At 65.1% G+C, this 113,580-nt stretch carries 101 protein-coding genes, 1 tRNA gene and 3 pseudogenes (2 of these 105 running past the window's edge); 59 read left to right on the forward strand and 46 right to left on the reverse strand.

What is annotated here, in order from left to right:
• The 8 genes from Q0C42_RS14755 to Q0C42_RS14790 form a co-directional block, all read right to left on the reverse strand.
• Nucleotides 1–1,320: the 5' portion of a polysaccharide deacteylase family 2 protein gene (locus Q0C42_RS14755; protein ID WP_295077373.1), read on the reverse strand. The gene continues 513 nt to the left of window position 1, outside the view; the window shows 1,320 of its 1,833 coding nt (coding positions 1–1,320); it begins with the start codon at nucleotides 1,318–1,320; its stop codon lies beyond the left edge, outside the window.
• A 990-nt stretch (nucleotides 1,321–2,310) separates the two neighbouring features.
• Complete coding sequence (locus Q0C42_RS14760) at nucleotides 2,311–2,916, reverse strand: flavin reductase family protein (RefSeq protein WP_295077376.1); 606 nt, start codon at nucleotides 2,914–2,916, stop codon at nucleotides 2,311–2,313.
• Nucleotides 2,913–3,872 carry an oligopeptide/dipeptide ABC transporter ATP-binding protein gene (locus tag Q0C42_RS14765; RefSeq protein WP_295077379.1) on the reverse strand — a complete coding sequence of 320 codons (960 nt, stop codon included), beginning with the start codon at nucleotides 3,870–3,872 and terminating at the stop codon, nucleotides 2,913–2,915. Before Q0C42_RS14765 ends, Q0C42_RS14760 begins: the two co-directional genes overlap by 4 nt.
• A complete protein-coding gene (locus Q0C42_RS14770; protein ID WP_295077382.1) occupies nucleotides 3,872–5,071 on the reverse strand; it encodes an amidohydrolase family protein in 1,200 nt (399 codons plus the stop codon). Before Q0C42_RS14770 ends, Q0C42_RS14765 begins: the two co-directional genes overlap by 1 nt.
• Before the next feature lie 13 nt (nucleotides 5,072–5,084).
• Nucleotides 5,085–6,008: an ABC transporter permease gene (locus tag Q0C42_RS14775; protein WP_295077385.1), complete on the reverse strand. Its 924-nt coding sequence runs from the start codon at nucleotides 6,006–6,008 to the stop codon at nucleotides 5,085–5,087.
• The gene (locus Q0C42_RS14780) at nucleotides 6,005–6,970 is read right to left on the reverse strand and encodes an ABC transporter permease (RefSeq protein WP_295077387.1); all 966 of its coding nucleotides are present in this window, start codon (nucleotides 6,968–6,970) and stop codon (nucleotides 6,005–6,007) included. Before Q0C42_RS14780 ends, Q0C42_RS14775 begins: the two co-directional genes overlap by 4 nt.
• Before the next feature lie 65 nt (nucleotides 6,971–7,035).
• Entirely contained in the window at nucleotides 7,036–8,607 is a 1,572-nt protein-coding gene (locus tag Q0C42_RS14785) for an ABC transporter substrate-binding protein (protein WP_295077389.1), read from the reverse strand.
• A gap of 38 nt (nucleotides 8,608–8,645) precedes the next feature.
• Nucleotides 8,646–9,638 (reverse strand): ABC transporter ATP-binding protein, encoded by a 993-nt coding sequence (locus tag Q0C42_RS14790; protein WP_295077392.1) that lies wholly within the window; start codon nucleotides 9,636–9,638, stop codon nucleotides 8,646–8,648.
• Nucleotides 9,639–9,724: 86 nt separating this feature from the next.
• On the opposite strand from Q0C42_RS14790, the gene Q0C42_RS14795 reads away from it, so the two are divergent.
• Nucleotides 9,725–10,480 (forward strand): GntR family transcriptional regulator, encoded by a 756-nt coding sequence (locus Q0C42_RS14795; RefSeq protein WP_295077393.1) that lies wholly within the window; start codon nucleotides 9,725–9,727, stop codon nucleotides 10,478–10,480.
• Here Q0C42_RS14795 and Q0C42_RS14800 read toward each other — a convergent pair.
• Nucleotides 10,421–11,203, reverse strand: a complete 783-nt coding sequence (locus Q0C42_RS14800; protein ID WP_295077396.1) for an aspartate/glutamate racemase family protein — start codon at nucleotides 11,201–11,203, stop codon at nucleotides 10,421–10,423. The two genes, Q0C42_RS14795 and Q0C42_RS14800, sit on opposite strands and share 60 nt — an antisense overlap.
• Nucleotides 11,204–11,581: 378 nt before the next feature.
• On the opposite strand from Q0C42_RS14800, the gene Q0C42_RS14805 reads away from it, so the two are divergent.
• The 7 genes from Q0C42_RS14805 to Q0C42_RS14835 are packed head-to-tail and all read left to right on the forward strand — an operon-like array spanning nucleotide 11,582 to nucleotide 20,082.
• On the forward strand, nucleotides 11,582–12,553 hold the full coding sequence (locus tag Q0C42_RS14805) for an ABC transporter ATP-binding protein (RefSeq protein ID WP_295077399.1): 972 nt from the start codon (nucleotides 11,582–11,584) through the stop codon (nucleotides 12,551–12,553).
• Between the two features lie 7 nt (nucleotides 12,554–12,560).
• On the forward strand, nucleotides 12,561–13,592 hold the full coding sequence (locus Q0C42_RS14810; protein WP_295077402.1) for an ATP-binding cassette domain-containing protein: 1,032 nt from the start codon (nucleotides 12,561–12,563) through the stop codon (nucleotides 13,590–13,592).
• A complete protein-coding gene (locus Q0C42_RS14815) occupies nucleotides 13,589–15,172 on the forward strand; it encodes an ABC transporter substrate-binding protein (protein WP_295077405.1) in 1,584 nt (527 codons plus the stop codon). The genes Q0C42_RS14810 and Q0C42_RS14815 overlap by 4 nt, the downstream gene beginning before the upstream one ends.
• A gap of 58 nt (nucleotides 15,173–15,230) precedes the next feature.
• Complete coding sequence (locus Q0C42_RS14820; RefSeq protein ID WP_295077408.1) at nucleotides 15,231–16,181, forward strand: ABC transporter permease; 951 nt, start codon at nucleotides 15,231–15,233, stop codon at nucleotides 16,179–16,181.
• A gap of 3 nt (nucleotides 16,182–16,184) precedes the next feature.
• Nucleotides 16,185–17,093 (forward strand): ABC transporter permease, encoded by a 909-nt coding sequence (locus Q0C42_RS14825; RefSeq protein WP_295077411.1) that lies wholly within the window; start codon nucleotides 16,185–16,187, stop codon nucleotides 17,091–17,093.
• Entirely contained in the window at nucleotides 17,093–18,625 is a 1,533-nt protein-coding gene (locus tag Q0C42_RS14830) for an amidohydrolase family protein (protein ID WP_295077413.1), read from the forward strand. Before Q0C42_RS14825 ends, Q0C42_RS14830 begins: the two co-directional genes overlap by 1 nt.
• Complete coding sequence (locus Q0C42_RS14835; protein ID WP_295077417.1) at nucleotides 18,622–20,082, forward strand: amidohydrolase family protein; 1,461 nt, start codon at nucleotides 18,622–18,624, stop codon at nucleotides 20,080–20,082. Before Q0C42_RS14830 ends, Q0C42_RS14835 begins: the two co-directional genes overlap by 4 nt.
• A 202-nt stretch (nucleotides 20,083–20,284) precedes the next feature.
• Here the strand turns inward: Q0C42_RS14835 and Q0C42_RS14840 are convergent, their stop codons facing one another.
• Entirely contained in the window at nucleotides 20,285–21,343 is a 1,059-nt protein-coding gene (locus tag Q0C42_RS14840; RefSeq protein WP_295077420.1) for a D-TA family PLP-dependent enzyme, read from the reverse strand.
• On the reverse strand, nucleotides 21,340–22,083 hold the full coding sequence (locus tag Q0C42_RS14845) for an SDR family oxidoreductase (protein WP_295077423.1): 744 nt from the start codon (nucleotides 22,081–22,083) through the stop codon (nucleotides 21,340–21,342). The genes Q0C42_RS14840 and Q0C42_RS14845 overlap by 4 nt, the downstream gene beginning before the upstream one ends.
• A 63-nt stretch (nucleotides 22,084–22,146) precedes the next feature.
• Between Q0C42_RS14845 and Q0C42_RS14850 the strand changes: the two genes are divergently transcribed.
• Nucleotides 22,147–22,509 carry a RidA family protein gene (locus Q0C42_RS14850; protein ID WP_295077426.1) on the forward strand — a complete coding sequence of 121 codons (363 nt, stop codon included), beginning with the start codon at nucleotides 22,147–22,149 and terminating at the stop codon, nucleotides 22,507–22,509.
• Here the strand turns inward: Q0C42_RS14850 and Q0C42_RS14855 are convergent.
• The gene (locus Q0C42_RS14855; RefSeq protein ID WP_295077429.1) at nucleotides 22,494–24,266 is read right to left on the reverse strand and encodes an NAD(P)/FAD-dependent oxidoreductase; all 1,773 of its coding nucleotides are present in this window, start codon (nucleotides 24,264–24,266) and stop codon (nucleotides 22,494–22,496) included. The genes Q0C42_RS14850 and Q0C42_RS14855 overlap by 16 nt on opposite strands.
• Nucleotides 24,267–24,268: 2 nt before the next feature.
• Nucleotides 24,269–25,153 (reverse strand): MurR/RpiR family transcriptional regulator, encoded by an 885-nt coding sequence (locus Q0C42_RS14860; protein ID WP_295077432.1) that lies wholly within the window; start codon nucleotides 25,151–25,153, stop codon nucleotides 24,269–24,271.
• 260 nt (nucleotides 25,154–25,413) lie between these two features.
• Between Q0C42_RS14860 and Q0C42_RS14865 the strand changes: the two genes are divergently transcribed.
• From Q0C42_RS14865 to Q0C42_RS14895, 7 genes are all read left to right on the forward strand, one after another.
• Entirely contained in the window at nucleotides 25,414–26,193 is a 780-nt protein-coding gene (locus tag Q0C42_RS14865) for an ABC transporter ATP-binding protein (protein ID WP_295077434.1), read from the forward strand.
• 5 nt (nucleotides 26,194–26,198) lie between these two features.
• Nucleotides 26,199–27,032, forward strand: coding sequence for an ABC transporter permease (locus tag Q0C42_RS14870; protein WP_295077437.1), 834 nt, complete (start codon nucleotides 26,199–26,201; stop codon nucleotides 27,030–27,032).
• 42 nt (nucleotides 27,033–27,074) lie between these two features.
• Nucleotides 27,075–28,232, forward strand: a complete 1,158-nt coding sequence (locus Q0C42_RS14875) for an ABC transporter substrate-binding protein (RefSeq protein ID WP_295077439.1) — start codon at nucleotides 27,075–27,077, stop codon at nucleotides 28,230–28,232.
• A 66-nt stretch (nucleotides 28,233–28,298) separates the two neighbouring features.
• A complete protein-coding gene (locus Q0C42_RS14880) occupies nucleotides 28,299–29,381 on the forward strand; it encodes a Gfo/Idh/MocA family oxidoreductase (RefSeq protein ID WP_295077441.1) in 1,083 nt (360 codons plus the stop codon).
• A gap of 33 nt (nucleotides 29,382–29,414) precedes the next feature.
• The gene (locus Q0C42_RS14885; RefSeq protein ID WP_295077443.1) at nucleotides 29,415–30,839 is read left to right on the forward strand and encodes an amidase; all 1,425 of its coding nucleotides are present in this window, start codon (nucleotides 29,415–29,417) and stop codon (nucleotides 30,837–30,839) included.
• A gap of 9 nt (nucleotides 30,840–30,848) precedes the next feature.
• The gene (locus Q0C42_RS14890; RefSeq protein WP_295077445.1) at nucleotides 30,849–31,973 is read left to right on the forward strand and encodes an amidohydrolase/deacetylase family metallohydrolase; all 1,125 of its coding nucleotides are present in this window, start codon (nucleotides 30,849–30,851) and stop codon (nucleotides 31,971–31,973) included.
• Complete coding sequence (locus Q0C42_RS14895; protein ID WP_295077447.1) at nucleotides 31,974–33,152, forward strand: hypothetical protein; 1,179 nt, start codon at nucleotides 31,974–31,976, stop codon at nucleotides 33,150–33,152.
• A gap of 516 nt (nucleotides 33,153–33,668) precedes the next feature.
• On the opposite strand, the gene Q0C42_RS14900 is transcribed toward Q0C42_RS14895, so the two are convergent.
• The 6 genes from Q0C42_RS14900 to Q0C42_RS14925 are packed head-to-tail and all read right to left on the reverse strand — an operon-like array spanning nucleotide 33,669 to nucleotide 38,625.
• Complete coding sequence (locus Q0C42_RS14900) at nucleotides 33,669–35,165, reverse strand: hypothetical protein (protein WP_295077449.1); 1,497 nt, start codon at nucleotides 35,163–35,165, stop codon at nucleotides 33,669–33,671.
• A 13-nt stretch (nucleotides 35,166–35,178) separates the two neighbouring features.
• Nucleotides 35,179–35,868: a hypothetical protein gene (locus Q0C42_RS14905; protein ID WP_295077451.1), complete on the reverse strand. Its 690-nt coding sequence runs from the start codon at nucleotides 35,866–35,868 to the stop codon at nucleotides 35,179–35,181.
• Nucleotides 35,865–36,425, reverse strand: a complete 561-nt coding sequence (locus Q0C42_RS14910; protein WP_295077454.1) for a methyltransferase — start codon at nucleotides 36,423–36,425, stop codon at nucleotides 35,865–35,867. Before Q0C42_RS14910 ends, Q0C42_RS14905 begins: the two co-directional genes overlap by 4 nt.
• Nucleotides 36,422–37,036 carry a hypothetical protein gene (locus tag Q0C42_RS14915; RefSeq protein WP_295077456.1) on the reverse strand — a complete coding sequence of 205 codons (615 nt, stop codon included), beginning with the start codon at nucleotides 37,034–37,036 and terminating at the stop codon, nucleotides 36,422–36,424. The genes Q0C42_RS14910 and Q0C42_RS14915 overlap by 4 nt, the downstream gene beginning before the upstream one ends.
• Complete coding sequence (locus Q0C42_RS14920; RefSeq protein ID WP_295077458.1) at nucleotides 37,033–37,779, reverse strand: hypothetical protein; 747 nt, start codon at nucleotides 37,777–37,779, stop codon at nucleotides 37,033–37,035. The genes Q0C42_RS14915 and Q0C42_RS14920 overlap by 4 nt, the downstream gene beginning before the upstream one ends.
• Before the next feature lie 51 nt (nucleotides 37,780–37,830).
• Nucleotides 37,831–38,625 (reverse strand): peptidoglycan-binding protein, encoded by a 795-nt coding sequence (locus Q0C42_RS14925; RefSeq protein WP_295077461.1) that lies wholly within the window; start codon nucleotides 38,623–38,625, stop codon nucleotides 37,831–37,833.
• Between the two features lie 189 nt (nucleotides 38,626–38,814).
• Between Q0C42_RS14925 and Q0C42_RS14930 the strand changes: the two genes are divergently transcribed.
• The gene (locus Q0C42_RS14930) at nucleotides 38,815–40,968 is read left to right on the forward strand and encodes a hypothetical protein (RefSeq protein WP_295077464.1); all 2,154 of its coding nucleotides are present in this window, start codon (nucleotides 38,815–38,817) and stop codon (nucleotides 40,966–40,968) included.
• A gap of 52 nt (nucleotides 40,969–41,020) precedes the next feature.
• Here Q0C42_RS14930 and Q0C42_RS14935 read toward each other — a convergent pair whose 3' ends face one another.
• The gene (locus tag Q0C42_RS14935; protein WP_295077466.1) at nucleotides 41,021–42,178 is read right to left on the reverse strand and encodes a phosphatase PAP2 family protein; all 1,158 of its coding nucleotides are present in this window, start codon (nucleotides 42,176–42,178) and stop codon (nucleotides 41,021–41,023) included.
• 180 nt (nucleotides 42,179–42,358) lie between these two features.
• Here Q0C42_RS14935 and Q0C42_RS14940 point away from each other — a divergent pair, with 180 nt between their 5' ends.
• The 10 genes and pseudogenes from Q0C42_RS14940 (at nucleotide 42,359) to Q0C42_RS14985 (ending at nucleotide 55,493) form a co-directional block, all read left to right on the forward strand.
• Nucleotides 42,359–43,990 carry a hypothetical protein gene (locus Q0C42_RS14940; RefSeq protein ID WP_295077468.1) on the forward strand — a complete coding sequence of 544 codons (1,632 nt, stop codon included), beginning with the start codon at nucleotides 42,359–42,361 and terminating at the stop codon, nucleotides 43,988–43,990.
• A 367-nt stretch (nucleotides 43,991–44,357) separates the two neighbouring features.
• A complete protein-coding gene (locus Q0C42_RS14945; RefSeq protein ID WP_295077470.1) occupies nucleotides 44,358–45,200 on the forward strand; it encodes an SGNH/GDSL hydrolase family protein in 843 nt (280 codons plus the stop codon).
• A gap of 104 nt (nucleotides 45,201–45,304) precedes the next feature.
• Entirely contained in the window at nucleotides 45,305–45,826 is a 522-nt protein-coding gene (locus Q0C42_RS14950; RefSeq protein ID WP_295077472.1) for a YHS domain-containing (seleno)protein, read from the forward strand.
• Nucleotides 45,827–45,835: 9 nt separating this feature from the next.
• Nucleotides 45,836–47,098, forward strand: coding sequence for a CaiB/BaiF CoA-transferase family protein (locus Q0C42_RS14955; protein ID WP_295077475.1), 1,263 nt, complete (start codon nucleotides 45,836–45,838; stop codon nucleotides 47,096–47,098).
• Nucleotides 47,095–48,708, forward strand: coding sequence for a thiamine pyrophosphate-binding protein (locus Q0C42_RS14960; RefSeq protein ID WP_295077478.1), 1,614 nt, complete (start codon nucleotides 47,095–47,097; stop codon nucleotides 48,706–48,708). Before Q0C42_RS14955 ends, Q0C42_RS14960 begins: the two co-directional genes overlap by 4 nt.
• Nucleotides 48,709–48,881: 173 nt before the next feature.
• Nucleotides 48,882–50,192 carry a tetratricopeptide repeat protein gene (locus Q0C42_RS14965; protein WP_295077481.1) on the forward strand — a complete coding sequence of 437 codons (1,311 nt, stop codon included), beginning with the start codon at nucleotides 48,882–48,884 and terminating at the stop codon, nucleotides 50,190–50,192.
• Between the two features lies 1 nt (nucleotide 50,193).
• Nucleotides 50,194–51,396, forward strand: a complete 1,203-nt coding sequence (locus Q0C42_RS14970) for an OpgC family protein (RefSeq protein ID WP_295077483.1) — start codon at nucleotides 50,194–50,196, stop codon at nucleotides 51,394–51,396.
• A pseudogene (locus Q0C42_RS14975) lies at nucleotides 51,393–52,924 on the forward strand (glucan biosynthesis protein). Before Q0C42_RS14970 ends, Q0C42_RS14975 begins: the two are co-directional and overlap by 4 nt.
• On the forward strand, nucleotides 52,921–54,678 hold the full coding sequence (mdoH, locus tag Q0C42_RS14980; protein ID WP_295077486.1) for a glucans biosynthesis glucosyltransferase MdoH: 1,758 nt from the start codon (nucleotides 52,921–52,923) through the stop codon (nucleotides 54,676–54,678). The pseudogene Q0C42_RS14975 and the gene mdoH overlap by 4 nt, the downstream one beginning before the upstream one ends.
• Entirely contained in the window at nucleotides 54,675–55,493 is an 819-nt protein-coding gene (locus Q0C42_RS14985) for a PHB depolymerase family esterase (protein ID WP_295077489.1), read from the forward strand. Before mdoH ends, Q0C42_RS14985 begins: the two co-directional genes overlap by 4 nt.
• Before the next feature lie 9 nt (nucleotides 55,494–55,502).
• On the opposite strand, the gene Q0C42_RS14990 is transcribed toward Q0C42_RS14985, so the two are convergent.
• Nucleotides 55,503–56,138, reverse strand: coding sequence for a DUF1109 domain-containing protein (locus Q0C42_RS14990; RefSeq protein ID WP_295077492.1), 636 nt, complete (start codon nucleotides 56,136–56,138; stop codon nucleotides 55,503–55,505).
• On the reverse strand, nucleotides 56,135–56,668 hold the full coding sequence (locus Q0C42_RS14995; protein ID WP_295077495.1) for a sigma factor: 534 nt from the start codon (nucleotides 56,666–56,668) through the stop codon (nucleotides 56,135–56,137). Before Q0C42_RS14995 ends, Q0C42_RS14990 begins: the two co-directional genes overlap by 4 nt.
• Before the next feature lie 202 nt (nucleotides 56,669–56,870).
• Here Q0C42_RS14995 and Q0C42_RS15000 point away from each other — a divergent pair, with 202 nt between their 5' ends.
• The 7 genes from Q0C42_RS15000 to ugpC all read left to right on the forward strand — a co-directional run bounded on the left by Q0C42_RS15000 (nucleotide 56,871) and on the right by ugpC (nucleotide 63,593).
• Nucleotides 56,871–57,584 (forward strand): cytochrome c biogenesis CcdA family protein, encoded by a 714-nt coding sequence (locus Q0C42_RS15000; RefSeq protein WP_295077498.1) that lies wholly within the window; start codon nucleotides 56,871–56,873, stop codon nucleotides 57,582–57,584.
• A gap of 25 nt (nucleotides 57,585–57,609) precedes the next feature.
• On the forward strand, nucleotides 57,610–58,017 hold the full coding sequence (locus tag Q0C42_RS15005) for a thioredoxin family protein (RefSeq protein WP_295077500.1): 408 nt from the start codon (nucleotides 57,610–57,612) through the stop codon (nucleotides 58,015–58,017).
• Between the two features lie 338 nt (nucleotides 58,018–58,355).
• Nucleotides 58,356–59,099, forward strand: a complete 744-nt coding sequence (locus tag Q0C42_RS15010) for a DUF72 domain-containing protein (protein ID WP_295077502.1) — start codon at nucleotides 58,356–58,358, stop codon at nucleotides 59,097–59,099.
• Nucleotides 59,100–59,395: 296 nt separating this feature from the next.
• Complete coding sequence (gene ugpB / locus Q0C42_RS15015) at nucleotides 59,396–60,691, forward strand: sn-glycerol-3-phosphate ABC transporter substrate-binding protein UgpB (RefSeq protein ID WP_295077504.1); 1,296 nt, start codon at nucleotides 59,396–59,398, stop codon at nucleotides 60,689–60,691.
• 81 nt (nucleotides 60,692–60,772) lie between these two features.
• Entirely contained in the window at nucleotides 60,773–61,654 is an 882-nt protein-coding gene (gene ugpA, locus Q0C42_RS15020; RefSeq protein ID WP_295077506.1) for a sn-glycerol-3-phosphate ABC transporter permease UgpA, read from the forward strand.
• Nucleotides 61,647–62,516: a sn-glycerol-3-phosphate ABC transporter permease UgpE gene (ugpE, locus tag Q0C42_RS15025; RefSeq protein ID WP_295077508.1), complete on the forward strand. Its 870-nt coding sequence runs from the start codon at nucleotides 61,647–61,649 to the stop codon at nucleotides 62,514–62,516. Before ugpA ends, ugpE begins: the two co-directional genes overlap by 8 nt.
• Complete coding sequence (ugpC, locus tag Q0C42_RS15030; protein WP_295077510.1) at nucleotides 62,517–63,593, forward strand: sn-glycerol-3-phosphate ABC transporter ATP-binding protein UgpC; 1,077 nt, start codon at nucleotides 62,517–62,519, stop codon at nucleotides 63,591–63,593.
• Between the two features lie 101 nt (nucleotides 63,594–63,694).
• Here the strand turns inward: ugpC and Q0C42_RS15035 are convergent.
• Both Q0C42_RS15035 and Q0C42_RS15040 read right to left on the reverse strand, forming a co-directional pair.
• A pseudogene (locus Q0C42_RS15035) lies at nucleotides 63,695–63,849 on the reverse strand (integrase); the annotation flags it as partial.
• 304 nt (nucleotides 63,850–64,153) lie between these two features.
• Entirely contained in the window at nucleotides 64,154–64,405 is a 252-nt protein-coding gene (locus tag Q0C42_RS15040) for a hypothetical protein (protein WP_295077512.1), read from the reverse strand.
• 120 nt (nucleotides 64,406–64,525) lie between these two features.
• Between Q0C42_RS15040 and Q0C42_RS15045 the strand changes: the two genes are divergently transcribed.
• Nucleotides 64,526–66,082 (forward strand): winged helix-turn-helix domain-containing protein, encoded by a 1,557-nt coding sequence (locus tag Q0C42_RS15045; RefSeq protein WP_295077513.1) that lies wholly within the window; start codon nucleotides 64,526–64,528, stop codon nucleotides 66,080–66,082.
• Between the two features lie 255 nt (nucleotides 66,083–66,337).
• Here Q0C42_RS15045 and Q0C42_RS15050 read toward each other — a convergent pair whose 3' ends face one another.
• Nucleotides 66,338–66,964, reverse strand: coding sequence for a hydrolase (locus tag Q0C42_RS15050; RefSeq protein ID WP_295077515.1), 627 nt, complete (start codon nucleotides 66,962–66,964; stop codon nucleotides 66,338–66,340).
• 158 nt (nucleotides 66,965–67,122) lie between these two features.
• Here Q0C42_RS15050 and Q0C42_RS21655 point away from each other — a divergent pair.
• From Q0C42_RS21655 to Q0C42_RS15065, 3 genes and pseudogenes are all read left to right on the forward strand, one after another.
• Nucleotides 67,123–67,266, forward strand: a pseudogene (locus Q0C42_RS21655) (LysR family transcriptional regulator); the annotation flags it as partial.
• 84 nt (nucleotides 67,267–67,350) lie between these two features.
• A complete protein-coding gene (locus Q0C42_RS15060; protein WP_295077521.1) occupies nucleotides 67,351–68,022 on the forward strand; it encodes a substrate binding domain-containing protein in 672 nt (223 codons plus the stop codon).
• 677 nt (nucleotides 68,023–68,699) lie between these two features.
• On the forward strand, nucleotides 68,700–69,194 hold the full coding sequence (locus Q0C42_RS15065; protein WP_295077524.1) for a DUF305 domain-containing protein: 495 nt from the start codon (nucleotides 68,700–68,702) through the stop codon (nucleotides 69,192–69,194).
• Nucleotides 69,195–69,346: 152 nt separating this feature from the next.
• Here Q0C42_RS15065 and Q0C42_RS15070 read toward each other — a convergent pair.
• Nucleotides 69,347–69,420: transfer RNA gene (locus Q0C42_RS15070), tRNA-Cys, on the reverse strand.
• Between the two features lie 127 nt (nucleotides 69,421–69,547).
• Here Q0C42_RS15070 and Q0C42_RS15075 point away from each other — a divergent pair.
• Together Q0C42_RS15075 and tpa are read left to right on the forward strand one after the other, a co-directional pair.
• Complete coding sequence (locus tag Q0C42_RS15075) at nucleotides 69,548–70,561, forward strand: SDR family NAD(P)-dependent oxidoreductase (protein ID WP_295077527.1); 1,014 nt, start codon at nucleotides 69,548–69,550, stop codon at nucleotides 70,559–70,561.
• 92 nt (nucleotides 70,562–70,653) lie between these two features.
• Nucleotides 70,654–72,036 (forward strand): hypotaurine--pyruvate aminotransferase Tpa, encoded by a 1,383-nt coding sequence (gene tpa / locus Q0C42_RS15080; protein ID WP_295077530.1) that lies wholly within the window; start codon nucleotides 70,654–70,656, stop codon nucleotides 72,034–72,036.
• A 253-nt stretch (nucleotides 72,037–72,289) separates the two neighbouring features.
• On the opposite strand, the gene Q0C42_RS15085 is transcribed toward tpa, so the two are convergent.
• On the reverse strand, nucleotides 72,290–72,421 hold the full coding sequence (locus tag Q0C42_RS15085) for a hypothetical protein (RefSeq protein ID WP_295077533.1): 132 nt from the start codon (nucleotides 72,419–72,421) through the stop codon (nucleotides 72,290–72,292).
• A 120-nt stretch (nucleotides 72,422–72,541) separates the two neighbouring features.
• Nucleotides 72,542–73,579: a fatty acid desaturase gene (locus Q0C42_RS15090; RefSeq protein WP_295077783.1), complete on the reverse strand. Its 1,038-nt coding sequence runs from the start codon at nucleotides 73,577–73,579 to the stop codon at nucleotides 72,542–72,544.
• 185 nt (nucleotides 73,580–73,764) lie between these two features.
• Between Q0C42_RS15090 and Q0C42_RS15095 the strand changes: the two genes are divergently transcribed.
• The 8 genes from Q0C42_RS15095 (at nucleotide 73,765) to Q0C42_RS15130 (ending at nucleotide 84,853) form a co-directional block, all read left to right on the forward strand.
• Nucleotides 73,765–75,258, forward strand: a complete 1,494-nt coding sequence (locus Q0C42_RS15095) for a PLP-dependent aminotransferase family protein (protein ID WP_295077536.1) — start codon at nucleotides 73,765–73,767, stop codon at nucleotides 75,256–75,258.
• A gap of 158 nt (nucleotides 75,259–75,416) precedes the next feature.
• Nucleotides 75,417–77,189: a sulfoacetaldehyde acetyltransferase gene (gene xsc, locus Q0C42_RS15100; protein WP_295077539.1), complete on the forward strand. Its 1,773-nt coding sequence runs from the start codon at nucleotides 75,417–75,419 to the stop codon at nucleotides 77,187–77,189.
• Complete coding sequence (locus Q0C42_RS15105) at nucleotides 77,189–77,929, forward strand: sulfite exporter TauE/SafE family protein (protein WP_295077542.1); 741 nt, start codon at nucleotides 77,189–77,191, stop codon at nucleotides 77,927–77,929. Before xsc ends, Q0C42_RS15105 begins: the two co-directional genes overlap by 1 nt.
• A complete protein-coding gene (locus Q0C42_RS15110; RefSeq protein ID WP_295077545.1) occupies nucleotides 77,929–79,029 on the forward strand; it encodes an acetate kinase in 1,101 nt (366 codons plus the stop codon). The genes Q0C42_RS15105 and Q0C42_RS15110 overlap by 1 nt, the downstream gene beginning before the upstream one ends.
• Entirely contained in the window at nucleotides 79,026–81,890 is a 2,865-nt protein-coding gene (locus tag Q0C42_RS15115) for a molybdopterin-dependent oxidoreductase (RefSeq protein WP_295077548.1), read from the forward strand. Before Q0C42_RS15110 ends, Q0C42_RS15115 begins: the two co-directional genes overlap by 4 nt.
• Nucleotides 81,887–82,615, forward strand: a complete 729-nt coding sequence (locus Q0C42_RS15120) for a 4Fe-4S dicluster domain-containing protein (protein ID WP_295077551.1) — start codon at nucleotides 81,887–81,889, stop codon at nucleotides 82,613–82,615. Before Q0C42_RS15115 ends, Q0C42_RS15120 begins: the two co-directional genes overlap by 4 nt.
• The gene (locus tag Q0C42_RS15125) at nucleotides 82,616–83,488 is read left to right on the forward strand and encodes a DmsC/YnfH family molybdoenzyme membrane anchor subunit (protein ID WP_295077554.1); all 873 of its coding nucleotides are present in this window, start codon (nucleotides 82,616–82,618) and stop codon (nucleotides 83,486–83,488) included.
• A 12-nt stretch (nucleotides 83,489–83,500) separates the two neighbouring features.
• Nucleotides 83,501–84,853 carry a phosphomannomutase gene (locus Q0C42_RS15130; protein WP_295077557.1) on the forward strand — a complete coding sequence of 451 codons (1,353 nt, stop codon included), beginning with the start codon at nucleotides 83,501–83,503 and terminating at the stop codon, nucleotides 84,851–84,853.
• Between the two features lie 5 nt (nucleotides 84,854–84,858).
• Here the strand turns inward: Q0C42_RS15130 and Q0C42_RS15135 are convergent, their stop codons facing one another.
• Entirely contained in the window at nucleotides 84,859–85,053 is a 195-nt protein-coding gene (locus Q0C42_RS15135) for a hypothetical protein (RefSeq protein ID WP_295077560.1), read from the reverse strand.
• Between the two features lie 151 nt (nucleotides 85,054–85,204).
• Here Q0C42_RS15135 and Q0C42_RS15140 point away from each other — a divergent pair, with 151 nt between their 5' ends.
• The 4 genes from Q0C42_RS15140 (at nucleotide 85,205) to Q0C42_RS15155 (ending at nucleotide 89,439) form a co-directional block, all read left to right on the forward strand.
• Nucleotides 85,205–86,170: a hypothetical protein gene (locus tag Q0C42_RS15140; protein ID WP_295077562.1), complete on the forward strand. Its 966-nt coding sequence runs from the start codon at nucleotides 85,205–85,207 to the stop codon at nucleotides 86,168–86,170.
• Nucleotides 86,171–86,282: 112 nt separating this feature from the next.
• Nucleotides 86,283–86,936, forward strand: a complete 654-nt coding sequence (locus Q0C42_RS15145) for a protein-L-isoaspartate O-methyltransferase (protein WP_295077565.1) — start codon at nucleotides 86,283–86,285, stop codon at nucleotides 86,934–86,936.
• 99 nt (nucleotides 86,937–87,035) lie between these two features.
• Nucleotides 87,036–88,409 (forward strand): TolC family outer membrane protein, encoded by a 1,374-nt coding sequence (locus Q0C42_RS15150; protein ID WP_295077570.1) that lies wholly within the window; start codon nucleotides 87,036–87,038, stop codon nucleotides 88,407–88,409.
• Nucleotides 88,410–88,506: 97 nt separating this feature from the next.
• Nucleotides 88,507–89,439, forward strand: a complete 933-nt coding sequence (locus Q0C42_RS15155) for a hypothetical protein (RefSeq protein WP_295077572.1) — start codon at nucleotides 88,507–88,509, stop codon at nucleotides 89,437–89,439.
• A 62-nt stretch (nucleotides 89,440–89,501) separates the two neighbouring features.
• Here Q0C42_RS15155 and Q0C42_RS15160 read toward each other — a convergent pair whose 3' ends face one another.
• The 3 genes from Q0C42_RS15160 to Q0C42_RS15170 form a co-directional block, all read right to left on the reverse strand.
• Nucleotides 89,502–89,828: a DUF6280 family protein gene (locus Q0C42_RS15160; RefSeq protein ID WP_295077574.1), complete on the reverse strand. Its 327-nt coding sequence runs from the start codon at nucleotides 89,826–89,828 to the stop codon at nucleotides 89,502–89,504.
• 232 nt (nucleotides 89,829–90,060) lie between these two features.
• Nucleotides 90,061–90,831: a folate-binding protein gene (locus Q0C42_RS15165; RefSeq protein WP_295077577.1), complete on the reverse strand. Its 771-nt coding sequence runs from the start codon at nucleotides 90,829–90,831 to the stop codon at nucleotides 90,061–90,063.
• Nucleotides 90,832–90,870: 39 nt separating this feature from the next.
• Nucleotides 90,871–92,643 carry an ABC transporter transmembrane domain-containing protein gene (locus tag Q0C42_RS15170; protein WP_295077580.1) on the reverse strand — a complete coding sequence of 591 codons (1,773 nt, stop codon included), beginning with the start codon at nucleotides 92,641–92,643 and terminating at the stop codon, nucleotides 90,871–90,873.
• A gap of 99 nt (nucleotides 92,644–92,742) precedes the next feature.
• Between Q0C42_RS15170 and Q0C42_RS15175 the strand changes: the two genes are divergently transcribed.
• Nucleotides 92,743–93,948: an aminotransferase class V-fold PLP-dependent enzyme gene (locus Q0C42_RS15175; protein WP_295077583.1), complete on the forward strand. Its 1,206-nt coding sequence runs from the start codon at nucleotides 92,743–92,745 to the stop codon at nucleotides 93,946–93,948.
• A gap of 6 nt (nucleotides 93,949–93,954) precedes the next feature.
• Here the strand turns inward: Q0C42_RS15175 and Q0C42_RS15180 are convergent, their stop codons facing one another.
• The 3 genes from Q0C42_RS15180 to Q0C42_RS15190 are packed head-to-tail and all read right to left on the reverse strand — an operon-like array spanning nucleotide 93,955 to nucleotide 96,199.
• Nucleotides 93,955–94,800, reverse strand: a complete 846-nt coding sequence (locus tag Q0C42_RS15180; protein ID WP_295077586.1) for a DMT family transporter — start codon at nucleotides 94,798–94,800, stop codon at nucleotides 93,955–93,957.
• Nucleotides 94,801–94,838: 38 nt separating this feature from the next.
• A complete protein-coding gene (denD, locus tag Q0C42_RS15185) occupies nucleotides 94,839–95,792 on the reverse strand; it encodes a D-erythronate dehydrogenase (RefSeq protein WP_295077589.1) in 954 nt (317 codons plus the stop codon).
• Between the two features lie 56 nt (nucleotides 95,793–95,848).
• Nucleotides 95,849–96,199 carry a DUF305 domain-containing protein gene (locus Q0C42_RS15190; protein WP_295077593.1) on the reverse strand — a complete coding sequence of 117 codons (351 nt, stop codon included), beginning with the start codon at nucleotides 96,197–96,199 and terminating at the stop codon, nucleotides 95,849–95,851.
• A 223-nt stretch (nucleotides 96,200–96,422) separates the two neighbouring features.
• On the opposite strand from Q0C42_RS15190, the gene Q0C42_RS15195 reads away from it, so the two are divergent.
• Nucleotides 96,423–97,217 carry a gamma-glutamyl-gamma-aminobutyrate hydrolase family protein gene (locus Q0C42_RS15195; RefSeq protein ID WP_295077596.1) on the forward strand — a complete coding sequence of 265 codons (795 nt, stop codon included), beginning with the start codon at nucleotides 96,423–96,425 and terminating at the stop codon, nucleotides 97,215–97,217.
• Nucleotides 97,218–97,289: 72 nt separating this feature from the next.
• Entirely contained in the window at nucleotides 97,290–97,856 is a 567-nt protein-coding gene (locus Q0C42_RS15200) for a flavodoxin domain-containing protein (protein WP_295077599.1), read from the forward strand.
• Here Q0C42_RS15200 and Q0C42_RS15205 read toward each other — a convergent pair.
• The 4 genes from Q0C42_RS15205 to Q0C42_RS15220 all read right to left on the reverse strand — a co-directional run bounded on the left by Q0C42_RS15205 (nucleotide 97,828) and on the right by Q0C42_RS15220 (nucleotide 101,773).
• Nucleotides 97,828–99,129 carry an HlyC/CorC family transporter gene (locus Q0C42_RS15205; protein ID WP_295077602.1) on the reverse strand — a complete coding sequence of 434 codons (1,302 nt, stop codon included), beginning with the start codon at nucleotides 99,127–99,129 and terminating at the stop codon, nucleotides 97,828–97,830. The genes Q0C42_RS15200 and Q0C42_RS15205 overlap by 29 nt on opposite strands.
• Nucleotides 99,130–99,144: 15 nt before the next feature.
• A complete protein-coding gene (locus Q0C42_RS15210; RefSeq protein ID WP_295077605.1) occupies nucleotides 99,145–100,083 on the reverse strand; it encodes a site-specific tyrosine recombinase XerD in 939 nt (312 codons plus the stop codon).
• 3 nt (nucleotides 100,084–100,086) lie between these two features.
• Nucleotides 100,087–101,571 carry a hypothetical protein gene (locus Q0C42_RS15215; RefSeq protein ID WP_295077608.1) on the reverse strand — a complete coding sequence of 495 codons (1,485 nt, stop codon included), beginning with the start codon at nucleotides 101,569–101,571 and terminating at the stop codon, nucleotides 100,087–100,089.
• A 67-nt stretch (nucleotides 101,572–101,638) separates the two neighbouring features.
• Complete coding sequence (locus Q0C42_RS15220; protein WP_295077611.1) at nucleotides 101,639–101,773, reverse strand: hypothetical protein; 135 nt, start codon at nucleotides 101,771–101,773, stop codon at nucleotides 101,639–101,641.
• Between the two features lie 193 nt (nucleotides 101,774–101,966).
• Between Q0C42_RS15220 and Q0C42_RS15225 the strand changes: the two genes are divergently transcribed.
• Both Q0C42_RS15225 and aroB read left to right on the forward strand, forming a co-directional pair.
• Complete coding sequence (locus tag Q0C42_RS15225; RefSeq protein WP_295077615.1) at nucleotides 101,967–102,506, forward strand: shikimate kinase; 540 nt, start codon at nucleotides 101,967–101,969, stop codon at nucleotides 102,504–102,506.
• Nucleotides 102,503–103,615, forward strand: a complete 1,113-nt coding sequence (aroB, locus tag Q0C42_RS15230) for a 3-dehydroquinate synthase (protein ID WP_295077787.1) — start codon at nucleotides 102,503–102,505, stop codon at nucleotides 103,613–103,615. Before Q0C42_RS15225 ends, aroB begins: the two co-directional genes overlap by 4 nt.
• On the opposite strand, the gene Q0C42_RS15235 is transcribed toward aroB, so the two are convergent.
• From Q0C42_RS15235 to Q0C42_RS15265, 7 genes are all read right to left on the reverse strand, one after another.
• A complete protein-coding gene (locus Q0C42_RS15235; RefSeq protein WP_295077617.1) occupies nucleotides 103,612–104,076 on the reverse strand; it encodes a hypothetical protein in 465 nt (154 codons plus the stop codon). The two genes, aroB and Q0C42_RS15235, sit on opposite strands and share 4 nt — an antisense overlap.
• A gap of 117 nt (nucleotides 104,077–104,193) precedes the next feature.
• A complete protein-coding gene (locus Q0C42_RS15240) occupies nucleotides 104,194–105,027 on the reverse strand; it encodes an alkaline phosphatase family protein (RefSeq protein ID WP_295077620.1) in 834 nt (277 codons plus the stop codon).
• Between the two features lie 84 nt (nucleotides 105,028–105,111).
• Entirely contained in the window at nucleotides 105,112–106,746 is a 1,635-nt protein-coding gene (locus Q0C42_RS15245; protein ID WP_295077624.1) for an ABC transporter ATP-binding protein, read from the reverse strand.
• A complete protein-coding gene (locus tag Q0C42_RS15250; RefSeq protein ID WP_295077628.1) occupies nucleotides 106,739–107,554 on the reverse strand; it encodes an ABC transporter permease in 816 nt (271 codons plus the stop codon). Before Q0C42_RS15250 ends, Q0C42_RS15245 begins: the two co-directional genes overlap by 8 nt.
• Entirely contained in the window at nucleotides 107,551–108,507 is a 957-nt protein-coding gene (locus Q0C42_RS15255) for an ABC transporter permease (protein WP_295077631.1), read from the reverse strand. The genes Q0C42_RS15250 and Q0C42_RS15255 overlap by 4 nt, the downstream gene beginning before the upstream one ends.
• A 9-nt stretch (nucleotides 108,508–108,516) precedes the next feature.
• A complete protein-coding gene (locus Q0C42_RS15260) occupies nucleotides 108,517–110,115 on the reverse strand; it encodes an ABC transporter substrate-binding protein (RefSeq protein ID WP_295077634.1) in 1,599 nt (532 codons plus the stop codon).
• Nucleotides 110,116–110,215: 100 nt separating this feature from the next.
• On the reverse strand, nucleotides 110,216–112,207 hold the full coding sequence (locus Q0C42_RS15265) for a CocE/NonD family hydrolase (protein WP_295077637.1): 1,992 nt from the start codon (nucleotides 112,205–112,207) through the stop codon (nucleotides 110,216–110,218).
• 433 nt (nucleotides 112,208–112,640) lie between these two features.
• Between Q0C42_RS15265 and Q0C42_RS15270 the strand changes: the two genes are divergently transcribed.
• On the forward strand, nucleotides 112,641–113,231 hold the full coding sequence (locus Q0C42_RS15270; RefSeq protein ID WP_295077640.1) for a hypothetical protein: 591 nt from the start codon (nucleotides 112,641–112,643) through the stop codon (nucleotides 113,229–113,231).
• A gap of 187 nt (nucleotides 113,232–113,418) precedes the next feature.
• Nucleotides 113,419–113,580 carry the 5' portion of a pirin family protein gene (locus Q0C42_RS15275; protein ID WP_295077643.1) on the forward strand. The gene runs 774 nt beyond the window's last position, so only the first 162 of its 936 coding nucleotides appear in the window; the start codon lies at nucleotides 113,419–113,421; the stop codon falls past the right edge of the window.

Genomic DNA, 113,580 nt, shown 5'->3' on the forward strand with positions numbered 1-113,580 from the left:
GGCCGGGTCCTGCGGGTCCAGCGCGAAGCTGACCGGGAAGGGCAGGGCGGCAAGGCTGGCGCGGTCGAGGTCGGCGCTGCCGTCGTCGATCAGGACGATGGCGAAAGGCGGCTTTGCGTCCGGGTTCTCGAAGCTGGCCGCGAACTGCGCGATCGGTCGCGGGTCGGCTGGCGGTGCTGATGGGTCGGCGGCCGGGTCGGTTGCCGCATCCACGGCCGGGTCTTCGCTGCCGTCGCCGGCGCGCGCCAGTCCGGGAGCGGGCTTGAAGGTCGAGCTGCGCGCTTCGGCTTCCGGTTCCGCGACCTCGCCGGGAAGTGCGGCGGGTCGGGTTCCGGGCATGGCCGGGGCCGGGGCCTCTACTGCGGGATCGGCGGGGGTTTCGGCCAGTTCCGGGGCAGGTTCCGGGGCCGGTTCGGGCTCGGGTGTCAGCATCGGGTCCGGCGCAGGCTCTTCAGTTGCGGCGGGTTCGGCGGGCATCGGGTCGGCAGCGGGTGCCTCGGCTGCAGGTGCTTCGGCTGCAGGTGCCTCGACTGCGGGTGTCTCTGCTACGGGTGCCTCGACTGCTGGCACCTCCGGCTCTGGTGCAACCTCGGCTGTGACGATCTCTTCGCTTGGGGTGGTTTCGGCTTCGGCCGCCGGGGCGGGCTCGGCTGGCAGCGGAGCCGCGTCGCCGGTCCCTGCCGGTTCCACCGCTGCGGCTTCGGCAGGTGCCGGTGCGACCTCGGCCAGGGGTTCCGGCAGTGCGGTCTCGGGAGCAGTCTCTGGGGCGGCTTCTGCCATCAGGGTTTCGGCCGGGGCTTCCGGGGTTTCAGCTGGCGCATCGGCGAGCGTTTCGGCGGGTTTCGATGGTTCAGCCATCGTTTCGGGCTTGGCAATTTCGGCGGTGGCCGGAGGCGCCGGCTCGACCACCTCTGCAGGTTCAGCCGCCGGTTCAGCCGCAGTCGTTTCCACGGCTGGCTTGGCGACAGAGGCCGTCTTGTCAGGCTGCGCTGCGGTAGTCTCCGCGCTCTCTGCAGGCGCCTCAGAGGAAGCCTCGGGATCGACCGCTTCCGCAGACGGCGCGGCGGGCGCAGGTTCGGCGGGCGCTGACGCCGCTTCGGCTTCCGCCACCGCGGCGTCTTCCGCACGAACCGTGGTATCCTCGACCGCTGCTGCCCCCGCATCCGCCGTGACAGGCTCGGGTGCCGCGATAGGCTCTGCCACGGCAGCGGGCGCGTTGTCGTTGGCGGGCTGAACCGGGAAGAGCGCCGAAGCAACCACCAGGCCACCGGTGACCAGAAGGCCACCCGAAACCGCCCCGAGAAGGAATTTACCGATCACTGCTGCCTCCAGTCTTGCACCGCTGCGACCGTTGCGGGGCGAACGCACGCCGTGCCCCTGTCGGATCGCCTGTTTCCCCGGCACCGTTTTTCTGACGAGCGGCACTATAGACTGCAGCGCAGCAGGCTTCACGCGTTTTTCTGCAATTGCTCAACAAGTTGCCGCCACCGTGGCAGGCGGGCAATCCTTGGGGCGCGATGAGGGGACGTGGAGGCGGGTACCGTCGCCAGCGCTATGAGGCATAAGGTTGGAAGAGTTTCGTCCTGCACCCCGTAGCAATCTGTTGCACGTGATCCGCAGAGGCGTTTCTCCTGTGGAGCAACGAAAGGCTGCTTGCGCCGATCTTATGGCCGCTCAGAAGCGCGACCTACTCTTCGCATGGTCGAAAAGCGGCGGGAGATGATAAGCGTTTGGGCGTCGTTCTTGACTGGCGCCTTGGCCGGACCGACTTCGCAATGAATCCGTGTATCTCTTCTTGAGTTGCAGTGTCCTGTCGATGACGCTGGCGTTGAGACGGCTCTTTTCAGCGCCTCGGACAAACTGTGCGGCAACATGGAGCCATCGGATTGCAAGCATGTTGCTCGTGCGTTGATCTTAACTGGCAGGTCTGGCAGTGGCTGCAATGGGCGGAAAGCGGACATTCGCTGTTATGTTGACGAATGGCTGCACGATGAAAACAGATTACAGCCTTGGGTAAGCGTGGCTGGGAGGCGGGAATGCGGCTTCTCCTGGCGAACTTGGCCGGGAAGTGTCGACCGGCAGATTGGCCCATGAGCGTTGGTCGGGTCTGGGCGCCTTGGTTCTTCCTTTCATGACGATAGCGTTGTGCTCTGCTCAACCTTAGCCGGATTCGGCGCAGAGCGGAGCCGCCCCAGAAAGTCAGGGCCTGGCACCTACCGTGCAAGGATGTCGGCTGCCCGATCAAGGTCCGCAGGCTCTTCAGAATTGGCCGCACCTGGCTGGTAGGTCGGAGGAGCGAGGCCGAACGGGCTAGTGCTCGTTCCCATCTTCCAGCACGATCTGGTGATCACTTGTGACGTAGTTGTCCATGTGCAGGCGGGCTATGGGCTGATAGGTCGCCGGGTTCACATAGCGGCCCGCAGCGTCGAGACATTCATCCCGCACGAACATCTGGACCACGCGCCCAAGGATGATGGCGCGGCGCGGGTAATCGATGATCTGTTCGACTCGGCATTCCATCGCGCAAGGGGACTGTGCAATCCGCGGCGCTGCAACCTGGATCGATGGAACGGCCGTCAGCCCGGCAAGGGCGATCTCGTCGACGCCGGGGGGGACGTCGCGCCCGGTGACCAGCATCGACTGGGCAATCGCCATATCGACCATGTGCACCACGAACTCGCCCGAGCGGCGCAGGTTGGCGACCGTGTCCTTGGGCGCGCCGTCCTCGCGCGGCTGGATGCCGAGGATCAGGATCGGCGGCTCGTGCGAGAAGACATTGAAGAAGCTCATCGGGGCGGCGTTGTTCCGGCCCTGTTCATCAACTGTCGAGACAAGCGCGATGGGGCGCGGGCCGACGAAATTGGTCAGCAGACGATAGCGGTCGTCTTCGGGCAGAACGGTGAAATCGAAGTTCACGACACCACCTCGTCGGTCACGGCGTGACAGGCGATGCGGGTGCCATCGGGACGGCTGCGGAGTTCGGGAACCACGCGGCGGCACAGGTCCGTTGCCAATGGACAGCGCGGGTGGAAGGTGCAGCCGGGCGGCAGGTTCAGCGGGCTGGGGATGTCGATGGCCAGCGGTTCGCGGTTGCGGCGCGGGTTCGCAACGTCGGGCACGGTGTCGAGCAACTGGCGGGTGTAGGGGTGGGCAGGTGCTTGGAACAGACGCTCGGCGGGACCTTCCTCGACCAGGCGGCCCAGATACATGATCGCCAACCGGTCGGCCATGAAGCGCACGACGGCCAGGTTGTGGCTGATGAAGAGATAAGTCAGGCCCAGCCGCTCCTGCAGGTCCTTCAAGAGGTTCAGCACCTGTGCCTGAACCGAGACATCCAGCGCCGAGGTCGGCTCGTCCAAGAGCAGAAGGTCGGCCTCGGCCGCCAGTGCCCGGGCGATGGCGATGCGCTGGCGCTGGCCGCCGGAAAATTCGTGCGGGAACTTCGCGACGTCCGCGGCGACAAGGCCCACTGTCTCCAGCAGTTCGGAAACGCGGGCAAAGCGGGCGGCTGCGTCCATGCTCAAAGGCATCGGTTCGGCGATCGACCGTCCGACCCGCCAGCGCGGGTTAAGGCTGCCCACTGGGTCCTGGAAGACCATCTGGGTGCGCAGGGGCTGGCCCATGCGGCCCAGGCGCTGCACCTCGCCGTCGGTCGGGGTGTCGAGGCCCGCCACCAGCCGGGTGACGGTGGATTTGCCGCAGCCGGATTCCCCGACGATGGCGAAGGTGGTGCCTTCTGTGACGTCGAAGCTGACCCCATCCACCGCGCGGACCGTCAGGCGGGGTGCCCGGGTGAGCAGCCGCTGGATCAACGGGGCCGAGGCATCGAAGCTGCGGCCAAGGTCGCGGGCAGAGACGATCACGGCAACCATCAGACCGCGCCCGGACCAGTATAGCGGCCGGCCTCGGCCACGATGCGCCCGGACTTGACGACCAGCGCGCGGGTAGGGCGGTCGACGAGGACCTGCGCCCGGTTTTCGCCGGGGACAAGGACAAGGCTGCCCTCGCAGCCAACGGCAAGACCGTGTCCCTGCAACCCAAGCAGGTCGGCGCCCCGCGCGCGGCCCATGTCCATGCAGGCGCGCAGTTCGGCATCGGTCCGGCACCAGCTGCGGAACGCGAAAAGCCAGCAGCGATCCAGCATGTCGCCGTTGCCATGCGGGTTCCAGGTGTCGCGGATCGAATCCGACGCCAGTGCGCAGGGCACGCCCCGGTTGGCCAGCCGGAACATCGGCGGAAAGGCGATTTCGCCGGGCACGGCCGAGATGATGCCGATCTGCAGTTCGGCAAGGCGGTCGATCATCGCAGCGACCTTGTCAGGGGGGCCATCGCCCAGGCAGAAGGCATGGCTGATAACGACGCGGCCCTGCAGGCCCAGGGCGGCGGTCCGGTCACAGATCAGGCCCATCTCGTAAAGACCAAGCTCGCCGGATTCGTGCAGGTGGATGTCGATCTTCGCGCCCTTGCGGTCGGCCATGCCAAAGATCGAGTCCAGATGCCCTTTCGGGTCGCCGTCGATGGTGCCGGGGTCGATCCCGCCGATGACCGAGACGCCTTCATCAAGCGCTGCCTCCATCAGATCGGCGCAGCCCGGGTCAATCATCATGCCCGTCTGCGGGAACGCCACCAGCTCAAGGCCGACCGCGTCCTTCATCTGCTCCCATGCGGCCAGCACGCCGTGGACGTTGTCCAGCTTGTAGAAAGTGGAGATGTCGATGTGGCTGCGGATATGGGTGGACCCCATCGCCACGCACTGCCGCATCAGACGGCCGGCACGGTCCTCGACGCTGTAGGGCAGGTTGCGGCGGATCTCGACCTCGTTGTCGATCATGGCTCGTAGGCCGGCGGGGACGTTGATCGGGTGCCAGGGCAGACCCCAGAGGATCTTGTCCAGATGGACATGCGGCTCGACAAACGGGGCAAGCGCGATGGCCCCGGCGCCATCCCGAACCGGGGTTCCGGGCGGCGCGGTCAATCCGGGTCCGATGGCCGCGATCCGGCCGCCGGTGATCAGGATGTCGGAAGGGGCGCCGTCCTCGGGGCGGACGTTGGTGATCAGAAGATCGGACATGGGACGAAGCCTTTCACTTGAGACGCGGGTTCAGGGCATTCCGGAGCCAGTCGCCGAAGATGTTGACCGAAAGGACCAGCAAGACCAGAGCAAGGCCGGGGAACATCGATATCCACCATTCGCCTGACAAGAGCAGGTCGTTGCCGACCCGGATCAGCGCGCCGAGCGAGGGCTGCGTGGGCGGCATCCCCAGGCCCAGAAAGGACAGGATCGCCTCGGTCAGGATCGCGACACCAAGGCCCAGGGTGGCCAGGATGATGACCGGGCCGAGGGTGTTGGGAAGGATATGCGCGAAGACGATCTTCAAGCTCGACACCTGCGACAGGCGGGCGGCCGCGGTGTAGTCCTTGTTCTTTTCGATCATCGTGGCGGCCCGGACCGTCCGGGCAAACTGCACCCAGTCGGCAAGGCCGATGGCCAGGATCACCACGGAGAACCGGGTCATCTCGCGCAGGTCGGGGGGCATCACGGCCTTTGCGATGCCGTCGATGAAGAAGGCGATCATGATCGTAGGGAAGGACAGCTGCACATCGCCCATGCGCATGATAACGGCATCGATCCATCCGCCAAACCACCCCGCGATCAGGCCAAGGGTCACGCCGATGGTCACCGAGAGCAGCACCGCCGCCACCCCCACAGCCAGCGAGATGCGCATGCCGTAGAAGATCGTGGACAACACGTCGCGGCCCTGCTCGTCAGTGCCAAGAAGGTAGGTCGCGCTTCCACCGTCGACCCAGGCCGGGGGCAACCGCGAGTCCATAAGGTTCAGCGTGCCCGGATCGAAGGGCGTGTGCGGAGCGATCAGCGGGGCGGCAACGGCGCAGATCATCATCAGAACCAGCACGGCCGCCGCCAGCATCGCCGCAGGGGCCTGCCGGAATTGCCAGATGAGGTCGCTGTCCAGCATCCGGCGGAGGTAGGAGGAACCAGGAGTCATTTCCGGCGCATCCTTGGGTCGATGAAGAGATAGATCATGTCCACCGTCAGGTTGATCATCGCAAAGCCGAACCCGACCAGCGCCAGATAGGCGGCCATTACGGGGAAGTCGGCGTATTCGATGGCCTGCAGGATCAGAAGGCCAAGGCCCGGCCACTGGAAAACCGCCTCGCAGACGATGGCGAAGGCGATGAGCGAACCAATCTGCATCCCCACCACCGTCACGACGGGCAGAAGCGAATTGCGCAGAGCATGGCGCAGATGCACGCTGCGGTCCGACAAACCACGGGCGCGGGCGAACTTGATGAAGTCGGCGCGCATCACCTCCTGCATCTCGCCCTGCACAAGGCGCATGATCATCGAGATCTGGAAGACAGCCAGGGTGAGGACTGGCATGATCAGGGCCATTCGGCCGGTTTCGGTCAAAAGGCCCGTGGACCACCAGCCGAACTGCACGACGTCGCCGCGACCGAAGGCGGACAGCCAGCGCAGCTCGACCGAAAAGATCAGGATCAAGAGCATCCCGATCAGGAATTGCGGGATCGAGATGCCGATCAGCGCGATGATCTGCAGGAGGCGCGAGAAGAAACCCTTGGGGCGCAGGGCGCAGTAAACGCCCATCGGGATGCCGACGCCAAGCGCAAGGATCGTGGCGCAGACCACCAGTTCGACGGTGGCAGGCAGGCGCGAGAGGATCAGCTCAAGCACCGGGACGCGGTTGCGGTAGGAAATGCCGAAATCGCCGACGACCGCGCGTTCCAGGAAATGCCAGAACTGGATATATGACGGCTGGTCGAGCCCAAGGGTGCGGCGCAATTCGTCGCGTTCGTCCAGCGTCGCATTGACGCCCAGGATGTTGTTAACCGGGTCGCCGAGGTAGTTGAAGATCAGAAAGGACAGACCCGCCACGATCAGCATCACCAGAAGGACGCTGCCCAGACGGCGGAGGACAAGGGTGATCATCGGCGGGCTTTCAGCGGAAAGGGAGGTTCGGGCGACGGATTGGCCGCCGCCCGAACCGGAACGCGTCAGTTCATCGTGTAGTACCAGAAGCGGGTGTATTCATCGCCCGGCACGATGGCGTTGACCTTGTCGGTCATTCCCCAGGTGAGGAACTGCTGGTGGATCATGATCTTGCCGACCTCGTCGCGCTGGGTCTTGACCACTTCCGAGATCATCTCCTGGCGTTTGGCGGGATCCGTCTCTTCGCCGATCTTGATGATCAGCGCATCGACGGCGGGGTTGGAATAACCCTTCGGGTTCCAGGCCCCAAGCTCGCCCGAAGGGGAATGCACGGTCGCGCTGAAGATGTTGTAGGGGTCAATGGTTGGCAGCCCCGCCCAGCCCAGCATGTAGAAGGCGTATTCGCCGCCCGGCAGGCCGGTGTCGTACTGAACCGGCGGAACCATGTTCAGCTGCACCGTGATGCCGATCTTTGCAAGCATGCCGGCCGTCGCCTGACAGATCTGCTCATCGTTGATGAAAGAGCCTTGCGGGCAATGCACCGGCAGGGTGAAGCCGTCAGGATAACCCGCCTCGGCCAGAAGGGCTTTGGCACCCTCGGGGTCGAAAGGGAAGCGGACGTCCAGCGCGGCGTCATAATAGGGCATCTGCGGCGCAAGCTGCGTGGCGACTGGGTTCGAGTTGCCGCGCATGATCGAGGTCATGATCCCTTCGGCATCTATGGCCATGGCGATGGCCTTGCGCACCAGCGGGCTCTTCAATGGATTGCCTTCGACGCCGCTGCCGGCAAGCGTGTCGCTTTGCTGGTCCATGCCGAAGAAGATCGTCCGCAGGTGCGGGCCGCGCATCACCTTCATGCCGGGCGTCGCCTCGATACGCTCAAGGTCCTGCGGAGGGGCATTGCGGATGAAGTCCACCTCGCCGGATAGCAGAGCCGCCACGCGGGTCGCGTTGTTGGTGATGGGCGTGTAGACGATCTCGTCGATGTTGTGCTTCTTTTCGTCCCACCAGTCGGGGTTAGCCGCGAGGACGGTCTTTACGTCCGGTGAGCGTTCCACCAGCTTGAAGGGCCCGGTGCCATTGGCCTGCGTCTGCATCGCGCCGCCCGCGTTCGAAGACAGGTCCAGCGGCTTTTCCGCACCGATGGATTCCTGGAACTCCTTGTCCATGATGTACCAGCCGGCAAAGTCGTTCAGCAGCAGCGCATACTTGCGGTTCACCTTGAAGATCACGGTGTAGTCGTCGACCTTCACCACTTCGTCGATGGGTTCAAGAAGGCCCGCGAAGGGCGAGCCCGGGTCGCCTGCGCGGTGGTAAGAGAAGATCACGTCATCGGCGGTGAAGGGGTTGCCGTTGTGAAACTTCACGTCCTTGCGAAGGTTGAACTTCCATTCGGTGTCCGAGATCACCTCCCAGCTTTCGGCAAGCGCCGGTTCCAGCTTGAGGTCGGCATTCCAGCGCACCAGCCCTTCGTAGACGTTGCACAGAAGGCTGAGCGCAAAGTCGTCGCGCGCCGCGTGCGGGTCCATCGAGGCGATGTCCTGGGATTCGGCAAAGCGCAGGCTGTTGGCGTTGGCAGTGCTGCCGAAGACTGCCAGCGCGGCAGCAAGGATCAGGGGTCTTGCAAGGTGTCGCATGATGTCTGTTCTCCCGTGTTGAGTGGTTTTTTGGGTCTTCAGGTCCCCTTGGGCAAAGCGGTGCCCCCGGAAAACAGGTGGCAAGCAACCGTGGACGCGGCCACGGACGCGAGAACTGGCACTTCGGCCGAACAGCGCGGCCCGGCTTGCGCACAGCGTGGGTGGAAGCTGCATCCCTGCGGCCAATGGCCGGGCCGTGGCATGCTGCCAGCGATTTGCGGCAATCGGGCCTCTCGGCGGGCAAGCGACGGGATCAGGCCCATCAATCCGGCGGCATAGGGATGGCGCGCGGCACGAAGCACTTCATCCACCGGCCCGATCTCGACCAGCCGGCCCGCATACATCACGGCCACGCGGTCAGCGATTTCGGCGATCACGCCCATGTCGTGGGTGACCAGCATGATCGCGGTTCCCCGGTCACGCGCCAGTCGGCGCAGAAGGGCCAGGATCTGCGCCTGGATCGACACATCCAGCGCAGTCGTAGGCTCGTCAGCGACGATCACCTCGGGTTCCGCGGCGATTGCCAGGGCGATCACGATCCGTTGCCGCATGCCGCCAGAGAATTGGTGAGGATACTGGCCGAAGCGTTTGGCCGGATCGGCGATCCCCACCTCGGCAAGCAGGTCCATGGCCCGGCCCCGCGCCGCCGTTGCGGTCAGGGGCAGATGGGTCCGGATCGTTTCCACCAGCTGGTCGCCAACCGACATGAGCGGGTCCAGACTGGTGAGCGGGTCCTGAAAGATCGCCCCGATCCGCTTGCCACGGATCTTGCGCTGGTCTTCAGGCGGCAAGTTGTCGATCCGCTGCCCGTCCAAGAGGATCTCGCCCCCAGCGATGCGCCCCGGGCCTTGCAGAAGCCCGATCAAGGCGTTGCCGGTCAGGGACTTGCCTGCCCCCGACTCGCCGACAATTCCCAGGATTTCGCCCTTCGCAAGCTGGAAGCTGATCGAGTCGATTGCCGTGATGCTGCCGTGTCGACTGTCGAAGCTGATACTCAGATCGCGAACGACAAGCGCTGATGCGGGATTCATGGACGACTTCTCCATGAATTGTGCACCGTGCCCCTTGACGCGCTTGCTTCAAGATTGTTCAACATGATTGTATACAGCTGCTGGCGATGGCCGCCGCAGGCCAAAATCGAGCAGGACCAGGCGTGAATTTTGTGAACAGCCGCAACCGCAACCAACGCGGGCAACGGACCGACGAACGGATCCATGCCGCGATCTATGCGGCGATCATCAATCTTCAGCTGCGCCCGGCCACTCCGTTGCAGGAAGACGCGCTGGCCGGGGCCTTTGGCGTCAGCCGCACGATCATCCGCAAGGTGCTGCAACGCCTGGCGCACGAAAAGCTGGTGGTGATCACCCCCAACAAAGGGGCCCGAGTGGCACGACCGACCACTGATGAAGGCCGACAGGTCTTCGAGGCCCGCCACACCATTGAAAGCGAACTGGTCCGCAAGGTTGCCCGCAACCGCGACGAAGCCGGGCTGGACCGCCTTCGCGGCATCGTGACGGAAGAGATGAAAGCGCAGACCGCAAACGACAAGCGCCGCCGCGTGCAGTTGTCCGGCGACTTCCACTGTGCCCTTGCAGAACTTGCTGGGAACGAGGTGCTGGCCGGCTTTGTTCAGGAACTGGTGTCGCGCACGTCGCTGATTATCGCACTGTACGAAGTACCCGGGGCTGTGCCTTGTTCCTGCGACGAACACAGCCAGATCATCGACGCGCTTGCCACGGGCGACGAGGCGGCGTCGATCAAGCTCATGACGGATCATCTTCGGCATATCGAATCCCAAGTGGATTTGTCGCAATCAACGGGCGGGGTGGATTTCAGGTCGCTCTTCTCCGGCGCGTCCGGGCAAATGGGCTGACGGGGCATAGGCGGACATCGCCCCGAGGTACGGTTTGGCAATTGGATAAGCGAGGTCGCCATGTTTCGACGTCGCGAGCCTTGCCCCGACCAGAGCCTCGGCGAACTTGATCGCGACAGTAACGCCATCGATGACTGGCACCGGCAGCCGTTCGCGCAGATAGTCGACCAGCCCGGCCATTCCGGCACAGCCCAGAACGATGGCGCCGCAGCGGTCCTCCGTCAGCGCACGCTGGCATTCGGCCAAGATGATTTCGTTGACCTGATCGTCAGGACACTCGAGAGCAAGCACCGGCAGATCAGTTGCCCGGACACGACGGCACGCTGACTGCATCCCGTAGTTGCGCACCAGCGCCTCGGCGATGATCCGCGTCCGGTCAAGGGTAGTGACGACCGAGAATGATGTGGCGATGAAGGTTGCCGCATGCATCGCTGCCTCTGCGATCCCCAGTACCGGGGCTGCGGTGATCTCGCGCGCGGCAAGAAGCCCGGGGTCGCCGAAGCAGGCGATGACGTAGGCGTCAGCAGCGGGGTCTGCTCGCATTGCCTCAATAAGGCCGAACACAGCGAACGCCTCGTCATAGTGCCCTTCAATGGACACCGGACCCGACGCAGCAGTTACCGAATCGATGATGGTGCCCGGACTCGCAACAGCGCGGGCGGCCTCGGCCATGGACAGGGTCATCGCAGCGGTCGCGTTCGGATTGATCAGCTTGATACGCATGTTTGTCCCACGGTGTGACGCTGCTGCCTTATTGTATACATCAAGATTGTTGATGCCTAAGGCTCTCCTGTCAACAGACTCGCCAAACACCACCGCGCGCACCCGCAAGCAACGGTAACGCGCCGGAGTTTCCCCAGTTAATCGGACGATCACAACCCCTCTAGATGCGCCGAATCCCGGAAAGACAGCTGGATTTTCGCGGATTTGGAGTGATTCTAGTGCAATTTTGTGTTCACGCCGCTGAAGGATGCATCGCGCGGCCCCAAAAGCTGCCTAGCAAGTGACCAGTTTTTGGATACACCGACACTACTGCATTAAATCCACTATCGTACACAATTAAATGGTTCAATCTCGGTCTGAGTGTCAGGAAAGAGCCGAATGGACAGCACACCGATTCTTGACGTTCGCGGCCTGAGTGTCGGGTTCGCCACTATCGGCGGACTTCTGGTCGCGGTTGAGGACGTGACCCTTTCGGTGTCGCGCGGCGAAGTTCTGGCGATCATCGGCGAGTCCGGATCGGGCAAGACGGTGACGGCGATGTCGATTGCGCGCCTTCTGGCAAGCCCGCCCTCGCGGGTGCTGGGCGGGTCGGTGCGGATGGGCAAGGACGAGATCCTCGTCCTAGACGACCGGGCGATGGAGGACGTTCGTGGTCGTCGGATTGGCACGATCTTCCAGAACCCTCGCGCATCGCTGGACCCTTCCTTCACGATTGCGTCGCAACTGATCGAGACGTTGCGGCGGCACGACCCGGCGTTGGGGCGGACGGCGGCTGCGGCCGAGGCGGTGCGCATGCTGGGCGAGGTCGGGTTTCCTGATGCCGATCAGGTGATGGCAAGCTATCCGCACCAGCTTTCCGGGGGGATGTGCCAGCGGATTGCGTTGGCGATGGCGCTGGCCTGCAAGCCCGAAGTGCTGATCGCGGACGAGCCCACGACGGCACTGGACGTCGGCGTGCAGGCCCGCGTCCTGTTGCTGTTGAAGCGACGTAGCCACGAAACCGGCCTCCCAATCATCCTGATCACGCATGACATCGGCGTCGTTGCGGCAATGGCAGGGCGGGTGTTGGTCATGTACGGCGGGCACATGCAGGAGGAAGCTCCGGTCGCCGACCTACTGGAGCGCCCGCTGCATCCCTATACCCGCGCGCTGATCGCTGCGATCCCCGACCCTGACCTGCCGCCCGGCGAACGCAGCTTTATCGAAGGGGAACCACCGGACTTGGCTGATCCGCCGCCCGGTTGCCGCTTCGCTCCGCGGTGTCCAAAATCGGAAGCTAGGTGCGAAACCGAAGTTCCTGTGTGGCGACAGGTCGCGCCCCACCGTTCCGTCCGCTGCCATCTGGTGTGACGCGCAGATGGAGAACCTGATCGAAATCCGCAACCTTTCGAAGACGTTCCGCGTCCGGCGCGGTGGTGTTTTCAATCGGAGTACGGTGGTGACACGGGCCGTGGAGGACGTCGGCATCGACATCCGAAAGGGCGAGATACTGGGCTGCGTCGGAGGCTCGGGGTCAGGAAAGTCAACCTTTGGGCGTATGGTCCTGCGCCTGATCGAGCCGGATGCAGGCACGATCAACTACGGCGGCCGCGACCTGCTTGCCTACTCCGCCGAGGAATTGCGCCAGCACCGGCGCCGGGCGCAGATCGTGTTCCAAGACCCGTTGCAGTCGCTGAACCCGCGCCGCACGGTGGCCGAGAATGTCGCCCGTCCGCTGCTGAACTTCGGCATGGACGGCAGGGCGGCAGCGCGGCGGGTGGATGAGCTTTTCAAACTGGTTGGGCTCGATCCACGCCAGTCGCATCGCTATCCGCATGAGTTCTCGGGCGGCCAGTGCCAGCGTATCGCCATCGCCCGTGCCTTGGCGCCCGAGCCCGAATTCCTGTTCCTGGACGAGCCGGTATCTGCGCTCGATGTCTCGATCCAGGCGCAGATCCTCAACCTGCTCAAGCGGTTGCAGGTGCAACTTGGGTTGACCTACCTCTTTGTCTCGCACGATCTGAAGATCGTCCGGCAGTTCTGCGACCGGACCATGGTGATGTATCGCGGCAAGCTGCTGGAGACTGGCGACAGCGCCCCGGTCTATCAGGCCCCCCTGCATCCGTTCACACAAGACTTCCTCGGCACGGTCCTGCATGCCCGGCGCAATGACGCCTGGGAACGCGCGGCTGAGCTTGCCGAGGATCTGGAAGGCGCGCCGCCCCGGATGGACGGTCCGCACTGCCCCTACGCAGCGGCATGCACCCGCCGCATCGATCGTTGCACAATGGCCGAACCCGCGCTGCAGCCCGCGGGAGCTGGTCGGAGCGTGGCCTGTTTTCGCCACGACCCAGACCTGGCTGCCCCCTCCCAAGCAACAAACTCTTCCCCAACAGGAGAAATCGCATGACCCGCCTAGGAACACTCTTGCGTGGATCGGTGCTGGCGTTCGCCCTCACCGCCACCACCCCGGCCCTGGCCGAAACCACCCTTGTCGTGGCAGTTGAAGCAGACTTCAGCCGGATGGACCCGGCCGCCTCACGCACCTGGAACACCTTCAAGGTCGTGCGTCACATCTTCGAAGGCTTCGTCGAAGAGGACCTGACCAAGGGCGGTGACGCGGTGCCCGAGATCGTGCCCGCGCTGGCCACCAGCTGGGAAATCTCGGAGGACGGGAAATCCTACACGTTCAAGCTGCGCGAAGGCGTGACCTTCCACGACGGCACGCCCTGGAACGCCGAGGCCGCCAAGTTCAACATGGACCGGATGACAAATCCGGACTTCGAATACTTCGTGCCGACCGCCCCTGGTCTGCTCAGCTGGGTGTTCATGGACCTTGCGGGCTATGAGGTCGTTGACGAATACACCTTCCGCATCGACCTGAAACAGCCCAACGCCGAGTTCCTGCGCCGCCTGTCGGCCGGCGGCTCGGGTGCGCCGCGGATGGTCTCGCCCGAGGCGGTGAAACAGTTTGGCAACGACGGGATCGAAGACAACCCGATTGGAACCGGCCCGTTCAAGTTTGTCGAGCGCGTGGTGGGCGAAAAGGTCGTGATCACGAAGAACGAAGCCTACTGGAACCCTGATCGGATGCCGAAGACCGACACGATCGTGCTGCGCGGCATTCCGGAAGTGGCTACCCGGGAACTAGCGCTGATGGCGGGCGAAGTGGACATCATCGGCACCCCTTCGCCGGATTCGATCGAGACGCTGCAGGGGCAGGGAGCAAAGATCGTCACGGGCAAGTCGCCGATGTTCTATGTGCTGTGGATAAACACCAAGGACCCGCATTTCAGCGATGTCCGTGTGCGTCAGGCCGTCTGCATGGCGATCAACCGTGAGGACATGGCCAAGTTCCAGCGCAAGGGCTTTGCAGTGCCGACCTGGGGCATCCTGAACCCCGGTGGCCCGGGCTATGATCCGGCTTTCCGCGACTGCGAGTATGATCCCGAAGGCGCCAAGGCCCTGCTGGCCGAGGCCGGGTTCCCGGACGGGTTCGAGACCCGGATGGACTGGACCTTTGGCGGCGGGTCGGACGTGAACACCAAGGGCGACGCGGAATGGCTGCAGCGCGATCTGGAGAAGATCGGCATCCGCGCCAGCATCGAGATGTTCGACAACAACACCTTCTGGGACATGATGACCGCCGGCATGCGCGAGGGGACCGGCTTGACCTCGGCCTCGTGGGGGGAAAGCACGTTCGCCTGGCTTGACCAGGTGGTGACCACGACCGCGTTGCCGCAGAACTGCTGTAACTCGGGCTACTATGAAAACCCCCTGATGGACCAGCTTCTGTCCGAAGCGCGCGCCAGCGCCACGCAGGAAGAGCTGGACGCAAAGCTGCACGAAGTGCGCGACATCGTCGCCAAGGACATGGCCTTCACCAGCTACTATGCGGCCAACTCGGTCTACGCGACCGGGCCGACGGTCACTGGCTTCGTCCTTGCGCCTCAGCACTGGATCGACCTGACCGGCGTCGCCAAAGAGTGACCTGGCCACCCCTGGGGCCAGTCCCCGGGGGTGCCTATCCGACCGGAAGAGGACCGCGATGCACCTTGCCCTTTTCACCCTTGGACGCCTTGGCTCGGCCATTCCGGTGCTGATCGGTGTCACCGTCGTGGTGTTTCTTTCGGTGCAACTTGTGCCGGGCGACATCGCCCTCTCGATCTTGGGCCGCATGGCCACGCAGGAACAGCTTGCCGCCTTGCGCGAAAGCATGGGGCTGGACCGGCCGCTGATCGTCCAGTACGGGCGCTGGTTCGCCGCGCTGCTGCAGGGCGATATCGGGGTTTCTCTGGCCCAGCAGCTCCCGGTCGCGCAGATCCTGGTCCCGAAGATCTGGAACTCGCTGATCCTGATGGCGGGAAGCCTGTTTCTGGTCCTGACCATCGGCTTCGGGCTTGCCGTGATCTCGGCCCCGCGCTTTCGCAGCCTGACCGACCGCATTGTCGTGGCACTGACCTTGGTCTTCGCCAGCTTGCCGGTCTTCTGGCTGGGGATCATCCTCCTCTACTTCCTTGCGTTCAAACTGAAGCTGTTTCCCATCTCGGGGATGTATGACGTTGTCGGGGGTGGCGGCTTCTGGGACCTGATCCACCATCTGATCCTGCCGGCCAGCGTGACCGCCGCATCATCCATCGCAGTCGTGGCCCGCGTTACCCGATCGCGGATGATCGACGTGTTGAACGAGCCTTACATCCTTGCCGCGAAGGCCCGGGGCCTGACCCGTCGCCAGATCGTGCTGCGCCACGCGGTGCGCAACAGCCTTGCCACCTTCGCCAGCATCGGCGGGCTGCAGATCGGCTACCTCTTCGGCGGTGTGGTCTTCACCGAGATCATCTTCAACTGGCCGGGCATCGGCATGCAGCTTTACGATGCGATCCTGGCGCGGGACATCCCGATGATACAGGGCTGTGTGCTGGTGGTGGCGGTGGTCTTCGTCCTCGGCAACCTGATGTCGGACGTTGTGGTCCGCGCTCTCGATCCGAAAGGGAGCTGACCGATGACTGGCATACCCACCGCCTTGAAGCCCCCGATAGGCCGCCGGTCGAACCTCTACTTCGTCTGGCGCGGCGTGCTGGGCGACCCGGTTGCACGCATCGCTGCAGGTGTTATTGCAGGGATGATGCTTGCGGCCGCCTTCGCGCCGTGGATCTCGCCCTGGGCTCCGAACGCTGCCAATCCAGAGCTTCGACTTATGCCCCCCGGTACCCCCGGGCATCTTCTGGGGCTTGATCAGCAGGGACGGGACATCCTTTCGCGGACGCTGCATGGCGCACGGCTTACGCTGATCTGCGGCATCCTGCCGGTGGTCATCGGGGCGGCGATCTCGATCCCTCTGGGAATGCTCGGGGCGTGGTACCGTCGGCTGGGTGCCGTCATCATGCGGCTGATGGATGTGCTTTTCGCTTTCCCGATGGCCTTGCTGGCAATCATGCTGGCAGCGCTGATGGGCCCGGGTATCGGCAACATGATGATCGCGCTTGTCGTGACCCTGATCCCATACAACACCCGGGTCGTCTACGCGGCGGCCTGTCTGGAACGCGATCAGGCCTATGTCGAGGCCGCCCGGGCCATGGCCACGCCGGATCTGAAAATCCTTTTCGTCGAGATGCTGCCGAACGTCGTGGCGGCCTCGGTCGTCTATTCCTGCACGATCATCGGTGCCGTCGTGATCACCGCGGCGGGGTTGTCATTCCTGGGTCTGGGGGTTCAGCCGCCTACTGCCGAATGGGGCATCATGACCAGCGAAGGGCGCAGCTTCATCTTCAACGCACCCCATATCGCGGCGGTGCCGGGAATTGCGATCACCATCCTGGTGATGGCCTTCAACCTTCTGGGCGACAGCCTGCGCGACAGCCTTGATCCCCGCACCCGCCTGCGCCTTGTGAAGCCGGCAAAGGAGACCTGATGGCAACCGTCATCCGCAATGCGACCGTCCTGACGCTGGACGAAAGCGACCGCCTGCACCAGCGCGCCGATGTGGTGATCGAAGGCGGCCTCATCCGCGCTGTCGGTCTCGGGGCAGCCGAGTCCGCCCCTCCGGACGCGCAGGTGATTGCCGGCGAGGGCAAGCTTCTGATCCCCGGCCTCATCAACGGTCACTTCCATTCGCCCGGCAACTTCATGAAGGGCGCGCTGGAGAACTGGCCCTTGGAACTTTTCATGCTCTATGAGGTTCCGCCCCTGATGGACCGCGTGGCAAGCCCGCGCTTCGCCTATGTCCGCACCATGCTGGGCATCATCGAGATGCTGAAGCAGGGGGTGACGGCGGTCCATGACGACTGCTTCTTCGTACCCGTCGTGACCGAAGGCGAAGTCGATGCCGTCCTGCAGGCCTATGCCGACGCTGGGATGCGCGCGACGGTGACGCTGGATCAGCCCAACGTGGCCGAGACGGCGAAATATCCGTTTCTGTCCGAAATTCTGCCCGCCCCCCTGCGCGACCGGATGCAGTCCGCGCCGCGCATGTCGGACCGAGAACTGCTGGACCACTATGCCCGCTACATCGACCGCTGGCATGGGTCTTCCGACGGCCGTTTGCGCGCAGCGGTCAGTTGCTCTGCCCCGCAACGGGTGACCCCGGACTATTTGCGCGCCCTTGGCCGCATCGCGCAAGAGATGGACATCCCCTACAACATGCACATCCTGGAAACCCGGCTGCAGCGGGTCTTCGGGCAAGAGGTGCTCGGCAAGTCACTTGTCCGCTATGCCCATGATATGGGGGTGCTGACCGAACAGGCTATGGTGATCCACGCGATCTGGATCGATGACGACGACATCCGCCTGATCGCGGACTCGGGTGCCTCGGTGGCGCACAACCCGGTGTCGAACCTGAAGATCGGCAGTGGCATCATGCGTTGGCGCGCCATGCGGCAGGCCGGGATCAATGTCTGCCTCGGCAATGACGAGGCGAACACCGACGACGGCATCAACCTCTGGACGGTGGGCAAGGTCGCAGGGCTGATGCACAACATCGCTGATCCGGAGTTTCGCAACTGGATAACGCCGCAAGAGATCCTTGGCAGCCTCACACATGCCGGTGCGAGGGCGATGCGACTGCCGGTGCCGACGGGGCAGATCAAGGTCGGCTGGCAGGCGGACCTCGCACTACTCGACTTGTCTACCCTGCCGTTCACGCCCCTGAACGATATCCGCCGCCAGCTGGTCTACTGCGAAACCGGTGCCTCGGTGCGCACGGTCCTGGTCGGCGGCGAAGTCGTCGTGCAGGACGGTCGCCTGACCCGCGTGGACGAGACCGCCCTTCTGGCCGAAGCGCGCGCCTGCGCTTCAGAGTTTGCGGATTACATGTCACGCTGCAAGACGGCAGCCGATGACCTCCTTCCGCATTACCGGGCAATGTATGACCGCGCGCTGTGCACGCCCGTCGGGATGGACCGCTGGGCGCGCCCCGATTTCGGCAAGGGAGGAGCCCCGCAATGACCACGACCCGCGTCCGCGCCCGTTACGTGATCGCCTGGGACGGCGCATCACACCGCACCTTGCGCGACGGCGAGGTGGTCTACCGCGGCGACACGATCCTTTTCGTCGGTCGTGGCTTCGAAGGCCCGGTCGATGTCGAGATCGACGGTGGCAATGCCGTCCTTGGCCCCGGGTTCATCGATTTGAACGCGCTGGGAGACCTTGATACGACGGTCCTTGCCTTCGACAACCAGCCCGACTGGGCCAAGGGCCGCACCTGGCCCGAAGATTACGTCGCCGCAGGCCCGATCGAGATGTATTCGGACGAAGAGCAGACCTTCAAGATGAAGTATGCCTTCGCGCAGCTGGTCCGGAACGGCATCACCACGGCCTTGCCCATCACCTCGATGTTCTACCGCAAATGGGCCGAGACTTATGACGAGTTCGCCCGGTCCGCAGACAGCGCCGCCGAGATCGGTATCCGCGCCTACCTTGGCCCATGTTACATGACTGGCGTCGAAGTCGTGCGCAACGACGGCTCTTTCTACACCCATTGGGACGAGGATCGTGGCCTGAAGGGCCTTGCCGATGCCGAGGGCTTCATTGACCGGTTCGACGGCGCGCATGGCGGATTGATCCGCGGCATGCTGGCCCCCGACCGCATCGAGAACTGCACCCCGGAACTCATCCGCCGCACCGCCGCAGTCTCGGCAGAACACGGTGTCCCGGCGCGCCTGCACTGCTGCCAGAGCTTGGACGAGTTCCAAAGCATCGTCGACCGCAATGACATGACGCCGCTGGAATGGTTGTCGTCGCTGGGATTTCTCGGACCAAGGGCGCTTCTGCCGCATGGGGTCTATATCACCGGACACAGCCGGGTGTCCCGGACCGGCGACGACGTCGGGCTCCTGCGGGACTCTGGTGCCACGCTGATCCACTGCCCGCTGGTCCTGTCACGCTATGGTGGTACGATGGAAAGCTTCGCGCGGCTGAAGGCCGCGGGGGTACGTATAGGTCTTGGCACCGACACCTTCCCGCCTGACATGGTGGAAAACATGCGCCTCGGGATCAGCCTGTGCCGGGTGGCTGAGCACTCGGTCACCGCCTGCTCGGCCGCAGATTTCTACAACGCCGCCACCGTCCACGCCGCCGATGCCCTTGGGCGTCCCGACCTTGGACGCCTGGCGCCAGGGGCGAAGGCCGATATGACCCTGTTTGACCTCTCGGATTTCGGAATCGGTCAGGTCATCGACCCGGTCCAGACCATGATGCTGTCTGGCACGGGGCGGGACTTCCGGACCTCGATCATCAATGGCCGTGTGGTCATGCGCGACCGCCTCTTGCCCGGTGTGGACCTTGATGCTTGGCATCGGCAGGCTCAGGGGCAGTTCGAAGGCCTGATTGCAAAGTATCCACTCAGAACACTGCATCACCCCCCCGTCGATGAGATTTTCGCTCCAGGCTTCCGCAATTTGTAGCGATGCATTTTCCTGAACGGATGTGGATTTCACAAAGTTTAGAATTGCGCCGTCGCAATTCGCGTCTGGCGGATAGCGGTCGTTCGCGGCCGAAATGAGGAATGTCGGGTTAGGGCCGGGAACTGCCTTTCCAGCCGTTGTGCAGCGGGACAGCACCCGCTTGGCTCCAGATCGGCGAAGGACTGCTACAGGGTGCGTCCGGTCAAGCCAGTTTGCCGCGCGACGTGATGCTGGCCAATTCCTGCACCACGGTGCCCCGGATCAGGTGGACACGGTCGAAGAGGTTCGTGACCACGCAGGCATGGTTCGGGATCACGCGCACCCGTTCGCCTACCGCGGGCCGGTCTGGGCAGGCTGACAGATCGACGTGGCCGTGTTCTTCCGACAGCCCGGTGATCACCGCGTCCGGATAGGCGGTGATACGGCCGTGGCCGGGCAGTGGGCAGAGGTCGGCGGACAGCGCCTTTGACCCGGAATCGAGGATGGCGCGGGTCTCGGTCGGGCGGCTTACCACGGTGGCCAGCACCGTCATCGCGCAGTCGTCCCAGCTGCCAAGACCGAAGGCGACCTGCATGCGGTCGCTGTAGATGTAGGTGCCGGGGCGGTGTTCGGTGGCGACGGTCACGAGATGCGCGCGGTAGAGGCCCGGGCTGCCCCCGGCCGAGATCACCGGCGGTGGCAGGCCAGCCTCGGTCAGGAGAGCGCGCGCGGCGGTCAGCCAGGCGTCCGTCGCAGCCTCGCCGTCGCGCGGCGGATAGGTCATCAGGCCGCCGAACCGCAGGCCCGGCGCGGCGGCAATGGCCTGCGCCAGCGCCAGCGCCTCCTCCGGCGTCTGCACCCCGCAGCGATTGGCTCCGGTGTCGCATTCCACCAGAACGGTCAGGGGCTTCTTCGGCGCGGTGAAGGTCGCAGCATACCCGGCAAGGACGGTGGCATTGTCGCAGGTCACCGACAGAGTGACCCGCTCGGCCAGCGCGGCAAGCCGCGCAAGTTTGGCCGGGCCGATGATGTTGTAGGGCAGGAAGATGTCGGTCAGCCCGCCATCCGCCATCGCCTCTGCCTCGCCCAGTTTCTGCGCGGTGATGCCGATCGCGCCCAAGGCCAGCTGCGCGCGGGCGAAACGGGGCAGCTTGTGCGTCTTGACATGCGGGCGCAGCCGCAGCCCGTGTGCGTCGGCATAGCTTTGAGCGCGGGCCAGATTGGCCTCGACCCGGTCAAGGTCGATCAGCACGGCGGGGGTGTCGATGTCGTCAAGCGTCATGTGATCGCCTCCAGAAACGGCAGGTTGCCGGCCATCAGCCCGGCATCCACCGTCAGCGTCGTGCCGGTGATGCCGCTGGCGGCGGGCGAAGCAAGGAAGGCGACGGCAGCGGCGACTTCATCGGTGGTGACGATCCGGCCCAAGGGATAGATCGCCGCCAGCTTGTCCAGAATCGCGGGATCGGCTTGCAAACGATGCTCCCACGCGGCGGTGCGGATCGAGGCCGGGATCACCGCGTTCGAGCGGATGCCGTGACGGCCTTCCTCGATCGCGATGGCCCGCGACCAGGCCAGCATCGCGGCCTTGGCGGCGGAATAGGGTGGGTTGCCGTGGTGAGTCAGGGCGTTGACGGAAGAGACGAAGACGAAGGCGCGGTTGCCGGTTGCCGCACGCATGGCGGGCAGGAAGGCTTGGGTGAAATGCGCGGCCCCGGTGAAGTTGCGCGCCAGTTCATCGTCAACCGCGTCGGGGGTGCATTGGCCAAAGGTATCCGCCCGCGTCCAGCCCGCGTTTGAGATCACGACCGAAGGCGTCCCTCCGGCCAGTATGGCCGAGGCGGCGGCAAGGGTCGCGTCGCGGTCGCGCAGGTCGAAGTGGTGCGCCTCGCCCGCAAGATCGGTCCCAGGGATGTCGCAGGACACCACCTGCGCGCCAAGCCGTGCCAATGTTGCACCAAGCGCGCGACCGACGCCGCCACCCGCACCCGTCAGAACCACCCTTGCACCGGTCAGTTCGATCATGCGCGCCTCCTTGCGTTTCCGGGCCGGGTCGTCAGGATCACGGCAGCAAAAGGAGGATACGCCATGTCGAAGGAAGTGTTCGGAACCAGCCATGTGCCCCTGTCGCCTGCGGTGCGGGCGGGGGATTTCGTCTTTGTCTCGGGCCAGGTGCCCGTGGCGGACGGCAAGGTGGTTGCGGGCGGCATCGGGCCGGAAACCCGTGCCGTGCTGGAAAACGTGAAGGCCTTCCTTGCGCTGGCCGGAGCGACTATGGCCGACGTGGTGAAGACCACGGTCTGGCTGCGCGACCGCGACGACTTTGCGGGGTTCAACGCGGTGTATGCGGAATACTTCCCGCACCAGCCTCCGGCCCGGTCCACCGCTGAATCGCGCCTCATGATCGACATCGCGGTCGAGATCGAGGCCATCGCCTATGCCCCGCGCTGAGGCGGGCCGCCCCAGACGGTGACCGGAAGCCCCGCCATCCGCGCTTTCAGCTGGAGTGCGACAAAGCGCGAATAGAACCGCGACAGGGCCAGATTGCCGCCATGGAACCAGAGGTTCTTTACGGCGGTCGGCTTCCACATATTGCGCAATTCGCCCTGCCAAGGACCTGGGTCGCCGCGCACGCCGGACCCCAGGCCCCAGCAGGGGCCAACCGCCTCGGCCGCCTCATCGGACACGATGCCAGCGACGGTGCGGTGCATCGACTGATACCCGGTGCAGGCCACCACCACATCGGCCGTGACCGTCCTGCCATCGTCCAGCACCAGCCCTTCGGGCACCACCCGCGTCACGCCGTGCCCGGCGATCACTCCGATCTGGCCGGTGGCGATCAGGTCCGACGCGCCTACGTCGATGTAATAGCCCGATGCGGTGCGCAGCGCCTTCATCATCAGGCCGGACTGGTCCTCGCCAAAGTCAAGCTGCATCCCCGAGGCGGCAAGTCTGGCGTAGAAGTCGGCGTCCTGAGAACGGATGCGCTGGTAAAGCGCGCGTTGGCCTGCGGTGAAGCGCGAGAACGGCGTGGCGGCTGACAGAAGGTCGGCCCGGTCGACGTCGATGCCGCGCGCCACGGCGTCTTCGGAATAGATGTCGAACCCAAGGTCCATCAGCGTTTCCGACCGCACCACGCAGGTCGATGACCGCTGGATCAGCGTGACCTCGGCCCCGGCCTCCCACAGGTCCACGGCCACATCATGCGCACTGGACGCTGCCCCCACGACCAGCGCGCGCTTGCCCACAAAGGCGCGGCCATCCTGATAGGCGCTGGAATGGATCAGGGTTCCGGCAAAGCTTTCCGCCCCCGGCCAGTCGATGGCGCGGGGCGGACCGTAGGCTCCGGTGGCAAACACCAGTTCCACCGGGTGGAGGGTGGTGGTGCCCCCGTCACGGCGCACCGTCACCTTCCAGCGATCGCCCTGCCAGACCGCGCTTTCGACGGTCGAGGACAGCCACAGGTCAAGGTCCAGAGCCAGTGCATAGGCCTCAAGCCAGTCGCCCATCTGGTCCTTGGGGCAAAACACCGGCCAGTGCGCGGGGAAGGGGATGTAGGGCAGATGGTCGTACCAGACCGGGTCGTGCAGCACGAGGCTGCGATACCGGTTGCGCCAGCTGTCGCCCGCGCGCGGGTTCTTTTCGACGACCAGTGCGGGCACGTCCAGCGACTTGAGCCGCGCGGCCAGCGCCAGCCCCCCCTGACCGCCGCCGATGATCAGAACCTGCGGTTGGTCTTCCTGCCCCAGCCTGGCGCGGCGGCGGGTGCGGGCTTCGGACCAGGTCTCGCGCGTGCGGCTGGCCTTGTGGACGATGCCGCGGGGCCGGGTGGCTCCGCGCCGCTCTTCGTGGCTGGTCAGGTCGGCGACGGCGGTGAACAGCACATCGGCCAGACCATCGCGCAGCGTCAGCCGCCCGGTGCCCTGCGCTGTGGCCGTGCGGAATGTGATCCAGGCGCTGATGGTCTCGCCTTCGCTTTCCGCCGGGCCGACCCGCTGCCAGCCCGTGGGGATGGCGCGGGCCAGGCAACCGCCCAGCATCGCCGCAATGCGGGCCGGGCCTTCAAGCGTCACGATGTTCCAGGTGAAGGCCAGAAGGTCGCGCCAGGCCGCGTCGGGGCGGAAAAGTGCAACCGCCCCTGCCACATCCTGTGCCTTGAGAGCAGTGTCGAACCGGGACAGCCAGTGGTCGATGGCGGCGTCGGACATGGTCAGTCTCCCAGCGGTTCCAGTGTCGCGCCTCGGCGGTGCGTCTGGATGGCATACTTGATCCGCCTCAGGTTTTCGCGCGCGGGCGGGCCGATTGCATAGCCGGTGGCGGCGGCCAGAAGGTCGATCACCGCCAGAAAGGCAAAGCGTGATGCGGTGGGTTTCAGCGTATCGGGGTACTCCGGCACGGCCACGGTCAGCGCCACATCCGCTGCGCGGGCAAGGTCGCTGCCGGGCGTGGTGATGGCGATGGTCGCAGCGCGGTGGTGACGCGCCATCTCGACCGCCTCGATCACCTCGCGAGTGCGACCGGTCGACGAGATCGCGACAAAGGCATCGCCGGGGCGACAGGTCGCCACCATCATCCGCGCAAGGTAGGGGTCCTTCAGCGCCGTCACGCCCAAGCCATAGCGGAACAACCGGTTCTGCGTTTCCTCGGCCAGAGACGAGGACGACCCGCCAAGGCCAAGTGCAAGCACGCGCCCGCCCGATTGCGCCAGAAGTTCGGCCGCTTGCATCAGAAGGGCGGGGTCCAACTGTCGTTCGACGGCATGGATGGCGGCCCGCGCTTCAGCCAGCACAGATTCCCAGAACGGCGGCAGCGCGGTCTCGGACGGTTGCGCGGGCGCAGCATCTGCGGCCAGATACAGGTCGCCCACCACCAGTGACCGGGCCAGTTGCAGCTTGAAATCGCGCACACCTTCGCAGCCGATGGCGCGGCAGAACCGGGTGACGGTGGGCTGGCTGACGCCAGCGCGAATGGCAATGTCGGCGTTCGAGGCGTCGACGGCGGCCTGCACGTCCGACAGCACGGCGTCGGCCACCGACTGTTCGGCCGGCCGCAGATCAGGATAACTGTCCTTGATCCGGGCAATGATGTCCGGCACCGGCAAACGCCTGCTTGCGGCCTGTTCCGCTCGCATCCTGCCCCCGTCAATGTCTGAACCGCGCCCGTAGTATCCCGGTCATTGGCCATCCACGTCAAGCCCTTGTGTTGGAAACTTACACGGGCTCTCAGCGCTCGCGGCCAGGAAAACATGGCGGCATCTCTGCCTCTGTGTCGAATCGTTGACAGCCATGTAAGCCAGCAACATAGTTTCCGCTGGGTCAGCTTGCAGGTCGGCAAGGGACTGCAAGGCGGGGGCGCATGGCTGTGGCGACAGAAGGCGCAAGGCTTAGCATTCGCGGCGCGGGCAAGCGCTATGGCGACCTGCAGGCGATTGCCGACGTGACCTTCGATGTCGGGCGCAACACCATCCTGTCCATTGTCGGGCCGTCGGGCTGCGGCAAGACCACGCTCCTGTGGTCGATGTCGGGGCTGCACGGGCTGAGCGAGGGGCAGGTGCTTCTGGACGGTCAGGCGATCACCGGCCCGCACCCCGAGATCGGGCTGGTCTTCCAGGAGGCCAACCTTCTGCCCTGGCGCAACCTGATGCAGAACATCCTGTTCCCGTGGGAGGTCAAGCGCCAGAAGCCGGACATGGCCTGGATCGACCACCTTGTGGACCGCGTCGGGCTGAAGGGGTTTGAAACCCGGATGCCGCGCGAGTTGTCGGGGGGCATGCAGCAGCGTGCCTCGATCGTGCGGGCGCTGTCGTTGCGGCCATCGGTCCTGTTGATGGACGAACCCTTTGGCGCGCTGGATGCCTTCACCCGCGAAGAGATGAACCGCCTGGTCGAGGAGATCTGGCTGGAGACGAAGACCACGATCGTCTTCATTACCCATTCCATCGAGGAGGCGATCTTTCTGTCGGACCGGGTGCTGGTGCTCAGCAAACGCCCTGGCCGGGTGATGGCCGACTATCCGGTGCCGTTTCCCCGGCCCCGCAGCCTTGAAACCATGGCCAGCCGCGAGGTCTTCGACCTGACGAACCGGATCAAGGCCGACATCTACGGCCAGACCTCCTTGCGCGCGGCGGCGGAGTAGCGACGATGAGGGATGCCATCCCCGAGTTCAACAAGTCACAGCCGGGGGGCGGGGTTGGCCTGTCGGGCGTTTCTCTGGCGGCTGGGACGGGTACGCGGACCCGCAAGGAAATCGCGATCATCCTCCTGGTGGCGGTGGTTGTGATCGGCGGACTTGAGGTCCTGCTGCGCTGGTTCGAGGTGCCGCATTACATCCTGCCACCGCCGTCGGCCATCGCGGCGGCCTTGGTCAAGGAGTTTCCGCTGCTTCTGCCGCACCTGCGCGACACGTTGATCTGCCTGTTTGCGGGCTTCGGCATCGGGGCGAGCATCGGTCTGATCCTGGCCGCAGTGGTGACCCAGAAACCCTTCGTCGAGAAGGTCATCACGCCCTACATCCTGATCCTTGTGACCACGCCCATGCTGGCGCTTGTGCCCTTGCTGATCCTGCGCTTCGGCTTTGGCTACACGCCCCGCATCATCGCCGTGGCGCTGGCGGCGGGGCCGATGGTCATGATCAACGCCGCCACCGGGTTTCGCCGCACCGACAGCGCAAAGATCGCCTTGGCGCGCAGCTATGGTGCATCTGTCCTGCAGATCTTCTGGAAGATCCGCGCACCGATGGCGCTGCCGATGATCCTAGTGGGGCTGATGATCGGCGCCATCTTCGGCCTTTTGACCTGCGTCGGGGCTGAGATGGTGGGCGGTGGGTTCGGCTTGGGCAACCGGCTGACGACCTATTCCAGCATGATCAACATGCCCGAGTTCTTTGCGGTGATCATGATCCTCTCAATCATGGGCATCGTTCTCTACGTCCTGTTTTTCCTGATCGGCAAGAAGTGGGCAAGCTGGGAGACCTGAGGCAAGCCCGGCACAATCTAGTACAACAAGGGAGTGACCGAGATGACCATTCTGAAAACCGGCCCCGGGCTAACGCGGCGGAGACTATTGCAGTTCACTGCCAGCGGTGTCGCGCTTTCGGGCCTGGGGCTGCGATCGGCGCTGGCCGAACCCTATGACCGCGCCTTCACCTGGATCAGCCCGCGCGGCACGCTTGAGGTCCTGGATGACTACGGCTTCTGGGTGGCCAAGAAGATGGGCTACTTCGGCGACCTGTCGGTCGACATGCAGCCGGGCCCGTCGGACGGCACGGCCACGGTCAAGTTCGTCGATGTGGGGCAGGCCGACATGGGCTTCCCCTCGCCCGGCGTGTTCTCCTTCGCGCTGCGCGAGAGGATGAAGCTGAAATCGGTGTTCCACATGGGTGCGCGCGACACCTTCAGTCTGGCCTTCCGCAAAGGCGAAGGCCCGGCCGACATCAAGGGCATCGAGGGCAAGACGATCCTCTTGGGCTCTGCAGCCTGGCAACCGATCGTTGACCCGATGCTGGCCGCGCAAGGCGTCGACATCACGACCATCAAATATGTCGAGGCGGGCTGGCCGACCTGGGGCACGGCGCTGGCCGGCGGTCAGGGCGACGCGGCGCTGGCCTGGGAAGGCTTGCGGGCCGAGTGGATCGCCACGGGACTAGAGTTCGAATACTGGCTGGGCGTGCAGAACTCGCCCCTGCCGGCCAACACCTTTGTCGTGCGTGCTGCCGACGTCGAGGATCCCGACAAGAAGGCCTTCATGGAGCAGTACCTCAAGGGCTGGGCCATGGGGATGGAGTTCGCCGAGCACAACCCGCAGGCCGCCGTGCAGGCCGTGTTCGACCAGTTCCCGACCTTGGCGCAGAACGTCGGCCCCGCGCAGGGCTGCATGTCGCTGATCCAGCAGGCCAACGTCTTCCGCGGCGACATGGCCAAGCGGCAGGGCTGGGGTTGGCATGACATGGCGTCGTGGCAGGCCTTCTTCGACCTGACAGCCAAGATCGGCCAGACCGACGTGATCAAGGCCGAGGATGTCTGCAGCAACGACCTGATCGCAGGCGCAAACAGCTTTGATCTGGAAAAGATCAAGGCCGATGCGGCGGCAGCGGGGGTGCCCGCAGGCTTTGAGGACGTCAATGTCGAGGAAATCCGCGCCACGATGTTCGATCAGGCCATCGGCGCGAAAGGCTGAAACACGGTTGGCGGCGCCCATCCTGCGGGATGAGTGCCGCCCACCGCCCAACCGAAGGAGACCGCGATGACCGCGCCCGTACGCATCCTTGTCGTGGGCCTGGGCAACATGGGTGCGTCCCATGCCAGCGCCTATCACCGCAACCCCGGCTTCCAGATCGTGGGCCTGTGTTCCCGCAAGATCAAGTCGAAGGCGATCCCCGAGGCGTTGCAGGGCTATCCGCTGTTCGAGGATTATGAGGCGGCGCTTGCGGCGCTGAAGCCCGACGCGGTCTCAATCAACACCTGGCCCAACACCCATGCCGATTATGCCATCAAGGCGATGGAGGCGGGCGCGCATGTGTTCATGGAAAAGCCCATCGGCACCACCAATGCCGAGGCCGAGGCGGTCGTCGCCACCGCCCGGCGGCTGAACCGCAAACTGGTGCTTGGCTATATCCTTCGGGTACATCCCAGCTGGGAGAAGTTCATCGAGATCGGCAAGTCCATGGGCAAGCCCCTGGTCATGCGGCTGAACCTGAACCAGCAGTCGTCAGGGGACGCGTGGTTCTGGCACAAGAACCTGATCGACAGCCTGATCCCCATCGTGGATTGCGGCGTGCACTACGTCGACGTCATGTGCCAGTTGACGGGTGCCAAACCCGTCCGCGTACACGGGATTGGTGCAGCACTTTGGGCCGAGGCCGACAAGCAGAACTACGGCCACCTGCACGTGACCTTCGATGACGGCAGCGTCGGCTGGTACGAGGCGGGCTGGGGGCCGATGATGTCGGAAACCGCCTTCTTCGTGAAGGATATCGTGGGGCCCAAGGGCTCGGTCAGTCTGGTGCCGGACGATCACGCGCGGTCGGGCGAGGAAGACCTGTCCGACAGCGCCAATATCGACAAGCATACCAAGACCGATGTGATTCGCGTCCATCATGCCGCCGTGGGCAACGACAAGCATTTTCTGAAAAAGGACGAGATCCTGCGGATGGCCGACGAACCCGGCCATCAGGAATTGTGTGACCGCGAGCAGGCCTATTTCTTGCGCGCGATCCGCGAGGATCTGGACCTGTCGGAAAGCATGGATGCCGCCGTCAATTCGCTGCGCATCGTGCTGGCGGCCGAGCAGTCGATTGCCGAGGAACGGGTCATCCGGCTGGACTGAACTGCGCCTCTGCCGGGCGCAAAGGGGGAAGCCATGAGCAGTATCGACGACCTTTATCGTTCGTCCGATGCGGTGGCGCTGGCCGGTCACGTCCGGGCGCGAGACGTTACTGCGGCGGAACTGACTGAAGCCGCGATCCGCGCCATTGACGCGCTGAACCCGCGGCTGAACGCCGTCATCCACCGGCTGGACGACATGGCACGGGCGCAGGTGGCCGCCGGTGTTTCGGGGCCGCTGGCGGGGGTGCCCTACTTGCTGAAAGAACTTGCCTCCAGCTGGACCGGCGCGCCGGTCACCAATTCCAGCCGCTACCTGCAGGACCAAGTCGCCACTGCCGACAGCACCGTCGTCAGCCGGATCAAGGCGGCAGGGCTGGTGCTTGTGGGCAAGTCGAACGCTCCGGAGAACGGCTGGTCCATTGCGACCGAGCCGGTTCTGTACGGCCCGACGCTGAACCCATGGGATGCAGGCGTGACCCCCGGCGGGTCCAGCGGCGGGACGGCGGCGGCGGTGGCGGCAGGCATGGTGCCGCTTGGCGACTCCAGCGACGGGGCGGGGTCGATCCGGGTGCCCGCTTCGTGCTGTGGAGTGGTGGGGCTGAAGCCGTCACGCGGGCGCGTGACGCTGGCACCGCTTGCTGACTACTGGATGGGCGGGGCGTATTTCCTGTGCAACTCACGCACGGTGCGTGACACGGCGACCTATCTGGATGCCGTGGCGGGTGGTCTGCCGGGCGATCCCTACCCCTGCCCCCTGCCCGCCCGACCCTTTGCCGAACTGGCGCGCGAAATACCGCAGGGGCTGCGCGTGGGGTTCACGGTGGCCGATCCGACCGGGAACCCGGTCCATCCCGACATCGCCTCCGTGGTCCGCGCCACGGCCCGCGCGCTGGAAAGCCAGGGCCACCACGTTTCCGAATACGACATGACGACCGACCTTGGCGTCTTGTGGCGCACTTACACCGAAATGTCGGTGGTCGAGGCGGCGGGATTCTGGGGTTGGATGGAAACCGTGACCGGCCGCCCCGTCACCCCGGACAAAGTTGAGCCGGTGACTTGGGCGATCCTGACCCGGGGGCGCGCCACCATGGCGATCCCCCATGCCAACCGGGTAGAACAGCTGCGCCAGATGGGCCGCGCCATCGTGACCGAGCTTCTGCCCTTCGACATCTACCTGACCCCGACGCTGACCCAGCCGCCACGGCCCGTGGGCTATTACGACATGTCACTGACCGATCTGGACGCCTACAACACGCTCTGGGCCGATGCGGTGTTCATGGCCCCCTTCAACGTCTCGGGCCAACCGGCTATGTCGCTGCCGCTGGGCATGGCCGGGCCGTTGCCGGTCGGCGTGCAAGTGGTGGGACGGCCCGGAGACGAGGCGACGGTGCTGCAGGTGGCGACATTGCTGGAGCAGGTGATGCCCTGGCGCGACCGGCGTCCGCCGGTCCGGGTATAGGGGGTGGCGATGCATGATCTGGTGCTGCGGGGCGGGCGGGTGATCGACCCGGCCCATGGGATTGACGGCCTGGCTGACGTTGCCTTCACCGCGGGCCTTGTGGCCGCCGTCGGTCAGGGGTTGGCGGGGCGCGAGGTGCAGGACGTCAGCGGCCTGATCGTGACGCCCGGCCTGATCGACCTGCACACCCATGTCTACTGGGGCGGCACCTCGCTGGGGGTAGAGGCCGACGCCTATTCCCGCCAGTCCGCCGTCACCACCGTCGCCGATACCGGCAGCGCAGGGCCCGGCAACTTCCCCGGCTTTCGCGCCCATGTCATCGACAAGGCGCGCGTGCGGGTGCTGGTCTATCTGCATGTGTCCTTTGCCGGCATCTACGCGTTCTCTCCGACCATCATGGTCGGCGAAGCGCATGACATGCGGCTGATGGCTGCGCGTGAGGCGCTGGCGGTGGCCCGCGCCAACCCCGACGTGATCATCGGCATCAAGGTGCGCGTCGGCCGCCACGCCTCGGGCCCCTCCGGCATCCAGCCGCTGGATGTGGCCTTGGATCTGGCCGACCGCGCCGGTCTGCCGCTGATGTGCCATATCGACGAGCCGCCGCCGACCTATGCCGATGTGGTCGACCGCCTGCGCCCCGGCGACGTGCTGACCCACTGCTTCCGCCCCTTTCCGAACGCCCCGGTTGAGGGCAACGGGCACCTGCGTGAGGCCGTGCAGCGCGCCCGGGCGCGGGGCGTGTTGTTCGACGTGGGCCATGGCATGGGCTCGTTTTCCTGGGATACCGCGCGCAAGGCGCTGGCAGTGGGCTTTGCGCCCGATACGATTTCCTCGGACGTCCACGCGATGTGCATCACTGGTCCCGCCTGGGACCTGTTGCGCACGATGACAAAGTTCCTGTCGCTCGGTCTGCCCTTGTCCGACGTCGTTGCCGCCGCCACCTCCAACGCCGCCAAGGCGCTGCGCCGCCCCGAGCTTGGGCATCTGGGCGCAGGGGCTGCCGGGGATGCCTCGGTGCTGGCGCTGGCCGAGATGCCAACCCCGCTTGAAGACGTGCTGGGAGAGGTTGTCGATTACCCGCAACGGCTGATCCCGCGCGGCATGGTGATCGGCGGACGGTGGGAGGCGCTGTAGATGACGCGCGTCTCGGTCTGGGCCTATCCCTGGGACCTGCACGACATCGGGCTGGACACCGCACTGGACCGCATTGCGCAGGCGGGTGGCAATTGCGTCAGCGTTGCCACCTCCTACCACGCGGGCCGCTTCCTGCAGCCCGGCAATCCGCGCCGCAAGGTCTACTTCCCGCAGGACGGTACGGTGTATTACCGGCTCGACCCTGCCCGCTGGCTAGGCCAGACGATCCGGGCGCTGCAGGCCGATGTGGTGGCGGCCGAGGGTGATTACCTGGCGGCACTGATCGACAGGCGCGACCGGGGCGGGCCTCAGGTCAGCTGCTGGACGGTCTGTCTGCACAACACGCGGCTTGGTATGGCGCATCCGGATCACGTCATGCGCACCGCCCATGGCGACCCGCATTTCTATGCCCTCTGCCCCAGCAGTCCCGCCGCGCGTGACTATGTGGCAACGCTGGTGCGCGAGGTGGCCGACGCCTATGCGCCGGACCGGATCGAGCTGGAAACGCCAGAGTTCATGGGGTTTTCCCATGGCTTCCACCACGAGAAGGACGGCCTTGGCGTGACGCCGGAAGAGGATTTCCTGCTGGGCCTGTGCTTCTGCGCCCATTGCCGACAGGCAGCGATGGCGGCCGGGGTGCCCTTTGACGAAGCCCGCGCCCGGGTCGTGTCGTTGCTGGACGCGGCCTTTGCCCGGCCTTTGCCACAGCGCAGTTTTCCTGACTTTCCGGCCAGGGGATTTGCCGCTTTCGACGGTGAGCCCGCGCTGGCCGCCTTCCTGCGCTGGCGCCCGCAGGCGGTGACCGACCTTGTGGCGCAGGTCGCAGCCGGAGTGCCGAAGGCGACCGAACTGGCGGTCATCGACTATGATGGGTCGTGGACCGGCGGGCTGGACATCGCGGCCCTTGCCCCGCATCTGGGCGGCGTTCTTTACTGCGCCTACTTTGCCCCACCTGAACGGGTTGGTGCGCTCCTGGCCCCGGTCAAGGCAGCGCTTGGTCCGGGCAAGAGGCTGACGGCAGGGTTCCAGCTTTTTCACCCCAATCTTGCCGACGCCGCCGACCTTGCAGCGCGCGTCGCTGCGGCCAGGGTCCACGCGGACGGCCTGAACTTCTACAACCTCGGCCTCGTGCCACCGACGCGTCTGGCCTGGATGCACAACGCGCTGCATCCGGCCTGAACCCGGTGCTTTCCGGCCCCGAACCGCGACGGAACCGCACGCCCGACAGCGGCGGCTTTGGTGCCTTTGCCAAGTTCAAGACTGAATTTGCCCTTGGCTAGGTCGCGTTGGTCCTGCAATTGCAGGGCCATGGCCAGCCACTTCGCTGCAGCCGAACGACTGCGGACACTGGTCGCAAACGCCGGCAAGGGCCGCGAGCGTCGATCCGGGTGGGGCCTTCGCAAGGGGCGGAAAGCGGACAGTCGCTGTCGCGCAACGAAGCGGGTTGGTTCGTCGCTGTCGACGAGATGTAGCAAACAGCATTCTCGAAGTAGAAACCGAGCGAAGGATCACCCTTGCTGCGATATTCACTTGGGGGGGAGCAGATCTTCCGGTGGCTGCCTGTTGCCGGCCATTTGGCCGGACGGGTCGTCTTGGCTCCGTCGCAAGTTCCTCACCGACCATGCCTACTGTCGCCCCATGTTATGTAGCTGTCGCGGCATTGACCTACGACTGCACTTGGGTCTGCAAGCAGTGTCAAACCATGTGCTGCAGCACGCCATCGCCGCCAAGACTGCGGGAAACCCTGTCCCAAAGTTGTCGCAGCCGCTTTACGTGCAGGTCGTCTATGATCGCCGCAACCAGGGTGCGCAGCGCCTCGCGCCTGGCGTCTGAGGTCAAGGCACCAGGCTCCCCGGCGCCGAGGTGGAGCTTCGGAAGTGTTTTCAGGCCAAGACTCTCACGAAGGTCAGCATCCCGCATGTCGTTCTGGAAAAGGATATCGGCCAGGGCCTCTCTCGCTTCCGGCGAGCCACGCTCCACGACGGCCTCGAGATCGAAGATCGTCCGGATGTTCAGCGTCCGCAAAGCCAGGAACCGCTCTGGCCCGAATTCCAGACAGAGTTGTGCCTGCGCGACCCAGTCGATCGTCGTGTATATCCCGAACGGACTTTCGATATGCAGCATGATCGGATTGAACGCAGCAAGGTTCTGAACGTCGAAGATATACGCTTCTTCCAGCCGAAAGGCCGTCAGGTGATCGATGCCCTCAAGCAGCGTGACCGGAACCACCTTGCAGTGCTTTTCATGCTTGATGAGGCGTTCCTTAAACGAGAAGCCCGCTTTCTGGATGACATAGGACAAAGCCGATTCCGGAATGAAGCCGAAGGCGAAGGCCAGGAACAGCCAGCCGTAACCGACACCGTCGGTCGGGTCGTATTGAGGCCAGTCAGTCCCGCGGTTGAGGTCAAGCGCGGCAAGGGCGTCCCGGCCCAGCGCGACCACCTGTTCGGTGCTTGGCACAACCCGATAGGCGACGACGAGAAGAACCAGCACAAGCATCATGTGCAGGAAGGCGCGCAGAAAGGTGACAGGCGATAGGTCGAACGCGACCACTGCCCGCAGGAAAAGCCGGATCGAAAAGAAATACGACCCCGCGAAAGCGACAGCCGCGATGGTCAGGACATTCAGATGGTGTGCATCGATCTTTGCCGGGTCGGCTAGCAGTTCTGACGGCAAGCCACCGGCTGCCAACAAGCTTGGTTTGAGCCAGGCTCCGACCATTCCGTCGGCACTGAACTGAGCAAGATGCGCGAAGATCAGAAACATCCCGAAACCGGAAAAGATCATGAACGGAATGGCGCAGAAGAGCAGCATCCAGTCCGACAGGACCTGGAACGGAAAGCGGGGAATTTTGGTCAGATCGCCGGTCCGCGCCTCGTGGGGAAGATCGGCGTAGTACTTGCCACGGACGAACTCGAAGCTCACCAGGGTGCTTCCGGTTCCGTTGTGCGGGTGTAGGTCAAATGTCTTGGCGAAGAGGTCGATGAGCTCGATCCTGTTGTAGCGAACCTGAGCCCGGATAGCGATGATCGCCACCGGAAGGAACAGGGCAAGAAAGGTTGCTGCCCAGACCGGCAGGTAGAAGACCGTGGGATCGCCGGGCAGTTGCAGGATCGCAACTCCCACGGCAATGACAAGCAGCATGACCAAAGCGAGGGTAGCCCCGCCGCCGATGGTCCCGAGTGCAGGCATGGGCAATCCTCCTTCAGGGAGTGGGGTTGATCGTGCCGTGGGCCGCAGGTCCGAAAAGGCGCTCGGGCTCCCCGCTTTCCGGTCGCAGGAAATCAGCCTTTTGCAGGAAGGCATCCTTCTCGCGCTGGAACTGGGCCGTCATGAGGCCCAGCGACCGCAGAAGTGGCGGGTAGGGCCGTGGGTCCGCCACCCAGGTCATGTGCAACCACCTTGCGTAGAATGCCTTGTGACCCGGCCGCACCGTTGCCGTAACGATGTCGGCTGCGTGGTAGATCGCGGCTGCCATGGCGATACGCATCAGCAACATATGGACGTCCGGCTCTTCACGTTGGGCAATCGGGTCCACCGTCAGCCGGTTTGGATCGACGATGCGATCGCCGGCTGCAAGCCGCGGCGACAGGATCTCGGGGAAAACCAGGACCGCTGGTGAGCGCGCCTCATGTGCAGCCCCGGCAACATGAAGTCGGATCGAAGCGATAAGCCTGTCGTCCCGCCAGACCCCCACGGTTCGCGCGTTCGGCATCTCATCGTAGCCGTCCCACAGGCGCTTTCCCGGGATTGCACCGATCATCCCGGCGGCCTGATAGGCACGGTACCGAAGCGCCGCCACGTCCTCCTGATCTTCGCCCGTCGCGACCCGACGGACAGAGACTCGCTGGACAAGCTCGGTCAGCCGGTCTGTCCGGTTCGCAAACCCCGTCATCGCTGCCCCCGGATCAAGGTTAGTTTCGGGCAAAGGAATCCGGCGCTGCGGGTGGCGGCGCGGTAGCTTTCGGCTTGGGGTGAGGCGAGGATTGTCCGTTCCTCGATCAAGGCGCTGTTCACATAGAACAGGACCAGCGCAAAGGTCAGCGCGGCAAGCAACCAGACAGGTGCTGCAATAAGCAGGGCGGCCCAGAAAAGGATGTAGGACAGATAGAATGGGTGACGCACCCACCTGTATGGCCCGCTGCCCGCGATCCGGGGCGGTGCCACGGGATCAAAGGCAAGCGTCAGCCCGTGCCCATGTGTAGCCCGCACTGCGGCATGAAAGACGCCAAGGGCGGCCAGCACTCCGACGGCAGCAAGGGCCAGTCGCCCGTTGTCCGGAGGCGAGCGCAGGATAGCGATGATCCCGGTGAGTAGTGCTGCGGCTGCAAGTACCGAGACGATCCGCATTGCCATCGGCATCCGCGTGCTGACGAAGTGATAGCGGATCGCCCAGGCAAAGTAGGCAAAGACCGCCACGGCAAGCGCAAGGAACAGCACCGACCCGATCACGACAAGACCTCGCCAGCGATCTTTCGACTTGCAACACGCGCAAGCGGCGAGCCGATGCGGTTGAGATGGTCCGTGTCGAAAAGATCCAGCAACATGATGATCTGCGTGCCGGCGACCGGATGCTCGAAGGACCCGCCGGTCTGGCGATAGCCGAAGGTCCCGAACAACGAGACCAGCTCTTCCCGCGTGGACAGGACGGAATGCCTGACGTTCAGGTCCAGCCCGATCTGGTAGGCCAGGCGAAAGAGAGCGATCACCGCACGCAGGCTTCGGCCGCCTTCATCGGTCACAAATCGGCTGCAGACAATGGTTTCCGGGGCACAGAGAAGGCGGGCGGACACCGCAAGATCGGCGAGGTAGCCCTCGGGGCTGACGTCTTGCAGGGCGGTTTGCCGAAGCGCCGCAACCAGGCGGCCACCCTCGCAATACGCGATCTGTCGGGACCGCTGATCTTCCGCGTCGACCAAGGTGCCGTCCGGCGAGACGCCAGGATAGGACTTGCCCTGCTCGACCACGAAGCGCCGATGGCGAAGCCGGTAGATCTGGCCAAACCAGGGTTCCGTTGTTGCGACGAATGCCCCGCGCCGCACGGTGGCCCGGTCCTCGTTCATGCGGCGTCTCCCGCGGGCGCGCCGATGGCCCGGACAAGTGCCTCATCCCGAAGCGGGATCGGATAGACCTGTCGGAACAGCGAAAGGCACTGGGTCATGGGGCCGATTGCGTCAGGGCGTTCGGTCAGCACCTGCTTGATCAGGTGGCGGAACAGATTGGCGTGCCGAACGTCCTCCGTGACATGATCCGACAGGAAGCGTGTTCCATTGGCGAAGGCAATGCCCGCGCCCGGCGACGCGGCAATCGCCTTGGTCAGGCGTTCGGTCAGGTTCTCGAACAGGTACTCGGCGCCGATGTAGCCGAAGGGGTCGCAGCGGTCCGCCATCCGGTCCCAGACCGCGGCGACGGCAAAGGCGGCGGGGGTGGGCGCCGCGCACTGCAGGGCGGGGTTGCCGCCCATCGCAAGGTAGTCGTCCCACGCCCAGAGACCGTGCTCCGCCTCTTCCGCCTTGTGGTGCGACAGCACCTGCATCAGACGGACCTCGGACTTGTGCAACCGACCGATCATCCGAAAGCCGGCCTCCGTGGTCTGGCCCTGGTACATGGGGACAGCATGCAGGATTTCGCGCAGGACCAGCCGCAGATCGGTGTGCCGGCTCGGGTTCTCCAGAAGCTGCCAGCCACGCCAGGCCCTGACCTCGCGTTCGACATCCGTGACCATCGCGTCAAGTTCGGCAAAACCCTTCTCGGCGGTTTCCGAGTACTTCCCCTTGCCGCGGGGCAATCGTCCATGTGGGGTCATCAGCGTTCTTTCCGAATGATTGAGTGTTTCGTCCTGCACCCGACCTTGGGCCTAGCCCAGGCCCAGGGCCCGAAGCGTGCGAAAGGTGGCGGTGCCGTCCGGCGGCAGTCCTTTGCTGCGCTGGAAGCCCGCCACCGCGGCCCGCGTGTCCTTGCCGAAGACCCCGTCGACCAGAAGCAGGTCGTCCGGCGGCAGATGGCGGTTGAGAGCGGCCTGCAGGCTTTCGACCTGGGGGCCACGATCGCCGATCGTCAGCCCCGGTTTGCGCAACGCGGGCCGCGCACCGAACAGGCCGTCCTGCGACCAGCGGTCGATCAGCTCTTCCGAGGCCTCGAAATGCATGGCGTCCTCGATCCGGAAGGCCGCGCCCCAGAAGAAGCCATGGCGGTTGAAGATCGGGTGGATTGCCATCAACCCGGCCTGCGCCCGCCCGTCGCCCCGCGAATCCAGCACGCCGCCCAGCGTCAGGTCGATCGCGGTGCCCCAGGCGTGGTTCGAGATGGCCGTCGCCGAGCCGCGGACGAGCCGGCAGCAAAGCATGCCTGCGCTGCCAAGGGCGGCATGGATGGCAGGGTGATCGCGCTGGATATCGGCCAGGATGGTCCGCAGGACGGCGACGGCAGGTGCAAGGCCAGTTGCGCGGAAGGGGCCGACATCCTCGGTGACGATCAGGCCTTTGATCAGCGGGTCCACGACCGGCGCGCAGTCGGTCCCATAGGTCGGGCGCGGATTGCCGATCAGCGCAAGCATGGTCGCGTTCCGCGCGGCGTGAAGCGGGCCGTTCAGAGTCCGACGGTCCTCATGCGCAAGGGGAACAGGGTTCGTCAATCCGGATGCAATGTTCATCGCAGGCCTTTCCCATCGTGAAGGTGCAGGCCCTAAGAAGCGCGTTCTCCGTAAATCCAACGAAAATCTTCAGTGGGTGAATCCGCGCTGCCAGCGTTAATTTATCGTAAAGCGCGCCCTCGGCTGGTGATGGGTCCGGAATTGTCTGCCACAATCCTCCGTGACGTCGCGGGCACGGGGGACTGGCGAATGACCTACACATGGCAAGAGCAGGACGCGGACGAAGGGCACCTGCGCGGCCCGACCAACCCTTCGGCTACTATCGCCGGGGTCGATCCCTACGAGGACTGGGACAAGGTGACCCGCCCCTCCTCCATGGCAATGAATCAGGACAGCGGGCAACCGCTGAGGCTGATGCAGCCGGTCTACGTTGAACTGATGTCTGTGCGTCCGGGCAAGCCGATCCACACCGCGCAAGACGCAAGTGCCGCTGCACAAAAGCTGTTGGACATCTGCAGCGAAAGTCCGGAATGGATTGCCTTGCCCGATGAAACCGCTGTCTGCCTGACCAATCTGTCGACGGCACTCAAGGTCGACGAAGCAAGTCTCCGGTTCTTTGTCTTCCGGCCAGAGAACGAAGCCTACAACACCGTCATCCTGCGCGACAAGCTTCCCTACAGGGTCCTGCGCGTCGGCCTAGTTATCCCCTTTGCGGAACAGGCCCGACCTGGTCCGCCCGCCTTGCGCAGCCCACCGGTCGCGACGGTCGCCACCGCGATTATCGACGACCAGATCGGCTTCCTCAACGAACGGTTCCGTGCGACGGAAGATACGACGCGGATCACGCGGGTCTGGCTTCAGGGGATGCCGACCTTCCAGAAGGTGTCGGGCAAGCCAACCGTTGCGGATGTCGGACGCGAACTCAAACCCGACGAGATCGATGCTCTGCTGAAATCCTGCCCGTTCGAGGACGAGGCCTATCGCGAAATCTATCCGTTCGGCGTGCCATTCATCCCATCCGAGAGTGTAACCGCCAGCGGGATCGATTTTCGGACCGCCCAGGACCTGCTTGACCCGACCTTCATCCGGCCCTTCGGCTTTCAGGCGGGGCATGGCACGCATGTCCTCGATCTCGCGGCCGGATATCCATGCGGCACGGCACCCGGCGAACGTCCCATCCTTGCGGTGCAACTGCCAAAGCTCGCGGCGGCCGAGACGTCGGGGGCCCGGCTGGACCTCTTCGTGCTGTTGGGCCTGACGCGGATCCTGCACTGGGCGGACACGGCGTTCCATGATAAATCCGGCAACGTTACCCCCATCTCGGTCGTGGTGAACATCAGCTACGGCTTTCTCGCCGGCCCAAAGGACGGCAGCGGCTTTCTGGAGCGCGAGATCGCCCGGCTTGTCCGACTTCGGAACCAGCGGAACGGACGGACCATCAAGACGGTGGTCGTGATGCCCTCGGGCAACGGCTACCGTGACCGGACCCGCGCGCGGATGACCCTTTCGAAGGACCAGTTCGAAACCGTCCTCCTGCGCCTTCAGCCCGAGGACCGGTCGGTCAGCTTTGTCGAGATCTGGACCAGCCGCAAACCGACACTTACGCTGACCATCGCACCCCCCATCGGCCCCGCCGTGACGATCCCGCTGCGCGGCACCGGCGTCTGGGACTGGATGGATGGCCCGACAGTGATCGGACGGGTCTATGTGCAGGACCACGATAACACGCGCCGGCGCGTGGTGATCGCGCTGGCCCCGACCATCAACCACGACCGGCCTGCGACGACGGCACCGAACGGCGCATATGGCCTGACGCTGTTGAACACCGGCGGGGACGACCTCACCGTCGACATCGACGTCCAGCGCGACGATACGCCCTCGACCTTCCGGCAGTATGGCCGGCAATCCTATCTCGACCACCCGCGGGTCGACCTGATCGACCCCGAAACCTTCGACAGCGTCATGCCCGACCCCGATGACTGCCCGGTCACCCGGTCGGGCACGATGTCTGCCATGGCAACGTCGGGGGCGAAGGATTTCGTCGTGGTGGGCGGGGCTTTTGACCGCCACGCCTACGAGAAAGCCGCGCTGTATTCCGCCTCGTCCGGAGGCTTGCCCTGCGAGATCGACCTCTCTGCCGTGTCCGAAGAAACCCGCGCCCATCCGGGGCGCCTTGCCACGGGGCTCTTCTCCGGCTCGACTGCGATCTTCATGGGGACCAGCGCTGCCGCACCGCAGGTGACGCGGGCGATCGTCGAACAGATCGCGGCGGGTGGCGACTATGACCTCTCGGCGACCCTGGATCCGGCCGAGAGTTTCCCGGGAAAGGACGAACGGCTGGGCGCGGGCATCCTGCCCTTCCTCCAGGAACCGGGTCGCGTGGCGCGGAGGGACGAGCTTTAGGAAGCGAAGGCGGGCAGAGATGCCCGCCTGCTCCATCTGCCCGCAGAGACCCCTACAACTTGAACTCGTCCAAGGCCTTGCGCCAGAACGTTTCCAGGATCGTCGGGCTCACCGTTGCAGCAGCCTCCGTCTGCGAACCCGCCCGGGAGATCGCGGGGTCCACCGGCGGTGTCGCTTTCGGATCTTCCGGAAGTGCACTGGCCAACCAGGCCAGGGAGAAGTCCATGTCCGCGTAAAAGGTCTTGTCGTCCGGCTTGCCAGATCCGAGCGGACGCACACCGAAGACGGGCGTCGCGGAAGTGACCGGCTTGGCCCCGGTTCCCAGCCGATGAACATATTCGCCCAACATACAGCCCAGGACGGCCCCCGCCGCCGTATCGCCGGGGAAATGAACCCCGGCGACCGTGCGATTGACGGCAATGCGGGCGGCCAGCCGGAACGGCTGGGCTTGGGCCGTCACTCCGGCCAGCGGGCCTTCGATGCCTTTGGTCATCAGCCTGTGCAGCACGGTCGCGACGGCGAAGGCCTCGGTCGCGTGGCCGCTGGGGAAGGTCGAATGGTCCGGCGTCTGGATGATCGGCTGCAGTTCCGGCGCATAGTCGACCGGACGCTTCGCCCGGCACAGGTGCTTGACCTTCAGCTCCACGAAGATGCACAGCCGGATGACGGCCTCAAGCAGCTCCATCGTCTTCAGCCGCCGCTGGTCGTCAATCAGCGCGATGGCCCCGAAGAAGGACAGGATATCGTCGATCTGCACGCTGATCTCGGGGATACGGTCCTCGCGCAGGTCAGCGTAAGATCGCATGAAACGAAGCTGTTGCCCGAAGAAATCCGGGGCCGGACGCGCGACCTGAAAAAACATCGTCCCCAGTGTCCGTTGCTTGACGACCGTTGCCGTGCTGTTGCCCGTCACCTCGACGCCGCTGAACAGTTCGTGGTCCAGCATCAGTCCCCGCGTCGAATAGCGCAGGTAAAGGATGTCATCATCTTTCGTCGAGAATTCGTCCGGCAAGTTGGCGGGTTTCGCGTCCCAGAACCCCGCGATGCCGTCATGGGTCTGGGTCAGGGCCTGGCTTAGAAGCGGCGACGCCTCGCCGCCGGCATGGTCCGCCAGGCCTTCGTCCCCCGACCTGCCGGAGCGGCCCGACCTGCCCGATCGCCCTGACCTGCCTGATCTTCCCGACCTGCCGGACCTTCCCAGTTCGCTCATGATGTTTGCCCACCCATTTGCCTATTGAACGCATCTTCGGCGGCGCGCTCTTTCTGGGTCAATCTTGGAAATGGGAACCCTGTGGAATTTACGCCGGATTCACGCTAGCCTCATCGCGCTGGCCAGGGTGTGGGGCAGCGCCATGTATTTCCGCGCTGTGGCGTTTTAGTGGGGACGGGGTTGGAAGAAGACGAGGGCCGAGGTCATCTACAGATCTTCCTCATGGGTCCCTTCCGCCTGATCGGTGAGGACGGGCAAGAGATTGTGTTGCGCGCGGCCAAAGCCAGAGGATTGATCGCGCTTCTGGCCGTTTCCCCAGTCTTCCGCCGTTCGCGCATATGGCTTCAGGACAAACTCTGGAGCGACAGGGGACGCGAACAAGCCTCGGCAAGTCTTCGGCAGGCGCTGTCGCAACTTCGCGACGAACTGGGCGCACTTGATTCCGTCCTGCAGGCAAGTCGCGATGACATCTGGCTCAATCCGTCACGGATCAAGGTATTCGACAAAGTCCAGGGAACAGACCAGGCTGAGTTTCTTGAAGGCCTGGACCTGCGAGATCACGAATTCGAGGCATGGCTTCGCACGGAACGGATGGCCAGGCTTCCTGCGGTGGCCAAATCGACAAAGACCATTGCCGCCCCGCCACAGACCCGGGCCGGAAAGGCGCGTCCCGTCTATATTGTCGCCCAAGGCGCTCCACGGTCGACCGAACGGCTTTACGAGGATATCTTTGTCGACTGCCTCGAATGCAGTCTGCGAGAGTCGCTGACCGTAGACGTGTATCGCCGTGACCCACCTGCCATCGAGATCGACCCGTTGATCATGGCGGTGCAGGCGTTCGCCGTGTCGGGCCAGGGCCACGGCCTTCGGGTACATATCGAGGAAGGCCGCAGGCGAAGAACGCTTTGGACCGGAATGCGGATCGTCCCCGCCAACGGCGCGCCCCCCGTCGAACACAAGGATGTCCTGGCCCTGGCGTATGAAGCGACCGAGGCGCTGGCCGACGCGCAGCTTCTGGACCGGTTGCGCAGTCGCGAGCAGCTTGATGCCTCGCTCATGGCGCGCATGGCCATCCGCAAGATATTCATGTTGACGCCGGATGAGCTTGAAAGAGCCGATCTCCTGCTTGATCAGGCGTTCGAAATTGACGCGCATCCGCAATTCCTTGCCTGGCGCATTCAACTCCGTGTCATTCAGCAACTTGAACGTCATCCTCAGGGCCAAAGCACATCGCATGAACTTCCCAAACTGATTGCCGACGCACTCGCGCTTGACCCGACGAACTCGATGGTGCTTGCCGCCACGGCCAATGCAAAGCTTCTGGTTGAGGGCGATGTCGTGGCCGGAGTCGAAATTGCCCGCGCCAGTTTGCGGATGAATTCGTCAAATCCGTTTGCCTGGGACTGCCTGAGCATCGCGCTCTTGATGAATGGCGCATCCGAAGAGGCCCATCGGCACCAGATGTGGGCAAACCAGATCGCCGCCCGATACCCGATCCGGCATTTCTGGGACATGGGGGCTGCGCTTACCTCGGTCGTGACGAACCGGCACGAGGACGCGTTGAAGCTCGCTCAAACCGCACATGCGATGGCCCCGAGCTTCCGTCCACCGCTGCGCTATCTTACTGCTCTCAACGGGGCGATCGGGCAGCACGAGGCCGCCATCACCTATGCAGCCAAGCTGCGTGAGCTTGAGCCCGACTTCAGTTTTGAACGCCTCCTATCCGATTCCGCCTATCCGGTAGCAGCACTTCGACGCAGCGGTCTCCTGACAAGTGGTGCCCTGCGCGAGCTTAGGCATCACTCCCTTTAGGACCGGAATGCGAAAGCGGTGGGGTGTTCGCGACTAAGTATAAGTCAGAATGATCAAACGGGGAGCGGGTCCGTAACGCCTGGAACCTTTCGGGCGTTGGAAATCCGGAGGTCGCGATGCTTCGCCGATGGTGCTCTATGGTGTCTGGAGGCGATTGAACGTCAGCTATGGGCCGAGAGCGACTGGGAAGACGCAAAGGGTGGAAAGCGGCCTCTCATGCCTCTCTGCTGCGGCACACAGGATCTGGCAAAGCAACTGGGACACTATTGCCAAACACCGCACACGATCCATCGTCCTGTAACGGGCCTGCAGCGTGTGACGAATAGGGCATTGGCCCAGTCTCTGTTCGCTACCTGGAGAAAACGAATTGTTCCTCAAGACAGTCTGCACCGTTGCCTGCATGGCAGCATCGACCGGCATCTGCCAAGCCGAGGGCACGGCGAGGGGAGCGCCCGATATCCTGATCCTTGGAGATTCGCAGCTGACCTTCGGCGCGGGAGAGGCCTTTCTTGACGTGCTGGCCAGCGTGGCGGGCATCTGTGGGCTGGATGCAGACGCCACGACGGGGGTCATCGGCGTCCGATCCAGCGCGATAACCAGCTGGACCGGGACATCGAAGTCGGCCAAGGGCGCGATCTGCGATGTGGACCCGAAATGGAAGGTGAACGCTGGGGCTTACGGGACATTGGGGCAAGGCGAGAACCCATATATCCAGATCGGCAAAGGCGCGCAGTTCCAGTTCTGCCGCGCAGGCATGTCCCCGCTGCAGGCGGTGTTCGCCGACGGCTACTACGCGCCGGATCTGGTGATCTTCTTCATGATGGGCAATGCAACCGAACGCTGGGCCAGTGACCCCGGTGCCGCGCTGCAGGACGTCCGGGCACTCATGGCCGACCTGCCGCCGAACCAGCCCTGCATCTTCATGACTTCGGCCCCGCCATTCAAGGAAAAGGCCGTCAAGGAGCGTCTGCAGGCGCAGGACAATATCGAGGCGGCCTTTGCACTGGCAGGCCGTCAGTGCACCTTCGTTCCGGGCTTTACGACTGAAACGATTGCCGAAAACCGGGGCAATGCCGCCAATTTCCGTCGCAATGCTTCGGGCAAGGTCAAGGACCCCTATCACCCGACCGAAGCCGGGGCGCGACGCTTCCTGAAACTGCAGCGTGGTGCTCTATGTGCGGCTATCGGCAAGGAACTGGGCGGATCATAGGCCGCCCTCTTGGTGCCATCACGAGGGCGCGAGACCGCTGAAAGACTTGTAAGGCCCTCTGTGCCCGACACGAAGAGAGAGATGCACCAGCAAAGGAACCCCCAATGTTCAAAATGACCGCCCTCGCTCTCGCCCTTGCCACTGCCATGGTCGGCAGCGCCTTTGCAGGGGACCAGTATGTCGACAAGACCGGCTTCGCCGTGTCGGGATATGATGTCGTGTCCTACTTCGACCTGCCGCAGTCCAAGGTGGGTCAGCCGCAGCAGCAGCCGCTGCCGGGCCAAGCCAGCGTTACGGCCGACTACAAAGGTGCGACCTTCGCCTTCGCGACCGAGGCGAACCGCGACCGTTTCCTGGCCGACCCGGCGGCATTCGTCCCGCAGTATGACGGCCACTGCGCTTACGGCGTGGCCAAGGGCGGCAAGGTACCCGGCAACCCGACGCTGTGGCGCATTGTCGATGGCAAGCTTTACCTCAACATCACGAAAAACGTCGTCGGCTTCTGGGAAGAAGACATCTCCGGCAACCTGAAGAAGTCCGAGAAGAACTGGGGCGGGCTGGAGCCGCAGGCGGCTTCCTCCGACAAGATCCCGAGCTTTACCTCGGCGGCACCTGTGTCGAACTGACCAGCGGCAGTGAGTGATGCAAAGACCACATCGCCAAAAGCGCAGGCCCTAGCGGGCCTGCGTGTGCTTGACCTTTCGCGCATCTTGGCAGGGCCGACGGCGACGCAGCTTCTGGCCGATCTTGGGGCCGAGGTGATCAAGATCGAGCGCCCCGGGACAGGGGACGACACGCGCGGCTGGGGGCCTCCTGTCGTTCTGGATGCCGAGGGGAGGGAGACTTGGGAAAGCGCCTATTTCCTGTCGGCAAACCGGGGCAAGCATTCGGTTGCAATGAACATCGCCGATCCGCGTGGGCAAGTGATCTTGCAGGCTCTGGCTGCAAGAGCGGATTTCCTCGTCGAGAATTTCAAGCTGGGTGATCTGAAACGGTACGGGTTGGACTATGCCACCCTGCAAGCCGTGAATCCCGGACTGATCTATTGCTCGATCACCGGCTTTGGCCAGACCGGCCCAAACGCCCACCGAGCGGGCTATGATTTTCTGGTGCAAGGCGAGGGCGGACTGATGAGCCTGACGGGCGAGGCCGACGGCCCCCCGACGAAGGCCGGGGTCGGTATCGCCGATGTGCTGTGCGGCATGTATGCGGCGGTGGGCATTCTCGCTGCGGTCCAGGCGCGGCACCACACTGGCCTTGGGCAGCACATCGACCTTGCGCTGATGGATGCACAGGTGGCGATGCTGATCAATCAGGGCGTGGGCTTTCTGACCGACCGTCAGGTCCCGCCCCGGCGCGGGAATGACCATCCGACCATCGTGCCATACGGTACCTTCCCGGCCAGCGACGGGAGCTTCGTCCTGGCCATCGGCAACGACGCCCAGTTCGCCCGCTTTGTCGCGGTGGCAGGCGCGCCAGGGCTGGCGACTGATCCCCGCTTTGCCACCAACGCATCCCGCGTCCGCAACCGCCAGGTCCTTGTACCCCTTCTGTCGGCCCTGACAGCTGGCCGCCCGGCGGCGGAGTGGCTAGCACTTTGCGCGGCCCAGACGATCCCCGCCGGGCCGGTCAACGATCTGGCCCAGGTTTTCGCCAGCCCACAAGTAGCGGCGCGCGGGATGCGGGTGCGGATGGATCATTCCGGTGCGGGCAGCGGTGAGGTCGATCTGATCGGCAACCCGTTGCACCTGTCGAAAACCCCTGTCAGCTATGCCAAGGCCCCGCCGACGCTGGGAGAGGACACCATGGCCGTGCTGGCGCGTGAGCTTGGGCTGGACGCTGAGGCCCTGCGCGACCTTGCCGCTGCGGGCGTTATCGAAGGAAGGCCGGACGCATGACCACCACGGGCGCAGACATCATCGGACAGGCCTTGGCCCGAGCGGGCGCGACCCATGCTTTCGGCATTCCCGGCGGCGAGGTTCTGGCGCTAATGCAGGGCCTGGATGCCGCCGGGCTGCGGTTTCTCCTCGTCAAGCACGAGAACTCTGGCGGCTTCATGGCTGAGGGGCTGTGGCACACGACCGGCGCGCTGCCAGTTCTGGTGGCGACCCTCGGGCCGGGGGTGGCGAATGCTGTGAACGTGGTGGCGAACGCGATGCAAGACCGCGTGCCGCTGATCTTTCTGACCGGCTGCGTCGACGCGGCCGAGGCCGAGACCTATACCCATCAGGTCTTCGATCATCAGGCGATGCTGCGGCCCGTGGTCAAGGGCAGCTTTCGCCTGGCAACGGGCGCAGTGGGCTCCGGCATGGCCAAGGCGATTGCACTGGCGACCTCTGGCCAGCCCGGACCGGTGCATGTCGACGTGCCGATTGGCGTGGCCGACGGGCCAACCGACGAGGCGGACATTCCCTTTGTGCCCCCGGCCCGCCCTGGCCTGCCGCCTGCGACTGATCTTTCCGCCGCTCTGGCTGCCCTGACACCCGCACAACGACCGCTGGCCGTTGCCGGAGTCGATGCGGTGAACGAAGGCGCGGGCGATCTCATCCGGTGCTTTTGCCATGACCACGCCATTCCCCTGATCACCACCTACAAGGGCAAGGGGCTGATGGACGAGGGTGATCCTCTCTGCCTGGGCGGGGCGGGGCTCTCGCCCATGGCCGATCGCACCCTTATGCCGCTGATGGCGAAGGCGGATTGCATCCTCCTCCTGGGCTATGACCCGATCGAGATGCGGATCGGCTGGCGCAATCCCTGGACGCCTGCTCAGACGGTGATCGAGATCGCCCCTATTCACCGCAACCACGGGATGCATCAGGCGGATCATTGCCTGATCGGCAGTTTGGTAGAGACCTTGACCACGTTGCAGCACTCGGCACCGCCGCGCTGGATCGACGGCGCGCCCGCGCAGGCGCGCGCCGAGCTTAGGGCCGCCTTTGCCACACCGCCCCGCTGGGGGCCGCATCAGGTGTTCGCCACCCTCCGCCAAGTCATGCCGCCCGAGACCCTGATCACCGCTGACAGCGGCGCGCACCGGATCCTTGTCAGCCAGATGTGGGACTGTCCCGCTCCTCGTCTGATGCTGCAATCCTCGGGCCTGTGCACCATGGCCTGCGCCGTGCCACTCGCCGCAGGTGCGAAGCTTGGCCGACCCGATACCCCGGTCCTGGCCTTCGTCGGCGATGCAGGGCTTGAGATGGGGGCCGGAGAGCTTGCGACCCTGACCGCGCATGGCCTGCCCATCGTGATCTGCGTCCTGGTCGATGACAGCCTCTCGCTGATCGAACTGAAGCAGCGTGGCACCCAGCGCCCCAATCTGGGGGTCGATTTCGGCGGCCCGGGGCAAGGCACCGACTTCCCAGCCCTGGCCCGCGCCTTCGGAGGCCACGGGGTCGAGGTGACTGACCCCGAGACGCTGGCCCGTGAAGCAACCGATGCCATGTCGCGGGACAGCTTTACGCTTATTGCGGCCCGCATCCCGCGCCGCGCCTACGATGGGGCCTTGTAGGGCACGTCCCTTCACGCCGGCGTGATCCCCCTGACATCCGCCGCGCGGATCGTAACAAACCTCGCGCGACCAGCGAACCGGCTGACGCAAACGCCTCTGCAGCCTATCGCACAGGCCCGCTGTCACGCTTGCGAGAAGGTTCGCCGATGCCGGTTTCTGATGACCTGAGTGGAATGCCCACATCGCTGACCAGCCCCCTGATCGGCGACTGGAACGAGGTCATCCTTGGCATCCTGTCCCATGCCGCCAGCACCGGGCCGGACCTGAACAGGGTCCTTGCCGCTGCCCCCGACTTCGCAATGGGGCAGGCGATCCGAGGGCTCTCTTGCCTTCTTCTCGGCCGGGCGGAAATGGTGACCGTCGCGCATCAGGCCTATGCGGCAGCTGTGTCGGGCGCCCCGGCCACCATGCGCGAGATCGCCTTTGTCCATGCGCTTGGCGATTGGTTGAACGGTCGTCCCACCCGAGCCGCGGCGCGGTTGCAGGTGATCCTGAACCTCAACCCGCGGGATGCTTTGGCGATGAAGATGGTGCAGGCAATCCACTTCGTTATGGGCCGCCCGAAAGAGATGCGCGCCTCGGTCGAAGCGGTGATGCACGCCTGGGCCGACCATCGGGCGCGCGGCTACCTGCTGGGCTGTCATGCCTTCACGCTGGAGGAAACCGGCGACTATGCAGCCGCTGAACGCACCGGTCGCAAAGGTGTGGAGCTGGCGCCTGACGACGCCTGGGGCCTGCATGCCGTGGCGCACGTCTACGACATGACCGGACAGGCGCGGTCGGGGTTGGACTGGCTGACAGGGCGCGAAGCCTCTTGGGCGCATTGCAACAACTTCCGCTTCCATGTCTGGTGGCACGGGGCGCTGATGCATCTGGACCTGGGTCAGTACGACGTGGCCCTGGCGCATTACGACGCCGACATCCGGGCCGAAAAGACCGACGACTACCGCGACCTCGCCAGCGCCGCCTCGCTTCTGTCGCGGCTGGAGCTGGAGGGCGTTTCTGTCGGTGACCGCTGGGAAGAGCTTGCCGTGCTGGCTGAACGCCGCGCGACGGATGGTTGCCTCGCTTTCGCCGACCTGCACTACATGCTGGCGCTTTGCGGCGGTGCGCGCGATGAGGCCGCTGTGGCGCTGATCGCCCGGATGCAGGCGACCCAGCGTAGCGCGGGTGAGGCTCAGGCTGTCATCTCGCACCCCGGCCTGCATATCGCGCAAGGTCTGCACGCCTTTTCCAGCGGCGAATATTCCAGCGCCTGGATGCACCTGCGCGCCGGGCGGGCCGATCTGCAATCCATCGGGGGCAGCCACGCGCAGCGCGACGTCTTCGACCGCATAACCATCGAGGCAGCGCTCCGTGGCGGCTACATGGACGCAGCCGAAGGCCTGATCCACGACCGCATGGCGCGGCGTGCGGGCAGGGCCGACGGCTATGCGACGGCCCGCCTTGCGCTGATCGGCTCTGCCCGCGCCCAGGCGGTGTAAGGTGAGCGCGCCCAAAGCCCAACGCGACCCCCGGCTCGATTTCTTCCGGGGCCTCGGCATGTTCATTATTCTGATCGCCCATATCACCGGCAACCCCTGGACCCTTTGGATCCCCGCCCGCTTCGGCTTTTCGGACGCGACCGAGATGTTCGTCTTCTGCTCTGGCATGGCTTCAGCGTTGGCCTTCGGAGCGGTCTTCACCCGCGCGGGCTGGCTGCTGGGCACCCTGCAGATCGCTTTCCGCATCTGGCAGGTCTACTGGGTGCATCTGGGCGTGTTCTTCGTGACGCTGGCCCTGATGCTGGCGCTGAACGCCACCGAAGCCTTCCCGCGCGATGAGGTCGGGGCGCTGAACCTGTATCCGTTCCTCAACAACACCGGGCCGAACCTGCTGGGCCTGCTGACCCTGACCTATGTGCCGAACTACTTCGACATCCTGCCGATGTATCTGGTGATCCTCGCGCTGATCCCGGTGATGATGGCACTGGTCCGGATCGAAATGCGGCTCGCGATCCTGTTCAGCCTGACGCTTTGGGTTGCGGCGACGGCGGGGCTGAACCTCCCGGCGGAGCTCTGGTTCAGCAAACCCTCGGACCGGACCTGGTTCTTCAACCCCTTTGCCTGGCAGCTTGTTTTCTTCACCGGGTTCGCACTGATGGCGGGATGGCTGCCCCCGCCACCAGTGCACCGTGCGTTGGTTCTGGCGGCCATCGCCGTCGTCGTCTTCTCGGTCCCCTTTGCCTGGCACAAGGTCATCGGAGCGTCGGAATTCGTGCGCGACTGGCGGAAAGAATGGTCGGTCCTGTTCGACAAGTCGGACTTCGGCATCCTGCGCTACATCCACTTCCTTGCGCTGGCCTACCTCGCCTGGGTTTGCGCCGGTCCAGTTGGCGCACGGCTGCGGCGGGGCGGTCTTGCGGGTGCCGTCATCGCCCTGATCATGCGGGTCGGTCAGCAGTCGCTCGCAGTCTTCGCGGCCTCGATGGTGATGGCACGGGTCCTTGGGGCCGTGCTCGACCTTGCAGGCGGCGGGATGCTGGCGGCGCTGGCAGTCAACCTCGCCGGGTTTGCGATGATCATTGCGGTCGCAAGGCTTGCCGCATTCTTCAAGTCAAAGCCCTGGAAGACTGCCCAGCCCCGGCCCGCCGCAGACCCCGTTGCCGAGACAACCAACGCCCCTCTGACGGCCGAGATGCGGCCATGACCGACCTCTCTCGTCGCCATGTCCTTGGCCTAATCGGCGCGCTTTCGGCGCTTGGGTTCGCCCCGGTGCTGGCCGAAGAAGCCGCCGGTGCCACACTTGGCCCCGCTACCCCCTTCGACGTCGAAATAATTGTCGCCCGTGCCCGCGGGCTGGCCGCTGCCCCTTACGCCCCACCGCCTGTCGTCAGCCAGGATTGGCTTGGCCTCTCCTACGACGATTTCCGCGGCATCTGGTTCGACACGCGTCACACCCTTTTCCGTGGCTCCCCCAGTGCGGTGCAGGCCGAGTTCTTTGTGGCCGGCCTATACTTCCCGCACAAGATCACCGTCCATGCCGTCGAAATGAACCAGTCGCGTGAGGTGCAGTTCGGCTTGCGCCTCTTCGACACCACCGACCAGTTCCCGGCCCTGCCAGAGGATGGCACCGGTTTCGCCGGGTTCCGACTTCTAGGAGAGCTGGAGGCCCGCGACCGCTTTCAGGAATACGCCGTTTTCCAGGGTGCAAGCTACTTCCGCGCGATCGGCCGAGGCCAGGCTTACGGCCTGTCCGCCCGGGGCCTTGCCCTGAACACCGCCGCCGACGGGCCCGAGGAATTCCCCGTGTTCCGCGATTTCTGGATCGAGGCGGCGGAACCCGGCGCGGCGGAGGTCACGGTCCACGCCCTGATGGACAGCCCGTCGGTTGCCGGGGCCTACAGTTTCAAGATCACCAAGGGTGCGACGACCGAAATGACCGTCAGCGCCCGGCTTTTTCCGCGGGTGGACCTTGCGACAGTCGGCATCGCCCCCGGCACCTCGATGTTCCTTTTCAGTGACATCAACCGTACCCGCTTCGACGACTTCCGCGAGGCGGTGCATGACAGCGACGGGCTCCTCATCTTGAACGGGGCGGGGGAATCGCTTTGGCGACCCCTCACGAACCCGAAGGCGGTCGAGGTCAGCGCCTTCGCCGACATGAGCTCGCGAGGCTTTGGCCTGATGCAGCGCGCCCGCCAGCCCGGCGATTACAACGACCTCGTGGCGCATTACGAACGCCGCCCGTCGCTTTGGGTGGAGCCCGTGGGCGACTGGGGCAGGGCGCGGTGATGCTGGTCGAGATCCCGACCGACAAGGAGATCAACGACAACATCGTCGCCTTCTGGCGCCCCGCAGCGCCCCTGGCTGCCGGGTCCGAGCATCGCTTCGACTACCGTCTGCACTGGTGCGCGACCAGCCCGGCAGAAGGCACCGTCGCCCCGGTCATCGCCACCCGCACCGGCGCCCGCATCTTCGAGGACGGGCGGCTTTTCACCATCGACTACGCGCCCCATCCCGCCCTTGGCGACGATCCCGAACGGATCGAGGCGCGCATCAGCACAAGCGTGGGCGAGATTTCCAGCCAGCACCTGCAGACAAACGCTGCCACCGGCGGCATGCGGCTGGACTTTACCCTGAAGGGCGGCGTGCCGGTCGCCGAACTGCGGGCCGAGCTTTGGCGCGGTGGCCAGAGTGTGGCCGAGGTCTGGGTGAACCGCTGGGTCAGCACATGACCGCCGCCATTCGCCTTCCGCTGGTCAAGACCGAGCCAATCCAGCCGCTTGCGATGCCGGACCAGTCCTTCCGTTCGCCCTTTACCGATCCCGCAGCGACCGGAATTCGCTTGCCGCGTTCGGTAAAGGCGCTGCGGTTGGCGGTGCTGACGATGCCCCTCTGCGTGACGCTGGCCCTGGCCTGGATCGGCTTGGGATGGTTCACGGTGGACGGTCATCTCGCCGCGACCGAGGCCGCGCTGGTCGCCGTCACAGTCTTTGCTTTCTATTGGGTGGTGCTTTCGGTCGCAACCGCCGCTCTGGGGCTTTTCTGGCGCCCCCGGCCCAAGGTTCAGGCCCTGCATGGGCTATCTGTCGCGATCCTGTTGCCAATGTATGGCGAGCCTGCGGCCGCGACCATCGGCAATGCAGCAAGCCTTCTGGCCGCGCTGTCCGGTAAAGGACGCCACCGCTTTTCGCTACATGTCCTGTCCGACAGCCGCGACACTGCCGCCGCGCGAGACGAACTGGCCTGGATCAGCGCCGCCCGGCTGACTCATCCGGGCCTGGCGCTGCAGTACCGCCGACGCACCACCAATACCGACTACAAGTCCGGCAACATCCGCGACTGGGTCACCTCGCGCGGCCATGACCACGACGCGATGCTGATCCTGGATGCCGACAGCGTCATGGCGGCCGCTTCCGTGCTGCTGATGGCCGACCGGATGGCGGTGGAGCCAGGCCTTGGCCTGATCCAGACCGTCCCCCGCGTGCTGGGGGGCCATACCCTTTGGCAGCGGATGCAGTCTTTTGCGTCCGAGGTCTACGGCACCAACCTTGGCCGTGGCTTTGCACTCTGGACCGGGGTCGAGGGCAACTTCCTGGGCCACAATGCGCTGGTGCGAACCCGCGCCTTTGCGGCCAGCGCGGGCCTGCCGCACCTGCCCGGACGCGCTCCGCGGGGTGGCGTCATCCTCAGCCACGATTTCGTCGAGGCCGCGCTGATCCGCCGCGCCGGGTGGGGGGTGCGGATGCTGCCCGAGGCGTCGGAAAGCTATGAGGACACACCCGAGACATTGCCCGGCTACCTGCGCCGTGACCGCCGGTGGTGCCAGGGCAACATGCAACACCTTCGCCTTTTGACAGTGCCGGGCCTGCACCTCGTCTCGCGCTTTCATCTGTTGCAAGGGGCGATGGCTTACCTTGCTTCGGTCTGGTGGCTGGCGCTGCTGGCGCTTTGGGCGCTGTCCGGCCCGGGCAATGCATTCTACGACCCTTTCCTGGCCAACCCGCTGATGCCGATCTGGCCTGACGTGCCCCCGGTCAGCCAGGCAGCGCTGAGCGTGACTGTCGGGCTGATGCTGCTTGGCCCCAAACTTCTGGGCATCGCCGCCCATCTGCGCGACCGGGGTCTTCCCCTGCGCCAGTTGCCCGGCTTTGGCGCCTCGGTTCTGGTCGAGGTTGTGCTGTCGGTCCTTCTGGCTCCCGCGCTGATGGTTCACCAGGTCCGCGCCGTGTTGCGCACGCTGGCCGGGTTCGACGGTGGCTGGATGCCGCACCTCACAGGCCGTCCGGGCCTTGGCACGCTTCTGCGCTTTCACGGGACGGAGTCTGCGCTTGGCGCGGCTCTCCTTTGTCTCTGCGCTCTTGGCAGGGTCGACCTTTGGCTCTTGCCGGTCGCAGGCAGCCTTTGCCTGACCAGCTTCATCTCGTGGCTGGTGCAACGCGATGTCAGGTCGGGCTGGCTTTTGCGCCCGATCGGGGGAAGCCGATGAGCGTAAAGACATCCACCCTCGCGCTGGTCCTGATGGCCGGGGCCGCAAGCGCCGACTGCGGGCCGGACGCAGGCGCGTGCAAGATCCCGGGCGGCACCTACCACATCGTCTTGCCTGATGGAGTGACAGGGCCGATCCCCGCGATACTCCTTCTGCACGGCTATGGCGGCGAGGGGCTGGGCACAATCCGCAACAAGCCGATGGTCAACCTGATGCTGGGCCATGGCTACGCCGTGATTGCCCCCGACGGCCAGCCGCGGTCGGATGGCGAGGGACAGACCTGGGATTTCCACCCCGACCGCCCCGCGACCCGCGACGAGACCGCGTTCCTGACCTCCGCGGCCGACGACGCCACCACCCGCTTCGGCCTGCAGCGCGATCGGATGCTGCTGGCAGGCTTCTCCATCGGTGGGTCGATGACGAGCTACGTCGCCTGTGCCAAGCCCGAGGCCTTTGCCGCCTATGCCCCGGTCGCTGGCAGCTTCTGGCGCCCGCACCCCAAGGCCTGCGCCGGTCCCGTGCGTCTGTTCCACACCCATGGCAAGGCCGACCGGACCGTGCCGCTTGAGGGCCGCGAGATCATGCCGGGGTTCGTGCAAGGAAATGTCTTCGAGGCTATGGGGATCTGGCGCGAGGCCAATGGCTGCCCATCGCCTGACCCGAACGGAACCCGCAGCCTCGGGATCTACACGATCGAGGACTGGACCCGTTGCACTCCGCGGGCGAGCCTCAGCTTCGCCCTGCACGACGGCGGGCACAGCATCCCGAAGGGCTGGGCGCAAATGGCGATCGACTGGTTCGAGGCCCTGCCTTAAGGCGCCGCGCTACCAGCGCAGGACCCGTGCCCCGATCAGCGTCGATACCAGCGTGACCCCGCCAATCGCCAGGCCGTACCAGGTGACGTAAAAGAGCGGACTGTCCTCGATGCAGTGCATGGCATAGGCCATCGCCGCCAGACCACTGCCGCCAAGCCCCGCTGCGAACCCGGCCAGCGCGGGCGAGGTCGTTGCCCCCTTGCGCAACGCGACCAGAATCGCCGCGACTGGCAGCACCGACAGAAGCGGGATCATCACCAGGCAGGTGGTCATCGTCTTGCCGACCAGCGCCATCTGCCGCCCCTCGGCGGGCGTCAACACATAGGCCCAGACCAGCAGTCCCAGCGCTGCCACCACTGGCACCGCGACCGGCCAAAGCCGGGCCAGACTGCGTCCCTCCGGCCGGGCCAGAACCAGCGCAAGCCGCACCCCCAGAACGCCCAGAGCGGCAGTCAGCACAAAGCGCATCACCGAGAAAGGTTCACTCAGCGACGCCAGAAGATCGTCCCGGAACCCAAGCGAGACCCAGACCACGAGCACCGCCGCGGCCAATGCCAAGGCCAGCGCAGGCCACAGGAACGCCTTCAAGGGCGGCTCTGTCCGGCTGTCGGCGGCAAGTGCCGCAATGAGGTTTTCGGTCTTCATTTCAGATGCCTTTCCCTAAGGGCGGCGAGTGTCTTGAAAGCGCGATGCAGGGCCACCCGGACCGCGCCTTCCGTCATGTTCAGGGCCTGCCCGGCCTCGGCCGCGCTGGACCCCTCGATCCCGATCATCCGAACCAATCGCCCCGAGCGGTTGTCCAAGAGCCCGATCATCTTGGCCATGTCGGCCGCCTCGGTCGGGTCGGGTCCGGCCTCGGCGGCGAGGATCTCGTCGAAATCCTCGATCGGCACTTCCACCTTGCCGCCGCGCGCCCGGAAGGCATCGACGACCTTGTAGCGCGCGATGGCATAGAGCCAGGGCCGCACCGGCGCACCCGCCTGCCAGGTGTGCCGCTTGAGGTGGACCGCAAGCAGCACCTCCTGCAGCACGTCCTCGCAGATCGCCTCGCCCAAGCACCCCGCCTTTGCCCGGACAACGCCCCGCAAGACTGGCGTGATCGTCCGAAGAAAGGTGGCATAGGCCCGACTGTCGCCCGAGTTCGCTTCAGCCAGCAAAGTGCCCCAGTCGTCCATCAACTCCGCATTCCTTGCCTACCTGTTCGCGAATGACGCCGTCTTGTTACATGAGCGCATGCGCCGACTACACGAAGTCACCAACCCGTGAAGGCCGTAACGAACGCCTCTTGCTTGCGAATGGCCTAGTGGATGCAGTGGGTTGGCGTCAACACACAGCCGTCGCGATCGCTGCACTGCTGCTCAGCATGGGGACCGGACATTGGAACTGCTTCTTGCCTACCTCGCCGGAATCCTGACGCTAATCAACCCTTGCGTCCTACCCGTGCTGCCCATCGTCCTTGCCTCCAGCCTGCACCGGGATCGGCGGGCGCCCCTAGCGTTGGCGGCAGGGCTCAGCCTGTCCTTCCTCGCCCTTGGCCTTGGTGTGACCGCCATCGGCCCAGCCCTTGGCCTTGACAGCGATCTTGTCGCGCGGGCTGCGGCTCTGGTGATGGTTGCCTTTGGTCTCGTCATGCTGGTCCCTGCCTTCTCGCAGCGATTTGCTGCAGCGACGGCAGGCATTGCCAACCGGGCTGATGCGCAGATCGACCAGACCACCACCTCCGGCCTTGGCGGTCAGTTCCTGTCCGGCGCGCTTCTCGGCGCGGTGTGGAGCCCGTGCATCGGCCCCACTCTTGGTGCCGCCATCGCACTCGCCTCTACCGGCGAAAGCCTTGGCCGGGCTGGGGCGATCATGGGCGCCTTCGCGCTTGGCGTCTCGACCCTTATCCTCGGGCTCGCCTACGGCGCCAAATCCGCTCTTCGCCGCCGCGAGACCCTTCTGCGCAGTCTGGCCGAACGTTCGAAACCTATCATGGGCGTCGTCTTCATCGTAGTCGGTACCGCGCTATGGTTCCGCCTCAACCATGTCGTCGAAGCCTGGCTGATCGACACGCTTCCCCCCGGGCTGATCGACTTTTCGGTCAGCCTCTGATCCCCACCCCCCAGAGGAGACCTTCATGAACCGTCGTACTTTCCTTGCTTCCACCGCCGCTGTTGCCCTGCTGCCTCTCGGCCTTCAGGCCGCCGAGCCCCTCCTCTACACGCCCGGTTCGGCCGAGGCTGCGATGGACGAAGGCAAGATCGTTCTCCTCGACTTCTGGGCCAGCTGGTGCACCACCTGCGCCGCCCAGGAACGCGTCCTGACCGCGCTCAAGGCCGAAAACCCGGCTTATGAACAGAAGATCGCCTTCTACAAGGTCGACTGGGACCTCTATGCCAAAGACACGTTGGCCATGGAACTGCGCATCCCGCGGCGCTCGACCCTGGTCCTGCTGAAAGGCCGTGAGGAACTGGGACGCATCGTTGCGGGGACCTCGAAGCGCGACATCAAGGCGCTACTCGACACGGCACTCGCAGCCAGCTAGCAGATCGGAACCCCCTGAAAGGGTCCGTCGCAAGGTGAGGTGGACGGCCAACGTCTGCTTTGGGCCGACAACGACCATGTCGTCGCGAAGGGCGGTCCGCCGCGGCTCGCGTGGGTGGGCGGAACCATCTCATCCTCTCACGGCTTGAGGCACGCGAATCGCAACCTGAAAATTTTGGCAAAAGACGCCGGGAGGGGCGGAATGATGACGTTTTTGCAAGGGGCGCCTTGCCGCGCAGGTGCCGAAATTGAAAGCGGACGAGAGGAAAATCATTCAACCTCTCCCCATCGGTGGCGCGAACACGCCGCGCTGCAGTCCTCACCCGTCTTGGCAACCGCATGATCAGGAGCCGGGCAAGCATTCGGGTCGGCACGGCAGGTTGGACAATCCCGACCGACGCGCAGGCTGCGTTCCCGAAGGCTGGCACGCATCTGGAGCGATACGCGGAGGTCCTCGACGGTGCTGAAATAAACTCGTCCTTCCACCGGCCACACCGAAGATCGACGTATCAACGTTGGGCCGCGTCCGTGCCGGACCACTTCCGGTTCTCTGTCAAGGTACCGAAAGAGATCACCCACAAACGCAGGCTGAAAGACAGCGAACCCCTGCTGGACAGCCTCCTGACCGAGGTGTCCGGCCTCGGGCACAAGCTTGGCCCGCTTCTGTTTCAACTGCCTCCCAGCTTCGCCTTCGAGCAAGCAACGGCCGAACGCTTTCTGACCGAACTCCGCCACCGTGTGGCCGGGCCAGTCACTTTCGAGCCACGCCATCCGTCATGGTTCGCGCCCGAGCCCGAGGACCTCTTTGCAACTTTCGCCATCGCACGCACAGCGGCGGACCCTCCGTGTGTTCCGAGCGCCGCCCAACCCGGCGGTTGGCATGGGCTGCGCTACGCGCGCTTGCACGGCTCGCCACGAATACACCATTCGACCTATGGTGATGAGGCCATCAGTTCGGTGGTCGAGGCTCTTTGTGCGGACGAAGGGGCGATGGCCGAGCGCTGGTGCATCTTTGACAACACTGCATCTGGCGCGGCGACGCAGAACGCACTCACCGCCATCGCGCTCATCGCGTCCCGCTAAAGAACCGGCGCCGCCGCTGCAGAAAGGTGACCTTCTCAAAGGCCGGGGAACGGGCCATGGCAGTTGTGGACGAATGCCCGCATGGCGCTTCTATCTAGCCCTGCGCTCCGATCCCGTCTCAACTCCTCAGTGTCCACAAAACCGACGGTACGCAGTTGTGTACAGAACCGCAACGAGCGGTTCATAGAGCGTGATGGAGAACTTTCATGAAGGACTTTGGGAACCAAAGCCGTCGCACATCGTCATAGGTACGGGCCAGAGTGCCCTCTGCAAGAGTTTCCTGGGAGGATGAACGTATGATAGCGAAAAGCCTTTGGGCGCTCGGCCTTGTTGCCGTGCCCTTTGCTGCACATGCGCAGACGGAAATATCGTGGTGGCACGCCATGACCGGCGCGAATGCCGAGGTGGTGGAAAAGATCGCCGGCGACTTCAACGCCTCTCAGGGGGATTATGTGCTGAAGCCCGTCTTCAAGGGTACCTATCCCGAGGCGCTGAACGCCGGTATCGCCGCATTTCGCGCTGGACAGGCCCCCGACATCATCCAGGTCTTCGACGTGGGTACGGGCGTCATGATGGGCGCCGAGGGAGCAATCAAGCCGGTGGCGGAGCTTCTGACCGAAAATGGCGCGACCTTTGACAAGAGCCAGTACCTGCCGGGGATCGTCGCCTACTACTCGAACCCCGCGGGCGAGATGCTGTCTTTCCCTTACAATTCGTCCTCGCCGATCCTGTATTACAACAAGGACATCTTCCAGAAGGCGGGGCTTGACGTCGACAACCCTCCGAAGACCTGGGATGAGGTCTGGACGGCCGCCCGTCAGATCAAGTCCAGCGGGGCTGCAACCTGCGGATATACCTCGACCTGGCTGACCTGGATCCATACCGAGAATTTCGCGGCCTGGAACAATATCTCCTGGGGCACCAACGAGAACGGCCTGTCGGGAAACCCCGAGCTGAAGCTGGACAGTGAGACCTACGTCAAGCACTTCCAAGCGCTTGCCGATCTGGCCAAGGAAGGCGTCTTCGTCTACGGCGGCCGCACCTCGGAGGCGAAGCAGAACTTCACCTCGGGCGAATGCGGTATCCTGACCGAAAGCTCCGGCGGCCTGGGTGACATCGTCAAGGCGGGCATCAATTATGGCATCGGCCAGCTGCCCTATGACGCGACCGCCCCGGGCGCGCCGCAGAACACCATTCCGGGCGGGGCCTCGCTTTGGGTGATGGGCGGCAAGTCGGACGAGACCTACAAGGGTGTCGCCGCCTTCTTCAACTATCTGTCGCAGACCGACGTGCAGCAGTACCTGCATGAACAGTCGGGCTATCTGCCGGTTACGATGGCGGCCTACGAAGCGTCCAAGGCTTCGGGTTTCTACGAGCAGAACCCCGCGCGCGAAGTGCCAATCACCCAGATGATGGGGAAGCCGCCGACCGAGAACTCGAAGGGCGTGCGCGCGCCGAACCTACCGCAGATCCGCGACATCCTGAACGAAGAGTTCGAGAAGATGCTCGCCGGTCAGCAGGATGCGGCCACCGCGATGAAGGCGGCGGTCGAGCGCGGGAATGCTGCGATCCGCGACGCTGCTGGCGGCTGACGCCGGACGGTCCAGACTGGCGCGCTGCGGGCCCTTTGGGGTCCGCAGCGTCTTCCCTTTTCCTGATGCAAAGGACGCCGGATGCGCCGGACGGTCTTCCCGCACAAGCTGTTGCCGTGGCTCTTGCTGGCCCCGCAGCTGGCCATCACGCTGATCTTCTTCTACTGGCCCGCCGCGCAGGCCTTCCGTCAATCGGTGCTGAAGGAGGACCCCTTCGGCCTTTCCAGCGCCTTCGTGGGGCTGGCGAATTTCCGCAAGGTGCTCTCCGACCCCGCCTATCTGAACGCGGTGCAGGTGACCGTGGTCTTTTCGCTGCTGGTCGCCTTTTCGGCGCTGGCGATCGCACTGTTCCTGGCGGTGCAGGCCGAGAAAATCATTCGCGGCAAGGGGTTCTACCGGACGATGATGATCTGGCCCTACGCCGTTGCGCCCGCAATCGCGGGTATGCTGTGGCTGTTCATGTTCAACCCGTCCTTCGGGACCCTCGCCTGGCCCCTGCGCCAGATCGGGATCAACTGGAACCCGCTTCTGGACGGGGACGACGCGATGATCCTGGTGGTGGCGGCAGCAACCTGGAAGCAGATCAGCTACAACTTCCTGTTCTTCGTCGCCGGTCTGCAGGCGATCCCCAAATCCCTGCTGGAAGCTGCGGCCATTGACGGGGCCAGTCGACGGCATGCCTTCTGGACCATCGTCTTCCCTCTCCTAACGCCCACGACCTTCTTCCTCTTGGTGGTCAACACGGTCTACGCGCTCTTCGACACCTTCGGAATCATCCATGCCGTCACCGGCGGCGGGCCCGGAAAATCCACAGAAACGCTGGTCTACAAGGTCTACAACGACGGCTTCGTGAACCTGATCATGGGCGATTCCGCTGCGCAGTCGGTGATCCTCATGGTCATCGTCATCGCCCTTACAGCCTTCCAGTTCCGCTTCATCGAACGGCGGGTGCACTATGGCTGAGCCCGGTCAAAGCCCGATGGCGGCACGTGGCCTCGCCCGCACCATGGCGCATTTCTGGATGATCCTGGGCGTCATCATCGTCGCCTTCCCAATCTACTACGTCTTCATAGCCTCGACCCATTCGGTGCAGACGATCCTGCGGCCGCCTTTGCCACTTCTGCCTGGGCCCGAGGCGGCCGAGAATTACAGCGATGCCTTCTCGGGCGGGATCGGGCGGATCGGCGGGGTCAGTCTCTGGCGGCTTCTGGGCAATACAACGCTGATCGCCCTGGGCATCGCGCTGGGAAAAATCGCGATCTCGATGGCATCGGCCTACGCGATCGTCTTCTTCCGCTTCCCCTTCCGCATGGCCTGCTTCTGGCTGATCTTCATCACACTGATGCTTCCGGTCGAGGTGCGCATCCAGCCGACCTACAAGGTGATGGTCGACCTTGGCCTCATCGACACTTACGCCGGCCTCATCCTGCCGCTCATCGCCTCGGCCACCGCGACGCTTCTCTTCCGGCAGTTCTTCATGACCATCCCGGACGAGTTGCTGGAGGCCGCCCGGGTCGACGGCGCAGGACCGTGGCGCTTCTTCAAGGACATCCTCTGGCCCCTGTCGCTGACCAACGTGGCGGCGATATTCGTGATCCAGTTCATCTATGGCTGGACGCAATATCTGTGGCCCTTGCTGGTCACCAACTCGAACGAAATGAACACCATTGTGATCGCGCTGAAGAAGATGATCTCCTTCGCCGATGCCGATACCCCCTGGAACCTGGTGATGGTCACCTCGGTCCTCGCGATCCTGCCGCCGATCCTGGTGGTCGTGCTGATGCAGCGCTGGTTCGTGAAGGGCCTGGTCGAGACGGAGAAGTGAATGGCGCGCATCGAGTTGCAGGACGTCCGGAAAAGCTACGCTGGGCAAGAGGTGATCCACGGCGTCACCATTGATATCGCGAATGGCGAGTTCGTGGTGATCGTGGGGCCTTCAGGCTGCGGAAAGTCCACGCTGCTGCGCATGGTCGCGGGGCTGGAGGAGATCAGCGCAGGCACGATCCGCATCGGTGACCGGGTGGTGAACACTCTGGAACCGCGCGAGCGCAACATCGCGATGGTGTTCCAGAACTACGCGCTTTACCCGCACATGTCGGTGCGGGACAATATGGCCTACGGGCTGAAGATTGCGGGTTTGTCCAAGGCGGATATCGACGCGGCGGTCGCCCGGGCCGCGTCGATGCTGGAGCTGGAGCCCTTTCTCGACCGCAAACCCCGCGCCCTGTCGGGCGGGCAGCGGCAGAGGGTGGCGATGGGCCGCGCGCTGGTGCGCGAACCTGCGGCCTTCCTTCTGGACGAGCCGCTGTCGAACCTGGACGCCAAACTGCGCGTGCAGATGCGGCTGCAGATCAAGGACCTGCACCTGCGGACCGGCCAGACGACGCTTTACGTTACGCATGACCAGGTCGAGGCGATGACGCTGGCCGACCGGCTTGTGGTCATGGACCGCGGCATCGCCCAGCAGATCGCGACCCCTCACGAGGTCTACACCACCCCCGCGAACGAATTCGTGGCTGGTTTCATCGGCTCGCCGGCCATGAACATCTTTGATGTCCGCAGCGAAGGCGGGATCCTGGTCCTGCCCGGCGGCCACCGGGTCACTGTCGCGGACCCCCCGCCCGACGGCGACCTGCGTCTCGGCCTTCGGCCGGAGGACGTCGAGACGGTGTCGGATGGCGCGGATGCCTTCCCGGTGGTGATACATTCGGTCGAATGGTTGGGGGCTGATGCCTACGGCTATTGCGTGATCGACAATTCTGACACGCAACTGACCGTGCGGATGCCAGGCAACGCCCCGGCGGCACGGGGGGACCGGCTGAAGATCAGCCTGTCGCGGTCAAGGCTGCACTTCTTCTCGAAGGAAGACGGCCGCCGTCTGAAAGCGCAACGGGCCAGCTGATCCAAGGTGCCGACAGAGGAAGCTTCTACAACGCTGTCCGTGACATCCTTGGTGCCGACCGCCCGCCAAGGCCGACCCGCGCGAGGCGCGCCGGTTCGTCCAAGGTCGATCCCCTCTGACAGCGTCAAGGCATCCTCGATGCCGACGCCCAGGTAGCGCCCAGTGCTGTCATCTTCGTATGACCGAGCAGCAGTTGAACAGCCCGGAGGCTGTCGGTCTTCTTATAAATCTGCGCCACCTTAGTCCGGCGCATGGACATGGAACTACCTCCTGTCCACCGAGCCCGCCCTTCTTCGGTCTTGCCGACACCGGTATGATATTTCGACCGAGGCCTGGTTTCCTCGCTACGCGCGGACGGCGGTCTCTCACTCTGGTCCAAGTCAACGACCGCTTTGGGAGCGAATGTGCTTTTCTCGGTACCGCCGGTCGTCAGGCCTTTGTGGGTCTGCGGGCCCGAATGGCGGTGATGCAGAGGTCTCGGTAGGGCGCGCAATGTTGTGCGGTCGGTGAACGAGGATTACTGCGCCGAACCGGATGGCCGTTGATGATCTGCTGCGCCGTCAGCGGTCACCGAAGCCGGCTTGCATGAAGAATGGCAGGTCGGGCTGGTGGCGCTTGATGCCGGTCGCCTGTTCGGGGGTGAGGCCGGTGTCACGAAGGAAGTCGGGCGGCAGGTCTTCGAGGGCGCGGCGCCGGGCGTGGGCGGCGCCGGTGCGGCGGGCTGTGGCGCTTACGGCAGCGAGCCAGCGGGTGAGGAGACCGGACCGGGGTTCGGCCACGAAGGTGCACGCGGGAACAGCTTTGGCAGGCATTGGTGACTCCTGTCTACATGGCATGGCCGTGATCCCGGAATACAGGGAAACCCCGAGTCGGTGCTTGAGGGCCGGATGGTGTTTTCTTGAGGGAATGCGGGGGAAAGCGTACGATGCCCCATGATCCTCGACTTCGCCCACTTCACGCTCGACACGGGCCGCGCCGAGTTGCGGAACGGCGACGCCGTGGTCGCGCTGGAGCCCAAGGTCTATGCACTGCTGCGGTTGCTGGTCGAGAACCATGACCGGGTGGTTAGCCGCGACGAGATGATCGCGGTCGTCTGGGGTGGGCGGTTCATCTCGGACGCTGCCGTTTCGACCGCGCTGAAGCAAGTACGCCGGGCCTTGGGCGATGACGGCGCGTCGCAAGTGTTCATCCGGACGCTGCACGGGATGGGCCACCGCTTTGTCGCCCCCGTGCGGATCAAGGCGGCGGCGGCTGCCGCGAGCCAGCCGGATACCACCGTGACCGACGACGCGCCGGGCGGGCAGCCGACGATTGCGGTCCTTCCCTTTGGCGCGACTGGGCTGCCGGAAAACTTCGCGTCCCTGAGTGATGCCCTGCCGGCCGAGATCATCTCGGCCCTGTCGCGGCTGCGCTGGCTGCGGGTGATCGCGCGGGAATCGAGTTTCCGCTATCGCGGCGCGGACGTTGATATTCAGGGTGTGCGGGCCGTGCTTGGCGCAGGGTATTGCCTGACCGGACGGGTGGAAATGCCGGGCGGGCGGATGGCGGTGACTGTCGATCTGGTCGATACGGCCCACGGGCGGCTGGTCTGGTCCGACCGGCTGGAAGGATCGCCCGACGATGTGCATGGCATGCGGCACAGCATCGTGCAGGCGGTGATCGCGGCGCTGGATTTGCAGATCCCGCTGGCCGAGGCAGCGCGGGCACGGACGCGGGCGGTCGAGGCGCTGGATGCCTGGAGCGCCTATCATCTGGGCCTGAGCCACATGTACCGCTTCAATGCCCGTGACAATGCGATTGCGGCGGGGCTGCTGCAGCGGGCGACGGAGCTTGATCCGGGGTTTGCAAGCGCCTTTGCTGCGCGGTCGTTCACCAGCTTTCAGAACGCGATGATGGGCTATACGGGCAACCGCGCCACCGAGGTTGACGCCGCCCGCGCCTTTGCCGAACGCAGTGTCGAACTGGACCCTCTCGACCCCCATGCCAATGTGGCGATGGGGCGGGTACCGATCCTGTCGGGGCATCCCGAGGACGGGCTCTTGTGGCTGGAGCGGTCGGTGGCGCTGAGCCCGAGCCATGCCAAGGGCCATTATTCCATGTCCTTCGTGCAGGCGATGAGCAGTCGACCGGGCGAGGCGCGCGACGCCGTCGATCTTGCAGTGGGCCTGAGCCCGCTCGATCCGCTGGTTGCGTCGATGCTGATGATGCGGGGGATTTCCTTTGGCATCGATGGCGACTTCGAAACCGCGGCGAAATGGACCGTCCGTGCCAGCCGCATGGCACCCACGCATTTCGGTGGGCTTGTGCTGACGGTGGCGATGTGCACCTTGAGCGGGCAGGACGAGGCGGCGACGCATTGGATTCAGATGCTGCGCGAGCGCAGGCCCGACGCTACATGGACGCAGTTTCTGGTAGGGTTGCCATTCCAGGATTCCGTCTTTCGCCAGAAACTCGTGTCTGCCCTGATTGCCGCCGGTTTGCCCGAGTGAGCCGCGTGTTCAGTCTGATGCCCTTCAGTTCGATCTTCGTGGCTCAGGCTTTCTTGCGAGCGGGTGAGGGCAGCGACGCAGAGGTCGCGGAAGCGGGCGAGGGTGGTGTCAGACCAATACGCACTCGAGCGGCGCTGAGGCCTCACAGTGGATCCTGGGATCGCACCAGATCGTCAGTGAACCCGGCACTTGAGTGCTGGCTGGATTTGAGAGCTGAATCTCTCGCAATTTTTGGGGTAGAGCCGGGCGAGAGCGTCAGCCGGGCAGGTTCGCCAGGACGTACTCGACTGCCCATTGCACGCCGCCACCATGCTGAAGTGTGATCGGATACATGCCTTGGTACTCGAGGGCCGTGTTGTCCGGCGACCATTCGGCCGCGACCGCAAACCATGTCATCGGCACAGCGCCCGCTTGGATCATCCTCTGGCAGGCGCGCTCGTGTGCTTCAGGGCTGAGGCCCCCCGAGGCATCGGCGACGAAAAAGACGTCGAAGCCGGCGCCCAGTGCCGAAATGGCGGTTTGCGCCAGGCAGACCTCTGTCCAGAGGCCGGCCATGACCAGCTTTGTCCGTCCGGTGGCCAGGACCGCCTCCACGAATGCCGGATCGGACCAAGCGTTGGTGTTCGTTCTGTCGATCGGCTCCACATCGGGCCAAAGTGCTCGGAGACCCTGAAACAACGGATCCTTCAGGGGGCCGGATCGACCGTTGATCGTGGTCAGCACCGTGGGCACGGCGAGCGTTCGCGCCGTCTTGGCCAAAGCCAGGACATTGTTGGTCAGAAGTTCAGGCGTGATCGAGTTCACGGGGAACGCAACCCAAGGCTGATGGTCGATCAGGCACAGGGCCGAATTCTTGATCGTGAGCGTATTGATTGTGTGCATTTTCAGGAGCTCCTTTCAGAAGAAAACTGCGCAGAGTGGCGCTGCCAAAGCGACACCGAGAGCCATAGAACGGCACAGCCGGCAACGATTTCAGCGATGGTCATGACGATGGGTGGCAAAGCGATCGCCGCGATGGTCGGCGCGGTGCCGATTGATCCATGGATGAATATATTGACGGACAGCTGGGAGATCTTGCCCTGCTGGTCAGGGTCGTAGAGTCGGGTGGCTTCACCGCGGCCTCTCGCCGGACCGGAACGCCGCAATCGACGATCAGCCGCCGCATCGCCGCCCTCGAACGCCGGCTGGGACAGACCCTGTTGTCGCGCACCACCCGACGTCTGGAACTGACGGAACCTGGGCAGCGGGTCTTCGACCATGCCAAGCAGATGCTCGCCCACGCCGAGGCTGCACAGGGCGCGATGGCTGAACTGCTCAGTGATCCCTCCGGCCTCTTGCGCGTCACCGCACCGCTTGTCCTGGGCCAGGCGCTGCTGACCGAAACCATCTCGCGGTTCCTTGCAGACCATCCCGCCATCCGCTTGACGCTGGAATGGACCGCGCGCGCCATCGATCCCGTCGAGGATGCCGTGGATGTGGCCATCCGGGTTGGGAAGCCGCGCGACTCGGCCGCCATGATGGTGACGCTGGGATCTGTGCGCAGCTGCCTTTACGCCCCGGGCAATTGGGCGGGTCCTGTTCCACGTCACCCCGACGAGCTTGCCGGGCACCCTGTCTTCGGACTCGGTCGCGCCGGAGCTAGCGACTCGCTCCGGTTTGTGCGTGGTCGCGAGAGGGCAGACGTGGCCGTGACCTGGCGCTTGCAAGCCAACGACACAGGGCCCGTGATCGCTGCCGCCGAAGCGTGCGCAGGCCTCGCTGTGCTTCCCAGTTTCGTCATCCCGACCGGCTGGAGCAGGCTCCTCGCCGACTGGCAGATGACACCGATGCCCGTCAACGCCTTGACCGCGCGGGGCCGTGGTTCCTTGCCGCGCGTTCGTCTGTTTCTGCAAGCTCTTCAGGAAACCTTCGCGAATTTTTCGAAGCAGGACGCTAGGTGACCGTGCCCTTTCGACATAACTGGCGGTTTGTTGCTGCTCCTTTGATCAGGTCATGTGCTGCAAAGGAGGTGAACCATGAACACAGGCAGAACGAATGAAATTCGAATGGACGCGGTTCGGGTCGCGTTGAGCCGCGGGCGTTAGCGGCGCCAAGTTGCGGATGACTGGGCGTCGGCTTTTCGGCGGTTCCGGCGGATGCGAACTCTGCAGATGTTCGCGTCCGTCACGCCTTAGTCTGCAACCGCTTCAATCAGGAGCGATCCCTCTCCGGGCGCACCAGCTGTGAGACCGCCCGCACCGGCGCTCTCGCCGAGTGGCGTGGTCTCTTCGCTGTTTGAGTTAAAGGTCGGGGTAGGGGTAACAGAGACTGGTCCGCAGTCGTCGGACAGCATCCCAACAGACGGATGACCTCGGGGCTCGTCTTGAAATAGCGAAAAGGGAAAGGTGTGGAGATCGCCGGGGGCTAGCGGGCACCGGTGTGCCCCCTCAAGCGAAATTCCTCTGACAACACCACGATGAGCCTGTCGTCGGTCTCGGTAATTCGCAATGCGCTGCGGCTTAGGCGTGTGAAGCTTTAAGGGCTCTAGGACGGCAGACAACCAGGGGGAACTCTCTAAACGATGCGACGTTAAAATTTTTGACAACCCACGATAATGTACATCTCAGGAGAAATCACGATGACCATTGCAAAGACATTTTTCGCGACGGCGCTAGCATCAACCTTACTCTCAACGGCAGTGTTTGCCCAAGATGCGGCATTCAAGTTGCCCGAGCAGTGCACCGCCGCAAAGGCTTCTGGCGGAATGGATCATTCGGACATGGGCCATGGTAATGCCCAAGCCACTCCGTCCGACGGCATGAACGCCGGCATGATGGGAATGATGGGCATGGGAGGGGTCGATCTTGAGTCGATGCCTGCACATGTCAAAGATAACATGGGCAAGATGATGGTCACGATGCCTGCGATGCACGAAGGCATGATGATCGAGAACCCCGACGTGGCCTTCGCCTGCGGAATGATTGCGCACCACCAAGGCGCCATCGACATGGCTAACGTGATGCTCGCACATGGCGAGAATCCGCAGATGCGCGCGTTGGCCGATGAAATCATCGCAGCACAAGTTGGTGAGATTGAGCAGATGACGTCATGGCTGGCGGAAAACGCGAACTGAAAAGAACGTGGTCGCGCAGTGTGGAGACACGCGCCTGCGTAGAAATGCCGCCCGAACGAGCCATCATGCGGAGTGCTTCTCCACCACACAGCCCGACCCCCGCATGCGGCCTCCACTGCGCTGTTAATTCAGTGGGCCGTTGACCAGGAAGTTGGAGGCGGGTACCGGAATCGAACCGGTCTTCACGGATTTGCAATCCGCTGCGTAACCTCTCCGCCAACCCGCCGCGAAGGTGGGTGTGGGATAGCGGATAGGGCGGGCGGCTGCAAGGGCTTCCTCCGGTCCGGCCGCAGGGTTGACTTGGGGTCGGGCCACGGTGATTGTCCGCGCCAGTCGGGCAGGGGCGCGGGCGCGTGCAGAAGATCCTTATCACCGGAAGCGCGGGTTTCATCGGCTTTCACCTGGCACGGCATCTCCTTGCGGCGGGCCACCGGGTGCATGGCTACGACGGGATGACCCCCTATTACGACGTGAAGCTGAAGGAAAAGCGCCATGCGATCCTGAGGGCGATGCCCGGGTTCACGGCCACGCAAGCGATGGTCGAGGATGTGGCAACGCTGGACCGGATCGGCGGCGACTTCGCACCCGATGTCATCATCCATCTCGCCGCGCAGGCCGGGGTCCGCTACAGTCTGACGCACCCGCGGTCTTACATCGAGACGAACTTTACCGGCAGTTTCAATGTGTTGGAACTGGCGAAGCGGTGCCGGGTCAAGCACCTTCTAATCGCCTCCACCTCATCGGTTTACGGCGCGAACCCTGAGATGCCGTTTCATGAGACGGACCGCACCGACCACCCGCTGACCGTCTACGCCGCCACAAAGAAGGCGGTCGAGGGTCTGTCGCATTCCTACGCGCATCTCTGGGACGTGCCGGTGACGCTGTTTCGCTTCTTCACCGTCTATGGCGAATGGGGCCGCCCGGACCTTGCCTATTTCAAGTTCGCGAAGGCGATCCTGCAGGGGCAGCCGATCGACGTCTACAACAACGGCGAGCTCTGGCGCGACTTCACCGCGGTCGAGGATCTGGTGGAGGGCGTCGGTCGGCTGATCCCGCTTGCGCCGCAGACGCCCGCCGCAAGGGGAACCCCTGTGGACGGTGACAGCCTCAGCCCCGTGGCGCCGCACCGGATCGTCAATGTCGGCAACAGCGACAAGGTGCATCTGATGGAGTTCATCGGGACCCTCGAAACCCTGCTGGGTCGCAAGGCGATCTGCAATTTCCTGCCGATGCAGCCCGGCGACGTGCCTGCGACCTGGGCCGACTGCTCGCTTCTCGAACGGCTGACCGGCTTTCGCCCCGAGACGGACCTTGCCACCGGGCTTGGTCGCTTCGTAGACTGGTACCGTGACTACACCCGCGTCTGACTGGCTATAGCGGCGGCCTGGCTCTGGCCCTAAGCAGGCCGGGCGCGATCCCCGATACTGGCGCGCGAAAACGCATTCGAAAGGACCGCCCCATGGAAGGCTTCGCAGGATTGAACGACATCGGGCAGGTGGTCGAGGCCGACCGCGCCCATGTCTGGCACCACCTCTCCCAGCACAAGCAGTATGACACGGGCGTCGATCCCCGCGTCATCGTCGAAGGCAAGGGGATGCGGGTCTGGGACGCCAAGGGGAAGGAACATATCGACGGTGTCTCGGGCGGGGTCTGGACGGTGAATGTGGGCTACGGCCGCGAATCCATCGCCAACGCCGTGCGCGACCAGCTGATCAAGCTGAACTATTTCGCCGGGTCCGCCGGGTCGATCCCCGGTGCGGTCTTCTCGAAGCGCCTGATCGAAAAGATGCCGGGCATGTCCCGCGTCTACTATTCCAACTCGGGGTCCGAGGCGAACGAGAAGGTCTACAAGATGGTGCGCCAGATCGCGCATCGGCACCACGGCGGCAAGAAGTGGAAGATCCTTTACCGGGACCGCGACTACCACGGCACGACCATCGCCGCACTTGCGTCGGCGGGCCAGGACCAGCGTGCCATGCAGTACGGACCCTTCCCGGACGGCTTTGTCCGGGTGCCGCATTGCCTGGAATACCGCAAGCAGTGGGAGGTCGAAAACTACGGCGAGCGCGCGGCTGACGCCATCGAAGAGGTCATCCTGCGCGAAGGCCCCGACAGCGTCGGCTGCCTGATCCTGGAGCCGGTGACGGCAGGCGGCGGCGTCATCGTCCCGCCCCAGGGCTATTGGGACCGCGTGCAAGAAATCTGCAAGAAATACAACATCCTGCTGGCCATTGACGAAGTCGTCTGCGGCGTGGGGCGCACCGGGGTCTGGTTCGGCTACCAGCACTACGGCATCCAACCCGACTTCGTGACCATGGCCAAGGGTGTCGCCTCGGGCTACGCGGCGATCTCGTGCACCGTGACCACCGAAGCCGTCTTCGAGATGTTCAAGGACGACCCCTCGGACCCGATGAGCTATTTCCGCGACATCTCGACCTTCGGCGGCTGCACCAGCGGCCCGGCCGCGGCGCTGGAGAACATGCGGATCATCGAGGATGAGGGGCTTCTGGCGAACACCCTGGCGATGGGCGACTACTGCCTTGGGAACCTCGCCGCGCTGATGGACAAGCACAAGGTCATCGGCGACGTCCGCGGCAAGGGGTTGTTCCTTGGAGCCGAACTGGTGTCTGACCGCGCGACCAAAGAGCCTGCGCCCGAGAAGATGGTCCAGGCCGTCGTCGCCGACTGCATGGCGCAGGGCGTGATCATCGGCGCCACCAACCGCTCGTTGCCGGGCCTGAACAACACGCTCTGCCTGAGCCCGGCGCTGATCGCGACGAAGTCTGACATCGACGAGATCACCACGGCGATCGATGGCGCGCTGACGCGGGTGTTTGGGTAAGGACTGAAGCCTGTTGCAGGCGGGGAGGGTGTCCGACGACGGGCACCCTTTTGCTATGGTGGGACTTCGATATGCGGTTTGCCCTTCACGGTGCGCAGCGAAGAGAAGCCACCCAAAAGGGCAGGGACATTGCCCCGTTCGCGGCGGCGATGTCATCCCTAGGTGCGGAGCAAAGCGATTTTGGCGCTGACCTCAGTTGCGCCCGGATCGTTGCGCTGTAGCGCACCCGACGAGGCACTTGCGACCCTGGGCCTTATCTCACCAGAGCGGCGATGATCGTGCCCCAGGTCACCGCGCCGCCAAGGACGGAGGGCACCAGCCACCAGCCGCTGCGCATCTGCGCGGATTCTGACAGGTCCTTCTGGCGGGCATCGGTGATCTGCATGGCATTCCCTCGTTTTACCAAGGTCATAGGCCAGACTGCGTCGGAACGCCTGCGGGCAGGAGGATAGTGTACTGTCCGGAAGGATAGGTCCGGCGGGGGTGGTTTTACCCGCCGGTCCCCTTACGCCACCCCGTAGCGCTTCCGGGCTTCCTTGAAGCTCATCAGCTTGCCCTCGACCGTGTCCCACAGATGCAGGTTCACCGACTGCAGGCTTTCGCGCACCGTCAGGCGCTGCGCTTCGGCCAGGGCGCGGTGGTCGCGGATCACCTCGGGCAGGCGGTAGAAGGGGATGCGGGAATAGAGGTGGTGGACGTGGTGGATGCCGATGTTGCCGGAAAACCAGCGCAGGGGCTGCGGCAGGATGTAGTGGGACGAGCCCTCCAAAGCGGCGTCGTGCAGCTGCCAGTCCTCACCTTTGGACCAGTGCGTTTCCTCGAACTGGTGCTGGACGTAGAAGAGCCAGACCCCCAGGGTCGCGGCCATCACCGAGGTGGGCAGGTAGATCAGGAGGACGGGCCAGAAGCCGCCGAACCAGATGATCAGGCCGACGGCGATGCCGATCATCGCATTGGTCCCCATCGCAGAGGTCCAGTAGCGCCAGCCGGATTTCATCAGACCCAGGGGCAGGCGATTTTGCAGCAGGAACAGGTAGCTCGGGCCAAGGACGAACAGCACGACCGGGTTGCGGTAAAGCCGGTACATCAGCCGTCCCCACCAGCCCCGGGCGCGGTATTCCTCGATCGTCAGGGTCAGGACGTCGCCGATCCCGCGCGCGTCAAGGTCGCCGTGGTGTGCATGGTGGATCGAATGCGTCCGCCGCCAGACGGCATAGGGCGTCAGGGTCAGCACCCCGAGCACCCGGCCCAACCAGTCCTGCGCGGTGCGGTTCTTCAGGAAGGAGCCATGCCCGCAATCATGCTGGATGATGAAGATGCGGACCAGGAAGCCGCCGTTCAACACGGCCAGCGCGAGCGCCAGCCAGGGGCTGACCGAAAGCGCCATCCAGGACAGGACCCAGAGTGCCAGGAACGGAACCAGCGTCGCTGCCAGTTCCCACAGGCTGCGGCGGGTCGAGGGTTCGCGGTAGCGGGCGAGGGTAGTCAGCCAGTCGCGGGCTGGGCGGTCGGCAAGGGTGTCGGGCATCGTGGCCTGCGGCATTCCCTCCGGCTTTTGCCGCGGCGGGGTCGGCTTGGCCTGCGGTAGAATTGCGCGGGCGCGCGCTTGTACCATCAGGCTGCTTCGGGTTAGGCGACACGGGGGCGAAGATCAACCGAATTGATGCGCGCCCGCAGTCACGTCCCGGCGATGTCTCTGCCCGGTCACGCTTGACTTCGCCCGCATCGATGCCGCTTGATCCGGCCCGACCCAAGCTCCGTGGTGCCATGGCCGCCATTCCCGTCGAAGCCTTCTACCTGACCCCCGGCGCTTCGGGGTCGCTGCAGCAGCAGATCCGGACCATGGTGACGCAAGGCATCCTTGCGGGCCGCTTTCGTCCAGGAAGCCGGATGCCATCCTCCCGCGGTCTGGCCGAGCATCTGGGCGTCAGCCGGATCACCGTGACGCTGGCCTATGCCGACCTTGTGTCGTCGGACTATCTGACGTCGGCGGGGCGGTCGGGTTACTTCGTGTCGGATACGGCCCCCCTGGCCCCCGAGTTCCCGCAGGCCGGACCGCCTGAGGAAGCCATCGACTTCAAGGGTTTGACCGGTGGTCGCTTTACCCTGGTTCCCCGGGTCGAGCGGCCCCAGGACTGGGACCGCTACCCCTATCCCTTCATCTACGGCCAGGCCGACCCGACGCTGTTCGATCACCAGAACTGGCGGCAGTGCGCGCTGCGGGCCCTGGGCAAGCGCGATTTCGCGGCGCTGACCACCGACTATTATGAACGCGACGACCCCCTGCTGATCCAGGAGCTGTTGCGCACCATCCTGCCCCGGCGCGGGATCGCGGCGCGGGAAGATGAGGTCTTGCTCACCTTAGGGGCGCAGAACGCCTTGTGGATCACCGCGACGGCCCTGCTGGGGCCGGGTCGGCGGGCCGTGGTGGAAAATCCCGGCTATGCGGCCTGGCGTGCCATCGTGGCGGCGACGGGGGCGACGGCGGTTCCGGTCGACGTCGACGCCCAGGGTCTGCCGGTTCAGGGCCTGGTGGCGGATGTGGTCTTCACCACCCCCTCGCACCAGTGTCCGACCAACGCGACCATGCCCGTCGACCGCCGTGTGGCCCTGCTGGAGGCGGCCGAAGCGCAAGGGTTCGTCATCATCGAGGACGATTACGAATTCGAGATGTCCTTCCTGAAGCCTGTCGCTCCGGCGTTGAAGTCCTTGGACCGCGGTGGCCGGGTGATCTATGCCGGGTCGTTTTCCAAATCGGTCTTTCCGGGGTTGCGGCTGGGGTATCTGGTCGGCCCGCCCGGCTTCATCGCCGAGGCGCGGGCGCTGCGCGGGTTGATGCTGAAACACCCGCCGGGCCATATCCAGCGGACGATGGCCTATTTCCTGGGCCTCGGACACTACGATGCCCTCGTCAACCGCATGAAGAACGCCTTCCGCCGCCGTCGTCAGGTGATGGCCGAGGCGATTGGGGCCGAGGGGCTGGAAGTTGCGGGGCAGGGCGGCTTTGGCGGGTCCTCGTTCTGGATGCGCGCGCCCGACGGCGTGGACACCGAGGCGCTGGCCTTGCGTCTGCGCGCTGACGGCGTGCTGATCGAACCGGGGCGGGCGTTCTTTGCGGGCGAGGGGCCGGGGAATTACTACCGGCTGGCCTATTCCTCGATCGCCCTGCCGAAGATTGCCGAGGGCGTGACGCGGATCGCTCAGGCGATCGCTCGTCGATGACTTCGTCACTCCTCGCCCGCGACGAGAAGACGAAGTCGCACGAGGAGCCGTCGCTGGCCCTACCGGGCCGAACCAACTGGCCCTAAGCACCTTTGGTGGGCGGAGATAGGTTGCGCGCAAATGGCCCGCGCGGGCCGCATGGGACATGGAGAGACGCGATGAAGATGACGACCGAGGAAGCTTTCGTGAAGGTCCTGCAGATGCACGGGATCGAGCATGCCTTCGGGATCATCGGGTCGGCCTTCATGCCGATCAGTGACATCTTCCCGAAGGCGGGCATCCAGTTCTGGGACTGCGCGCATGAAGGGTCCGGCGGCATGATGGCCGACGGGTTCACCCGGGCGTCGGGCAAGATGTGCATGATGATCGCGCAGAACGGGCCGGGGATCACCAACTTCGTGACGGCGGTGAAGACGGCCTACTGGAACCATACGCCCTTGCTGCTGGTCACGCCTCAGGCCGCGAACAAGACCATTGGGATGGGCGGCTTCCAGGAAGTGGAGCAGATGGCCCTGTTCAAGGACATGGTCTGCTACCAGGAGGAGGTCCGCGATCCCTCCCGCGTGGCCGAGGTGCTGAACCGCTGCATCCTGCAGGCCAAGCGCCAGTCGGCCCCGGCGCAGATCAACATGCCACGGGATTACTGGACCCAGGTAATCGACATCGCCTTGCCGGCGGTGGTGGAGTTCGAGCGGCCATCGGGCGGGGACGATGCGATGGCGGCGGCGGCGCAGCTTCTGTCCTCTGCCAAGTTTCCCGTGATCCTGAACGGTGCGGGCGTGGTGATCGGGGGTGCAATCCCGGCCTCGATGGCGTTGGCCGAACGCCTGACCGCCCCGGTCTGCGTGGGCTACCAGCACAACGACGCCTTCCCCGGCTCGCATCCCCTTTTCGCGGGCCCGCTGGGCTATAACGGGTCCAAGGCGGGGATGGAGCTGATTGCCCAGGCCGACGTGGTCCTGGCTTTGGGCACGCGGCTCAACCCGTTCTCGACCCTGCCGGGCTACGGGATCGACTATTGGCCCAAGGACGCCAAGGTGATCCAGGTCGACATCAACCCGAACCGGATCGGGCTGACCAAGCCGGTCTCGGTGGGGATCGTGGGCGATGCGAAGAAGGTGGCCGAGGGGATTCTGGCGCGCTTGTCGAAAACGGCAGGAGATGCGGGGCGGGCCGAGCGGAAGGCGCTGATCGCGCAGAAGAAGTCCGCCTGGGCGCAGGAACTGTCCTCGATGGACCACGAGCAGGACGATCCCGGCACCTCGTGGAACGACCGGGCGCGGAAGGCCAAGCCGGAGTGGATGTCGCCCCGCATGGCTTGGCGTGCGATCCAGTCCGCCCTGCCGCGCGAGGCGATCATCTCGTCGGACATCGGCAACAACTGCGCCATCGGCAACGCTTATCCGTCGTTCGAGGCGGGGCGGAAGTATCTTGCTCCCGGCCTTTTCGGGCCTTGCGGTTACGGGCTTCCCAGCATCATTGGCGCGAAGATCGCCTGCCCGGATACGCCTGTCGTGGGCTTTGCCGGTGACGGGGCTTTTGGCATCGCGGTCACGGAACTGACCGCCATCGGACGCGCCGAATGGCCCGCGATCACCATGGTCGTGTTCCGGAACTACCAGTGGGGCGCCGAAAAGCGGAACTCGACGCTGTGGTATGACGACAACTTCGTCGGGACCGAACTGGACGAGGGCGTGTCTTACGCCGGGATCGCCCGGGCCTGCGGCTTGCAGGGCGTGCAGGCGCGGACGATGGATGAGCTGACGGCGGCGCTGCGGACGGCCATCGATGACCAGATGGCGGGCAAGACCACGCTGATCGAGGCCTTGATCAACCAGGAACTGGGCGAGCCCTTCCGCCGCGACGCGATGAAAAAGCCGGTCGAGGTGGCGGGGATCTCCAAGGCCGACATGCGGCCGCAGGTCGTCTGATGCCCTTTGACCTCGGGCCGCTGGCACTTCTGTGGCTGGCGGTCGCCTGTCTGGTGGCGGGCTTTGTGCGGGGCTATTCCGGATTCGGATTTTCGGCGCTGCTGATCGCGGCCGCCAGTATTGTGACCAATCCGCTTAACTTCGTGGCTGTTGTCGTCATTCTGGAAACGGTGATGTCGTTGCAAGCCGCAAAGGGCGCCGGGCCGGACGTCGACTGGAAGCGGGTCGGCTGGTTGTTGGGCGGGGCGGCGATTGGCTTGCCGCTGGGGTTGTGGATTCTGACCGGGGTTTCGGAAGACACCGCGCGCGCGGTGGTTTCCGGCTACGTCCTCCTCATGTGCGTCGTGCTTCTGGCGGGCTGGCGGCTGTCGCGTGAGGTGACCGGGCTGCCAAACGGCGTGGCGGGCGTGATCTCGGGCCTCGCCAACGCGCCGGGGATGGGGGGCCTGCCGGTGGCGGCCTTCTTTGCAGCACAACCGATGTCGGCAAGCGTATTCCGGGCGACGCTGATCGCATATTTTCCGCTTTTGGACATCTACTCTGCCCCGCTTTACTGGCTTGCGGGGCTGGTCAGTTGGGACACGCTTTGGGCCAGCCTGATCGCCCTGCCGCTGACGCTGCTGGGCAACTGGCTGGGCGGGCGGCATTTCTTCGGCACCGACCCGCAGGAGTTCCGCAGGTTCGCGATCATCCTTTTGGCCGGGCTTGCCGTGCTGGGGCTTGGGAAGGCGCTGGTCTGATGTGGCTGATCGTCAACGCCGGGTCGTCGTCCTTGAAGCTGAAGGCCTTTGACAAAGACGTCGAGGTCGCCAAGGCCTTCGTAGGCGAGATCGGGCCGGATGGACACGCGGCGGCGATGGCCAAGGGGCTGGCGCAGGCTGGCGTCCCGGTGGAGCGACTGACCGCCGCCGCGCATCGGGTGGTGCATGGCGGGGCCGGGCTGACGTCGACGTGCCGGGTCACGGATGCGGTGCTGGGGCAGATCCGGGACTGCGTGCCGCTGGCGCCTTTGCACAACCCGGCGAATCTGGTGGGGATCGAGGCGGTTGCGGCACTGGCTCCGCATCTGCCGCAATACGCGGCCTTCGACACGGCCTTCCATGCGACAAACCCCGAGGTTGCGGTGACCTATGCCCTCCCGCTGCCCGAGCGGGAACGGGGCCTGCGACGCTATGGGTTCCACGGGATCAGCTATGCCGCTCTGGTGCGCGTCCTGCGGGGGCAGGGTCCGCTGCCGGGGCGCATGCTGGCCTGCCATCTGGGCAACGGCTGTTCGTTGGCGGCGATCCGCGACGGGCAGTCGGTGGCGACCACGATGGGCTATTCGCCGCTGGACGGGCTGACGATGGGCACGCGCGCGGGCGGGATCGACGGCAACGCGGTCCTGCGGCTGGCCGAGGTGCACGGGGTTCAGGGTGCGGCGCGCATCCTCAATCGGGAGAGCGGGCTCCTGGGTCTTGGCGGCCACAGCGACGTGCGTGCGCTGCATTCGGCCGGGACGCCCGATGCAGACTTCGCATTGCGGCATTTCGCCTATTGGGCGGTGCGACACGCGGGATCGATGGTGGCGGCGATGGGCGGCCTCGATGCCATCGTGTTCACCGGAGGGATCGGCGAGAACGATCCCTGGATGCGGAAGGAAATCCTGTCCGGCCTTTCGTTCATGGGAGTATCTCCCGACCTTTCCGCCAATGACCGGAACGAAACCATGCTTCATGATCCGACTTCGCGTGTCATTATCCTTCTTGTGCCAGCCGACGAGGAGCGCCAGATTGCCCTTGAGGCGCAGGCCGTCATGTCTGGCCAAGCGCAGGCCGCGAAGGCCGGGGAGGGCGCGTGAACCAGCCGCGGGTGGAGACTCAGAGGGAGGTCGGCGACGAGGTCCGCCAGACCACCTGCTACATGTGTGCCTGCCGCTGCGGCATCAACGTGCACATGAAGTCGGGCAAGGTCGCCTACATCGAGGGCAACCGGGACCATCCGATCAACAAGGGCGTCCTCTGTGCGAAAGGGGCGTCGGGGATCATGCAGGTGACCGCGCCCAGCCGCCTGAGCGCGCCGCTGCGCCGGGTGGGGCCGCGCGGGTCCGGGGCCTTCGAGGTGATCTCCTGGGAGGAGGCGCTGTCGACGGCGGTTTCCTGGATGAAACCCCTCCGCGAGACGGCTCCGGAGAAGCTGGCCTTCTTCACGGGACGCGACCAGTCGCAAAGCCTGACCGGATGGTGGGCGCAGAACTTCGGCACGCCGAACTATGCCGCGCACGGGGGCTTCTGTTCGGTGAACATGGCGGCGGGGGGCATCTACACCATCGGCGGGGCTTTCTGGGAATTCGGCCAGCCGGACTGGGAGCGGACGAAGCTGTTCGTGATGTTCGGGGTGGCCGAGGATCATGACAGCAACCCCATCAAGATCGGCATCGGCAAGCTGAAGGCCCGGGGCGCGCGGGTGATTTCCGTCAACCCGGTACGGACGGGTTATTCGGCGGTGGCCGATGACTGGATCGGGATCACGCCAGGAACCGATGGGCTTTTGATCCTGTCGCTGATCCATTGCCTCTTGGAGGCGGGGAAGGTCGACCTTGATTACCTGGCGCAGTGGACGAACGCTCCCCTTTTGGTGAATGAGGCCGAGGGGGCGGAGAAGGGCCTGTTCGTGAAAAACGCCGAAAGCCAGCCCTTTGTGATCGACCGCCGGTCAGGTCACCCCGCACCGTGGGATGGGAAGGGCGTGCAGCCCGACCTCGGGGCCGAGTGGCAGGGGAACCGGACGGTCTTTCGGCACATGGCCGAGGAGTATCTGACGCCGGAGTACGCGCCGGAAGCCGTGGCGTCTCGCTGCGGCGTCACGCCCTCGCGTATCCGGGCGTTAGCGGCAGAGCTGGCCGAGGTGGCCTTCGATCAGGCGATCACGCTGGACCAGCCCTGGACCGACTTTCGCGGCAACGAACACGCGGACATGCCGGGCCGCCCGGTCAGCTTCCACGCGATGCGCGGGATTTCGGCGCATTCCAACGGCTTTCAGACCGCGCGCGCGCTGCATCTGCTGCAGATCATCCTTGGGTCACTGGAGACCCCCGGCGGCTACCGGCTGAAACCGCCCTACCCGAAACCCATCGAGGCCCACCCGACGCCGCATTTCGTCACCACGCCCGGCAAGCCATTGACCGGGCCGCATCTGGGCTACGTGCGCTCGCCGGACGACCTGTGCCTGCTGCCTGATGGCTCGCCCGCGCGCATCGACAAGGCGTTCAGCTGGGAAAACCCGTTTTCGGCGCATGGGTTGATGCACATGGTAATCCCCAACGCTCATGCCGGGGACCCCTACAGGATCGACACGCTGTTCCTCTATATGGCGAACATGTCGTGGAATTCGTCGATGAACTCCACCCGCGTGATGGAGATGCTGACCGAGCAGAAGGACGGCGAATATGTGATCCCCCGGATCATCTACTCCGACGCCTATGCCAGCGAGATGGTGGCCTATGCCGACCTGATCCTGCCCGACACGACTTATCTGGAACGCCACGATTGCATTTCACTTCTGGACCGCCCGATAAGCGAGCCTGATGCGGCGGGCGATGCCATCCGCTGGCCGGTGCTGGAGCCGGACCGTGAGGTCAGGTGCTTCCAGTCGGTGCTTCTGGACCTTGGCGCAAGGCTCGGCCTGCCCGGAATGGTGAACGAGGATGGCTCGCCGAAGTTCAAGGACTACGCCGACTACATCGTCAATCACCAACGCAGACCCGGTGTCGGCCCGTTGATGGGATTCCGGGGCAATGGCGAGGCGCAAGGCCGGGGCGCGCCGAACCCCGAGCAGATGGAGCGCTATATCGAGAACGGGGCCTTCTACCAGGCGCATGTTCCCGCCGAGGCAAGCTTTTTCAAACCCTGGAACGCCGCCTATCAGGATTGGGCGGTGAAGCTGGGCCTGTACGAATCCCCGCAACCCTACCTTTTCAACATCTGGTCCGAACCCCTGCGCCGCTTCCAGCTTGCCGCCGAGGGCTTCGGCCCCCGCCAGCCGCCCGACCACCTGCGCGACCGCTTGAAACAGGCGATGCATCCCCTGCCGATCTGGTACGCGCCCTTCGGGGATGAGGACGCGGCCTTCGGCTATCCGGTCCATGCCCTGACGCAAAGGCCGATGGACCACTACCACTCCTGGGGCAGCCAGAACGCCTGGCTGCGGCAGATCAAGGGGCACAACTACCTCTATCTGCCGACGAAGATCTGGGAGGTGCAGGGTTTTGCCGAGGGTGACTGGGCAAGGGTGTCCAGCCGCGCGGGGACCATCGTGGTGCCGGTGGCGCATATGGCGGCGCTGAACGAGAACACGGTCTGGACCTGGAACGCCATCGGCAAGCGCAAGGGCGCCTGGGCGCTGGACGAAGGTGCGCCAGAGGCGACGACGGGGTTCCTGCTGAACCATCTGATCTCGGAGCTCTTGCCGGACCGCAACGGCGTGCGGCTGTCGAACTCTGATCCGGTGACGGGGCAGGCGGCATGGTTCGACCAGCGGGTGCGGGTCGAGCGGGTCGCGGCGGAAGATCATGTGCGGGGAACGGTGGAGCCGATGTTCGAAAAGCTGCCCGACCCGCCGCGCGAAGGTGGGGGCCCGATCAGAAACGGTGGCCAAAATTCTTCGAAGAATTTTGCAGAAAGTCTTCGAAAACTTTTGCGGCTCCCGGAGGGGACACGATGACCGCACTGCCGCACTCGACCGCCAAGAAGCTTGGTCTGGTGATCGACCTTGACACCTGCGTCGGCTGTCAGGCCTGCGTCACCGCCTGCAAGGGCTGGAACGACGCCGGCATCGGCCTGTCGGACCAGGACCCCTATGGCGCCGATCCCTCGGGGACCTTCCTGAACCGGGTCCATTCCTATCAGGTCACTGTGCCGGACGCCCCGGCGCAGGTGGTGACCTTCCCGCGTTCGTGCCTCCACTGCGACGACGCGCCTTGCGTCACCGTCTGCCCGACGGGGGCCAGCTACAAGCGGGCCGAGGACGGGATCGTGCTGGTCAACGAAGATGCCTGCATCGGCTGCGGCCTTTGCGCCTGGGCCTGCCCTTACGGCGCGCGCGAGATGGATGCGGCCCAAGGTGTGATGAAGAAATGCACGCTCTGCGTCGATCGGATCTACAACGAGACTCTGCCCGAAGAAGACCGTGAGCCTGCCTGCGTCCGCACCTGCCCGACCAATGCCCGCCACTTCGGCGATCTTGCGGACCCCGACAGCAAGGTGTCGCAACTGGTGGCCGCGCGGGGCGGCTATGACCTGATGCCCGACATGGGGACGAAGCCGACGAACAAGTATCTGCCACCCCGCGCGAAGGGGCCGGGGACGGCCAGCCCGCTGGCACCGCTCCTGGACATCAAGGCCACCGGGATCGCTGGCTGGCTGGACCGGATGCTGGGGAAGATCTGAATGCATCCCGCCCCCTCCGTCATCCTGTTTTCGACCCTGTCCGGACTGGGCTTCGGATTCCTTGCCTTTCTGGGCTGGGGGGCGCCGACGCCATCCGGCTGGGTGGCCTTCTTCCTCTGGGCGCTGGGCTACGGGCTGGCGGTCGGGGGGCTTCTGGCCTCGACCTTTCACCTCGGCAATCCGAAGAACGCGCTGAAGGCCTTCAGTCAATGGCGCACAAGCTGGCTTTCGCGCGAGGCATGGGCCTCGGTCGCGTCGTTGCTCAGCCTTTCTCCGGTGGCGCTGTCCGACATCTTCGGGCTGGGCCTGCCGCGGCTTGTCGGGCAGGTGGGCGGTGTGCTTGCCCTGCTGACCGTCTTCACCACGGCGATGATCTACACCCAGATCAAGGCCGTCCCGCGCTGGCACCACTGGTTGACGCCGGTGATGTTCCTTGGCTTTGCGGTGGCGGGAGGGGCGCTTCTGTCCGGGCACGCCTGGGCCCCGGTCCTGCTTCTGGCGGTGGGAGCAGTGTTGTGGGCGGTCTGGCGCGTCGGCGACGGGGCCTTTGCGAGGGCCGGGCAGACGATGGGAACGGCGACGGGTCTTGACCGGCTGGGCGTGCCCTCGGTCTTCGATCCGGCGCATACGGCGGGCAACTACCTCAAGCGCGAGATGATCTTCGTGGTGGGGCGCAAGCATGCGGCCAAGCTGCGGATGCTGGCACTGGTGCTGGCCTCGGCGCTGCCGGCACTGGTCCTGATCTTGCCGCTGGGAGGGGCGGGAATCGCGCTGGCGGGCCTGATGCACCTTGCGGGGGCGCTGGCGGCGCGCTGGCTGTTCTTCGCAGAAGCCGAGCACGTCGTGGGGCTTTACTACGGCGCGCGGGGATGATCCTTTGCGGCCATGAGCGCCTTCAAGTCCTATGACATCCGCGGCCGTCTCGGGACGGACCTGACCGAAGCCATCGTCCACCGGATCGCCCGGGCCTTTGCCACGGTGACCGGGGCGGACGCCGTGGTTCTGGCCCGCGACTGCCGCGAAAGCTCACCGGGCCTTGCCGATGCGGTGGCGGCGGGGCTGGTGGCGCAAGGGGTTCGGGTGCTGGACCTTGGACTTGCCGGGACCGAAGAGATGTACTTCGCCACCGCCCATCTTGGGGCAGGGGGCGGGATCTGCGTCACGGCCTCGCACAATCCGCGCGAATACAACGGGATGAAGCTTGTCGGTCGCGGGGCGGTGCCCCTTCCGGATGCGGATTTCGCGCGAATCCGCAGCCTGACCGAGGGCGGGGCGGAGTTTTCCGCCGCTCCCCAAGGTGGGCGCGAGGACTGGTCCACTGTCCGCGCCGATTACGTGGCACATGTGGTGGCTTTGGTGGGGCAGGGGATCGGGCCGCTGCGGCTGGTGATGAATGCCGGAAACGGTGCGGCCGGGCCGACGCTTGACGCCCTGGCCGAGGGATTGGCGGCGCGGGGGGCGCAGCTGGATCTGGTCCGGATGCACCACGATCCCGACGGCAGCTTTCCAAACGGCATCCCGAACCCCCTTTTGCCCGCGAACCGCCCAGTGACCGCCAAGGCGGTGCAGGCGGCTGGCGCGGATTTCGGCGTGGCGTTCGACGGTGATTTCGACCGCTGTTTCCTTTTCGACGGCGAAGGTGGCTTTGTCGACGGCGAGCATGTTGTGGCGCTGCTGGCTGCGGCGCATCTGGTCAGCGATCCCAAGGCCACGATCATCCATGACCCGCGGGTGATCTGGGCCGTTCAGGATGCTGTGCAGCGGGGCGGTGGGCGGTCGGTCCTGACGCCGACGGGCCACGTCTTCCTCAAGGCCGCGATGCGGCGCGAGGGTGCGGTCTACGGCGGCGAGATGAGCGCGCACCACTATTTCCGTGGCTTCATGGCCTGCGATTCGGGGATGATCCCCTGGCTTATGGTGGCGCGATTGGCCAGCCAGTCAGGGCGAAACCTGACCGAGATGGTCGGCGCGCTGCGTCGCGACTTCCCCTCTTCCGGAGAGATCAACTTCCGCGTCGACGACCTTCCCTCGGTGGTCCGGCGGGTCGAGACGGCGCTGGCACCGCAGGCCCGGTCGACCGACCGCACCGACGGTCTAAGCCTGGATTTTGGCGACTGGCGGATGAACCTGCGCGCGTCGAACACCGAACCCTTGTTGCGGCTGAACGTCGAGGCGCGGGGAGACGCGGGCCTGGTGGCCGAGGGCGTGGCCCGCGTCAGCGGTCTGATCGAGGGCTGACGCCCTCAGGCCGATACGGTGGCCGAGACCGTGGTGCTGGCGGGCTGCTTGCGCAGCATGGGCCAGCCGCGGCGGAAAACCGGGATCACCGGCAGGTCGTCGGCCAAAGCCTGCAGGCGGTTTTCGCGCTGCTGCAGGCGGGCAATCTCGGCCCGGATATCGGAAAGTTCGTCGGCGAGGGTAAGTCTGGAAGCGGCCATCGTGGTCCTCCTTTGTTCTACTTGGCCAGCATCGACTCGATTCCTGAAGACTTCGCTAAGTGACAGATCGAATTCGGATTGTTTCTGCCTTGGCGGCTTGTCTTGAAAGGCCGCAACGCGCACCCTTCGGTCAGCTTGCAAGGTGGGAGCCATGTGGGAGTTCAGTATTTTCCGGGCACTGGGTCTTATGGTCCGGACGTGGCCCTTCGTCCTGTTGCGCGCGCTGGTCTATCTGGCGATTGCCGTTGCTCTGGTCGTGGCCGCGGGCGCCGGTGCCTGGATCGGCACTGTCCTGGCTGATCTGTGGATGCAGCCGAACTCGGCTTTCGCCGGGCTTTGGGGCGGTGCCGTCGGCCTTGCGCTGGGGGTTCTGGTGGTCGCTCTCCTGCGCGGACGGCTGCTGTACCGGGTGACGACCGGGCACCTTGCGGTGATGGTCGAGGCGCTTGATCGTCGCCCCCTGCCACTCGGCACCGGGCAGATCGCACTTGGCAGGGCCATCGTTGCCGACCGGTTCGGCGACGCGCCGGCTCTGCTGGCGCTGGACAAGCTGGTCCGCGGCGTGATCCGCACCGCGACCGGGCTGGTGGACGGCCTTCTGGTCGACATCCTGCCGATTGCCGTCCTGGACCGTCTGGCCCGGGCCACCGGCCTTCGCCTTCGGCTTGCGCTTTGGTTGATCGAAGGCGTCGTTCTGGCCCATGCGACCCGGACCCGGTCCGAAAATGCCTGGGAAGCCGCGCATGATGGCCTGGTCCTTTACACTCAGAATGCCAGGCCGCTGATCACAAATGCGCTCTGGCTGTCCCTGGTCGGCTGGGCGCTGGCAGGGGTGGTGGCGCTGGCGGCCTTGTCCCCTGCGGCGACGGTTGCAGCGGCCCTGCCCGAGGTGCCCTGGACGGCCCCGCTTCTGGCGGCGGTCCTTGGCTGGGCGGTCAAGGCCGCGCTTTATGATCCGCTGGCGCTGGCCTGCATGCTGCAGCTTCACCTGCGCCTGACCGAGGGTCAGGATCCTCTGCCCGAATGGCGCGGACGGCTGACCCAGGTTTCGGACAAGTTCCGCCACCTGGGCGAACGCGCGCTTGGCTGGCGATCGGGGACAGCGCAGGACGCCTGACCCCGGCCAGCCGGTCTGGGGCAATGCATGAAATCGCACTGAAGCCCCGTTGCGGCACCCTTGCATCTGTGGCAAGACTGGCTCTGACGTCAACCAGACCGATGAGTTCAGAATGAGCGAATTCGCCAGCCGCCGCGTGATGATGGTGGATACGCAGGTCCGCCCGTCGGACGTGACCAAGTTCCCGATCATCGATGCCATGCTTTCCGTCCCGCGGGAGACTTTCGTCCCCGACGACAAGCGCGAAGCGGCCTATGTCGGCGAGAACCTGACTCTGGCCCCCGGCCGCGTCGTCCTGGAAGCGCGCACCTTGGCCAAGCTTTTGGACGCGCTGGATATCCAACCGACCGAGCTGGTGCTGGATGTGGGCTGCGGCCTCGGCTATTCCGCCGCGGTCATCGCCCGTCTGGCCGAAACGGTCGTCGCGCTTGAAGAGGACGAAGCCCTTGCAGCCGACGCGCAGCGCCTTCTGTCCGAAGAGGGCGTCGACAACGCCGTGACGGTCACCGGCAAGCTGACCGAAGGGTCGGCGACCTGCGCGCCCTATGACGTGATCACCATTGAAGGCGGCGTGGAAGAGATCCCCGCAGCCATCCTGGCGCAGCTGAAGGATGGCGGGCGCATCGGCGCGATCTTCATGGACAGTGCTGTGGGAACGGCCCGCATTGGCTACAAGGCTGGGGGTCAGATCACCTGGCGGTCGGTGTTCAACGCCGCGGCCCCGGTGCTTCCCGGATTTGCCAAGCCGCGTGGCTTTGTGCTTTAGGCCCGATATGGCCGGTCCGGTCTGGGCAATCGGCCCATGCGGGACCACAAGAAATTGCCCGTCGGACGCAGGTCGCGGGCCTGGTTGAGGCAGGACAAGATGCGTGGATGGCTTCTGTCGATCGTGGTGGTTCTGGTCGGGCTCGGTTCGCCGCAGGGTGCTGGGGCCGAAACGCTCGCCGACGCGCTGACCGCGGCTTACAAGAACTCCAACCTTCTGGACCAGAACCGCGCCGTGTTGCGCGCGGCGGACGAGGATGTGGCTCAGGCTGTATCGGCGCTGCGCCCGGTCGTGGCCTATACCTTGCAGGGCGCCTGGCAGCGGGCCGACGTGATGGGACCGTCCGGCGCGTCGGTCAGCGAAGCGCTTTCGGCATCTCTCGCGCTTAGCGCCGAGTTGACGATCTGGGATGGCGGTCGCCGCCAGCTGGGCATCGAGATCGCCAAGGCCAGCGTGCTCGCCACCCGCCAGGCGCTGATCGAGGTCGAGCAGAACGTGCTTTTGTTCGCCGTGCAATCCTATGTCGACGTCCGGCTGGCGCAAGAGGTCGTGGCGCTGCGGCAAAGCAACCTTCGGCTCATCACTCAGGAACTGCGCGCTTCGCAGGACCGTTTCGACGTGGGCGAGATCACCCGGACCGACGTCTCCATCGCCGAGGCGCGGCTGGCGGCCTCGCGGGCAGCACTTGCGGCGGCCGAAGGCCAACTGATGATCGCCCGCGAGGCCTACAAGGCCGCGACGGGTGCTTACCCGGGCAATCTGGCACCTCTGCCCAGGGCTCCGGCCCTGCCGCGCACGATGGACGAGGCTCAGGCGGTGGCCCGGGCGACCCATCCGTCGATCCGGCAGGCGCAGCAGCAGGTGACCGTGGCCGACCTGCAGGTCGATCTGGCGGAAGCCGGTCGCGCACCGACCATCGGTCTTGGTGCGACCCTGCGCACCGATGACGAGGATTTGCAGTCCCAGTCGCTGGGCCTCACGATGAACCAGACGCTTTATGCCGGCGGTCGGCTTTCGTCGCTGCAACGCCGTGCGCTGGCCGGCAAGGACGCGGCGCGTGCCGGGCTGCAGCAGACCGCGGTCGGTGTCGTGCAGAACGTCGGTGTGGCCTGGGCCAACCTTGCGGTCGCCGCCGCCTCGATCGAGGCGTCCGACCTGCAGATCCGCGCCTCACAGGCGGCGTTCGACGGCGTGCGCGAAGAAGCGGCGGCGGGAACGCGCACGACGCTGGACGTGCTTGACGCGGAACAGGAACTTCTCGACGCGCGCAACGCCCGGCTTCAGGCCGAAGCGCAGCGTTATGTCGCGGTTTATCAGGTCCTGTCCACGATGGGCCTCCTGACCGTCGACCACCTGCAGCTTGGCATCCCGACCTACGATCCAGAAGCCTATTACGGCGCGGTCGAGAAGGCTCCGTCGCATTCGGTGCAGGGCAAGAAGCTGGACCGGATCCTTGACAAGATCGGCAACTAGCCACCGTTAACCGCCAAACCGCGTTTTCTGTTGCCTTGCGGGGGCTTGGCGGGGTAAGTTGACATTCAAGGAAACGCAAGCAATCGGAACGATCCTGATGGCGGGACCCCTGAGTTCGGAGGAAATCGAGGATGTCGTTTCCTCGGTGCGGCGCCTTGTTTCGAACGAGCTGTCACCGCGCCGTCTTAGCCGGGACCTTGGCGCCGACCGCCTGCTCCTGACCCCCGCGCTCCGCGTCGTCTCAGAAATCAGCCCCCTTGCGCCGCTGGTCGTGGGCGAAAAGTCAGCCCTAGAACCTGTCCCTGATCCCGAACCGGTTGAGGTTGCGCAGACGTTCGACGATGCCGTCGAACTGATCGAAGCGGAATGGGAAGATGAAATCTGGCTCGGCAAGGACACCGCTCCCTTGGGTGAAGTGGCACTTGGTGCCGAGGAAGCGGAAGTGCTTGCCCGACCCAATGCGTCGGATGCCGACGCGATGACCGAAGCCGAAGCGGTCTGGATCGAACCCCAATCGAGCGCTCCTATCCCGCTCCAGCCGCTTCGGGCCCGGGCGGAAAGCCTGGCCGCGCGTCTCGCGGCGGGGGAGGTTCACCGCTCCGCCACGGCCGAGGGTCAGCAGGCCCTTGCGGACGAAAGCATCGCAGACGACCCGCAGATGCAAGCCATTGCGCAACCGCCCGCAAGTTCGACACTGCCGGAAGACGCGCCGCCTGACGCGCCAGCATCGGCAGATCCTGCGCCGGAGCCGGAGGCCGTGTCAGACCTGCCCGAGGCTGCATCCGGGGACGAGACGGCTCTTGATGACGTGCCCGCCCCTGACGCCCTGTCGCAGCGGATGCCGACCGAGATCATCGACGCGGATGGCACCCCTCTGGCCGTTCTCGACGAAGCTGCGCTGCAGGAAATCGTCCGGCAGATGATCCGGGAAGAGCTGCAGGGCGATCTGGGTGAACGCATCACCCGCAATGTGCGCAAGCTGGTGCGGGCAGAGATCAACCGCGCCTTGATGGCACGGGATCTGGACTAGGCTCTTTCGCAAATGAAAACGCGCCCCGTGGGGCGCGCATCGAGCCTGGCGACAGGATCGGATCAGGCCGCTTCGGCCTGCTCCAGCTCCAGCGCGTGGCGACGTTCGGATTCTTCGCGGCTCAGCGCGACCGAGGTGCGCACGCCCTTCGAGACGAACTCCATCAGACCCTTCACGACACGTTCGTTCGGGTCGATTCCGGCGCAGGACAGCACTTCACGGCCATCGCGCGAGCGCGCCCAGCGGGCGATCTGGTCCGGACCGTTGCCGTACTTCTTGTCGTCGGCAATGGCGTCATCCAGCGCCGCGAGAACCACGGCGGCGAAAAGCTTGCGTGCGCGCTGGCCCTGCTCGAAGTTGAAGGCGGTGCTGTCGATGGTGTCACGCATCGTTTTTTCCTTTTTTCTTGCTCTTGTCTTCCGCGGAGTTCGTGGGTTGTAACCGCTTGCGGACGATTCGGGCTGACCGCTTTTGGAATGACTGCTATGCGTCCAGTGCATGGCCCGTGCAGGGCGGTACTGTATCTAGTCGTCGGATTGCCCCGGCATATGCGAGATATGGGGGACTCCGCCAGTCTTTCAACCTTTGGTTAAGATTTTCTTGCCCGTCAGCGCGGTCCTGTCAGTCGGGCTGCGGTTCTGTCAGGCTGACCCGCGCGCTTCCCGCCTGCAGCGGCTGAGCCGCGCGGTCGAAGCGCAGATACGCGATGCCGTGCCCGTCGGCCTGGGTGAACAGCGTGCCAGCCGCCTTGCCATCGGCCAGGATCTCGGTCCCCACCGGGGCCGCGCCGTCGACCACGACCTGCACCAGACCCTTGCGCCGCTCGGTCTTGTGCTTCATGCGCGCCGTGACCTCTTGCCCGACATAGCAGCCCTTGCGGAAATCGACGCCGTGCAGGCGCTCGAACCCGGCCTCAAGGATGTAGGTGTCGTCGGGAACCAGTTCGATCCCGCTCTCCGGGATGACATGCCGCACCCGGATTTCGTCCCAGTCGATTCCGGCCTCGCTCCGGTCTTCCGGACCGTAAAGCCGCCAGCCAAGGGCCGGGTGACGGGGGTCGGGCAGCGCACCTTCTGGCGCATCGCCAATGCCGCGGCTGACCGTCAGCGCGGCTGGAGCGATCTGCACGTCGGCACGCAGGCGGTACATTGTCAGGCGACGCAAGGTGTCGGGCGCAAGCGGCGTGGCTATGTCGATCAGTAGCGGCCCATCCGGCAGGCGAACCACCAGGAAATCCGCCAGATACTTGCCCTGCGGTGTCAGAAGCGCCGCCCAGATGATCCCGGGCGCCGTCTCCAGCGGGCGAAGATCGTTCGACACGAGGCCCTGCAGAAAGGTCTGCGCGTCCTTTCCGGTCATCGTCCAGACGGTGCGGGCAGGGTTCTGGGTCATGCGTGCAACCTTAGGGGCCGGGCTGCGCCGGCGGAAGCCTTACTCACGCAGTTGTGCCTCTTGCAGCTGCGAATAAAGCCCCCGGCGCGCCATGAGCTCGTCGTGGGTGCCTTCCTCGATCATCCGGCCGCGATCCAGCACGATGATCTTGTCCGCACCCTTCACAGTCGACAGCCGGTGCGCGATGACCAGGGTCGTGCGGTCACCCTGCGCCCGCGACAGGGCGGCCGAAACCGCTGCTTCGGTCCTCGTGTCCAGCGCCGAGGTCGCTTCGTCCAACAACAGCACCGGCGCATCGGCCAGCAGCGCGCGGGCGATGGCCACGCGTTGCCGCTGCCCCCCGGACAGAGCCGAGCCACGGGTCCCGACCGGCGTATCAAGCCCCAGCGGCATCCCCGACACGAAGCCTGTCGCTTCCGCATCGTCCAGGACCTGCAGCAGCCGCTCGGGGGCGCGGTCGGTGCGGCCCAGAAGCAGGTTCTCGCGCAGGGTTTCGTCGAACAGCGCCGCGTCCTGCGACACCGAGGACAAAAGCGCACGCTGGTCGTAAAGGCTCAGGTCCTGCACATCGACGCCACCGATCAGGATGCGACCGGCCTGCGGTTCGACCAGGGCTGCGATCAGGTGGAACACCGTGGACTTGCCCGCGCCCGACGAGCCGACCAGCGCCGTCACCTTGCCTGCTTCGGCAGTGAAGCTCAGCCCGTCCAGCACCGGACGGTCGGGATAGGTGAAGCTGATGCTCTCGAAACGGATTTCAGGTGCGCCAGGGGCAGGCGTCGCGCGGCTTTGCGCGGGGCGGGTGCCCGAGGGCTGGGTGTCAAACAGGGTGAAGACCCGCTCCAGGCTGGCTTCGGCCACCTGCCACTGGCCTGCAAGGTCGCTCAGGCGGCGGATCGGCTGGAAGGTCAGCGCCATCGCGGTGAAGAAGGACATGAACTCGCCCGTCGTCCGTTCGCCGCTGGCCACCTCGGCGCCGCCCAGCATCAGGACGGCGAAGAAGCCCAGGCCGGTGATCACGTCGACCAGCGCCGGCATCGCGGCCCGGCCAAGCGCGGTCTTCACCTCGGCGCGGACGATGGTGTCGATGATGCGCTGAAAGCGCGACGCCTGGTAATCCTCCATCCGGTTCAGCTTGACCGACTGGATGCCGTGGAAGATCTCGTCCAGCCGCGTGGCGCGCAGCCCGGACTGCTCGCGGGTCAGCATCGCCTTGCGCCGCAGGTAGCGCCGCAAGAGGTAGGCGGGAAACAGCAGAAGCGGCGCGCCGATCATCGCGGCGGCGGTCCAGTAGGGATCGATCCAGATCGCCACCATGAAAAGCCCGATCAGCGAAACCAGATCGCGCCCGACACCGCCGATCACCAGAACCGCGGCCCCCTGCGCGGCCATCGTGTCACCCTGCACCCGCTCGATCAGCTTGCCCGGCGAATGCTCCTGAAAGAAACTGGCGTCCAGCGTCAGCAGGTGGCGCACCAGATCGACCTGCATCGCGCCCGCCGCGTTCTGGTTGACGCGCGTCAAAAGCCAGCGTCCCAGGATCGAGGTGATCGCCCGCAGGACGAACAGGCCAAGGATTGCGGCACCGACCCAGATCAGAAGACCCGCGCCACCTTCGGCAAAGACCACATCGAACAGCGGCTTCAGCATGTAGGACAGAAGACCCAGCGTCGATCCCTCGACCATCATGATCAGGAAGGTCACGATGATAAGGGTCAGGTGCGGCCGCAGGTACAGGCCGAAATAGCGCCGGAAAAGCTCGCGCGAGGAATAGGGACGGTCGGTGTCCGGGGCGTGGCTTTCGTCGTGCATGGCGCGGGTTTAGCCGGAATGGGCGCAACTCTCAAGCCGGGCCGGATTGACGCTGCCTGCGCACGGGCCTAGCCATGTCGGGCAGTGATGGAGAGACGCATGAGCCTTGCCAACGGTCGCCCCTACCTGGCCATCCCAGGCCCTTCGGTGATTCCCGACCGGGTGCTGCGTGCCATGCACCAGGGATCACCCAACATCTACGAAGGTCCGCTGATCGAGATGGTGGCTTCGCTGTTCCCCGACCTGCGCGCCGTGGCGGGGACGGTGGGCCATGTGGCGATGTACATCGGCAACGGCCATTCGGGGTGGGAGGCGGCGAACGCGAATCTCTTCAGCCGGGGCGACAAGGCCCTGGTGCTGGCGGTGGGGCAGTTCGGGCTGTCCTGGGCCAATTCGGCCCGCGCGATGGGGATCGAGGTCGAGGTTCTGGACTTCGGCAAGTCCTCGCCCGCCGACATGAACCGGGTCGAGGCGGCATTGCGCGCCGACACCGCCCACCAGATCAAGGCCGTCCTGACAACGCATGTCGACACGGCCAGTTCGATCAAGACCGACATTCCGGCGCTGCGCGAAGCGATGGACGCGGCGGGGCACCCAGCGCTCTTGGCGGTGGACTGCATCGCGTCCCTTGGCTGTGACGAATTCCGGATGGACGACTGGGGCGTCGATGTGATGGTCGCCGCCTGCCAGAAGGGCCTGATGACGCCGCCCGGCATGGCCTTCGTCTGGTTTTCCGAAGCCGCCCGCCTGCGCTGCGGCAAGTCGGACCTCGCCACCCCCTACTGGGCCTGGGGACCCCGCGCCGAACCCGAGGAGTTCTGGCAGATTTGGGACGGCACCGCGCCGACCAGCCACCTTTACGGCCTGCGTGAGGCGTTGGACATGATCCGCGAAGAGGGTCTGCCGAATGTCTGGAAGCGCCACCAAACGCTCGCCTCTGCGGTCTGGTCCGCCTTCGACTGCTGGTCGGCGGGCAATCCGGCAATCGGGATGAACGTCACCGAGGCCGCGCATCGCGGCTGGTCGGTCACCGCCGCCCGCTTCGGCGCGCCGCATGCGACCCGGTTGCGGGAATGGTGCGAACACAAGGGCGGCGTGACGCTTGGCATCGGCCTTGGCATGGCACCCTCGACCGACCCGGCCTACCACGGTTTCCTGCGCGTCGCGCACATGGGCCATGTGAACGCCCACATGACGCTGGGTGCGCTTGCAGTGATGGAGGCGGGGATGACCGCGCTTGCCATTCCGCATGGCGCGGGGGCCTTGGCGGCGGCAACCGGGGTGGTGGCCAAAGGTGCGCTGTAGCGCACCCTACGCTTTCCCTTGCCGCTCGCGGATCGAGATGTAGATCGCAGAACTGATCAGGATCGTGACCCCCAACACGGTCCAGCGGTCTGGCAGGTCAGCGAAGAACCACCAGCCCAGGATCGTCGCCATCACGATTTCGGTAAAGGCCAGTGGGGCGAGAAGCGAGGCTTCGCCATGTTCGTAGGCCATGGTGATCAGCACATGGCCCAGCGTCGCGATCACCCCCAGGGCAGCGAGCATCGCCCACTGCTCCGGTGTTGGGGCGATCCAGAGGAACGGTAGCGCCAGCGTCATCAGCGCCGCCCCGACAACCGAGGTCTGGAAGTTCAGCACCATGGCGTCAGCCCCCCTCGCCATTGCGCGGGTCAGCACCAGGTAGGTCCCCAGCGCCACCCCCGACCCCAGCGCCAGGAAGGTGCCGGGGTTCACCTCGACCATTCCGGGCCGGATGATGATCAGCGTGCCGACAAACCCTACGGCGACGGCGGCCCAGCGGCGGGGCCCGACCCTTTCGCGCAGGGCAAGCGCCGAAAGGATCACGATCACCAGCGGGTTGACGAAGAAGATCGCCAGTGCATCGGCGATGGGCAGGTGTTTCAGCGCCTCGAAGAACAGGAAGGTCGCCCCGAACAGCAGGACCGCCCGCGCCAGCTGGCGCAGCGGCTGCGCCGGACGGAAGGCTTGCGCTCCTTCTGCCCGAAGGGCGAAGGGCAGGGTCATCAACCCGCCGAACAGCGCACGGGCCCAGACCACGATCAGGATCGGCATGCCGGCCTGGCCCAGCTTCTTGGCGAAGACGTCGATGATGGGCAGGATTGCCATCGCCGTCAGCATCAGGGCCACGCCCACCAGGGGCCGGGCCGGGGCGGGCGCTACGCCAACAACGGTCAGGATGGACCTCCGGGACGGTCATCCTCCAGATAGATGCGGATGATCTCGTCGAAGCCCTGTTCGGCGGTGAAGCCCAGTGCGCGGGCCTGCCCGGCCTCGCACGCCTCGGCCCAGGGTTCGACGATGGCCTGGATGACCGGGTCGGGGGCATAGTGGATAAGATCGACGGCTTGCTGCCCCGCGACGCGGCGCAGGGCCTCGATCATCTCGGCGATGCTGGCGGAAAGGCCGGGCATCGACAGCGCCCGGCTGGGGCCAAGGAGACCCGTGTCCAGCGTTGCTGCCCGCAAGAAGAAGCCCGTCGCGGCGCGGGGGCTGGCGAACCAGTGGCGCAAGCTGTCGCGGACGGGCAGGGTGGCTGGCAACCCGTTCAAGGGCTCGCGCAGGATCGAGGAGTAGAACCCCGAGGCCGCCCGGTTCGGAGCGCCGGGCCGGATGCAGATCGTCGGCAGCCGCAGGGCGATCCCGTCCAGAAGACCCCGGCGCGAATAGTCCGACAGAAGCAGCTCGGTCATCGCCTTCTGCGTCCCGTAACTGGTGCGTGGGGTCAGGTGGAAGTCGTCCGGGATCACCTTCGGGAAGGGTGCTCCGAACACCGCCAGCGACGAGGCGAAGACCACGCGCGGGCAATAGTCCGGCATCGCCGCGATTGCATCGAAAAGCGCCCGCGAGGCGTCAAGGTTCGTGGCATACCCTTTGGCAAGGTCCGCCTCCGCCTCACCTGACACGATTGCGGCAAGGTGGAAGATCAGGTCCGGCCGGTCCTTGACCAGCTGCTCTGCCGCCTCCGCCTCGGTCAGGTTCACCGCCACCGACACCGCGCCCGCGACCGAACCGGGCACGACAATGTCCGCCAGCGTCAGCCGGTCAAACGCCAGCGCGCCGCCCGTGATGGCCTGGGTCAGCTTGCGGCCCAGCATTCCCGCCGCGCCGAGGATCAGGATATGCATGTGGTCCCCTCCGTTCGCCGGAAGGGGACCACATCAAGACCGCAAAGCCAAGCGGATCAGCCGCCGTTCTTGGCCAGCCACTCCTCCATCCACTTGATCTCGGATTCCTGCGCCGCGATGATCTCTTCGGCGAGCTTCTTCACTTCCGCGTCCTTGCCGTGCTCCAGCACGATCTGGGCCATTTCGACCGCGCCCTTGTGGTGCGCGATCATGCCTTTGACGAAGTCGACATCGGCATTGCCGGTGTATTCCATCATCATCGCCGCATGCATCCGGTCGTTGGCCTCCATGAAGGCCATCGAGGCGGGGCCCTTGTCGCCCATCATGTGCCCTTCGTGCCCGGCTTCCTGCGCCAGCGCGGGAACGCTGGCCAGCAGGACGGCCGCCAGGGTAAGCTGCTTCAACATCGTTGTTCTCCTTCGAATTGACCTTGGGTGCGATGTCGGACCTTCCCGCATGGGAAGGAAACTCATTTCGGCGTGAACGGAAAAGCGGCAGCCGTACCGATTGTTCCGCAGTTGTGCACGACGGACGGCGATCTGTGCGGCAGACAGGGGCTTCTGCCCCTTTCCGACCGGGGATCGGGCGCGTATGTTCAGGCCACGAAGGCACAAGACGCAAGAGGTCCAGGTGACCAAGCACAAGCGGCACCGTCCCGTCATCGGGATCATCGGCAACAGCTACGTGATAAACGACCGCTACCCGACGCATTCCGCCGGAACGATGAACACGGCTGCCGTCGCCGAAGTTGCAGGCGCCATCCCGTTGATCATCCCCTCGGACCCGCGCTACGTCGGGGTCGAGGAACTCCTTGATCTTTGCGACGGCTTCCTCTTGACCGGCGGCCGCCCCAACGTCCACCCCAGCGAATACGGCGAGGAGGAAACCCCCGCCCACGGCGCCTTCGACCGCGGCCGCGATGCGATCACGCTGCCCCTGATCCGGGCCTGCGTCGAACGGGGCCAGCCCTTCCTTGGCATCTGCCGCGGCTTTCAGGAGGTGAACGTGGCGCTTGGCGGCACGCTTTACCCCGAAATCCGCGACCTGCCGGGCCGGCTGAACCACCGGATGCCGCCCGACGGCTCGCTGGAGGAATGCTTCGCGCTGCGCCACACCGTCAGCTTCACCGAGGGCGGGGTTTTCCACCAGCTGATGGGCGCGCGCGAGGTGATGACCAATACGCTGCATGGCCAAGGCATCGCCCGGGCCGGGTGCCGTATCGTGATCGACGGCCATGCGCCCGATGGCACACCCGAAGCGATCTACGTCAAGGATGCGCCCGGCTTCACGCTCTCGGTCCAGTGGCACCCGGAATGGAACGCGGGCAACGACCCCGTTTCGCGCCCGCTCTTCCAGGCCTTTGGCCAGGCCGTCGCCGCCTGGGCCGAGGGTGAGCGCCCCGCGGCAATGGCGCGCTCGGCCTGACTTGAGGCAGATCAGGGCGGGCGCGGCCCCGGTCTGCTAGCGCATGGGTACCTGACGAAAAGGAGGTGCCCCATGAAGCTGCTTGTCGCCTATGCCACGACCGACGGCCAGACCCGCAAGATCGCGCGCTTTGCGGCCGACCGCCTTGCGGGACTTGGCCATGCGGTCGAACTTCTGAACCTGGAAGATGCCGAGGGCCTCGACCTCTCCCGCTTCGACGGAGCGATCCTCGCCGGTTCGTTGCACGCCGGGGGCTACCAGAAGACGCTGGTCCGCTTTGCGACCGAGGCTGCTGCCGACCTTGCGCAGATGCCCACGTTGTTCCTTGCCGTCTCGTTGTCTGCTGCGGGGGACGACCTCGATGATTGGTCGGGCCTCCGGACTTGCCTTGCCGATTTCAAGGCCGCCACCGGCTGGACCCCCGCCCGCGTCGAGCATGTGGCGGGGGCGTTCCGCTTTTCCGAATACGACTTCTTCCGCGCCTGGGCGATGCGCCGGATCGCGGACCAGAAGGGCGAGACGGTCGAACCCGGCAAGGACAAGGAATACACCGACTGGGCGGCGCTGGTTCTGGCACTGGACGATTGGCTGGTCGGCCTGACCCCCAGGGTCAAAGCGGGCGCAGTTTCAGCCGGATAATCCGGTTCTCGCGCTTTTCCATCACCTCGAAGCGGAAACCGTGGAAGCTGAAGACCTGACCCGCGTTCGGGATCATCTGGGCCTCGTGGATGACAAGGCCCGCCAACGTGTTGGCCTCGTCATCCGGCAGCCGCCAGTCAGTGGCCCGGTTCAGGTCGCGGATCGTCATCGCCCCGTCGATCAGCCAGGCGCCGTCATCGGTCGGGGTCAGGCCGTCCTTCTTCACCACGTCGAATTCGTCGGTGATGTCGCCGACGATCTCTTCCAGGATGTCTTCCAGGGTGATCAGGCCCTGCAGCGTGCCGTACTCGTCGACTACCAGCGCGAAATGGGTGCGTCGGGCCAGGAACTGGCGCATCTGCTCGTCCAGGGCGGTCGTTTCGGGGATGAAATAGGGCCTCATCGCCACCTTTTCGATCTGCAGCGCGCCGATACCGGCGACCGAGCCGTCCTCGCCGCGGACCAGCCGGTCGACCTCCCGCAAAAGGTCCTTGGCATGGACCACGCCCAGAATGTTGTCGTCGCTGTCCCGAAAGATCGGCAGCCGGGTGTGGGCCGAGGCAAGGACGCGGGTGATGATCTCACCGGGCGGCAGATCGGCGTCGATCATCTCGATCTGGCGGCGGTGGCGCATGATCTCGTCGACGGTGCGGTGCGACAGGTCCAGTGCCCCCAGCAGGCGGTCGCGGTCTGCTCTGTGCACCGCGCCTTCGGAATGACCCAGCGCGATCGCTCCGGCGATTTCTTCGCGCAAGGCCAGCATCTCGCCGCCGGGGCTTGGTTTCAACCCGATCAGGCGCAACATGCCGCGGACCAGCAGGCGGACGATCGTCACGATGGGCGAGAAGATCAGGATCAGCACCCGGATGATCGGGGCGACACGGGTCGCCACCGACTCGGGAAAGGTGATCGCGACGGTCTTCGGCATCACCTCGCCGAAGATCAGGACCAGCGCGGTCATCCCCAGGGTCGCCAGCGCCACCCCACTGTCGCCGAAGATCCGGGTCAGAAGTGCTGTCGCCAGCGAGGCCGACAGGATGTTGACGATGTTGTTGCCCAGAAGCAGCGCACCGATCATCCGCTCGCGGTCCTCGGTCACCCGCATCGCCGCCTTTGCCCCGCGTGAGCCGCGGTCGGCCTGCGCCTTCAGCTTGCCGCGTGATGCGGCCGTCAGTGCGGTTTCCGACCCGGAGAAGAAGGCGGACATCACCAAGAGGACCAGGATGGCGGCCACTGTCAGCCAGAAGGCGGTATCAAGCGTTTGGGGGGTCATCGGGTCTTTCCGGGCTCAGCCCTTGCGGGCCAGGGGATGCTTGGTCAGGACCAGGTCCTTCAGATGATCGTCCAGCACATGGGTGTAGATTTCGGTCGTGGCAACGTCGGAATGGCCGAGCAGCGTCTGGATCACCCGCAGGTCTGCGCCGTGGGCCAGAAGATGGGTTGCAAAGGCATGGCGCAGCACATGCGGCGTCACCCGGGCGGGAGAGATGCCCGCCAGCACCGCGACGTCCTTGACCAGGCTGTGGAAATACTGCCGTGTCAGGTGCCCCTCGCGGCCGTCGCCGGGAAAGAGATACCGTGACGGCGGGCGACCCGCCTTGCGCCCCGCCTCGTCCTCGGCGTCCCGGTGGGCCAGCCATTCGGCCAAGGCCGCGCGGGACGGGCCGGACAGCGGCACCATGCGTTCCTTGTCGCCCTTGCCGCGCACCAGGATCATCCGGGGATCGCCCCGGACGGCCGCGACGGGCAGCCCAACCAACTCGCTGACCCGCAGGCCGGTGGCGTAAAGAAGTTCGAACAGCGCCGTATCCCGCAGTCGGTCCGCCGGGTTGCGGGCGCGGGTGCGCGCCGCGTCCATCAGCCGGGTGACCTCGCTCTCGGTCACCGTCTTCGGCAGGCTTTGCGCCCGGCCCGGGCCCGTCAACCGCAGGGCGGGATTGTCGCTGCGCCAGCCCTCCTCGAAGGCAAAGCGGTAAAGCTGGCGGATCGACGACAGCCGCCGCGCGCGGGTCGCCTTGGACAGGCCCTGCGAGTCGCAATGGACCAGGTAATCCTCCACCGCCTCGCGCCCCGCCTTGTCGAAAGCCAGGTCCCGGCGCGCCAGCCAGTCGGCAAAATCCGCCAGGTCGCGGCCATAGGCCAGTTGCGTGTTCCGCGCCGCCCCAAGTTCGGCGGCACAGGCGTCGAGGAAGGTCGAGATCCAGCGGCTCGCCTCGGCGTCGGGCATGGCCTAGCCCCGCCGTTCCAGGATCATCAGCTCCAGCGCCGCACGCCGGGCGACACCTTCCAGACCCGCCAGGCTCAAAAGCGACAACCCTTCGGTCACGCCGCGCAAGTCGCCCTGCACGCCCCGCGCGATGTTGTCGATGGCAACGATGATCGCCTCGCCCTTGCGGTTGCCCTCCAGCAGCGCCTGCGCCTCGACCGACGGGGTCGGCGCCCGGAAAGCAGCCGAGATCGCCCGCCCCAGGCTGTCGGGTGGAACGACGTTCCGTGCGTCGCCCACGGCAAGGGCCACAAGAAACGCATCCTCGGGGTTGCCAGGCTTGTGCCGCTTGGCCGCCATCTCCGAGTAGGGCGACAGCAGCCCGACCCGAAACGCGATGGCGGCAGCCTCGCCGGTCAAGGTGACGTCCTGCAACGCCTTGCCGAAAAGCGTGGCGAAGGGGACCTCCAGCTCGGCCTCCTGCATCTTGGCCCAGACCGCGGGCAGGGTCGCCGCGACCCGCGCCCCATCGCCTGCGGTGATCGCCGCATCGAAGGCCTGGAAGGTGGCGACCCGGTCCCACACGCCGCCCGAAGCGGCGGGCTCGCGTTCCGTGTAAAGTCCCAGAATCACGTTCGGCGGGATCGTCCCGGCCCGCGTCAATCGCTCGGCCGCCTCGATCTGCGACTTCCATCCCACGCGCGGGCTAAGTTCGGCGTAGGAAAAGGCGATCGGCAGTCCCTCGGTCGGCAATGGCTCGCCGATGGCGGCATAGATCATCCAGTCCAGTGGCGTGACCGGACTTGGCGCAGGCGGGACCGGCTCACCCTCGAAAAGGTCGGGATCAAGGAAGCGCGACAAAAGCGTCTCCTGGTCCGCCGAGATCTGGTTCAGCGCGCGCGAGGTGCGGATCGTCAGCGCCGCCGTGTCCCAGTCGCCGGACCGGGCCAGACAGAAGATCCGCGCCGGCACCGTTGGCGCAAGGTGGGGGGCGTTGGCCATCGACTGACAGGCGCGATCCTCGGCCCCGGTCAGAAGGGCCACATCGAAGGCGCGGCGGAACAGATCGGGCGTGGTCGCCCCCGCGGCCTCGATCAGCGCCGCCGCCTGCTCCAGCGCACCAAGCGCCAGAAGCTTGTCGATCCGCGTCTGCAACAACTCGCCCCGCCCGCCCGCATCGACCGGAGCCGCCACCTCGGCCAGAAGGATCGTCAGGAACAACTGGCGCAGCGCCGGCAGGTCGTCGTCGGGGTGGGTGACCAGCCGCTCGGCAATTTCGCGCGTCAGCCCGTTGCCCCAAAGATCCTTCGGCAGACCAGACACCGCGGACGCGATCAGTCCGACCCCATCGGGTGAGGGGCCGTCCAGCGAGGATGTCGTCACCGCGGCGGGAAGCGCACCCCCGGCTTCGGTGACGGGTGGCTCGTCGATGGCCACCCCAGTGCCCGCCGCTGCTGCCGCCGTGGCCGGGGTGGCAACGGACTGCGACAGCCAGTCGATGGCGGACAAGGGCCCGCCTGCATCCTGGCCTGCCGCCGGATCACCAAGGATCAAAAGGGAAATAAGACCCGCCGCACTAGTCCGCATTCAACACCACAGGCTTCTTCACTTCGCCCTGACTGGGGGCGAGATCACCCAGATAGGCATAACCCGTCAAGCCGATGAAGCCCAAAATCACCAGCACCACCAACGCCTTGATGATCCGACCCATCGCCTTGCCCTTCCTCGTGCCGCCTGGACGGTTTGGCCCGTCCGGCTGTCATTCCCGCGCCTGTCCGCATAAACGCGGGCCGTCGCAGGTGCCATTGCAAATCTATATAGCATTCGGGAAGACTTCACGCCATTGAGGGGGAAAGTTTTCCGGTCGGCAAGTCCTTGCCCGCGGGATCATGCATGGTGTGGCGATGGTCAGTCTGGTCAAGACGGTAGTCCTGGTAGGAATGATGGGCGCGGGCAAGACCGCGGTCGGCACGGCGCTGGCACGGCAGCTTGGCGTCGCGTTCAAGGATTCCGACGAAGAGATCGTCCGCGCCGCCAGCCGCTCCATCGCCGAGATCTTCGAACGCGACGGCGAGCCCTTCTTTCGCTCCCGCGAGACCGAGGTCATCAGCCGTCTTTTGCGCAGCACGCCTTGCGTCCTGTCGACCGGCGGCGGCGCGTTCCTGTCCGAAAGCAACCGCCAGCTCATCCATGACGTCGGCGTCTCGGTCTGGCTCAAGGCCGACCTGGAGCTTCTGTGGCAGCGCGTCCGCCACAAGACGACCCGGCCCCTGTTGCGCACGTCAAACCCGCGCGAGACGCTGCGCACGCTTTACGAGGCCCGCCAGCCGCTTTATGCGATGGCCGACATCGTGGTCGAAAGTGCTGCCGAACGATCCGTCGACGATATGGCGGCGCGGGTGGTCGAGGCGCTGAAAGCGCGGCCCGACGTGCTGGAGGTCTGATCTTGAACACAGTTGCGGTTGATCTGGGCGAACGCTCCTATCAGGTGCGGATCGGCCAAGGCCTTCTGTCCCGCGCCGGGGCCGAAATCGCACCGCTCCTGCGCCGCAAACGCATCGCGATCGTCACCGAAACGACCATCGCGGCCCTGCATCTTCCCGCACTGACCGAGGCACTGTCCGCCGAAGGGATTGCCTCGACGACACTCGCCTTGCCGCCGGGAGAGGGGACGAAGAACTGGGAGAACCTTGCCCGCTGCACCGAATGGCTGCTGGAGCAGAAGGTGGAACGCAAGGATGTGGTCCTGGCCCTTGGCGGTGGCGTGATCGGCGACCTCGTGGGCTTTTCCGCCGCCATCCTGCGCCGGGGCGTCCGCTTCGTGCAGCTTCCGACCTCGCTTCTGGCGCAGGTGGACAGTTCCGTCGGCGGCAAGACCGGGATCAACACCGCGCAGGGCAAGAACCTCGTCGGCGCCTTCCACCAGCCCAGCCTGGTGCTGGCCGACATCGACGTCCTCGATACGCTGACCGACCGCGACTTCCTGTCCGGCTATGGCGAGGTGGTGAAGTACGGGCTTCTCGGCGATGCCGCCTTCTTCGACTGGCTGGAAGCCGAAGGTCCCGCGCTGCGCGCCGGCGACAAGGCGGCCCGCCTGCGCGCCGTGACCCGGTCGGTCGAGATGAAAGCCGGGATCGTCAGCCGTGACGAGACCGAGGAGGGCGAGCGCGCGCTTCTGAACCTTGGCCACACCTTCTGCCATGCCCTTGAAAAGGCGACCGGATATTCCGACCGCCTGCTGCATGGCGAAGGCGTCGCCATCGGCTGTGCGCTGGCGTTCGAGCTGTCCTCGCGCCTTGACCTGTGCAGTCAGGAAGAACCAAGCCGTGTCCGCGCGCATCTGAAGACGATGGGAATGAAGACCGACATCCGCGACATCCCCGGCGATCTTCCGGGCTCCGAGGCGCTGATCGCACTGATGGGGCAGGACAAGAAGGTCGTGGACGGCAAACTGCGCTTCATCCTCGCGCGCGGCATCGGTCAGGCCTTCGTGGCCGATGACGTGCCGGGCGACAAGGTGCGCGCCGTGCTGGAAGACGCGCTCGGCGCCTAGAACAGCAGCTTGTAGACGTTGCCGTTGGTGTCCGAGGCTTGCCCCGTGCCGCTGGCGGTGCCCGACCCGATGACGAAGGTGCCCTGCACCCGGGTCCCGTCGGCGCAGACGGCGTAGATTTCGCCGTTGTTGACGCCCGCGACGGTCTCGATCTCGCGCCCGACTTCGCCGCCGGTCTTCTTGAAGGTCAGCGACATGCCCTTGGTGTTCGACACCGTGCGCGGGGTCAGCGACGACCAGGTGCCGGAGCAGCGCCCACCCTCTGGCAAGCGGAAGGCCAGCTCTCCGGACGTGCCGGTCGTGTTCTTCGCCGTCGCCTGGATGACCAGCGTCGGATCGGCGTCGGCAATCGGACCTTGCAGCGGGTAAAGCTGCATGGGGCTGGTGCCCGTGGCGCAGGCGGCCAGCGGCAGGATCAGCCCCAGGGCCAGCAGGCGAGCAAGGCGGGTCTTTGCGGTCATCGACAAGCTGGTCTCCGAAAGGGCGTGAGGCACGCGCGTCTATGCGGTGAATTCGGTTCCGTGTCCAGTGCTCCGGCCCGCCACCATCCGCCGCACACCGCGTCGTGAAGGACTGGCTCAGCGGGTGAAGAACGGCGCGGCCCGCATCGTCGGCGGCACCGGAACGCCCAAGCGAGTCAGGATCGAGGGGGCCAATGCCAGTTGATCCAGAACCTGATCTTCGGGCGGCAAGCTGCTGTTACCAAAGTAATAAAACGCAAAGTCGCGCTGGTCCTCGCCCGTCCCGCCGTGGTGCCCCCGCGCATCCTGCCCGTGATCGGCGGTGACGATCACCTCGTACCCGTTCTGCCGCCAACGGTGGATCCACGGCGCCAGGATCGCGTCCATGTGGAAACAGGCGTGGTCCATCTCCTCGCAGTCGTGGAAGAAGCGGTGGCCCATGCTGTCCAGCGTGCAGGTGTGCAGGATGCCGTAGTCGATCCCCTTCACCTCGCACAGCCGCGTCAGCATGCCGAAAAGGTCATAGTCCGACGGCGTCATCTGGTTGGCATGCCCGTAGCCATGCATCGTGTGGAACCGCCCGTGAGTGATCGGGCCGCCCGGCTCGTCATACTCGATGTCGCGGACCACGTCGAACGGCGCGCGGTTGAAGAACTCGGACCAATAGCTGTGCGTCACCGCGCCTGTGGTCTTGCCCGCCTGCGTCAACTCGCTGAACACATCGGGAAAGGTGACCCGCCGGATATCCGCGTTGTCCCAGATGTGATGCTGCTGCGGCGGCACACCCGTGTGGATCGAGGCATAGCAGGAGGCCGAGGTCGAAGGCAGCACCGCCCGCATCCGCCGCACCTGGGCTTCGCCCTGTTCGACCCAGCCTTCCAAGTTGCCGAACAGCCGCCGCCAGTTGCGATACGGCACGCCGTCCAGGATGATCAGCAGAAGCTTCGTCATGGCGCACCTCCTCATGCGACTTCGTCTTCTCGTCGGAAGGGCCCACCCAGCGAGGAGGGACGAAGTCCAACGACGAGCGGCGGTTCAGTTCCCCGCGCTCTCCATCTTCCGGTGCGCGATCACCTGCTCCAGCCAGCCCTGTTCCATCTCGGGGACCGAGGACAGCAGAAGGTCGGTGTAATCATCAAAAGGCGGCATCAGCACGTCCGTCTTCTGGCCATACCGGACCACAGCTCCCTTGAACATCACCGCGATCTTGTCGGCGATGGCCCTCACCGTCGCCAGATCATGCGTGATGAAGAGATAGGCCACCCCCGCTTCCGCCTGCAGGTTCAGCAGGAGCTTCAGGATGCCATCCGCCACCAGGGGGTCCAGCGCCGAGGTCACCTCATCGCAGATGATCAGCTTCGGGTTCGCCGCCAGCGCCCGCGCGATGCAGACCCGCTGCTTCTGGCCACCCGACAGTTCCGCCGGATAGCGGTCGGCAAAGCCCTTGCCCATCTCGATCTGGTCCAGCAATTGCTGCACCCGCTTCTCGCGATCGGCCCCGCGCAGACCGAAGTAGAACTCCAGCGGCCGCCCGATGATCGTGCCCACGGTCTGCCGCGGGTTCATCGCGGTATCGGCCATCTGGTAGATCATCTGGATTTCGCGCAGATCATCCTTGCTGCGCCCCGCAAGGTCCGCCGACAACTGCCGCCCGGCAAAGGTGATCCGCCCCGCGGACGGCGGCAACAGCCCGGTGATCGCGCGGGCCAGCGTCGACTTGCCGGACCCCGACTCTCCCACCACCGCCAGCGTCTGGCCCACCGGCAGATCGACCGAGACGTTCTTCAACACGTCGAAGTTCGTCCCGCGATACCGCGCCGTCAGGTTCTGCACCTGCAGGATCGGCGGGGCCGGGGCCTTTTCCACATGGTCCAGACTGCGGACCGAGACCAGAGCGCGGGTGTAGTCCTGCGTCGGGCGGTGGATGATCTGCCCGGTCTCGCCCAGTTCCACCATCTTCCCGTGCCGCAGCACCATGATGTCATCCGCGACCTGCGCCACCACGGCCAGGTCGTGCGTGATGTACAGGGCCGCGACATCCGTATCCCGGATCGCCTCCTTGATCGCGGCGAGGACGTCAATCTGCGTCGTCACGTCAAGGGCCGTGGTCGGTTCGTCGAAGATCACCAGATCGGGCTTCGGACACAGCGCCATCGCCGTCATGCAACGCTGCAACTGCCCGCCCGAGACCTGATGCGGATAGCGGCTGCCGATCGTGTCGGGGTTCGGCAATCCAAGCTTCTTGAACAGCGCCCGCGCCCTTGCCTCGGCCTCGGTCTTCGACATCAGCCCGTGCGACAGCGAGGACTCGATCACCTGCTCCATGATCTGCTTGGCCGGATTGAAGCTGGCGGCGGCGGATTGCGAGACGTAAGTCACCTCGCGCCCGCGCAGGGCCCGCAGCGCCTTGGCATCGGCGAGCCGGATCTCCCGGCCGTTCAGATGGATGGTCCCGCCCGTCAGCCGCACGCCGCCGCGCCCATAAGCCATCGCCGACAAGCCGATGGTCGACTTGCCCGCCCCGGATTCGCCGATCAGCCCCAGCACCCGGCCCTTTTGCAAGGTCAGGTCGACCCCGTGGACCAAGGTCACCTCTTTCGGAGGCTCGCCCGGCGGGTACGAGGTGGCCTCGATCACGAGGCCCTTGATCTGCAACAGGGGATCAGCCACCGCGGCCTCCTTTCAGGCTGGAGGTCCGGGTCAGGATCCAGTCCGCGACAAGGTTCACGCTGATCGCCAAAGCGGCAATCGCAGCGGCAGGCAAAAGCGCGGCGGACTTGCCGTAGATCAGCCCATCCTTGTTCTCCTTCACCATCCCGCCCCAGTCGGCCAGCGGCGGCTGCACGCCCAGGCCCAGGAACGACAGGGTCGAGATGAACAGGACCGCGAAGATGAAGCGCAGCCCGAACTCGGCCACCAGCGGCGACATCGCGTTCGGCAGGATCTCCTTGAAGATCACCCAGCCCCATTTCTCGCCCCGCAGCCGTGCGGCCTCGACGTAATCCATCACCGTGATGTCCACCGCCACGGCGCGGGACAGGCGGAAGACGCGGGTGCTGTCCAGCACCCCCATCACCAGGATCAGGACGGTCAGGTTCAGCGGCAGGACCGACAGCATGACCAGCGCCACGATCAGCGAGGGCACGGCCATCACCAGATCGACGATCCGCGACAGGACCTGATCGACCCAGCCGCCCTTGACCGCCGCCAGAAAGCCCAGGAACGCCCCCATCGAAAAGGCCAGCACCGACGATGCCAGCGCCACGAAGATGGTGATCTGCGCGCCGTAGATCAGCCGCGACAGGATATCCCGGCCGATGGTGTCGGTCCCCAGCCAGAACTGCGCCGAGGGACCCTCCCACTGGCCGCCCGAGACATCGGTGATCTCGTAGGGGGCGATCCAATGGGCGAAGATCGCCACGAACAGGAACAGCCCGGTGAAGACAAGGCCGATGAGGGCGGAAATGGGTATTCTCATTTCGGGTGCCTCAGGCGCGGGTTGGCCAGGATGCCGATGACGTCGGCCAGCATGTTCAGGAAGATGTAGACGGCGGCGAAGATCAGGCCGACGGCCTGCACCACGGGCAGGTCACGCTTGGTGACGTGGTCGACCAGATATTGTCCTAGGGCGTTGTAGCCGAAGACCACTTCGACCACGACGACACCGACGACCAGATAGGCCATGTTCAACATCACCACGCTGACCACCGGGGCAATCGCGTTCGGCAGCGCATGGCGCCAGATCACCGTCATCGGCGACAGGCCCTTAAGCTCGGCGGTTTCGATGTAGGCCGACTGCATCACGTTCAGGATCGCGGCCCGGGTCATCCGCATCATGTGTGCAAGGACGACAAGCACCAGCACGATGACGGGCAGTGCGACGGCATTCAGCTTGGCCCAGAAGCCCATGCCCGGAAAGACCATTGCGACGGGTTGGAAGATCGGGATCAGCTGGGTGAAGATGAAGATGACGAAATAGGCCGCAACGAATTCCGGCAGGCTGATGGTCGACAGCGTGATGCCCGAAATCACCTTGTCCGGCCACTTGCCGGCGTAGCGCGCGGCGATAAGACCCAGAAGGATCGCCAGCGGCACCGCGATGACGGCCGCACAGCCCGCAAGGAACATGGTATTGCCCAGCCGCTGCCCGATGGACTGCGCGATATCCGCGCCGTTGGTCAGTGCCGTGCCAAGGTCGCCGGTCAGCACACCCCCCAGCCACTGGAAATAGCGGGTCAGGGGCGGCTCGTTCAGCCCCATCTTCTCGCGCAGGTTCGCCAGCGCCTCGGGTGTCGCCTGCTGACCCAGAATGGCCTGAGCCGTATCGCCCGGCAGCGCCTCGACCCCTAGGAAGATCACGGCGGACACGGCGAGCAAGAGAAGGAGGCCCAGCGCAATGCGCTGGACCATTAGCTTCAGGATCGGATGCACCCGCCGGCCTTACGCGTTCAGCCAGCAGCGGACCTGTGCACGGCCGTTCATCAGCTCGCCATTCGGGTCGTCGACCCAACCGCCGATGGTGTCGCTGACGCCCGACACGAAGTCGTTGAACATCGGCAGGATCAGGCCACCCTCATCGCGCAGGATCTGCGCCATTTCGGTGTACATGCCGGTGCGCTTGGCCGTGTCCAGCTCGCCCCGGGCCGCCATCAGAAGCTCGTCGAACTTGGCGTTCTTGAACTTGGTGTCGTTCCATTCGGCGGTGGAGAGATAGGCCGTCGTGTACATCTGGTCCTGCACCGGACGCCCGCCCCAGTAGGACGCGCAGAACGGAGCGACGTTCCAGACGTTCGACCAGTAGCCGTCATCGGGCTCCAGCTTCACCTGCAGCGGAATCCCCGCCGCATTGGCGCTGGCCGCGAAGAGGTTCGCCGCATCGACCGCGCCCGGGAAGGCCCCCGGAGCGGTCGCCAGCATGATCGGCGACCCGTCATGGCCGGACTTCGCGTAATGCTCCGCCGCCTTGGCCGCGTCATATTCGCGCTGCTCGAACTTGTCCTCGAACAGGGGATAGGCCGCGTTGATCGGGAAGTCGTTGCCGGGGGTGCCAAGGCCACCCAGGATCTTCTCGACCATCTCGCCCCGGTTGATCGCGTACTTCAGCGCCATCCGCATGTCGTTGTTGTCGAAGGGCGCCTTGTCGCAGTGCATGATGAAGACGTAATGCCCGCGACCCGCCACGTGCTTGATCTGCACGCCCGGCACGCCTTTCAGCAGTTCCACGATCTTCGGGTCGACCCGGTTGATCATGTGGATCTGGCCCGACTGCAGCGCCGCCGTCCGGGCGGTGTTGTCGTTGATCACCAGGATCTCGACCTCGTCGGCATGGCCGATGCTGCTGTCGAAGTAGTTCGCGTGCTTCTTGAACGTGTGCCGCACGCCGGGCTCGTTCACCACGACCTGGTACGGGCCCGCACCGATGCCGGCTGCCGGATTGTCCACGCCACCGCCGGGCTGGATCATCAGGTGATAGTCGCCCATCAGGAAGGGCAGGTCGGCGTTGGCCGCATTCAGCTTCAGGGTGACCATGTCACCTTCGGCCTTCATCTCGGTGATGCCCTGCACGATCCCCAGCGCGCCGGACTGCGCCTTCTCGTCGGTGTGCCGCTTCAGCGTCGCCACCACGTCCTCGGCCGTCACCGTGCCGCCGCCGTGATATTCGACGCCCGCACGAATCTTGAACTTCCACTCGGTCGCATCGGCGTTGGACGAGATCTCTTCGGCGATCCGCGGGTCGATGGTGCCGTCCGGGTTCACGTCGCACAGCATCTCGCCCCAGGTCATGTTCACCTGGAACGGAACTTCCGACGCGGCCAGTGCCGGATCAAGGCTGTTGGTCGATTCCCCGCCCTGCATGCCGACGCGGATCACGCCGCCCTTCTTGGCTTCCTGCGCGGTGGCGGCTTTCGAGAACAGCGCCGAGGCAAGTCCCGCCGACACGCCAAGAGCCGTCGTGCGCCCGACGAATTCACGCCGCGTCATCCGGCCGGTCCTGGCTTGCGATACCATCCAGTCAAGCTGCTTGTGCTTGTCGTCCATTGTGGTCTCCCTGTTGGCCCCATTCCGGGGATTCTTTTGTTGACTTGGTAATCAATAAACCGCGAACCGGCCCGTGCGACAAACGTTTTCTCGCAGCGGATCACACAAAGTCTCGTGCGACCTCCTCGTCCCACTCCCGCTGGAAAACGACGCTTTCGCCTTCCCACGCGGTCAGGGAGGCCTGCATCCGCAAATGCGTGGCAGTGGCGGTCATCATCGTCTCGGCCCGGGTCCGGACCCGCCAGTCGCCCCGCGACAGGCGCTGCTCCCAAGTGATCTCGGTCCGCGCCGAAAGCGGATCGGCCCCGATTTCCCACCGCTCGGTCGTCTGCTCTCCTGTCACCAGCCCATGTGACAGGTTTTCGCTTTCGCCCAGATCGTCCTCGACCACCAAAGCGTGGGTACCCGCGATCAGGTCGCTTTCGATCCGCCGGATGGAGCGCCCCTCGCGCAGCACCTGGTGTTTCCAGGGTGTCGCAGTCTCTGACGGCGGTGGGGTCCACTCGGCTTCCCCGGTGCCCTGATGGACCGGCAGATCCAGGCTGGCTTCCGTGATCTCCAGTGTCGCCGCTGCCGGGCTGGGCCAGACGAAGGGCCAATAGGTCGTCGACAGCGCCAGCCGCAGCTTGTGTCCCGCCGCGACCCGGTAGCCCATCTGGTCCAGGACCAACACGACATCTTCCGGCACGCCCGGCACCATCGGCTCTGGCGCTTCGGCACTGCGCCGGTGGCAAAGGTTCAGGATGCCATGCGCGATCCGCGTCGATGCTCCGTCGGGTGCCACATCGCAAAGCCGTGCGACGATGAAGGCCAATGGCTTGTCCGACGCGAGCCGCAGCGTCAGCTTTGCCGCCCCAAGCAATTCCAGAGGCTCGGCCAACGCAGCACCGTCGAAGCAGACCGACAGCGCATCGTCCGTCCTCTGGTCGCCCGCCATCTCGGCGTTCAGTCCCATCGGAAAGAACTCGCCCGCAGTCACCCCCAGATGCTGCGGCGTGCAGACGCTGGCCGACAGCGCCCCCGCCACCCCCAGCCCCGCGTCCGAGACCTGCATCACGCGCCTTGAAACCCGGGGGGTCGGCCACTCGGCCTCGGCAATCCAGTGCCCGTCGCGATGCGCCGCACTCGGGTTCGGCGGGGCGGAATGCAGCATATAGGCCCGCAGGGCAGGGACTTCCTCGGCCCCGTTCTCGATTCCCTTCAGCCAGCGGTCCCACCAGCGCACCGCCAGTTGCAGGAACCCGATCTTCGGCCCCGGCACCGCAGTGTGGGGATACTGGTGCACCCAAGGCCCGATGATCCCCTTAACCGGCCCGCGCGCGTTCTCCATCAGCTTGGCGACGGTGTTCATGTAGTTGTCGTTCCAGCCGCCATAGGACAGGATCGGCACTGTCATCCGGTCCCAGTCCTCGCAGATCGAGCCGTGCTTCCAGTAGGCATCGCGTGTCTGATGCGCCGCCCAGGGTGCGGCGTGGAACGGCTGATTGTTCAGCCTCTGCAACCAGGTCTCCCGCCAGCCATTGTGCAGCAAGGGATCGCCGGGGCGCGAGGAATAGGACAGCATCACCGCGCCCCAGCCGAAGTTCTCGCCCAGCAAAGCCCCGCCCTTGAAGTGGATGTCGTCGGCAAAGCGGTCGGTGGTGGAATAGACCGAGATCACCGCCTTCAGCGCCGGCGGTTGCAGGAAGGCCGTCTGCAGGCAGTTGAACCCGCCCCAGCTTTTCCCCATCATTCCGACCGTGCCGCTGCACCAGTCCTGCTTGGCCAGCCAGGCGATCACGTCGCAGGCGTCCTGCAGTTCCTGGATGGAGTATTCGTCCTCCATCAGCCCTTCGCTATCGCCGTTGCCCCGGATGTCGACCCGGACGCAGGCATAGCCATGACCGGCGACGTAAGGATGCATCAGCTCATCCCGGGGCAGGGTCCCGTCGCGCTTGCGGTAGGGGATGTATTCCAGGACCGCCGGGACCGGGCGGGTGGCGGCATCCTCCGGCATCCAGACCCGGGCGGACAGTCTTGTGCCGTCCGGCATCGGGATCGACAGGTCCTCGATCACTGCAATGGCACAGGGAAAGCTGGTGCGGATCGTCAACGGCGGCCTCCGATTCTTTCGTCTCATCGGATATTATTCGTTCGTGCAATTCAAGCATTGCGTGAAGGACGGTTTCGGTTTGCAGCCGATCTGGAAGCGAACAGGTCAGCGCAACCTGCGTCGTTTGATCGGCCTCCGGGGGTCGAGATCATCCGTAACGCCACACACAGTCCGGATTTCTACAGTTTCGACGGTGTGCAGTCCGGCTTATACGGCGAGGCCCCCTGCTTCGACATCTGCGAGCGGCTGTTGAGGCGACGTCGCCTGGGTCCGCATCGTGCTGCGTGACGATGCCTTTGCCAACGACAAGGCCTAGACCAGCGCTCGCATTGTCCTCGCCAAGGATGCCGACTGCCACGCGCTCAGCGCAGACTTCCCGGCCAAGGGGTCGACTTGCATCCGCTTCGCGCCCGAGGACGGGCAGCCAGCCGCCTTGATCCTGGACCTTCAGGATGACCGCGTGCGGAAAGACCGGGCCGCCGCCTGGCCGCTGGAAGAGATCGGCTACCGTACAGCCACGGCCAATACCGGGGACAGCATCGATGCCCCGGTTCTCTTTCGCGGCGTGCAACTGTTCCACAAGCGCCCGAACGGGCTGGTGGTGCTGGTCCCAGGCGATTTCAACGGTGACGTCGGGGGCGGCTTCGCCCTCTGGCGCAAAAGCGCGGTCACGCCTCCGATCGACCTTGCCGCCGCGATCACCGGTCTCGGCCTTGCGCTGGGGCCTCCGCGACCGATTCCGCCTAAAACACTAGGCACCGAGACGAGAGACTCGATTGCCCCGCCGCCCGACGCGCACGACGCCGCCTATGTCGCTTCCCTGCTGGCGCTCCGCCCGTCGCCCAATCCCCGCATCCGCTCCAATGCCGTCGCGCAGATCGTGACAGGGTGGCAAGGCAAGCTTCAATATAAGAAGCCAATAACTGAAGCTGACCGGGTGATCCTCTGCGCTTCGCTTCAGGATACGTTCATTCCCAAGTCGTTCTGGGCGGTCCAGCTGCAAAACAAGAGCCTGCGCTGCTAACAGACGTCGCTTCGGTTGGTTAACAGAACCTGAATGCCCACAGCCAACCCATTGATTTCCTTGTCACCAAGTAAGTGCCCACGCGCGGGCACCCATGCCTGTTCACCCCCGCACAGCCCCCGCGCGCCCAGAACGGGATGAAATTCCGGGGGTGGGGGTCTACCTTCCCCTGCAAAGGAGACCCTCCATGTGGAACCCGCTTCTCGACCCCTCGATCCCGATCGGGGACTCTGTCGACACGATCGAGACCGTCATCGTCCCCCGCGCCCGCGACCTCGGCGGCTTCGAGGTCCGCCGCGCCCTGCCGTCGGCCGAGCGTCAGATGGTCGGCCCCTTCATCTTCTTCGAC

The organism is Tabrizicola sp. (genome assembly GCF_022842145.1).
Taxonomy (GTDB): domain Bacteria; phylum Pseudomonadota; class Alphaproteobacteria; order Rhodobacterales; family Rhodobacteraceae; genus Tabrizicola.

Excerpts from the sequence above, each read along its gene's own strand:
- Q0C42_RS14895 (WP_295077447.1), top strand. The coding sequence starts at position 31,974 with ATGACGCGCGTCTCGGTCTGGGCCTATCCCTGGGACCTGCACGACATC.
- Q0C42_RS15200 (WP_295077599.1), top strand. The coding sequence starts at position 97,290 with ATGAAGCTGCTTGTCGCCTATGCCACGACCGACGGCCAGACCCGCAAG.
- Q0C42_RS14870 (WP_295077437.1), top strand. The coding sequence starts at position 26,199 with ATGAGGGATGCCATCCCCGAGTTCAACAAGTCACAGCCGGGGGGCGGG.
- Q0C42_RS14995 (WP_295077495.1), bottom strand. The coding sequence starts at position 56,668 with ATGGACGACTGGGGCACTTTGCTGGCTGAAGCGAACTCGGGCGACAGT.
- Q0C42_RS14935 (WP_295077466.1), bottom strand. The coding sequence starts at position 42,178 with ATGAGCGAACTGGGAAGGTCCGGCAGGTCGGGAAGATCAGGCAGGTCA.
- Q0C42_RS15090 (WP_295077783.1), bottom strand. The coding sequence starts at position 73,579 with ATGCCGCAGGCCACGATGCCCGACACCCTTGCCGACCGCCCAGCCCGC.
- Q0C42_RS14795 (WP_295077393.1), top strand. The coding sequence starts at position 9,725 with ATGGCCGCCGCAGGCCAAAATCGAGCAGGACCAGGCGTGAATTTTGTG.
- Q0C42_RS15165 (WP_295077577.1), bottom strand. The coding sequence starts at position 90,831 with ATGACCCAGAACCCTGCCCGCACCGTCTGGACGATGACCGGAAAGGAC.
- Q0C42_RS15045 (WP_295077513.1), top strand. The coding sequence starts at position 64,526 with ATGATCCTCGACTTCGCCCACTTCACGCTCGACACGGGCCGCGCCGAG.
- Q0C42_RS14805 (WP_295077399.1), top strand. The coding sequence starts at position 11,582 with ATGGACAGCACACCGATTCTTGACGTTCGCGGCCTGAGTGTCGGGTTC.
- ugpA (WP_295077506.1), top strand. The coding sequence starts at position 60,773 with ATGCGCCGGACGGTCTTCCCGCACAAGCTGTTGCCGTGGCTCTTGCTG.
- Q0C42_RS15085 (WP_295077533.1), bottom strand. The coding sequence starts at position 72,421 with ATGCAGATCACCGATGCCCGCCAGAAGGACCTGTCAGAATCCGCGCAG.
- Q0C42_RS14790 (WP_295077392.1), bottom strand. The coding sequence starts at position 9,638 with ATGAATCCCGCATCAGCGCTTGTCGTTCGCGATCTGAGTATCAGCTTC.
- Q0C42_RS15205 (WP_295077602.1), bottom strand. The coding sequence starts at position 99,129 with ATGACCCCCCAAACGCTTGATACCGCCTTCTGGCTGACAGTGGCCGCC.
- Q0C42_RS15095 (WP_295077536.1), top strand. The coding sequence starts at position 73,765 with ATGCCGCTTGATCCGGCCCGACCCAAGCTCCGTGGTGCCATGGCCGCC.
- Q0C42_RS15120 (WP_295077551.1), top strand. The coding sequence starts at position 81,887 with ATGACCGCACTGCCGCACTCGACCGCCAAGAAGCTTGGTCTGGTGATC.
- Q0C42_RS15150 (WP_295077570.1), top strand. The coding sequence starts at position 87,036 with ATGCGTGGATGGCTTCTGTCGATCGTGGTGGTTCTGGTCGGGCTCGGT.
- mdoH (WP_295077486.1), top strand. The coding sequence starts at position 52,921 with ATGACCGCCGCCATTCGCCTTCCGCTGGTCAAGACCGAGCCAATCCAG.
- Q0C42_RS15065 (WP_295077524.1), top strand. The coding sequence starts at position 68,700 with ATGACCATTGCAAAGACATTTTTCGCGACGGCGCTAGCATCAACCTTA.
- Q0C42_RS14840 (WP_295077420.1), bottom strand. The coding sequence starts at position 21,343 with ATGACGCTTGACGACATCGACACCCCCGCCGTGCTGATCGACCTTGAC.
- Q0C42_RS15135 (WP_295077560.1), bottom strand. The coding sequence starts at position 85,053 with ATGGCCGCTTCCAGACTTACCCTCGCCGACGAACTTTCCGATATCCGG.
- Q0C42_RS15050 (WP_295077515.1), bottom strand. The coding sequence starts at position 66,964 with ATGCACACAATCAATACGCTCACGATCAAGAATTCGGCCCTGTGCCTG.
- denD (WP_295077589.1), bottom strand. The coding sequence starts at position 95,792 with ATGCATATCCTGATCCTCGGCGCGGCGGGAATGCTGGGCCGCAAGCTG.
- Q0C42_RS15190 (WP_295077593.1), bottom strand. The coding sequence starts at position 96,199 with ATGTTGAAGCAGCTTACCCTGGCGGCCGTCCTGCTGGCCAGCGTTCCC.
- Q0C42_RS14990 (WP_295077492.1), bottom strand. The coding sequence starts at position 56,138 with ATGAAGACCGAAAACCTCATTGCGGCACTTGCCGCCGACAGCCGGACA.
- Q0C42_RS14865 (WP_295077434.1), top strand. The coding sequence starts at position 25,414 with ATGGCTGTGGCGACAGAAGGCGCAAGGCTTAGCATTCGCGGCGCGGGC.
- Q0C42_RS15005 (WP_295077500.1), top strand. The coding sequence starts at position 57,610 with ATGAACCGTCGTACTTTCCTTGCTTCCACCGCCGCTGTTGCCCTGCTG.
- Q0C42_RS14780 (WP_295077387.1), bottom strand. The coding sequence starts at position 6,970 with ATGATCACCCTTGTCCTCCGCCGTCTGGGCAGCGTCCTTCTGGTGATG.
- Q0C42_RS14950 (WP_295077472.1), top strand. The coding sequence starts at position 45,305 with ATGTTCAAAATGACCGCCCTCGCTCTCGCCCTTGCCACTGCCATGGTC.
- Q0C42_RS14930 (WP_295077464.1), top strand. The coding sequence starts at position 38,815 with ATGACCTACACATGGCAAGAGCAGGACGCGGACGAAGGGCACCTGCGC.
- Q0C42_RS15140 (WP_295077562.1), top strand. The coding sequence starts at position 85,205 with ATGTGGGAGTTCAGTATTTTCCGGGCACTGGGTCTTATGGTCCGGACG.
- Q0C42_RS15235 (WP_295077617.1), bottom strand. The coding sequence starts at position 104,076 with ATGACCGCAAAGACCCGCCTTGCTCGCCTGCTGGCCCTGGGGCTGATC.
- xsc (WP_295077539.1), top strand. The coding sequence starts at position 75,417 with ATGAAGATGACGACCGAGGAAGCTTTCGTGAAGGTCCTGCAGATGCAC.
- Q0C42_RS14810 (WP_295077402.1), top strand. The coding sequence starts at position 12,561 with ATGGAGAACCTGATCGAAATCCGCAACCTTTCGAAGACGTTCCGCGTC.
- Q0C42_RS15160 (WP_295077574.1), bottom strand. The coding sequence starts at position 89,828 with ATGCGTGACACCATCGACAGCACCGCCTTCAACTTCGAGCAGGGCCAG.
- Q0C42_RS15130 (WP_295077557.1), top strand. The coding sequence starts at position 83,501 with ATGAGCGCCTTCAAGTCCTATGACATCCGCGGCCGTCTCGGGACGGAC.
- Q0C42_RS14925 (WP_295077461.1), bottom strand. The coding sequence starts at position 38,625 with ATGAACATTGCATCCGGATTGACGAACCCTGTTCCCCTTGCGCATGAG.
- Q0C42_RS15225 (WP_295077615.1), top strand. The coding sequence starts at position 101,967 with ATGGTCAGTCTGGTCAAGACGGTAGTCCTGGTAGGAATGATGGGCGCG.
- Q0C42_RS15145 (WP_295077565.1), top strand. The coding sequence starts at position 86,283 with ATGAGCGAATTCGCCAGCCGCCGCGTGATGATGGTGGATACGCAGGTC.
- Q0C42_RS14765 (WP_295077379.1), bottom strand. The coding sequence starts at position 3,872 with ATGGTTGCCGTGATCGTCTCTGCCCGCGACCTTGGCCGCAGCTTCGAT.
- Q0C42_RS15170 (WP_295077580.1), bottom strand. The coding sequence starts at position 92,643 with ATGCACGACGAAAGCCACGCCCCGGACACCGACCGTCCCTATTCCTCG.
- ugpB (WP_295077504.1), top strand. The coding sequence starts at position 59,396 with ATGATAGCGAAAAGCCTTTGGGCGCTCGGCCTTGTTGCCGTGCCCTTT.
- Q0C42_RS14835 (WP_295077417.1), top strand. The coding sequence starts at position 18,622 with ATGACCACGACCCGCGTCCGCGCCCGTTACGTGATCGCCTGGGACGGC.
- Q0C42_RS15210 (WP_295077605.1), bottom strand. The coding sequence starts at position 100,083 with ATGCCCGACGCCGAGGCGAGCCGCTGGATCTCGACCTTCCTCGACGCC.
- Q0C42_RS15105 (WP_295077542.1), top strand. The coding sequence starts at position 77,189 with ATGCCCTTTGACCTCGGGCCGCTGGCACTTCTGTGGCTGGCGGTCGCC.
- Q0C42_RS14830 (WP_295077413.1), top strand. The coding sequence starts at position 17,093 with ATGGCAACCGTCATCCGCAATGCGACCGTCCTGACGCTGGACGAAAGC.
- Q0C42_RS14960 (WP_295077478.1), top strand. The coding sequence starts at position 47,095 with ATGACCACCACGGGCGCAGACATCATCGGACAGGCCTTGGCCCGAGCG.
- Q0C42_RS14845 (WP_295077423.1), bottom strand. The coding sequence starts at position 22,083 with ATGATCGAACTGACCGGTGCAAGGGTGGTTCTGACGGGTGCGGGTGGC.
- Q0C42_RS15060 (WP_295077521.1), top strand. The coding sequence starts at position 67,351 with ATGCTCGCCCACGCCGAGGCTGCACAGGGCGCGATGGCTGAACTGCTC.
- Q0C42_RS14800 (WP_295077396.1), bottom strand. The coding sequence starts at position 11,203 with ATGCGTATCAAGCTGATCAATCCGAACGCGACCGCTGCGATGACCCTG.
- ugpE (WP_295077508.1), top strand. The coding sequence starts at position 61,647 with ATGGCTGAGCCCGGTCAAAGCCCGATGGCGGCACGTGGCCTCGCCCGC.
- Q0C42_RS14785 (WP_295077389.1), bottom strand. The coding sequence starts at position 8,607 with ATGCGACACCTTGCAAGACCCCTGATCCTTGCTGCCGCGCTGGCAGTC.
- Q0C42_RS14920 (WP_295077458.1), bottom strand. The coding sequence starts at position 37,779 with ATGACCCCACATGGACGATTGCCCCGCGGCAAGGGGAAGTACTCGGAA.
- Q0C42_RS14770 (WP_295077382.1), bottom strand. The coding sequence starts at position 5,071 with ATGTCCGATCTTCTGATCACCAACGTCCGCCCCGAGGACGGCGCCCCT.
- Q0C42_RS14890 (WP_295077445.1), top strand. The coding sequence starts at position 30,849 with ATGCATGATCTGGTGCTGCGGGGCGGGCGGGTGATCGACCCGGCCCAT.
- Q0C42_RS15175 (WP_295077583.1), top strand. The coding sequence starts at position 92,743 with ATGAGCCTTGCCAACGGTCGCCCCTACCTGGCCATCCCAGGCCCTTCG.
- Q0C42_RS14985 (WP_295077489.1), top strand. The coding sequence starts at position 54,675 with ATGAGCGTAAAGACATCCACCCTCGCGCTGGTCCTGATGGCCGGGGCC.
- Q0C42_RS15110 (WP_295077545.1), top strand. The coding sequence starts at position 77,929 with ATGTGGCTGATCGTCAACGCCGGGTCGTCGTCCTTGAAGCTGAAGGCC.
- Q0C42_RS14855 (WP_295077429.1), bottom strand. The coding sequence starts at position 24,266 with ATGTCCGACGCCGCCATCGACCACTGGCTGTCCCGGTTCGACACTGCT.
- Q0C42_RS15010 (WP_295077502.1), top strand. The coding sequence starts at position 58,356 with ATGATCAGGAGCCGGGCAAGCATTCGGGTCGGCACGGCAGGTTGGACA.
- Q0C42_RS14905 (WP_295077451.1), bottom strand. The coding sequence starts at position 35,868 with ATGACGGGGTTTGCGAACCGGACAGACCGGCTGACCGAGCTTGTCCAG.
- Q0C42_RS14965 (WP_295077481.1), top strand. The coding sequence starts at position 48,882 with ATGCCCACATCGCTGACCAGCCCCCTGATCGGCGACTGGAACGAGGTC.
- Q0C42_RS14825 (WP_295077411.1), top strand. The coding sequence starts at position 16,185 with ATGACTGGCATACCCACCGCCTTGAAGCCCCCGATAGGCCGCCGGTCG.
- Q0C42_RS14850 (WP_295077426.1), top strand. The coding sequence starts at position 22,147 with ATGTCGAAGGAAGTGTTCGGAACCAGCCATGTGCCCCTGTCGCCTGCG.
- Q0C42_RS14820 (WP_295077408.1), top strand. The coding sequence starts at position 15,231 with ATGCACCTTGCCCTTTTCACCCTTGGACGCCTTGGCTCGGCCATTCCG.
- Q0C42_RS15250 (WP_295077628.1), bottom strand. The coding sequence starts at position 107,554 with ATGAGAATACCCATTTCCGCCCTCATCGGCCTTGTCTTCACCGGGCTG.
- Q0C42_RS15220 (WP_295077611.1), bottom strand. The coding sequence starts at position 101,773 with ATGGGTCGGATCATCAAGGCGTTGGTGGTGCTGGTGATTTTGGGCTTC.
- Q0C42_RS15125 (WP_295077554.1), top strand. The coding sequence starts at position 82,616 with ATGCATCCCGCCCCCTCCGTCATCCTGTTTTCGACCCTGTCCGGACTG.
- Q0C42_RS15240 (WP_295077620.1), bottom strand. The coding sequence starts at position 105,027 with ATGACGAAGCTTCTGCTGATCATCCTGGACGGCGTGCCGTATCGCAAC.
- Q0C42_RS14775 (WP_295077385.1), bottom strand. The coding sequence starts at position 6,008 with ATGACTCCTGGTTCCTCCTACCTCCGCCGGATGCTGGACAGCGACCTC.
- Q0C42_RS14815 (WP_295077405.1), top strand. The coding sequence starts at position 13,589 with ATGACCCGCCTAGGAACACTCTTGCGTGGATCGGTGCTGGCGTTCGCC.
- Q0C42_RS14885 (WP_295077443.1), top strand. The coding sequence starts at position 29,415 with ATGAGCAGTATCGACGACCTTTATCGTTCGTCCGATGCGGTGGCGCTG.
- Q0C42_RS14875 (WP_295077439.1), top strand. The coding sequence starts at position 27,075 with ATGACCATTCTGAAAACCGGCCCCGGGCTAACGCGGCGGAGACTATTG.
- tpa (WP_295077530.1), top strand. The coding sequence starts at position 70,654 with ATGGAAGGCTTCGCAGGATTGAACGACATCGGGCAGGTGGTCGAGGCC.
- Q0C42_RS14900 (WP_295077449.1), bottom strand. The coding sequence starts at position 35,165 with ATGCCTGCACTCGGGACCATCGGCGGCGGGGCTACCCTCGCTTTGGTC.
- Q0C42_RS14915 (WP_295077456.1), bottom strand. The coding sequence starts at position 37,036 with ATGAACGAGGACCGGGCCACCGTGCGGCGCGGGGCATTCGTCGCAACA.
- Q0C42_RS15155 (WP_295077572.1), top strand. The coding sequence starts at position 88,507 with ATGGCGGGACCCCTGAGTTCGGAGGAAATCGAGGATGTCGTTTCCTCG.
- Q0C42_RS14880 (WP_295077441.1), top strand. The coding sequence starts at position 28,299 with ATGACCGCGCCCGTACGCATCCTTGTCGTGGGCCTGGGCAACATGGGT.
- Q0C42_RS15260 (WP_295077634.1), bottom strand. The coding sequence starts at position 110,115 with ATGGACGACAAGCACAAGCAGCTTGACTGGATGGTATCGCAAGCCAGG.
- ugpC (WP_295077510.1), top strand. The coding sequence starts at position 62,517 with ATGGCGCGCATCGAGTTGCAGGACGTCCGGAAAAGCTACGCTGGGCAA.
- Q0C42_RS15040 (WP_295077512.1), bottom strand. The coding sequence starts at position 64,405 with ATGCCTGCCAAAGCTGTTCCCGCGTGCACCTTCGTGGCCGAACCCCGG.